The 115,343-nt window shown below is 64.1% G+C and carries 93 protein-coding genes and 2 tRNA genes (1 of these 95 running past the window's edge); 50 read left to right on the forward strand and 45 right to left on the reverse strand.

The features are described from left to right. The first annotated feature begins 549 nt into the window (after positions 1–549). From KF708_13865 to KF708_13890, 6 genes are all read left to right on the forward strand, one after another. Positions 550–4,830, forward strand: a complete 4,281-nt coding sequence (locus tag KF708_13865) for a tetratricopeptide repeat protein (GenBank protein ID MBX3413773.1) — start codon at positions 550–552, stop codon at positions 4,828–4,830. Between the two features lie 199 nt (positions 4,831–5,029). Then, a complete protein-coding gene (locus tag KF708_13870) occupies positions 5,030–5,296 on the forward strand; it encodes a hypothetical protein (GenBank protein ID MBX3413774.1) in 267 nt (88 codons plus the stop codon). A gap of 112 nt (positions 5,297–5,408) precedes the next feature. Beyond that, entirely contained in the window at positions 5,409–5,774 is a 366-nt protein-coding gene (locus tag KF708_13875; protein MBX3413775.1) for a DUF3467 domain-containing protein, read from the forward strand. A 182-nt stretch (positions 5,775–5,956) separates the two neighbouring features. Then, positions 5,957–7,093: a cysteine desulfurase gene (locus KF708_13880; protein ID MBX3413776.1), complete on the forward strand. Its 1,137-nt coding sequence runs from the start codon at positions 5,957–5,959 to the stop codon at positions 7,091–7,093. Between the two features lie 57 nt (positions 7,094–7,150). Continuing rightward, positions 7,151–8,263, forward strand: coding sequence for a D-TA family PLP-dependent enzyme (locus KF708_13885; GenBank protein ID MBX3413777.1), 1,113 nt, complete (start codon positions 7,151–7,153; stop codon positions 8,261–8,263). 49 nt (positions 8,264–8,312) lie between these two features. Continuing rightward, complete coding sequence (locus KF708_13890) at positions 8,313–9,182, forward strand: recombinase RecA (GenBank protein ID MBX3413778.1); 870 nt, start codon at positions 8,313–8,315, stop codon at positions 9,180–9,182. A 229-nt stretch (positions 9,183–9,411) separates the two neighbouring features. Here the strand turns inward: KF708_13890 and KF708_13895 are convergent, their stop codons facing one another. Further along, the gene (locus tag KF708_13895) at positions 9,412–11,832 is read right to left on the reverse strand and encodes a hypothetical protein (GenBank protein MBX3413779.1); all 2,421 of its coding nucleotides are present in this window, start codon (positions 11,830–11,832) and stop codon (positions 9,412–9,414) included. Between the two features lie 324 nt (positions 11,833–12,156). Here KF708_13895 and ppdK point away from each other — a divergent pair, with 324 nt between their 5' ends. Further along, the gene (gene ppdK, locus KF708_13900; GenBank protein MBX3413780.1) at positions 12,157–14,895 is read left to right on the forward strand and encodes a pyruvate, phosphate dikinase; all 2,739 of its coding nucleotides are present in this window, start codon (positions 12,157–12,159) and stop codon (positions 14,893–14,895) included. Positions 14,896–15,077: 182 nt separating this feature from the next. Here ppdK and lpxA (KF708_13905) read toward each other — a convergent pair whose 3' ends face one another. After that, the gene (lpxA, locus tag KF708_13905; protein MBX3413781.1) at positions 15,078–15,929 is read right to left on the reverse strand and encodes an acyl-ACP--UDP-N-acetylglucosamine O-acyltransferase; all 852 of its coding nucleotides are present in this window, start codon (positions 15,927–15,929) and stop codon (positions 15,078–15,080) included. Between the two features lie 397 nt (positions 15,930–16,326). On the opposite strand from lpxA (KF708_13905), the gene KF708_13910 reads away from it, so the two are divergent. From KF708_13910 to KF708_13920, 3 genes are all read left to right on the forward strand, one after another. Then, entirely contained in the window at positions 16,327–16,644 is a 318-nt protein-coding gene (locus tag KF708_13910; GenBank protein MBX3413782.1) for a tetratricopeptide repeat protein, read from the forward strand. A 253-nt stretch (positions 16,645–16,897) separates the two neighbouring features. Beyond that, positions 16,898–17,500 carry a CPBP family intramembrane metalloprotease gene (locus KF708_13915; protein MBX3413783.1) on the forward strand — a complete coding sequence of 201 codons (603 nt, stop codon included), beginning with the start codon at positions 16,898–16,900 and terminating at the stop codon, positions 17,498–17,500. A gap of 503 nt (positions 17,501–18,003) precedes the next feature. Continuing rightward, on the forward strand, positions 18,004–18,744 hold the full coding sequence (locus KF708_13920; GenBank protein ID MBX3413784.1) for a PEP-CTERM sorting domain-containing protein: 741 nt from the start codon (positions 18,004–18,006) through the stop codon (positions 18,742–18,744). A gap of 136 nt (positions 18,745–18,880) precedes the next feature. Here KF708_13920 and KF708_13925 read toward each other — a convergent pair whose 3' ends face one another. Further along, positions 18,881–21,691, reverse strand: coding sequence for a hypothetical protein (locus tag KF708_13925; GenBank protein MBX3413785.1), 2,811 nt, complete (start codon positions 21,689–21,691; stop codon positions 18,881–18,883). Between the two features lie 570 nt (positions 21,692–22,261). Here KF708_13925 and KF708_13930 point away from each other — a divergent pair. From KF708_13930 to KF708_13950, 5 genes are all read left to right on the forward strand, one after another. Next, the gene (locus KF708_13930) at positions 22,262–22,714 is read left to right on the forward strand and encodes a prepilin-type N-terminal cleavage/methylation domain-containing protein (protein ID MBX3413786.1); all 453 of its coding nucleotides are present in this window, start codon (positions 22,262–22,264) and stop codon (positions 22,712–22,714) included. A gap of 239 nt (positions 22,715–22,953) precedes the next feature. After that, positions 22,954–23,625: a redox-sensing transcriptional repressor Rex gene (locus KF708_13935; protein MBX3413787.1), complete on the forward strand. Its 672-nt coding sequence runs from the start codon at positions 22,954–22,956 to the stop codon at positions 23,623–23,625. A gap of 51 nt (positions 23,626–23,676) precedes the next feature. Beyond that, positions 23,677–23,747, forward strand: a tRNA-Gln gene (locus KF708_13940). Positions 23,748–23,835: 88 nt separating this feature from the next. Beyond that, positions 23,836–24,768, forward strand: a complete 933-nt coding sequence (locus KF708_13945; protein MBX3413788.1) for a phosphotransferase family protein — start codon at positions 23,836–23,838, stop codon at positions 24,766–24,768. A 79-nt stretch (positions 24,769–24,847) separates the two neighbouring features. Then, on the forward strand, positions 24,848–25,858 hold the full coding sequence (locus KF708_13950) for a hypothetical protein (GenBank protein ID MBX3413789.1): 1,011 nt from the start codon (positions 24,848–24,850) through the stop codon (positions 25,856–25,858). Here the strand turns inward: KF708_13950 and KF708_13955 are convergent. The 3 genes from KF708_13955 to KF708_13965 all read right to left on the reverse strand — a co-directional run bounded on the left by KF708_13955 (position 25,842) and on the right by KF708_13965 (position 31,222). Then, complete coding sequence (locus KF708_13955; GenBank protein ID MBX3413790.1) at positions 25,842–27,638, reverse strand: adenylate/guanylate cyclase domain-containing protein; 1,797 nt, start codon at positions 27,636–27,638, stop codon at positions 25,842–25,844. The two genes, KF708_13950 and KF708_13955, sit on opposite strands and share 17 nt — an antisense overlap. Positions 27,639–27,641: 3 nt before the next feature. Then, a complete protein-coding gene (locus KF708_13960) occupies positions 27,642–29,942 on the reverse strand; it encodes a protein kinase (protein MBX3413791.1) in 2,301 nt (766 codons plus the stop codon). Between the two features lie 167 nt (positions 29,943–30,109). Beyond that, positions 30,110–31,222 (reverse strand): saccharopine dehydrogenase NADP-binding domain-containing protein, encoded by a 1,113-nt coding sequence (locus tag KF708_13965; GenBank protein MBX3413792.1) that lies wholly within the window; start codon positions 31,220–31,222, stop codon positions 30,110–30,112. A 91-nt stretch (positions 31,223–31,313) separates the two neighbouring features. Here KF708_13965 and kdsB point away from each other — a divergent pair, with 91 nt between their 5' ends. The 3 genes from kdsB to KF708_13980 all read left to right on the forward strand — a co-directional run bounded on the left by kdsB (position 31,314) and on the right by KF708_13980 (position 34,509). Further along, positions 31,314–32,096, forward strand: coding sequence for a 3-deoxy-manno-octulosonate cytidylyltransferase (gene kdsB / locus KF708_13970; protein ID MBX3413793.1), 783 nt, complete (start codon positions 31,314–31,316; stop codon positions 32,094–32,096). A gap of 291 nt (positions 32,097–32,387) precedes the next feature. Beyond that, positions 32,388–34,025 carry a CTP synthase gene (locus tag KF708_13975; protein ID MBX3413794.1) on the forward strand — a complete coding sequence of 546 codons (1,638 nt, stop codon included), beginning with the start codon at positions 32,388–32,390 and terminating at the stop codon, positions 34,023–34,025. Positions 34,026–34,062: 37 nt separating this feature from the next. Then, positions 34,063–34,509: a DUF1844 domain-containing protein gene (locus KF708_13980; protein MBX3413795.1), complete on the forward strand. Its 447-nt coding sequence runs from the start codon at positions 34,063–34,065 to the stop codon at positions 34,507–34,509. Between the two features lie 462 nt (positions 34,510–34,971). On the opposite strand, the gene KF708_13985 is transcribed toward KF708_13980, so the two are convergent. Continuing rightward, complete coding sequence (locus KF708_13985; protein ID MBX3413796.1) at positions 34,972–35,457, reverse strand: division/cell wall cluster transcriptional repressor MraZ; 486 nt, start codon at positions 35,455–35,457, stop codon at positions 34,972–34,974. Positions 35,458–36,120: 663 nt separating this feature from the next. Here KF708_13985 and KF708_13990 point away from each other — a divergent pair. After that, positions 36,121–37,401, forward strand: coding sequence for a beta-ketoacyl-[acyl-carrier-protein] synthase family protein (locus KF708_13990; protein ID MBX3413797.1), 1,281 nt, complete (start codon positions 36,121–36,123; stop codon positions 37,399–37,401). Between the two features lies 1 nt (position 37,402). Here the strand turns inward: KF708_13990 and KF708_13995 are convergent, their stop codons facing one another. Both KF708_13995 and KF708_14000 read right to left on the reverse strand, forming a co-directional pair. Next, positions 37,403–38,740: an excinuclease ABC subunit UvrC gene (locus KF708_13995; GenBank protein ID MBX3413798.1), complete on the reverse strand. Its 1,338-nt coding sequence runs from the start codon at positions 38,738–38,740 to the stop codon at positions 37,403–37,405. A 436-nt stretch (positions 38,741–39,176) separates the two neighbouring features. Further along, a complete protein-coding gene (locus KF708_14000) occupies positions 39,177–40,997 on the reverse strand; it encodes a phospho-sugar mutase (protein ID MBX3413799.1) in 1,821 nt (606 codons plus the stop codon). A gap of 473 nt (positions 40,998–41,470) precedes the next feature. Between KF708_14000 and glmM the strand changes: the two genes are divergently transcribed. The 3 genes from glmM to KF708_14015 all read left to right on the forward strand — a co-directional run bounded on the left by glmM (position 41,471) and on the right by KF708_14015 (position 45,565). After that, positions 41,471–42,811 carry a phosphoglucosamine mutase gene (gene glmM / locus KF708_14005; protein ID MBX3413800.1) on the forward strand — a complete coding sequence of 447 codons (1,341 nt, stop codon included), beginning with the start codon at positions 41,471–41,473 and terminating at the stop codon, positions 42,809–42,811. A 285-nt stretch (positions 42,812–43,096) separates the two neighbouring features. Then, positions 43,097–44,113 carry a fatty acid desaturase gene (locus KF708_14010; GenBank protein ID MBX3413801.1) on the forward strand — a complete coding sequence of 339 codons (1,017 nt, stop codon included), beginning with the start codon at positions 43,097–43,099 and terminating at the stop codon, positions 44,111–44,113. Positions 44,114–44,296: 183 nt separating this feature from the next. Further along, positions 44,297–45,565 (forward strand): beta-ketoacyl-[acyl-carrier-protein] synthase family protein, encoded by a 1,269-nt coding sequence (locus tag KF708_14015; GenBank protein ID MBX3413802.1) that lies wholly within the window; start codon positions 44,297–44,299, stop codon positions 45,563–45,565. 78 nt (positions 45,566–45,643) lie between these two features. On the opposite strand, the gene KF708_14020 is transcribed toward KF708_14015, so the two are convergent. Beyond that, the gene (locus tag KF708_14020; protein MBX3413803.1) at positions 45,644–46,234 is read right to left on the reverse strand and encodes a GDSL family lipase; all 591 of its coding nucleotides are present in this window, start codon (positions 46,232–46,234) and stop codon (positions 45,644–45,646) included. Between the two features lie 389 nt (positions 46,235–46,623). On the opposite strand from KF708_14020, the gene KF708_14025 reads away from it, so the two are divergent. Beyond that, entirely contained in the window at positions 46,624–47,832 is a 1,209-nt protein-coding gene (locus tag KF708_14025; GenBank protein ID MBX3413804.1) for an ATP-dependent 6-phosphofructokinase, read from the forward strand. 260 nt (positions 47,833–48,092) lie between these two features. Here the strand turns inward: KF708_14025 and KF708_14030 are convergent, their stop codons facing one another. From KF708_14030 to KF708_14100, 15 genes are all read right to left on the reverse strand, one after another. Then, on the reverse strand, positions 48,093–49,049 hold the full coding sequence (locus KF708_14030) for an ornithine cyclodeaminase family protein (protein MBX3413805.1): 957 nt from the start codon (positions 49,047–49,049) through the stop codon (positions 48,093–48,095). A gap of 57 nt (positions 49,050–49,106) precedes the next feature. Continuing rightward, complete coding sequence (gene xylB / locus KF708_14035) at positions 49,107–50,639, reverse strand: xylulokinase (GenBank protein MBX3413806.1); 1,533 nt, start codon at positions 50,637–50,639, stop codon at positions 49,107–49,109. Positions 50,640–50,784: 145 nt separating this feature from the next. Beyond that, positions 50,785–51,441 (reverse strand): hypothetical protein, encoded by a 657-nt coding sequence (locus KF708_14040; protein ID MBX3413807.1) that lies wholly within the window; start codon positions 51,439–51,441, stop codon positions 50,785–50,787. Positions 51,442–51,583: 142 nt separating this feature from the next. After that, positions 51,584–52,390 carry a dihydropteroate synthase gene (folP, locus tag KF708_14045; GenBank protein ID MBX3413808.1) on the reverse strand — a complete coding sequence of 269 codons (807 nt, stop codon included), beginning with the start codon at positions 52,388–52,390 and terminating at the stop codon, positions 51,584–51,586. 130 nt (positions 52,391–52,520) lie between these two features. After that, positions 52,521–53,099 carry a hypothetical protein gene (locus KF708_14050; GenBank protein MBX3413809.1) on the reverse strand — a complete coding sequence of 193 codons (579 nt, stop codon included), beginning with the start codon at positions 53,097–53,099 and terminating at the stop codon, positions 52,521–52,523. 30 nt (positions 53,100–53,129) lie between these two features. Further along, positions 53,130–54,341, reverse strand: a complete 1,212-nt coding sequence (gene bamD, locus KF708_14055) for an outer membrane protein assembly factor BamD (protein MBX3413810.1) — start codon at positions 54,339–54,341, stop codon at positions 53,130–53,132. Positions 54,342–54,385: 44 nt separating this feature from the next. Further along, the gene (gene recO / locus KF708_14060; protein MBX3413811.1) at positions 54,386–55,141 is read right to left on the reverse strand and encodes a DNA repair protein RecO; all 756 of its coding nucleotides are present in this window, start codon (positions 55,139–55,141) and stop codon (positions 54,386–54,388) included. Positions 55,142–55,290: 149 nt separating this feature from the next. Further along, a complete protein-coding gene (locus KF708_14065; GenBank protein MBX3413812.1) occupies positions 55,291–56,589 on the reverse strand; it encodes an HlyC/CorC family transporter in 1,299 nt (432 codons plus the stop codon). Next, entirely contained in the window at positions 56,586–57,242 is a 657-nt protein-coding gene (ybeY, locus tag KF708_14070) for an rRNA maturation RNase YbeY (GenBank protein ID MBX3413813.1), read from the reverse strand. Before ybeY ends, KF708_14065 begins: the two co-directional genes overlap by 4 nt. Further along, complete coding sequence (locus tag KF708_14075; protein MBX3413814.1) at positions 57,242–58,930, reverse strand: HDIG domain-containing protein; 1,689 nt, start codon at positions 58,928–58,930, stop codon at positions 57,242–57,244. The genes ybeY and KF708_14075 overlap by 1 nt, the downstream gene beginning before the upstream one ends. A gap of 19 nt (positions 58,931–58,949) precedes the next feature. Continuing rightward, positions 58,950–59,858: a PhoH family protein gene (locus KF708_14080; GenBank protein MBX3413815.1), complete on the reverse strand. Its 909-nt coding sequence runs from the start codon at positions 59,856–59,858 to the stop codon at positions 58,950–58,952. 307 nt (positions 59,859–60,165) lie between these two features. After that, on the reverse strand, positions 60,166–61,029 hold the full coding sequence (locus KF708_14085) for a phosphatidate cytidylyltransferase (protein MBX3413816.1): 864 nt from the start codon (positions 61,027–61,029) through the stop codon (positions 60,166–60,168). Between the two features lie 28 nt (positions 61,030–61,057). Then, positions 61,058–61,732: a di-trans,poly-cis-decaprenylcistransferase gene (gene uppS, locus KF708_14090; protein ID MBX3413817.1), complete on the reverse strand. Its 675-nt coding sequence runs from the start codon at positions 61,730–61,732 to the stop codon at positions 61,058–61,060. Between the two features lie 124 nt (positions 61,733–61,856). Continuing rightward, positions 61,857–63,143 carry an adenylosuccinate synthase gene (locus KF708_14095; GenBank protein ID MBX3413818.1) on the reverse strand — a complete coding sequence of 429 codons (1,287 nt, stop codon included), beginning with the start codon at positions 63,141–63,143 and terminating at the stop codon, positions 61,857–61,859. Between the two features lie 289 nt (positions 63,144–63,432). Next, positions 63,433–65,571 (reverse strand): APC family permease, encoded by a 2,139-nt coding sequence (locus tag KF708_14100; protein MBX3413819.1) that lies wholly within the window; start codon positions 65,569–65,571, stop codon positions 63,433–63,435. Positions 65,572–65,853: 282 nt separating this feature from the next. Here KF708_14100 and KF708_14105 point away from each other — a divergent pair, with 282 nt between their 5' ends. The 3 genes from KF708_14105 to KF708_14115 all read left to right on the forward strand — a co-directional run bounded on the left by KF708_14105 (position 65,854) and on the right by KF708_14115 (position 69,280). Then, positions 65,854–66,321, forward strand: coding sequence for an FKBP-type peptidyl-prolyl cis-trans isomerase (locus KF708_14105; GenBank protein MBX3413820.1), 468 nt, complete (start codon positions 65,854–65,856; stop codon positions 66,319–66,321). 106 nt (positions 66,322–66,427) lie between these two features. Further along, the gene (locus tag KF708_14110; GenBank protein ID MBX3413821.1) at positions 66,428–68,098 is read left to right on the forward strand and encodes a sodium/solute symporter; all 1,671 of its coding nucleotides are present in this window, start codon (positions 66,428–66,430) and stop codon (positions 68,096–68,098) included. Between the two features lie 162 nt (positions 68,099–68,260). After that, positions 68,261–69,280 (forward strand): exo-alpha-sialidase, encoded by a 1,020-nt coding sequence (locus KF708_14115; protein ID MBX3413822.1) that lies wholly within the window; start codon positions 68,261–68,263, stop codon positions 69,278–69,280. 13 nt (positions 69,281–69,293) lie between these two features. Here KF708_14115 and KF708_14120 read toward each other — a convergent pair whose 3' ends face one another. From KF708_14120 to KF708_14135, 4 genes are all read right to left on the reverse strand, one after another. Then, the gene (locus tag KF708_14120; GenBank protein MBX3413823.1) at positions 69,294–70,463 is read right to left on the reverse strand and encodes a M48 family metallopeptidase; all 1,170 of its coding nucleotides are present in this window, start codon (positions 70,461–70,463) and stop codon (positions 69,294–69,296) included. Continuing rightward, positions 70,460–71,122 carry a class I SAM-dependent methyltransferase gene (locus tag KF708_14125; protein ID MBX3413824.1) on the reverse strand — a complete coding sequence of 221 codons (663 nt, stop codon included), beginning with the start codon at positions 71,120–71,122 and terminating at the stop codon, positions 70,460–70,462. The genes KF708_14120 and KF708_14125 overlap by 4 nt, the downstream gene beginning before the upstream one ends. 13 nt (positions 71,123–71,135) lie before the next feature. After that, complete coding sequence (locus KF708_14130) at positions 71,136–72,416, reverse strand: hypothetical protein (protein MBX3413825.1); 1,281 nt, start codon at positions 72,414–72,416, stop codon at positions 71,136–71,138. A gap of 129 nt (positions 72,417–72,545) precedes the next feature. Continuing rightward, entirely contained in the window at positions 72,546–73,724 is a 1,179-nt protein-coding gene (locus KF708_14135) for a hypothetical protein (protein MBX3413826.1), read from the reverse strand. Between the two features lie 170 nt (positions 73,725–73,894). Between KF708_14135 and KF708_14140 the strand changes: the two genes are divergently transcribed. The 4 genes from KF708_14140 (at position 73,895) to KF708_14155 (ending at position 77,673) form a co-directional block, all read left to right on the forward strand. Then, the gene (locus KF708_14140) at positions 73,895–74,203 is read left to right on the forward strand and encodes a hypothetical protein (protein MBX3413827.1); all 309 of its coding nucleotides are present in this window, start codon (positions 73,895–73,897) and stop codon (positions 74,201–74,203) included. Positions 74,204–74,319: 116 nt separating this feature from the next. After that, the gene (locus KF708_14145; protein ID MBX3413828.1) at positions 74,320–74,604 is read left to right on the forward strand and encodes an acylphosphatase; all 285 of its coding nucleotides are present in this window, start codon (positions 74,320–74,322) and stop codon (positions 74,602–74,604) included. Between the two features lie 25 nt (positions 74,605–74,629). Beyond that, positions 74,630–75,571 carry an ABC transporter permease subunit gene (locus KF708_14150; GenBank protein MBX3413829.1) on the forward strand — a complete coding sequence of 314 codons (942 nt, stop codon included), beginning with the start codon at positions 74,630–74,632 and terminating at the stop codon, positions 75,569–75,571. Between the two features lie 158 nt (positions 75,572–75,729). Next, positions 75,730–77,673: an ABC transporter ATP-binding protein gene (locus KF708_14155; protein MBX3413830.1), complete on the forward strand. Its 1,944-nt coding sequence runs from the start codon at positions 75,730–75,732 to the stop codon at positions 77,671–77,673. A gap of 113 nt (positions 77,674–77,786) precedes the next feature. Here KF708_14155 and KF708_14160 read toward each other — a convergent pair whose 3' ends face one another. The 5 genes from KF708_14160 to KF708_14180 form a co-directional block, all read right to left on the reverse strand. After that, the gene (locus KF708_14160) at positions 77,787–78,896 is read right to left on the reverse strand and encodes a Gfo/Idh/MocA family oxidoreductase (protein ID MBX3413831.1); all 1,110 of its coding nucleotides are present in this window, start codon (positions 78,894–78,896) and stop codon (positions 77,787–77,789) included. Continuing rightward, positions 78,893–79,699 (reverse strand): acyl-ACP--UDP-N-acetylglucosamine O-acyltransferase, encoded by an 807-nt coding sequence (gene lpxA, locus KF708_14165; protein MBX3413832.1) that lies wholly within the window; start codon positions 79,697–79,699, stop codon positions 78,893–78,895. Before lpxA (KF708_14165) ends, KF708_14160 begins: the two co-directional genes overlap by 4 nt. A 179-nt stretch (positions 79,700–79,878) precedes the next feature. Then, the gene (gene lpxC / locus KF708_14170) at positions 79,879–80,754 is read right to left on the reverse strand and encodes a UDP-3-O-[3-hydroxymyristoyl] N-acetylglucosamine deacetylase (GenBank protein MBX3413833.1); all 876 of its coding nucleotides are present in this window, start codon (positions 80,752–80,754) and stop codon (positions 79,879–79,881) included. 142 nt (positions 80,755–80,896) lie between these two features. Next, positions 80,897–81,547, reverse strand: coding sequence for an OmpH family outer membrane protein (locus KF708_14175; protein ID MBX3413834.1), 651 nt, complete (start codon positions 81,545–81,547; stop codon positions 80,897–80,899). Between the two features lie 240 nt (positions 81,548–81,787). Continuing rightward, positions 81,788–82,231, reverse strand: coding sequence for a PilZ domain-containing protein (locus tag KF708_14180; GenBank protein MBX3413835.1), 444 nt, complete (start codon positions 82,229–82,231; stop codon positions 81,788–81,790). Between the two features lie 717 nt (positions 82,232–82,948). Between KF708_14180 and ilvB the strand changes: the two genes are divergently transcribed. The 5 genes from ilvB to KF708_14205 all read left to right on the forward strand — a co-directional run bounded on the left by ilvB (position 82,949) and on the right by KF708_14205 (position 85,876). Beyond that, on the forward strand, positions 82,949–84,679 hold the full coding sequence (gene ilvB / locus KF708_14185) for a biosynthetic-type acetolactate synthase large subunit (protein MBX3413836.1): 1,731 nt from the start codon (positions 82,949–82,951) through the stop codon (positions 84,677–84,679). 135 nt (positions 84,680–84,814) lie between these two features. Beyond that, positions 84,815–84,888: transfer RNA gene (locus KF708_14190), tRNA-Pro, on the forward strand. A 179-nt stretch (positions 84,889–85,067) separates the two neighbouring features. Continuing rightward, positions 85,068–85,259, forward strand: coding sequence for a hypothetical protein (locus KF708_14195; GenBank protein ID MBX3413837.1), 192 nt, complete (start codon positions 85,068–85,070; stop codon positions 85,257–85,259). Continuing rightward, entirely contained in the window at positions 85,222–85,518 is a 297-nt protein-coding gene (locus KF708_14200; GenBank protein ID MBX3413838.1) for a toxin-antitoxin system HicB family antitoxin, read from the forward strand. Before KF708_14195 ends, KF708_14200 begins: the two co-directional genes overlap by 38 nt. Next, positions 85,484–85,876: an SET domain-containing protein gene (locus tag KF708_14205; protein ID MBX3413839.1), complete on the forward strand. Its 393-nt coding sequence runs from the start codon at positions 85,484–85,486 to the stop codon at positions 85,874–85,876. The genes KF708_14200 and KF708_14205 overlap by 35 nt, the downstream gene beginning before the upstream one ends. Before the next feature lie 100 nt (positions 85,877–85,976). Here the strand turns inward: KF708_14205 and KF708_14210 are convergent, their stop codons facing one another. The 5 genes from KF708_14210 to KF708_14230 all read right to left on the reverse strand — a co-directional run bounded on the left by KF708_14210 (position 85,977) and on the right by KF708_14230 (position 92,046). After that, a complete protein-coding gene (locus tag KF708_14210) occupies positions 85,977–86,996 on the reverse strand; it encodes a ParB/RepB/Spo0J family partition protein (GenBank protein MBX3413840.1) in 1,020 nt (339 codons plus the stop codon). Continuing rightward, on the reverse strand, positions 86,956–87,705 hold the full coding sequence (locus tag KF708_14215) for a ParA family protein (GenBank protein ID MBX3413841.1): 750 nt from the start codon (positions 87,703–87,705) through the stop codon (positions 86,956–86,958). Before KF708_14215 ends, KF708_14210 begins: the two co-directional genes overlap by 41 nt. A 551-nt stretch (positions 87,706–88,256) precedes the next feature. Next, on the reverse strand, positions 88,257–89,564 hold the full coding sequence (locus KF708_14220) for a DUF1015 domain-containing protein (GenBank protein ID MBX3413842.1): 1,308 nt from the start codon (positions 89,562–89,564) through the stop codon (positions 88,257–88,259). A 272-nt stretch (positions 89,565–89,836) separates the two neighbouring features. Then, a complete protein-coding gene (gene ahcY, locus KF708_14225) occupies positions 89,837–91,150 on the reverse strand; it encodes an adenosylhomocysteinase (protein MBX3413843.1) in 1,314 nt (437 codons plus the stop codon). Positions 91,151–91,371: 221 nt separating this feature from the next. Further along, positions 91,372–92,046, reverse strand: a complete 675-nt coding sequence (locus tag KF708_14230; protein MBX3413844.1) for a phosphoribosylanthranilate isomerase — start codon at positions 92,044–92,046, stop codon at positions 91,372–91,374. Between the two features lie 277 nt (positions 92,047–92,323). On the opposite strand from KF708_14230, the gene KF708_14235 reads away from it, so the two are divergent. The 4 genes from KF708_14235 (at position 92,324) to KF708_14250 (ending at position 97,958) form a co-directional block, all read left to right on the forward strand. Next, entirely contained in the window at positions 92,324–93,997 is a 1,674-nt protein-coding gene (locus KF708_14235; protein MBX3413845.1) for a hypothetical protein, read from the forward strand. A 330-nt stretch (positions 93,998–94,327) separates the two neighbouring features. After that, positions 94,328–95,863: an AAA family ATPase gene (locus KF708_14240; protein MBX3413846.1), complete on the forward strand. Its 1,536-nt coding sequence runs from the start codon at positions 94,328–94,330 to the stop codon at positions 95,861–95,863. Between the two features lie 40 nt (positions 95,864–95,903). Continuing rightward, positions 95,904–96,845: a CpsD/CapB family tyrosine-protein kinase gene (locus tag KF708_14245; GenBank protein ID MBX3413847.1), complete on the forward strand. Its 942-nt coding sequence runs from the start codon at positions 95,904–95,906 to the stop codon at positions 96,843–96,845. A gap of 159 nt (positions 96,846–97,004) precedes the next feature. Continuing rightward, the gene (locus tag KF708_14250) at positions 97,005–97,958 is read left to right on the forward strand and encodes an SDR family oxidoreductase (GenBank protein ID MBX3413848.1); all 954 of its coding nucleotides are present in this window, start codon (positions 97,005–97,007) and stop codon (positions 97,956–97,958) included. 76 nt (positions 97,959–98,034) lie between these two features. Here KF708_14250 and KF708_14255 read toward each other — a convergent pair whose 3' ends face one another. Genes KF708_14255 through KF708_14265 form a run of 3 tightly spaced genes read right to left on the reverse strand, consistent with a single transcriptional unit; the run spans position 98,035 to position 100,782 of the window. After that, positions 98,035–98,550 carry an adenine phosphoribosyltransferase gene (locus KF708_14255; protein MBX3413849.1) on the reverse strand — a complete coding sequence of 172 codons (516 nt, stop codon included), beginning with the start codon at positions 98,548–98,550 and terminating at the stop codon, positions 98,035–98,037. Positions 98,551–98,602: 52 nt separating this feature from the next. Beyond that, the gene (locus tag KF708_14260; protein ID MBX3413850.1) at positions 98,603–99,508 is read right to left on the reverse strand and encodes a carbon-nitrogen hydrolase family protein; all 906 of its coding nucleotides are present in this window, start codon (positions 99,506–99,508) and stop codon (positions 98,603–98,605) included. Beyond that, the gene (locus tag KF708_14265) at positions 99,505–100,782 is read right to left on the reverse strand and encodes a PmoA family protein (protein ID MBX3413851.1); all 1,278 of its coding nucleotides are present in this window, start codon (positions 100,780–100,782) and stop codon (positions 99,505–99,507) included. Before KF708_14265 ends, KF708_14260 begins: the two co-directional genes overlap by 4 nt. Before the next feature lie 409 nt (positions 100,783–101,191). Between KF708_14265 and KF708_14270 the strand changes: the two genes are divergently transcribed. The 4 genes from KF708_14270 (at position 101,192) to KF708_14285 (ending at position 105,287) form a co-directional block, all read left to right on the forward strand. Beyond that, a complete protein-coding gene (locus tag KF708_14270) occupies positions 101,192–101,809 on the forward strand; it encodes a (2Fe-2S)-binding protein (GenBank protein MBX3413852.1) in 618 nt (205 codons plus the stop codon). Then, on the forward strand, positions 101,802–104,006 hold the full coding sequence (locus tag KF708_14275) for a xanthine dehydrogenase family protein molybdopterin-binding subunit (GenBank protein MBX3413853.1): 2,205 nt from the start codon (positions 101,802–101,804) through the stop codon (positions 104,004–104,006). Before KF708_14270 ends, KF708_14275 begins: the two co-directional genes overlap by 8 nt. Then, positions 104,006–104,995 carry an FAD binding domain-containing protein gene (locus KF708_14280; protein ID MBX3413854.1) on the forward strand — a complete coding sequence of 330 codons (990 nt, stop codon included), beginning with the start codon at positions 104,006–104,008 and terminating at the stop codon, positions 104,993–104,995. Before KF708_14275 ends, KF708_14280 begins: the two co-directional genes overlap by 1 nt. 73 nt (positions 104,996–105,068) lie before the next feature. After that, complete coding sequence (locus KF708_14285) at positions 105,069–105,287, forward strand: hypothetical protein (protein MBX3413855.1); 219 nt, start codon at positions 105,069–105,071, stop codon at positions 105,285–105,287. 91 nt (positions 105,288–105,378) lie between these two features. Here the strand turns inward: KF708_14285 and KF708_14290 are convergent, their stop codons facing one another. Both KF708_14290 and KF708_14295 read right to left on the reverse strand, forming a co-directional pair. Next, positions 105,379–106,317, reverse strand: coding sequence for an RNA polymerase sigma factor RpoD/SigA (locus KF708_14290; GenBank protein ID MBX3413856.1), 939 nt, complete (start codon positions 106,315–106,317; stop codon positions 105,379–105,381). Between the two features lie 223 nt (positions 106,318–106,540). Further along, positions 106,541–108,349, reverse strand: a complete 1,809-nt coding sequence (locus tag KF708_14295) for a 30S ribosomal protein S1 (protein MBX3413857.1) — start codon at positions 108,347–108,349, stop codon at positions 106,541–106,543. 451 nt (positions 108,350–108,800) lie between these two features. On the opposite strand from KF708_14295, the gene glmS reads away from it, so the two are divergent. Next, on the forward strand, positions 108,801–110,675 hold the full coding sequence (gene glmS / locus KF708_14300; GenBank protein ID MBX3413858.1) for a glutamine--fructose-6-phosphate transaminase (isomerizing): 1,875 nt from the start codon (positions 108,801–108,803) through the stop codon (positions 110,673–110,675). Positions 110,676–110,708: 33 nt separating this feature from the next. Here the strand turns inward: glmS and KF708_14305 are convergent, their stop codons facing one another. Then, on the reverse strand, positions 110,709–111,365 hold the full coding sequence (locus KF708_14305) for a DUF4339 domain-containing protein (protein ID MBX3413859.1): 657 nt from the start codon (positions 111,363–111,365) through the stop codon (positions 110,709–110,711). Between the two features lie 301 nt (positions 111,366–111,666). On the opposite strand from KF708_14305, the gene KF708_14310 reads away from it, so the two are divergent. From KF708_14310 to KF708_14335, 6 genes are all read left to right on the forward strand, one after another. Continuing rightward, positions 111,667–112,353, forward strand: coding sequence for a DUF1326 domain-containing protein (locus KF708_14310; protein MBX3413860.1), 687 nt, complete (start codon positions 111,667–111,669; stop codon positions 112,351–112,353). Between the two features lie 427 nt (positions 112,354–112,780). Continuing rightward, on the forward strand, positions 112,781–113,458 hold the full coding sequence (locus KF708_14315) for a hypothetical protein (protein ID MBX3413861.1): 678 nt from the start codon (positions 112,781–112,783) through the stop codon (positions 113,456–113,458). A gap of 119 nt (positions 113,459–113,577) precedes the next feature. Next, positions 113,578–114,108, forward strand: coding sequence for a hypothetical protein (locus KF708_14320; protein ID MBX3413862.1), 531 nt, complete (start codon positions 113,578–113,580; stop codon positions 114,106–114,108). Between the two features lie 201 nt (positions 114,109–114,309). Next, a complete protein-coding gene (locus KF708_14325; GenBank protein ID MBX3413863.1) occupies positions 114,310–114,891 on the forward strand; it encodes a hypothetical protein in 582 nt (193 codons plus the stop codon). A gap of 211 nt (positions 114,892–115,102) precedes the next feature. Continuing rightward, on the forward strand, positions 115,103–115,282 hold the full coding sequence (locus tag KF708_14330) for a hypothetical protein (protein ID MBX3413864.1): 180 nt from the start codon (positions 115,103–115,105) through the stop codon (positions 115,280–115,282). A 53-nt stretch (positions 115,283–115,335) separates the two neighbouring features. Further along, on the forward strand, positions 115,336–115,343 hold the 5' end (the start) of the coding sequence (locus KF708_14335) for a hypothetical protein (protein MBX3413865.1). It continues 1,282 nt past the right edge of the window; 8 of the gene's 1,290 nt are visible here — the first part of the coding sequence; its start codon is at positions 115,336–115,338; its stop codon lies beyond the right edge, outside the window.

A 115,343-nucleotide genomic window follows, 5' to 3' on the forward strand; every position in this document is an offset into this window, starting at 1 on the left:
TCTTCAGGTTTCTATTGGGGGCGAGGGAGAGATTTCTGCCTTGGGACCGGTACGAATGACCCTTCGCCAAGTGTTTTGCGTAGGAGGGCGAAGACGTCGCGCGCGGGACGTTTTCCGCACCATCGATTCTTAACGTAACCCCCGTAGAATCCGAAAATTCCGTCGATCTCGTTGACAGCGCGGACACCCCAGATAGGATGAACTTCAGCCCTTCATGTGCCGCGTTTCACCGCGCGGTCACCGCCATCGTGGAAGTTTCCCCACGAGTTGCATTCGGACCGTCACGTACTACTTCGAGGCACCCCCCACGCACTGAGAACATTTGCTCGTTGTGACGCCGCCTGGTGCGATAGGTTGTGTGTCCAAATCTCCGCCAGCCAAGCCGGCATACTTCGACGGAGCGCCGCTCGACGTGAAGTGCGCGTCTTGCGCGAGCCAATGTTTCGTGGGTTGTTCCACACGGCATGACGACGGTCGCCCAGAGGCCACCAAACGCCACGTGGCCCGCATCGAAATTCAATTGCGAGTACAAGGACAGGACAGCGTTAAATGAGACGGCTGAACGTAAAGCTCCTCGTGGCTCTGGTGGTCACTTCGTTCGCGGCCCTGGTGGGCATTTACCTGCTGCACAATTACCAGGTGTCGCGCAACGCCGAAGTCTTCAAACAGGTTGCCGTAGAGCAGCGCGACAAGGGGAACCTGGAAGAGGCCGTCAAGAATTACAATCGTTACCTGCGTTACCGCAATGACGATGTCGACGCGAACTGCGACTTCGCGATGCTCTTTGCCGACATGATCGAGCAGCAGGCAGGTCGGGCGAACGCCGAGCAGGCCCGCCGCGTGCCCTACGTGCTGGAACAGGCGCTGCGCACGGCGCCGGACCGCGACGATATTCGCCGCCGACTGGCGCGCTTCAATCTCGAAGGTGGGCGCACGCGTGACGCACTCGAGCATTTCAATCTGTTGCTGAAAAAGCACCCCAACGATGCCGAGTTGAAAATGCTCGTCGGCATGTGCCACGAGCAGGACAAGAACTACGACAAGGCACGGGAAATGTACGAGGCGGCCAAGGCGGACGCCCCGAACAACGTCCAGATCTACGCCCTGCTGGCCAGCCTGATGTCGGGAGCGTTCGAAGATCCGCAGACGGGCGACCAGTACATGGACGAGGTGGTCGAGAAGAACCCCGACAACCACCTGGCCTACTTGATGCGCTACAACTATCGGGTGCAAAACCTGTTTGGTGATCGCATCGATGCAAAGACCGATCTGCAAAAAGCACTCGATCTGGCGCCCAACGAAGCGGACGTGATCGTCAAGATGGCCGAGCTGCTCATTCACGATCGAGAATTCGACTCCGCGCGCGAGCATCTCAATCGCGGCATCGAACTGCACCCGAAAAACGAATCGATGTATATCACGCTCGCTCGGCTCGAGCTCGAGCTGGCCCGCGTCGAAGAAAAGGATCGCGGCGAGGATGCGCAGGAGGCGTTGCTGCAGGGGCTCAAGAAGATGCCCGAGAGCATCACCCTGCTCAGCCAGATGTGCGAGTTGCAGATTCGCCGCAGCCAATTCGACAAGGCCAACGACACGATCGCGCGGCTCGTCCAGCTCGACATGTCACAAGAGCAGGTCGACTTTCTCAAGTCACGCGTGCTGATCGGCGAGAAGAAATGGGCCGATGCCGGTCGCTTGCTGCACAGCCTGCGCCAGCGCAGCTCGCGGGACAAGGTCGTGTTGTTCCAGATCGACGCCCTGCTGGCCGATTGCTACGGCAACCTCGGCCAATCGGACCTGGCGATCGTGGCCATGCGCCGCGCGCTCGAGAACAACCCTTACGCCAAAGAGGTGCGTCTGCGCCTGGTACACGAGCTGCAAAGACTCGGCAAGCTTGAAGAGGCGAACGCCGAACTGCAGAAGATCTCGGCCGCCGGCACGACGGCCGACTATGAATCGGTGCGCATCAAGATTGCCGAGCAACTGCAAGTGCCCGTCGACCAGCGCAAGTGGGAGGAAGTCGACGAACTGATGGCACGCCTCACCGAGCAATCGAGCGGTGGCGCGGAGTTGGCGCTCTTCAAAGTTCGCTTGCTCGTCTACAAGGGCAAGACCGAAGAAGCCTTGGAACTGGCCATTGCCGAACGCGAGAAGTTTCCGCAATCGATCGGGCTGTGGATCGCGGTCGCGGATATTCAGGGTTTGACGGACAACGCGGCGGCGATCGCCACGTTGAAGGAAGCGGCCGATCGATTCCACACGCCGCTGCTGGTACAGCTTGCCATGGTCAGCAAGGTGCTGCGGCTGCCGCGCGAAGAAGCCTTGGCCGAATTGCAGACGATCAACCAGACCGTCGACTCTTACAAGACGGACGAGCAGCGGCAACTGGCGCAATCGCTCGGCGAAGCGTTCTACCTGCTGAAAGAGTCGGAGGCTGCCAAAGAGGTGCTGAATCGGGTGGCTGGTCGCCTGCCCAGCGACCCCCTGCTCCGCCTCATGATGTTCAACCTGGCACGCGACTCGCGCGACGAGCAGGGCATGACCGATGCGCTGGCCGGCGTCGAGGCCGTGGTGGGCAAGGATCACAACTACTGGCAGTATTGCGCCGCGGCCCGCCTGGCGACCCTATACATGATGCAGAAGGCCACCGACAAGGACCTGACCGAAGCTCGCCGGCTGGTCGACAAGGTTGTTGAAAGTCGCCCGAACTGGACGGCCATCATCCGGCTGTCGGCCGAAGTCGACGATCTCTCGGGACGTTCGAACGACGCCATCACTAAGTACCAGGAAGCGCTCCGCCTGGGCGAAACCAGCATCGGCATGGTGCGCCGACTGGTCGAGCTGTTGTACAAGACCGGACGATACAACGAGGCAAATCAAGCGCTTGCCAAGTTGCCCACCGAGATTCAATTCACCGATGATTTTGGCAAGCTGCAGACCGAATTGCAGATGAAGCTGGGACTGGCCGACGATGCCGCCAAACGCGCGGAAGCCGTCGTGGACGAAGACTCGACCGAGTTTGGCGATCACCTCTGGCAGGGGCAGTTGTTCGCCCGGGCCGGTCGTCGCGACGATGCCGAGGCCGCCTACCGCCGTGCCGTCAAGCATGGTCCGCAAGAGCCACTCTGCTGGATTGCCCTGGTGACGCAGCTCGTGCAGAACGGCAAGCGCGACGAAGCGCAGGCCACGCTGACCGAGGTGGAAGCGTCCGTGCCGGCGGACAAACTGGCCGCCACGATGGGGCAATGCAACGAAGTGCTGGGCAACGTGGAGCAGGCTGGCCAGCATTACGCCACCGCCGTCGAAACGCACGGCGACGATACCGCGGTGCTCCGCAGCGCGATCGAGTTCCACGTGCGGGCTCAGCAGATGGACAAGGCGCAGCAGTTGCTCGAGAAGCTGGTCGCACTGGCGCCGCAGAAAAAAGAAGCGGCCGACCTCGATCGCGTTCGCTGGGGGCGGCGTACGCTGGCCGCGTTGATTGCGACCAGCAATAGCTACGCAGACCTGCGACGCGCCCTGCAGATTCTGGATGGCAATGCCGACGCCAATCGCAATCTGCCGCAGGAAGACGTCATGATCAAGGCGAATCTGCTCGCCGCGCGAGACGATCTGCGCTCGCGCCGCGAGGGGATTCAGTTGCTCGAAGCGGTGCTCGATAAGGAGCCCACGCGCAACGACGTGCGACTGCAATTGGCGCAACTCCACGAGCGCGACAACAACTGGTTGCTGTGTCGCGATCACATGCTGCGTTTGTTGGGGGGTGATAAGCCGTCGCCGATTTACGTGCCGATCTTTGCCAACATGCTCCTGCGTCAGAACCAGATCGACGACGCCGCGCGGATGCTGGAAAAGCTGGAGCAAATCGACCCGAATGCACCGATCACGCTTGCCGTCAAGGCGCTGCTCTATGCCCGTCGCGGTTACTTCGACGAGGCGATTGGCTTCACACGTGAGCTCGTCGTCCGGCCGCTGGCCCCCTCGCAGGCCAAGCAGCTCTACGATGCCGCCCAGCAGTTCGAACGCCTGTCAAACGCCATCGACAATCCGGAAGGCAAGGCCGCCTTCATCAACGCCGCCGAAGAGATGTACGAAGAATACGTCCGCGAGCGCCCCGAGGACATCTTCCTCATGGCGGCCTTCCAAGGCAAATACCGTGGCATCGAGCCGGGTCTGAAGATCTGCGAAGAGAACTTCCATGCGCAGAATTCGCCGAACATCGCCGCCATGGCAATGGGCATTCTGCGCGAACATCGTAGCAAGGCGAATCAGGATCAGATTGCCCGCGTCGAGAAGCTGCTCGTCGAGGCCGCCAAGCAACATCCCGAAGCGGTCGGCCTCGGCCGAGAGCTCGCCGAGTTGCGCGAGCTGCAAGGCAATTATGTCGAGGCCACCCGGCTCTATCAGCAGATTCTCGACAATCCGCAGGCGCCGGCCATCCAGAAAGCGGCGGCAGCCAACAACCTGTCGTATCTCCTGGCGCTCCACAAGAACGACGGGAACGCGGCCTTGCCGCTGGCCGAGCAGGCCATCGCCTACTTTGGTCCCACGGCCGAATTGCTCGACACGCGTGGCGTGGCCCATCTGGCTCGCAAAGATTACGAGCTGGCCATCCGCGATCTCAGCGAGGCCGTGGAAGATCGGCCCAACGGTTTGAAGTACTTCCACCTGGCCTGGGCCCATCATCTGGCGGGGGACGACGTCGCCGCCAAGAAAGCGCTCGATCAAGGGGACGCCAGCGGGCTGAAGGACGAGGAGGTCTCGGCGCTCGAACGCGATCGCCTCACGAAGCTCCGCCATGATGTGAAAGTGCAACAGCAAGCGGCGCGGTAAAACACGCTGCCGGCGATACAAACCGATTGCCTGGCAAAACGGTTCTGAGCCTCGAACGCGTCAGATTCGTCAAGCTCCACGTCGACTTCGCAAAAATGCCGCCGCCTGGCGGCATTTTTTCTTGTTGCCCGCCGGTTCCCTTTCAAGATGGATCTCACGGAACTCAATCGCGGGTCCTGCACATCTACGAGGCAACGATATGACTTTCCTCTCTCGCCGGGCCGCCGGTCGCCGACAGCGTCGCGGCGTGCTGACGTTCGAGTGGATCCTGCTGATCTCGGTCGTGGTGATCGGCGTCATCGGTGGCTTGAGCGCCGTGCGCGACGCGCTGCTCGGCGAGCTCAAAGACCTTTCCGAAGCCATCGCCGCGCTGAATGTTACGAACACCGCCTGTCTCGACAATCCGCAGCCCATCGTCTGCGATCCGGCCAATCCCGATCCGAACTGTAGCGGCGCCGGCACGTAAAACTGGGTAGCGGCGCAAATCCGCCCCGGGACTGGCATCGGCCGCAGACCATTTCTATAACGAAGGTTCCTACCGAACCGCACAAACCGGGCCTATTTCTTAACCAGGAGAATTGCACGTGGCTAAAGAAGAATCCGCCGAAATCAAGGCACCCGCTCCGGCTGCTCCCGCCGCCGAATCTCCCCAGCAGCGCCAGCAGGTCAAGCTCGACGATTCGCATGCCATCGCCTGCTATGCCAACTTCTGCCGCGTCACCGGCACGCCGGAAGAGCTGATTATCGACTTCGGTCTCAACCCGCAGCCCTTTGGCGTGCCGACCGAGCCGGTGGTCGTCTCGCAGCGCATCATCACGAACTTCTTCACCGCCAAACGTATGCTGCACGCCTTGCAGCTTACGCTGCAACGCCACGAGGCTGCCTTCGGCGTGCTCGAGACCGACGTCCAAAAGCGCGTCGTCCCCGGCATGCGCAACGCCTAGCCAGACGTTCGAGCCTTCGACCCATGCTGGCTCCCCCTTGTCGAGCCATGCTAAAATGACGACGCGTGGCATGCACTGCTGCTCGGTGGTGCATGCCACGCGAGTTTTTCCCTCCGGCCAGCCGGATCTCTCAGGCGGTGTCCCTTCGAACACCTCCCGCCGCCAGGAGCGTGCGCGTCGCCATGCGACACATCTATTTCGATTACAACGCCACGACTCCCATCGCCCCGGCCGTCCAAGAGGCGATGCTCCCCTTTCTCGCCGAGCATTTTGGCAACCCCTCCAGCTCGCACGCGCTCGGCGCGGCCAGCCACGAGGCCGTCGAGGATGCCCGCACGCGCCTCGCCGAATTGCTCGACGCCGACTCGGACGAGATCGTGTTTACCTCGGGGGGCACCGAGAGCAACAACCTCGCCCTCAAAGGCGTGTTCTTCAAGCGGACCCCCGCCCCGTCGGGTCACCTGGTCATCTCGGCCCTCGAGCACCCGGCGATCGTCGAGCCGGCCCGTTTTCTCGAACGCCTGGGCTGCGATGTCTCGGTCGTCGGCACGAACTCGCAAGGACTTGTCAATCCGAGTGCCATCGAACGTGCCCTGCGCAGCGATACGGCCCTGGTCAGCGTGATGCTCGCCAACAACGAAGTGGGCACGGTGCAGCCGCTGCGCGAGATCGTCGACGTGTGCCATCGCCGAGGCGTCCTCGTCCACACCGACGCCGCCCAGGCCCTGGGCAAGATTCCCGTTCACGTTTCCGAGCTGGGAGTCGATCTGCTCAGCGTGGCGGGGCATAAGCTCTACGCGCCCAAGGGGGTCGGCGCGCTCTACGTGCGGCGCGGCACGCAGCTCGATTCGCTGCTGCACGGCGCCGGCCACGAATGCGGCCTGCGCGCCGGCACGGAGAACGTTCCCTACATCGTCGGGTTGGGGCGGGTGGCAGCACTCGTGGCGCGTCATCTCGAATCGGCCCAGGAGCGGATGGAACTGCTCCGCGAGCGCCTCGAGCAAAAGCTGCGCGATGGCGTCGGAGCGCCGCTGACCATCAATGGCTTCGACGCGCCACGATTGCCGAATACCGTCAGCGTCAATTTCCCTGGTGTCACGGGGGGAGAGCTGCTGCGACGCTGTCCAGAACTTTGTGCCTCGACCGGAGCGGCCTGTCATTCCGGTTCGACGCGGCTTTCCGGTACGCTCGCGGCCATGGGCTTGCCCCTCGAAGTGGCGCGCGGCACGGTGCGGCTCAGTCTCGGCTGGTACACGACCGAAGAAGAAGTCGATCGTGCGGCCGACTTGCTCGTCGCGGCCTGGGAAGATTTGCAGTAAGCTAGCGGCAGCAAACCTGAACCCCGCCGCATCCCTCTGCCCAGCTTGCTCCCAGTCATGGCCGACGCCCCCTGGTACGAGATCTCGAACGTCGACGAGATCGCCTCTCCCACGCTGCTCGTGTACCTCGATCGTGTGCGACAGAACGTCGCCCGCATGATCGAGATGGCGGGGGGCACCAGGCGTCTGCGGCCCCACGTCAAAACGCACAAGATGGCCGAAGTCGTCTCGCTGCAGCTCGACGCCGGCATCGACAAGTTCAAATGCGCCACGATCGCCGAGGCCGAAATGCTGGCCGACTGCGGCGCGCGAGACGTGCTGTTGGGTTATCCCATCGTGGGGCCGAACATCGCGCGCGTCGCACGGCTGGCGGCCAAATATCCCTCCGTACGCTTTACCGTCGTTGCCGATGACGCGGACGCGGTACAGGCCTTGTCGGCAGCGGTCGCCGCCACGGGACGCGAGCTCGACGTCCTGGTCGATATCGACAACGGCATGCACCGCAGCGGGATCGCGCCCGACGAACGCGCCGATGCCCTCTATCGCGCGATCCATGCGGCGCCAGGTCTGACGGTGGGGGGGCTGCACGTCTATGACGGCCACCTGCGCGATCACGATCCCGCGGCGCGCACCGCGGCCGTCGATGCCGCGTTTGTGCCGGTGCAGGCGATGATCGATCGCCTCGAGCGCGCCGGCCTGCGGGTGCCGCGCGTCGTCGCGGGCGGTTCGCCGACGTTTCCCATGCATGCCCGCTATCCCGAGCGCGAGGTCAGTCCCGGCACGTGCGTCTTCTGGGATGCCAGCTATCAGACGAAGTTTCCCGACCTGGGCTTTATCCACGCGGCCCTCGTCTTGACGCGCGTCATCAGCCGCCCGGCCTCGAACATTGTGTGCCTTGATCTGGGCTTCAAGGCGGTGTCGCCCGACAATCCCGACCCGCGCGCCGAGTTGATCGGCCTGTCGGACGCCAAGATGACCGTGCATAGCGAGGAGCATCTCGCGGTGCGCACGACCCTGGGGGCGAACCTCAAGGTGGGCACGCCGGTCTATGCCATTCCCTACCACATCTGTCCTACGTGCGCGCTCCATCGCGAGGCGATCGTCGTCGAGCAGGGCATCGCCCGTGATCGCTGGCCCATCGCCGCGCGAGACCGCATGTTGACGATCTAACCCACCAGCGGCCGTGAACTCTTCCAAACTCTCGCCAGATAGGTCGCGCCTGGCGACCGGTATTCCTGGACTCGATCAAAAGCTGGGTGGGGGGCTGTTGCCCGGCACGCTCGCGGTGGTGGTCGGAGCCACCGGCATCGGCAAGACCCAACTCGGCGTGCAGTTCAACGCCGCCGGCGGTTCGCAAGAGGGCCATCGCGGGATCTTCTTCGACCTCAGCTACCGCGGCGACGCGCAGAGCCATGCCGACTATGCCGCCCGCATGTTCGACTGGCGGATCAGCAAGCAAGATCCCGCCCTCCATCCGCGGTTCGAGAACTACTTCGCCGCCGATCGACCGCAGCCAGACTATTTGCGCTTGTTCGATTTCGCGGGGCGCCGAGCGACGGTCCGCGCGGCCGACTTCGACGCCTATCGCGACTGGCACGCCGAGATCGTCTCGCGGCTCAACGTGGCGATCGATTTCTTCTACGGCAACTTCGTGCGCGGCACGCGGCGCTGCGTGATCGACGGTGTCGATCCCTCCGACAAGCAGGCCGATTCCTTCCAGTTCGAACTGTTCGACTACGTCTACCACCAGATCCTGCGCAAAGAACACGATTGGGTCGCACGCGATCTCTTCCGGCAAGAGTTTCGCCAGCACGCCGCCGAAGTTGCGGCACACGGTTACGATCATGCCCGCGTCGGCTGCCTCATGCTCTACACGTCGCACGAGTCGATGCTCGAGCAGCTCATCGATCGGCCCCTCGACGATCGCGATTGGCTCGCCGCGGCGAATACCGTGATCTACATGGGCAAGATTCGCGAAGGCAACCGGCTGTCGCGCGGCCTCTACATCGCCAAACACCGCGGCAGCCCATGCTCGGACGAGATCATTCCCTACGAGATCGACGACGCCGGCCTGCGCGTGGTCTCGTAGAACTTCCGTGACGTGGGCAACACCAGTAAACACACCGCGGACGGGGTAGCACCGATCATCTTGCGGAAAAAGCCCACCCTTGGAAGCAAACTCGAGTCGCAAGATGGTCGGTGTCGCGCAGGCGACCAGAGGATCCGTGGAAGCGCCCCCATCCCATCACTCCGATTCATCCCGTTCCGCAGGCCGCTCCGGAAAAACGTGCTACCCGATCCATGCGCCACTTCAAAACTCACGCTACGGGGTGGGATGGTTTTGCCTTCCAACGCCGCCGCACGTTCCAAACCATCAGGCCAAGCCAGGCCGCCGAGGCAAGCAGCGTGAGCACGGCGCCTTGCTTGATCGCAGCGGGGCGATATTCAAGCCGGAAATGATGCTTGCCGGCCGCCAGTGGAATCGCGCGGAAGGCCCAGTCCGCGGGCATCAGTTCATAGTGTTGCTGCACGCTTCCCTCGAGTGGCGTAACCTGCCAATCGCTGTCGTATGCATCGGTGATGAGCAGAATCGCCGCTGATGCGAGCTCGGCTTCCACGGTCAGATGATCGGTCGACGAATCGAGTACTCTAATCCTGCCTGGTACCGGTGAGTTCCCTTCCGCCGCAGGGCGTGGCTCGGGCTCGCGCTCGAGAATCACGGTCTGCTCCGGCGAGAAATCGGCCTGCGACATGGCGCGAAACACGTCGTCGCGCGTGGCCGCCACCTGGTAATCTCCCACAAGTAGCAGTCGGGGCAGGGGATTTGGCAGCGGAATCGACTGCAGAGTTGCCCCCTGCTTGCTTTCGACGATCGCCAACAAAAATCGCCCTCGCGCCAGACGATAGAGCGAGGGGATCCGCGACTTCGGATGCCAGCGCAGATACTGCGATGTTTCTTCCAACGGCGTGTGCGCAGCATAGGTAAAAATTTCGGCATAACGGCGCGTGACGCCCGGGTCGTAGCCCAGCACATCGTAGGCCCCGATCGTCATCGCCTCGTTCGGGTTTTGCTGGTCGATAATGCGGAAATCGCCCGGCTGCGAGGCCAGAAACTTTCGCAAGTTCTCCGAGGTGACCGAAGAGGCGGGAAACGACGTGCTCAGCGGCCAGGCGAAGACCAGCACCTCGACCACGGCCAACGCCGCCAATACCGCCGCCGTGCGAGGTTCCCAGGCGCAGCCGAGAAGGAACAGCGCCACGATGATGCACATCGTGCCGGCACGTTGCAGACTTGCACCCGCGACGACTCCGGTGTGACGGATGAAGTCGGGCTTGTCGTAGTCCTCGGGCGTCACGTGGTACAGCTCGCGCCATTGCTTCGCCTGGTCGCGCAGCGAGAGGAGCGATTCGGCCCACCAGCCGTCGCTACCCCTCTCGGCCGACGCCGCGACGGCGCCCCCGGCGATCCAGCACGCCACCGCCAATGCGAAAATGGCGCCCGCGAAATAAGGCGTCGCGCGCGGTTGGCGGAGCAGCGTATCGAGCCCCGTCGCCGCGAGCGCCACCGCAAAGAGCACGGCCGGGAAGAGAAACTTCGCATTGCCACGAAAACTGTTGAAGCCGGGAGCGTAATCGTACAACACGCGAAACAGCGGTGTGTGGCCTCCCAGCGCGAGCAGCAGCATCAGGGGGACAAGGGCCGCCAGCACGAAGCGCCCCGACTGCCGAGTGCCGAAGCAAACGCCGTACACGGCCAACAGCAGACCGGTCACGCCGAAGAAGCCGGTCATCTCCCAGAGCATGCCCCGTCCCCAGTACGAGGCCAGTTCCATTTCTCCGAAGAAGCCCGGCGCGATGAACGTGACGAAGTTTTCCCAGGACAGGGAGTAGTGGATGGCGAACTCATACGGCACGCCCCCCGAGCGGACGCTTTGATCGGCGCTGGCCAGCCCAGGCACCAATTGCACGGCGGCCAACGCGGCGCCCCCGAAGTACATGCCCAGGTATCCGGCCAGCGATGTCAGTCGCCGTTCGGCGGTGACGAGCGAGAGCACGAAGTACAACCCCGCCGCGATGGCGGTGTAGTAGACGTACTGCGGATGTCCGGCCAGGATCTGCATCGCCACCGCGACGGAGCCCAGCAACCCACCCCGCAGCGCAGCGTCGCCGAGTAAGTCATCGATGGCGCGCAGAATCAACGGAGCCCAGACCATCGTGCAGAGGTTCGAGAGGTTGCCGGCATAAACCGGCGCAAAATAGGGCCCGCAGAAAATGAGCAATCCGCCCCCCATCAGGCAGGCCAGCGGGTGCAGCTTCCGACCGAAGAGCCAATAGAAGGTGAAGCATCCGATCAGGAACGCATGCAGCGCGATCGACCAGTTGATCGCCAGCGCGGTCGGCAGCACGAGGAAAAGCCAATTCGGCGGATAAAACAGCGCCGATTGAAAATTCGCCGCGTAGGGCGTGCCCGAGAAAACGTGCGGATTCCAGAGCGCCAGGTTTCCGCTCGCCAATTCACCAAAGCCGAACGTGCGCACGTGATAAAACTGCGTGCGAATGTCGGAGCACCATTCGGCCGAAGGCATCCGCGAGGCCGTCCACAGCACGTGCCCGAACATCAGCACCGTCAGCAGCGCGTAGAGTGCCGCGGCAATGCCCATCCAGCGCGACGGGCTCCAGGCAGGCAATAAGGTCGGCTCGGCGGTGGCTGGTTGCGCGGGCAGAGTCACGGGGTGCATGGTCCTTGGCAAGTGAGAGGAAGTGGACGCCCATCGTAACAAAGACCAATTCGATCACCTGCGCCCGTCCGCCCAGATAGTCGATCTGGTCGACGCAACAAAGCCCCGAAGGGGCGTACGGCCGCTTCACGGGGTTCCCTTGGCTTGCTAGAATCCGGGCTTTGCTTGCCGCTGCATTCAGCCCGCGCACGTGATTCGTACCTCACGAAAAGTCTTGGTACGCCGAAGTTTATAGCCTGGCCGCCCGTGAGCGCCGCGACCCTGTTGGTCGCCTCAGGAGCCCCGCGGTCCCGCTTGGAAAACACTTAGAAGGACGCCTCTTTCATGGCTGACTCGGAGAAGTACGTCTATTCCTTTGGTCCCAACGGCACGGATGGCGATGCCTCGATGCGTGAGCTGCTCGGCGGCAAGGGGGCGAACCTGGCCGAGATGACGAAGATCGGCCTGCCCGTCCCCGCCGGCTTCACGATCGCCACCACCGTCTGCACCTACTTCTACGCCAACGACCGCAAATATCCGCCGTCCCTCAAGGCGCAGGTCGACGAGGCGATGCGCAAGATCGAGAAGGAGATGGGGGCCGAACTCGGCTCCTCGAAGAACCCGCTGCTCGTCTCCTGCCGCTCGGGCGCCCGCGATTCGATGCCCGGCATGATGGACACTGTGCTCAACATCGGTCTCAACGATCAGACCGTGAAGGTCCTGGCCGATCAGTCGCAGAACGAACGCTTCGCCTGGGACAGCTACCGCCGCTTCGTGCAGATGTACGGCGACGTCGTGTTGGATCTCAAGCCGAAGGACAAGACCGATATCGATCCCTTCGAGCACCTGTTGCACGAGAAGAAAAAGAAGGTCGGCGTGAAGCTCGACAACGAGCTCTCCCCCACGCATCTGAAGGAACTCGTCGCCGAGTTCAAGAAGGCGATCAAGGAAGCCACCGGCAAGGAATTCCCCACCGACGCCATGGAGCAGGTCTGGGGAGCGGTCGGCGCCGTGTTCGGTAGCTGGATGAACGACCGCGCCGTCGTCTATCGCCGCACCTACGGCATTCCGCACGAGTGGGGCACCGCCACCAACGTGCAAGCGATGGTCTTCGGCAATCTGGGCGACGACTGCGCCACCGGCGTGGCCATGACCCGCGACGTGGCCATCGGCGAGCCCGGCCTCAACGGCGACTACTTGATCAATGCCCAGGGCGAAGACGTCGTGGCGGGCATTCGCACGCCGCTCCGCATCGAGGAGACCCTCGAAAAGGACATGCCCAAGTCGTACGCCGAGCTGGTCGAGATCGGCAAGAAGCTCGAGAAGCACTATCGCGACGTGCAGGACATCGAGTTCACCATGCAGCGCGGCAAGGTGTGGATGCTGCAAACCCGCAACGCCAAGCGAACCGGCTTCGCCGCCGTCCGGATCGCCGTCGACATGGTGAACGAGGGGCTCATCACCAAAGAAACCGCGCTCAGCGCCAAGCGCATCCCGGCCGACGACTTGAACCAGCTCTTGCAGCCGATCTTCGATCCCGCCGCCAAGAAGGCCGCCGATGCCGCCGGCAAGCGTCTGGCCAAGGGGGTGAACGCGGGCCCCGGTGCCGCGACCGGCAAGATCTGCTTCCACGCCTCGGACGCCGAGGCGCAGTGGCTCAAGAACAACAACGTCGAGTTGATCCTGGTGCGTCGCGAAACCAGCCCCGAGGATCTCCGCGGCATGAAGATCGCCAAGGGCATCCTTACCGCCTTCGGTGGCGCCAGCTCACACGCCGCGCTCGTCAGCCGCCAGATGGGCAAGGCCTGCGTCGTCGGCTGCTCGGATCTCGACATCGACTACAAGGCAGGCACCGTCAAGGTGGCTGGCCGCACCTTGAAGGAGGGCGATTGGATCTCGATGGACGGTTTCACGGGCGAGGTCTTCGAAGGCGCCGTCGAAACGCGCCAGAGCGAAGTCCTCGAGGCCCTCTTCGGCGATAAGGACAAGGTCGCCGCCAGCAGCTCGAAGACCTATCACTGCTACGAGCAGCTCATGACCTGGGTGGACGAGCATCGCAAGCTCCGCGTCCGCACGAACGCCGACGAGCCGAAGCAGGCTCTCGAGGCGATCGCCTTTGGCGCCGAAGGGATCGGTCTCTGCCGCACGGAGCACATGTTCTTCAACCACATCGACGAGTTCCGCGAGATGATTCTCGCCACCACGCTCGAAGGCCGCGAAAAGGCCCTCGCCAAGCTGCTCCCCTTCCAGCGTGAAGACTTCGAAGGCATCTTCCAGGCCATGCATGGCAAGCCGGTGACGATCCGCCTCTTGGATCCGCCGTTGCACGAGTTCCTGCCCCACGAATCCGCCGAGCAGGAAAAGCTGGCCAAGAAGATCGGCACCACCGGCGACGCCATCGCCCGCCGCGTCTCGGAGCTGCACGAGTTCAACCCCATGCTCGGCCACCGCGGTTGCCGCTTGGGCATCGTCTATCCCGAGATCACGCGCATGCAGGCCCGTGCCATCATCGAGGCGGCCTGCAACGTCAAGCAGGCGGGCATCGACGTGCTGCCCGAGATCATGGTGCCGCTGGCGGGCTTCGCCGCCGAGTTCCGCGATCAGGAGAAGATCGTCCGCGAGACCGCCGAGAAGGTCTTTGCCGAGAAGGGCGTCACGGTGAAGTATCTCGTCGGCACGATGATCGAGATTCCGCGTGCCGCGGTCTGCTCCGAGCAAATCGGCACGTACGCCGAGTTCTTCAGCTTCGGCACGAACGACCTGACGCAGACCACGCTCGGCATGAGCCGCGACGATTACGCCGCCTTCATCAACTACTACCGTGAGCACGACATCGTGCCGAACGATCCCTTCCAGACGATCGATCAGGACGGCGTCGGTAGCTTGATGAGGCAGGGCGTGGCCGGCGGCCGCCAGGCGCGGCCCGACCTCAAGCTCGGTATCTGCGGCGAGCACGGCGGCGACCCGGCCAGCGTGATCTTCTGCCACGAGATCGGGCTCGACTACGTCAGTTGCTCACCCTTCCGCGTGCCGATCGCCCGCCTGGCAGCCGCCCAGGCAGCCGTCGCGGCGAAGAAGAAATAGCACGCTCGCGTGCCGCGTGACACGGCTGGCTCCTCCAGCAATGTGAGCCGATAAAAAAAACAGGAGACGGGAGTCAACTCCCGTCTCCTGTTTTATTGTCGAACTGCGTACGTCGTGTCGTAGTGCCGTCGGGGTTGAATTGAAAGCAACCACGACGTCACAACGAAGAGCGTCGCTTGCGATCACCCTGCCTTGCGCCGAAGTTCCGTTTCGCTCTCTTCTTCCGCCGCCCGCAGGCGCAGGGTTGGTGTCGGCGGCATGCGGCGTTCGGGCGTGAAGCCGCGCTTGCCGCCGCTGAAGAACTCGTGGAACTCCGCGGCGGGACCCGTGGCGTATTCGTCGCGGAGGCGAGCGACGATTTCGGCCCACGGCATGCCGCTACGGTAGATCACACGGTACGCGGCCTTCAATTGAGCCACGTCTTCGGGTTTGAATCCCGCCCGGCGCAAACCGACCAGGTTCAAACCCACGATCAAGGTCGTGGCCCCGTCCACCGTGACGAAAGGTGGAATGTCGCGTGTTACGTGCGCCTGACCGCCGACCATCGCCAGCCGCCCCACGCGGCAGAACTGGTGAATGCCGACGGCGCCCGAGATATACGCCTTGTCGGCGACCACGATATGACCGGCGAGCATCGCATTGTTCGCCATGATCGTGTTGTTGCCGATGACGCAGTCGTGAGCGATATGGACGTTGACCATCACCAGGTTGTTGTCGCCGAGCGTCGTCGACTGATCGCCGTGCAGCGCGCGGTGGATGGTGACGTTTTCGCGAATCGTATTGCCCGAGCCGATGACGACGGCCCCCAACTGATCGGGCACGCGCACGTGCTGCGGCACCCCGCCGACGATCGCGCCTTCGCAGACGTGATTCTTGGAACCCATGCGTGTGCCGGTCTTGACCGTGACACGCGACTCGAGCACGCAGTCGTCCCCGATTTCAACGCCGGCTTCCACCACGGAAAAAGGCCCGATCTCGACGTTCGAACCCAACTTGGCAGTGGGATGGACGACGGCCAGAGAATGGACTTTCACGAGCGTGCGACCTCCGCGAAGGGGCTCTGGAAGGGAACGTGAACCGGCCGGCAGCCGAGCGATCCAGGGGGGACGCAAACCTTTCGCCCCACTCGCCTTCGAGTGCTGGCAAAAAGAGTCCTGCCTGCCGCTTCTGAGTATCGGAAAAGCCGATCCTGCCGGTTTAACCTGTCGTGCCGAATTTACGGCCCCCCCGGGCAACCCCGGCTCTGCCACCGTCGCCACGCCGCGGTTGTAACCTTCCTCGGGCATGCCACTTAATTCACCCGTTCAGCTACCCCACGCCAGCCCGGGGCGAAACTGCTAGACTGCCTGACAGCGGACGATTGCTAGCGGCGAATGTCGTGGCGCATCGGCCGAACTGGTAGTTTCGAACCTGGCAGGCACACCACTCATCATGCCCACGAACGAAGAACTCTATGACGCGGCCGACCGGCTCAAGGACGAAGGCAAGCTCGAAGAAGCAGCCGCCAAATTGCACGAACTGTTGACCCAAGATGCCAAGTACCCCCTCGCGCACTCGGCCCTCGCCGTCGTCTATACCCGACTCGGCAAGCACGACGAGGCCATTCGCCACGGCCTCGAAGTCGTCAAGCTCGAGCCGAACGATCCGTTCAGCTATACGGCGCTCAGCGTGACCTTCCAGCGCGCGGGCAAGATTCCCGAGGCAGAAGACGCGCTGGCCCGAGCTCGGATGCTGCAGCAGGGAATGTAAGCCCACGTGCGAAGGGTGGCAGACGAATTTGCGGAGTGGACTCCAAGTGTTCCTCTGACCGAGATTCGCAAGTTCGTCGGTGTTGCACAGCAACAAGAGGTTCGTGGCGATTGCCGCGTGGCACTGGCTTGTCCGGTAGCGTGACGTCCCGGGTAGCAATTACCGACTCACGGGAGCGTAAGTCACGACCCGTGCGTGCCCCTTGATTGACCTTCGTCCCTCGACGTGCTGTCGCGATCCATCGCCTCACGAAATGAATCCCGACAGCATCGAACCCCTCCCCGAGCGCGAACTTTCCCCCTGGGTCATGATTGCGCTCGAGGGGGCCCTGCTTCCAATGGCGCTCCTGGCGGGCTGGCTCTTCGAGATCGATCCATGCGCGGACATTGTCTGGTCGGCCGATTCGCTGGCGTTGGGGGTGGTGACGGCATTGCTCCCTTTGGCCGTGGTGCTGGCACTCGACTATTTCCGGCCGGCCCTCTGGCAGGGGATGACGCACACCATCGACGAGTTGCTCATCCCCCTGCTCCGTCACTGGAGCTGGGGCCAACTGCTGCTCGTTTCGCTCTTGGCCGGCTTGGGCGAGGAACTGCTCTTTCGCGGCGTGATGATCCCGGCGCTCGTGCCCTGGATCGGATTAGGCGCGGCGGTCGCGCTGTCCAGCATCCTCTTTGGCGCGGTACACGCCATCACGCGGTTGTATATTGTTTACGCGACACTGATGGGGCTGTATCTCGCCTTCGTTTGGCTGGCGAGCGAGAACCTGGCGGTGCCGATCGTGGCCCACGCGGCCTACGACTTTGTCGCCCTGGCCTGGTTCTTGCGCTGGCGTGGCGATCATGCCTCCAGTGCCTAGCTTGACGAGTGTCTCGCCTCGACGTCGAGTGTTCCGTGGTTCGCGCGGATTTTCGGCCGTCGGAACGCCATCGCCCGGTCGCGGCCCCCTCGCCAGCACCGTGAGTGCCACGCAGATCTTTTCTGGTTTACCCCTGTTGACACGTCGGCAGGGGTAACTAATATAGGGGCACAACTGAGATCGAATATCAACTCCCCCACCCCTCGGCTCCGGCCGCGCTTGCTAGTGAACTGAACCTGGTTCAAGTCATACCCACCCAGGCCCCATCCGCCTGACGGGTTCACTGGCTACGTGTAGGGAAGTCTTAGAGCTTTAGCCCGCCCCTCGGCTCTTTCGGCCGACATCTGCTCGCCACGCTCTGGCAGTCGCTACGCCCATGCTTGGGTCGCAGCTCCCCGTTCGTTGCCCTTCGACGAGGGTCTCCTTGCGCCGTGTTGTTGCGCGGACCCTCGGAGATCGAGTTCATTTGTCGCGTCCATCCATTGATTTGAGGGAGATTCTCCATGCGTCTGGTTCATCGCACCTTGTTCTTTGCGTCCTTGTTGCTGTGCGTCGCCTGCTCGTCCGCCCATGCCGAATTGATCGGCAACCCGCTGCTCGAAGAGTTCGATAGTTCCGCCCAGAACTGGAAGAACTACATGGGCAACCTGTCGCAAGACGCCACCTGGATCAGCGGCGGTGGTCCCGATGGCGCCGGCGATGCCTATATCCAATCGACTTTCACCACACCCGTGACCGGCAGCGCCTCGACCTCACAGGTCGTGTTCCGTGCCCGCGATACTGTTAATTCGAGCGACAACATCTTCTTTGGCGATTGGACGGGGGGCCAGAAGGTGATCACTTTCTCCGTGCGCCACAATGCCGATTCGCCCCTTTCTTTTGGGATGCGATTGCCCACTACGATGGGCTTTCCGGCCATGATCGGGCTGTTCGCTGAGCCGGTGAACCCGAACGAATGGACCCAACTCACTATGCTGGTGAACAACACGAATCCGCTGCTTACCGACGAGACCGGACCCACCCACAACAACTTCACAGCGGTCTTCAGTGCGGTGAATTCGATTCAAATTTTTGCCAACTTGTCGGCCCAGCCCAACTCGACGGCCATCAGTTTCGACCTGGACAACTTCCAGGTCGTGCCCGAGCCCAGCACGATCGCCATCGCCGGCATGGGGCTCCCCGCCCTGGCCCTGGCAGGCGCGCGCTATCGCCGTCGCAAGAACGCCGGGAAGTCGGCTGCCTAGTCGGGCATTCGCAGCACCTACGAAGCACAAACTGCTGCACAAAAAAAGCGGCGGTCCGATCATACGAATCGGACCGCCGCTCAGCTTTTGACCAGGCCCTGCCCGAGTTCACCTCGGAGCAGGGGTTGCGTTCACGCTAGCCTGCGCACGGGGCCTCGGCACACGAAGGCTCCGCACACGACGGTTCGCAGCAAGGGACCGGGCAGCAGACCGTGACCGGAACTTGCTTGCAGACCACCTTCGGCACGCAGCGAGTCACGGTGTAAGCGACCTGCTTCGGCACACAACGCTTGACCTGAATGGTCTTCGTGTAGTGGACCGGCTTGCAGACCGTGTAGCACACGTTCTTCACGCACTTCTCGGCCACCATGTGGCAGACCTTGTACGTGCAGGTCTTCACACGCTGCTCCGGAACCATGTGGCAGACCTTGTACGTGCAGGTCTTCACACGCTGCTCCGGAACCATCCGGCAGACCTGGTACGTGCAGGTCTTGGTGCGAGTCTCGGGCACCATGTGGCAGACCTGATACGTGCAAGTCTTCACACGCTGCTCGGGAACCATCCGGCACACCTGGTACGTGCAGGTCTTCACGCGCTGCTCGGGCACCATCCGGCACACCTTGTAGGTGCAGACCTTGGTCCGAGTCTCGGGCACCATGTGGCAGACCGTGTAGGTGCAGGTCTTCACGCGCTGCTCGGGAACCATGTGGCAGACCTTATACGTGCAGGTCTTCGTGCGGGTCTCGGGCACCATGTGGCAGACCTGGTAGGTGCAGGTCTTCACGCGCTGCTCGGGAACCATGTGGCAGACCTTGTAGGTGCAGGTCTTCACACGCTGCTCGGGAACCATGTGGCAGACCTTGTACGTGCAGGTCTTCGTACGCTGCTCCGGCACCATGTGGCACACGGTGTACGTGCAGGTCTTCACGCGCTTCTCGGGCACCATGTGGCAGACCTTATACGTGCAGGTCTTCACACGCTGCTCGGGGACCATGTGGCAGACCTTGTACGTGCAGGTCTTCACGCGCTGCTCCGGCACCATGTGGCACACGGTGTACGTGCAGGTCTTCACGCGCTGTTCCGGCACCATCCGGCAGACCGTGTAGGTGCAGGTCTTCACGCGCTTCTCGGGCACCATGTGGCAGACCTTGTACGTGCAGGTCTTCACACGCTGCTCGGGAACCATCCGGCACACGGTGTACGTGCAGGTCTTCGTGCAGGTCTCGCGAACGTACTTGCAGCAGTTGATCGTACGCTCTTCGACACGCGGGCACCAAACCTTCTTGCACACCTTGACCGGCGGGCACTGAACCTGGACCTTCTTGCAGCAGCCAGGCTTGTACACGCAGCGGCAGCAGCAAGGATCCCACACCCAGCAGCCAGGCTCCTGGACGCACTTCGTCACGACCGGGCCGGGGCAGCAGGTGACCTCGGTCTTCCACTCACCGCAGCAGACCTTGATCGTCTTCGTGTAATGCACCGGCTTGCAGACCGTGTAGCAGATATCCTTGGTCTTCGTCTCGTAGACCGGCTTGCAGACCGTGTAGCAGATATCCTTGGTCTTCGTCTCGTAGACCGGCTTGCAGACCGTGTAGCAGATATCCTTGGTCTTCGTCTCGTAGACCGGTTTGCAGACCGTGTAGCAGATGTTCTTGGTCTTCGTTTCGTAGACCGGTTTGCACACGGTGTAGCAGATGTTCTTGGTCTTCGTTTCGTAGACCGGTTTGCACACGGTGTAGCAAATGTTCTTGGTCTTGGTTTCCCAGACCGGCTTGCACACCGTGTAGCAGATGTCCTTGGTCTTCGTTTCGTAGACCGGCTTGCAGACCGTGTAGCAAATGTCCTTGGTCTTCGTCTCGTAGACCGGCTTGCAGACCGTGTAACAGATGTTCTTGGTCTTGGTTTCCCAGACGGGCTTGCAGACCGTGTAGCAAATGTTCTTCGTCTTCGTCTCCCACACCGGCTTGCAGACCGTGTAGCAGATGTCCTTGGTCTTCGTCTCGTAGACCGGCTTGCAGACCGTGTAGCAAATCGTCTTGGACTTGGTTTCCCAGACCGGCTTGCAGACCGTGTAGCAAATGTTTCTCGTCTTCGTCTCCCACACCGGCTTGCAGACCGTGTAGCAGATATCCTTGGTCTTCGTTTCGTAGACCGGCTTGCAGACGGTGTAGCAAATCGTCTTGGACTTGGTTTCCCAGACCGGCTTGCAGACCGTGTAGCAGATGTTCTTGGTCTTCGTTTCGTAGACCGGCTTGCAGACCGTGTAGCAGATGTCGCGGGTCTTGGTCTCCCAGACCGGCTTGCAGACCGTGTAGCAGATGTTCTTCGTCTTCGTCTCGTAGACCGGCTTGCAGACCGTGTAGCAGACGTTCTTGGTCTTGGTTTCCCAGACCGGCTTGCACACGGTGTAGCAGATGTCGCGGGTCTTCGTTTCGTAGACCGGCTTGCAGACCGTGTAGCAAATGTTCTTGGTCTTGGTTTCCCAAACCGGCTTGCACACGGTGTAGCAAATGGTGCGGGTCTTTGTTTCGTAGACCGGCTTGCAGACCGTATAGCAGATGTCCTTGGTCTTGGTTTCCCAGACCGGCTTGCAGACCGTGTAGCAAATGTTCTTGGTCTTGGTTTCCCAGACCGGTTTGCACACGGTGTACTCGCACTGCTTGGTGCGCACTTCCGGCACGTACTTCACGCAATTGATGACTTTGTCTTCGCAGACCGTCTCGTACACGGTCTTGTAGCAGGTGTAGGCCTGCTTCTCGTAGACGACCTCTTTACAGGTCTTCATGACGGTATGGCACTGCTGTTTGCAGCAGGCGTAGCTCCCGGCGTCGCAGCTTTTCGCGCAACACCGGTATCGACTGGCGCCGCAATATCCGGCGTCCGCCGAGCTCGCCGAAAGCGCTGCCAGCAGGACAGCGATGATCGGCACTCCCAACAGATTCTTCATGTCTTGCCTCCTCCAAGGACATTACGCGTAGCAGGGGCCTGGTCTGGTGGTCGTGGTCCACCAAAGGCTTATTCGGAATGCAAAGTCAGCCCGCGTTAACCTGTTTACCCAAATTACAATCTGGGCGCATCTATTCAGGACAACGCAAAATCCTCAGTCATGCCAAAACAAGTCCTCACATCGCGGAATATCGGGTGGCCTGGGAGATTTGCTTGAACAAGAAGGAATGAAAGGCACACACAGAAAAAGCTTTCTGCGTCGAGTGCAAAGAATATTGCGCCTTTGTGCAAGAAATGCCTCGCAACGCACGCGCCGATCGCATCGGTCGCAGCGGCGCTGGCCCCGCGGTCAGGCTAGGAGAAGACCCCAGGGCCCGGGGCGGTACGAGACCTTTTCTCGGGGGCTGCCTGGTTCGTTTGACCGCGCTTCGTTCACGAACTAGGTATTCATGGTAAGTCGCATGGTCAGGGCAACTCGCGACCCCAACTCGATCACCGTTCCGCGAACCATCGCGGAACGCGCCGCCAACGTATCGGGTCCAACGCAAATCAGCGAAAGGAACGTGTCATCATGCGTGCTCGTCGTCGCACTGGCTTTACGCTGGTCGAAGTGCTCCTCGTCGTCGTGATCCTCGCCATTCTGGCTGCCACCGTGATTCCGCAATTCACCGAGTCGGGCGAGAACGCCAAGGAAAGCGCGACGATGCAGAATCTCCGCACCCTCCGCTCGCAGATCGAAATGTACAAGCTGCAGCACAATGGTGCGGTGCCGAGCAATGCGAATCTTTCGCAGCTCACCGGCAAGACCAATGCCGATGGCACGGCAAATGCCTCGGGCGCCTTCGGGCCCTACCTGATCGGCGGCGTCCCCTTCAATCCGTACAACAACTCGAACACCGTCACCACCACGACGAACAATCCTCCCTCGGCGGCGGTCGAGGGTGGAGCCGGCTGGCTCTACAACACCACGACGGGTGGCATTTGGGCCAACACCGACGAAGCCCTGACCCCCGTGGCCAAATAGTCGCGGCGAGCCCAGCTCGACTAGACAGCCCCTAGCAGTCTGATGACACAGAAGAGCCCCTGCGGCCACCGTGCCGTGGGGGCTCTTGTTTTTTGGGCTGGGGGGGCAGCGAGCAATGAGGCTGTAAGGGCCAGGCTCCACCCCACCTTGCCCAGGGGATCCCCTTCTCTTAGAGTGGAAGCCCGCCGTCGCGGCAGCCTGTCGCGATTCTATTGCCGCAGCCTCCGGACCTGCACGTCATGAGTGACTCCAAAAGTCGACGCGTCGGCTCTGCGTCTGACGGTGCGGTCCCCAAGGCGGTCGTAAGTCGTTTGAGCCTTTACCTTCGCGAGCTCCAGCACCTGGTTCGCGACGGCCACGAGACCACCAGTTCGAACCGTTTGGGGCGGGTACTGGGGTTTACCGATGCCCAGGTCCGCAAGGACCTCGCCTATTTCGGCCATTTTGGCTATCCCGGCATCGGCTATCGCTGCGAGGAGCTGATCCGGGCCATCCGCGGTATCCTGGGTACGAACCAACAATGGTCCGTGGCCCTCATAGGAGCTGGTAACCTCGGCCGCGCCCTCTTGGGATACAAGGGATTCCATCAGCAAGGCTTTTGCTTCGTGGCGGCCTTCGATGTCGATACCTCCAAGGTGGGCGGATCGATCGAAGGGGTCGAAGTCTTCCACCTCGATCGCTTGCCCGAAATGGTTCAAAAAAATAAGATCAGGCTCGCGCTGCTGGCCGTGCCTGCCCCTGCTGCTCAAGGGGTGGCCGATCGGCTCGTCGAGGCCGGCATCGAAGGGGTGCTCAATTTCGCACCTGTAACGATTTCGCTGCCGGGACACGTGCGGCAGGTCGGAGTCGACCTGGCAATCGAGCTCGAACAACTCGCTTTCGGCGTGATGAAGCGCACCGCGGATGACTGACGACGGTCGCGTCTTCCACGGAATTCGCAGCGGTGAGCTCGCGGCGATCACTACCCGGTAGTGTAACGGTAACACTAGGGATTTTGGCTCCCTCATTCTAGGTTCGAATCCTAGCCGGGTAGCTCTTCTTTCTGGAGAGCTATGATGGATTGTCGCCCAACCCGGGCGATGATCCCCTTTGGCCCCCCGCTCCAACCTGCGAGGCGACGCGTGGATGTCACGGTCCTCGGAGCGCGCCTGCGCGAACTGCTGCCCGAGTGGCGCCACGCCGATCTTGCGATCGCGCCTCTGGACGGCGGCATCACGAACGCGAACTTTCGCGTCGACGTTGCCGGCGAATCTTACGTGGTGCGCGTCGAGGCCCCCTCGTCCGCCGGCCTGGCGATCGATCGCGAACAGGAATGGCACAACACGGCGCAGGCGGCCTCGCGGGGGCTCGCGCCTCGTCCGCTCCAGCGCTTCGACCAGGATCAGCTCAGCGTGCGCGAGTTCCTCGCCGGGCGCTCCCTCTCGGCGGCCGAATTGCGCACGCCCGGTAATCCGACCCGTATCGCCACCTTGTTGCGCCGCTTGCACGGGGGACCCGCCTTTCGGGGCGAATTCGATCTCGCTCAAGCAGCCGGCCGTTGGGTCGCCACCGTGCAACGAGCCGGCTGGCCGACACCTCCCGACTACTCCGCCCGGCGCGAAGGGCTTGCCCGATTGCAAGCGGCCCTCGGACCACGCCCCGTCGCGCTGGCCCCCTGTCACAACGATCTCTTGGCCGAGAATTTCCTCGAGGTCGGCCAGGACTGGCGATTGATCGACTTCGAGTATAGCGGCAACAATGACCCCACGTTCGAGTTGGGAAACCTTTGCCGCGAACTCGACTTCAACAACGCCGCCATCGACGAGCTGTGCCAGGCTTATTTCGACGCCCCTACGGAACGCGAGGCCGCCCGGGTACGGCTGAACATGCTCCTCTCCGATGTCGGCTGGTCGCTCTGGGCCGTCGTGCAAGAACATGCCTCGGCCGTCGAGTTCAACTATGCCGAATATGGCCTGCGTCGCTGGCAACGCGCGGCTGAAGTGCTCGATTCCACGGCCTTTTCCTCGCTCGAACGAGCGGCGCGATCGCTAGCACGCGCGAAACCGCCCTTCTGACCGTGGGCTTCATCTGCTCCAATGCCAGGCACGGGACACGGTGCCCCGATAGCGATCTCGCGCGAGTAAGGATGCACGCGTGGAAGACAACCATCTCGATCGCCTGCTTGCCGGGATCAGCGCCTATCAAGATATCGTGCTCGCCGGCCAGGTAGTGCGCCGAGGCGAGCGCGACCCAGCCCATCGCTGGGCGCTCATCGAACCTCACCTTCCGACGCGAGGCATCGTGCTCGATGTCGGCTCGAACTTCGGTTGGTTCGGCTGGCGCGCCGCGTCAACGCATCCCGGCCTGCTCGTCGTCAGTGCCGAGTCGGACGAGCGTTCTGCCCGCGTGCAGCGGCTGATGCTCGAAGCGAACGACGCGCATCGCGTGCTGCTCGTCACGCGCCGTGCGGACGCGGGGCTGGTCGCGCGCTGCACGGCGAACGAGTCCCCTTTCGCGGCGGTCTTCTGCCTGAGCGTCCTGCACTGGATGCCCGACCACCGCCCCTTTCTCGAATCGCTGGCGACCCGGGCCAAGCGCATCTTTCTCGAATATCCCGACCCGCGCGAGCAACAGGTGGGTTCGCAGCGCATCCGCGACGAGATCGGCGACTTCGAGTCGTATCTGCAAGCCATCTTTCCGCAACACCAACGCCGCTGCCTGGGCTCCGCGCCAGGCCTCGCGTCGAGCGACCACCCGCGATCGATCTGGCTGGTCGAAGCGGAATGCTCGCCGCGCGAGGCCGACTCCCCGGCGCGGCTCGACGCCGAGGCGGTCTTGAGATCGGGCCTGGCCTGGCCGAATCGCCAGTGGTGGCAAGCGAATGTTCTGCGGTGCCAGGAACTGTCGCGATCCCAGGCCGCCAGGCACGACGCCACGAAGGGCGAAAACGCCGGCGCCGTATGGATCACTCCCGAGGGGCTCGCTCTCGAGACGGGGCATGCATCGCGCGCCGCCCTGGCGCGCGTGGCCCGGTACGTCACGCGTCTGCCCGAATCGGAACTCTTCACCAGAGGCGAGCGCTGGCGGCGGCAGTCGCGTCGCGTGGGCCGCGCGATGCTCGGCCCCTTGCGAACGATGGGACGCCGGCTCAGCTTTTCGAGGTGAGTCGAATCACGCCGTCCCAGTTTCGCGGCGGCGTGCGATCGTGCTGCGCGATGTAGACCGTCAAAAAGTCCTTGGGGCGGTCGCTCGCCGGCAGGCGATGCAGCAGTTCGTACGCCTCGCCCCAGCGTCCAGCCAGGAAGGCCTCGAGCGCCGCTTCATAAGTCCGCAAGTGTTCGTCGGTCAGCAGCGGATAGTCCTTTTCCGGCGGCAGCAACTCGCTCACTTCGACGGCCGTATCCATGCCGTACGGCTGCAGCACGGCCAACCGCCGTATGCGCGCGATCTCGGCGGGCACGCTCGCGCGAATCTGTTCGGCCGTCGTCTCGTCAATCAGAATCGGAGCGCGTAGGATCTTCGTCATGCCTTCGAGACGCGAGGCCAGATTCACCACCGGGCCGAAGACGGTCACCTTCACCTGATCGACCGTGCCGATCTTGCCCGCCACCGCCCGGCCGCAGGCAATGCCGATCCCCATGCGGAAATCGGCCAGCGCATCGCCGCTCCGCGTGGCCGCTTCCTCGAAGGCGGTGCGAATCGCCGTCGCCGCCCGGCACACGCGGTGGATACGGTCGTGCTGCGGCAGGGGCCAGCCCCAAAAACCCATGGCCGCGTCCCCCTGGAAATCTCCCACCACGCCCCCCGACTCGAGGATGTGATGCGTCATGACCCCGAGCGCGACGCTGACACGATTCAACAGCCCGAGCAGGTCGTCGGCGCTCCGTTCGGCCTCGAGCGAAAAACCTCGCAAGTCGCAGAACAGCACCGAGACCTGCGTCTCGCGCGGCTTGAGCACCTCCTCGGGATCGGCGGTCCCCATCGCCTCCATCACCGCGGGAGCAAAGAATTGCCCCAGGCTGGCCTGCTTGCGCTGCAGCGTGTGAAGCTGCCGCAGCGAGCTGAGGATCGACGCGACTAACTCGGTGAACTTCAGGTCGTCGCGCATGTCGGTGGGGCTGGACGAACTCGAGGGTCCTCCGCGCCGATGCGCCAGCCGCCCCGCCACATACACCGCCCAGCCACCTTTGCTGGTATCCCCCACCGGCGTGCAGAAGGCCCAGTCGTATCCTTCGGCCAGCGTGGCGCCGGGAATTTCGTTCTCGGCGCCCGCCTCCCAACGATGCAACACGCTCTGCTCGCGCTTGACGGCATCGAGGATCAACCGCGCGCTGGGCTGAAAATCGAGCCCGGCCGACTCGGTCGTCAGCCGGCGATCCCAGTGCAACACCTGCACCTTGGCCTCCTCCGGCGAGACCGAGTTGACCGACACCACCGCCACCGCATCGGCGCGGCGAATCCCGGCCATCAGCATGTTCACCAGCCGCACGCAAAGTTCCATGTCGGTCGAGGCGCCGACGATCACCTCGGGCAAGCGGCTCAAAACCTCGATCCGCTGGTCCGCATTGCGAAACGGCAACTGCTGCAGGTACTGCGCCGTAAACGACTGCTCTTCGCGCGGCAATGGCATGTCGAGCGACATGCTCACCTGGTCGACCGACAGCGTGAACGTAGTCGTGCCGATGACGAAGTTGTCTCCCGGCTTGAGCGCGACTTCCGACACCTCGTTTCCCCGCACGAAGACGGGATTCATCGCCGTCGGGATCTTGCGCACTTCGAGACGGCCTTCGTGCCAACGCAGCTCGGCATGGCGGCGCGAGATGCGATCGTCCCACGGCACGGCCCAGGTACCAGGATTGCGACCGATGACGATCGTTTGATCGATGGGCAACACCCGGCGCCAGCGCTGCTGGGGCAACATTCCTTCCGCAATCAGATCGGCCACGCCTTACGACTCCGTCGCATCGGGTGAAGTGGACTGCAAGCTCGAGGCCATCGACGCCGAACTGCCCGCGCTCTCTTGCGACGACAATCCCACGCGCCGCTTGAAGCGCGCCAGCCAGCGCGAGCGGGGCGATTCGTTCATCACGATAATCACCGCGCCCCACAAGGCGGTGACCACTCCCAACACGACCGCCAGCCCCGTCAAACCGCTCCGGGCCAGCCCCTGCCCCAGCTCGCGCACCGGCTCGAGTGCCGTATTGCGGCGTTGCTGGATGATCACGGCCCAGGCCGTATCGGCGATCTTGTCGGGGCGACCTTCAACGACCACCGGTTCGATCGCGGCCAGCCAATCGTCGTTCGACTGCGACTGCACGGGATCAGTGTATTCGTCGATCTTCGTCAAGCGGTGGACACTGGCCGACAAGGTTGCCAGTTGCTCGCCCAGATCGGCCGGCGACGGAGTCTCGCGACGCAATTCGCGTATCTGCTGCTGGAGCTTGCGGATCTCGGCCAGTCGATCGAGGTGCTGCGGTTCGAGATAGTAACCCTGCGCGGCGGCCTCGTTCCAGAAGGCTCCGGTAGCCTGTCTCTGATCGATGGCGGCCGGTTCGGGGGTGACATCGGACGACAGGGCCGCCCCCAGCCCTGGATGTTCCAGAATCGGTCCACGCAGATGATCGGAGTCCTCGTTCGCGTCGACCAATACGGCAAGCTGGTCTTTGCTCGTCCCGTGTTCTGGACGTAATTCGGCAAAATGACCCAACTCGACGGTCATCGCCAGCACGCCGATCACGTGCCGATCTCCCTCGTCGGGCGAACCGCTCCAGATCGGCGCCGAAAACGCCACCATGCGGTTGTTCGTCGCGCGGCTGCGGAACACGATCGACCGGTGAACGTCCCGAATCGGTGCAATGTCCGTCGTGCCGGGCTTCATCTCATATCCGCGACCGTGGAAGTAGTCGCGGAACGAATAGTCCCCGTCGATCGTTTCGGTCGAGAAGGGATAACGCGCAAGCTGTTTGCCCGTAGCGTCCTGCACGAAGTAGCTGGTCGCTTTGATCGCGGGAAAGCGCTCGGGCAACTTCGACAACTCGGATTGCAGGATTTCGCGCTCCGGGGTGCCCTGCTCCTTGTCCCGTGCGTCGATCAGCGCGTCACGAAAGCGCTCCGTGCTGGCGAACTGCTCCATCGCCTTCCAGCGTTCGTCGATCTGCGCCGCGACCCCCTTGGCCACGAACTGCGCCAGGAAGGCCTCGCTCTCGAGCGCCAACCGCGTAATCTCACGCTCCGAACGGCCAATCGCGCGGCGATGCGTATCCCACGCCAGCACGCTCAGCAGCACGAGCAGCACGGCCGGACCCAACGCGCCCAGGATCAACAGCGGACGTCGGGCACGCTTGATCGAGCGCACGTGCAGCGCGTCGACCACCGCTTGCACGTTCGGGTAGCGGCGCGCCGGGTTGATCGACAGGCAACGGTCGATGATATCGGCCAGGGCGCGATCGACCCCCGGCGCCTTGCGATGCCGGGCCGGTCGCGGCGAGGTGCGCAACAGCTCGCGGTAAGCGATGAGGCGCTGTTCGAGGCCCGGCACCTGCTCGATGCGCTCGGCCCCCGGGGCATCGCGAAAGGGGGGTGCGCCGACGAGCATCGTGTAAAGCAGCGCCCCCAGCGCGTAGACGTCCCAACGCGCGTCGGGCGCCGCTTCGAGATCGGCCTGCTCGGGCGCCATGAAGAACAAGGTGCCCAGCGCCGGCGACTGCTCGTGCGACATCCGCGATTGGCCGAAGTCGGCCAGGCGCGGCTTGCCGTCGTCGTCGAGCAGGATGTTCGCCGGCTTGAGATCGCAGTGCAGCACCCCCTTGCCGTGCGCGTGGACAAGTCCCGTCGCCACGTCGCGGAACAAGGCCACGGCCTCCGTCGCCGGCAGCGTCCCCTCGCGCAGACGCTCCTCGAGCGAGCCCCGCTCGAGATACTCCATGACGTAGTAGGGAGGTTCGGCCGACCAGCCAACCTCGAGCAACTGCACGACGTGACGATCGCCGAACAAGAACGACAGCTTCTCGACCTCGCGCGCCAGCAGCGACCAGTCGAGTCCGCCGCGGTGCGAGTAGAACTTGATCGCCACGCGCCGCCCCGTGTTCTTGTCGGCGGCTACCCAGACCTCGCCGAACGCACCGGAGCCGAGAAAGCGGATCGGCTCGAAGCCGGGCACCTTCGTCGGAGGATGGACGGGCTGCAGACTGCGCCGCCGGGCGCGATCTTGCTCGTCTCCCCCTTGTTGAAGCGTCCGCGTGCCGTCCATCGATGCGAATCCCTGAATTTCTTGAGCGCTCGTCCCAAGTTTACTACGGATGCCAGCGCGTCGCGAAGCGTAAAGCCCCTTGCTCGTGGAGTGGAACAGCATTGCCGGCAGATGAGGGCGCGGCGGCCGAGCTTGCCCTGACAAAAGGCAAATTGATTCGCCCGCGATCAGATCGGCTGCGACATCGCCAAATCGTGGTAGGCGGCGATCCCTAACGTCCGCAGGCGTTCGATGAATCGGCCGGCATCGAGGCATCCTTCCGGCGCGAAAACGCCCCGCTGGGCGATGACTTCGCCCCGACCGAGCATCAGCGCCCCCACCGCCAGCGAAAGACCCGTCGCCTCGCGCATCGTGCCCGTGCCGCAGAGCGTGCGATGGACTTCGACGTTGTCTTGCAGCCCCCACACGTCGATCCGCAGCGCGCCCGGGTCGGGCGCTTTGCCGGCGAAGAGTCGCTCGACGAAGGTGGCCAGCTTGACCGTCCCCTCGACGACCCCCGGTCGCGCGAACCATCCCCGTCGCGCCGGCCACACAAACAGCATCGCCGCGCGGCCATACCCCATGAAGAAGTTCACCTCTTCGATGCCGGGAAAGTACCGCGGCACGGTCGCCGGCTCGCTGTGCCCCATGTTCCACACCTTGATCCGCCCGAACTTCGGAAACTCGACCAGGTGTTCTTCGGAGCAGGCCCGAATCGTCTGCCAGCGAGACTCGCGCCAGACCCGCGTCTCCCCCGTCATGATGAACAACATGTGCCGCAAGACCGCCTCGCCGCCGCCGGCCGTCAGGGGCTGATAGCAGTAGACGTCCGCTCGGCGCACACGCTCCATGCCCGCCGATAGATACCGAATCGCCACGTTCGACATGCCCGGGCTGGTACCCAGCCCCGTCAGCACGATCCGCCCCATATCTCGGGCGGGTCCGTCGTAGCGGGTAAAGATCTCCTCGGCCGCCTGCCATTCGTCGCAGATGCTGCAGTAATTCACGCCGGCGTCCAGGGCGGCGGCCACCAGCCGGGCCTCGAACAGGTAAAAGGGCCCCAGGGCCGACGCCGCCACGTCGTAACCATGCATCGCCCCCACGAGATCGTCGTGCGAGCGGGCATCCACGGCCCGGACGTCTACCTTGGCCCGCCTGCCGGCCAGTCGGGCCGCTAGCATTTCGGCCACGGGCACGTTGCGATCGGCGATCGTCACGCGCGTAACGCCTTCGGCGGTGGAGAGTTCCTCCACGGCCCGGCTCCCCATGTCCCCCGCGCCCCCTAGCACGATGATCTGCATCGTAGCTCCTGTCTCCGGTCCGGACTTCGCGCCGTCGGTCCGTTTCGCTATCAATGGCGCCCAGATTCCTGGATCAAGGAGGATCCGTACCATGTCGCAGGCGGCGTTTCAACCGCGCATCCACTCGCGCAGCTATATCGTGATTCCGGCCCGGCTCGCCTCGACGCGATTGCCCCGGAAGCTGTTGCTCCGCGAGACCGGCAAAACCTTGATCCACCACACCTACGAGGCCGCCCGCCGCGCCCGCCGCCCCCTGGGCATCTGCATCGCCACCGACCACGAAGAGATCCTCGACGAGGTCCGCAGCTTTGGCGGCGACGCCCAAATGACCAGCGAATCGTGCGCCAGCGGCTCCGATCGTGTGGCCGAAGTCGCCCGCCGCCTGACCGACGCCGATATCATCGTCAACGTGCAGGGAGACGAACCCGACCTATCGGGCGACGCGATCGACCTGGTCGTGCAACTGCTCGAAGAGAATCCGGGCGTCCCCATGTCGACGCTCGCCACGCCAATCCGGCGCCGCGAGCAGTTCGAAGACCCGGCCTGCGTCAAGGTGGTGTTCGACACCCAAGGCCGGGCGATGTACTTCAGCCGGCACGCCATTCCACGCCCCCACCAGTGGGACGATTCGCTCCTGGCGGTCGATCCCCCCCTCTTCCACCAGCATGTGGGCATGTACGCCTATCGCCGAGATTTCTTGCTGCGGATCGCCGAGATGCCCCGTTCGCCGCTGGAAAAACTGGAAAACCTGGAACAGCTTCGCGTGCTCGACGCGGGCTATCCCATCCTCGTCGGCGTCGTCGATGAGCCGACCTTCGGCATCGATACTCCGGCCGATTACCGGGCGTTTGTCGAACGGACCCTCGGCCGCTAAGATGGCCGTGTGGGTCCACACGGCACAAACGCAGGTGACGGCGAGCGTGCTTTACTTCGTTGCGTGCAGCCCATGAACCCAGGGCGCCCAACGAAAGCCCGGAATGCGTAGATGCACTGCTGTTCCAAGTGGCTCATCGGCCGCGCGGACAGCAAAACCCGCTTTGGGCGGCGTTTTCACCTCTACGTACGCGTCTCGGCATGCGCGCGTGTGGCCCTGCTCTCCTCCCCCCAGCGCACGCTCCGTCACGATGGCGCGGCACGCGCACTCGCCTCCAGGATGGTTAACTGCATGACCAAGCACATCTTCGTCACGGGGGGGGTCGTCAGCTCCCTCGGCAAGGGACTCACCAGCGCCTCGATCGGCATGCTGCTCGAGGAACGCGGACTCTCCGTGCGGATGCAAAAGCTCGATCCGTACATCAACGTCGACCCCGGCACGATGAGCCCCTACCAGCATGGCGAAGTCTACGTGCTCGACGACGGCAGCGAGACCGATCTCGACCTGGGGCACTACGAACGCTTCACCCACGGGCCCCTCACCCGCGATTCGAACTACACGACCGGCCAGATCTACCAGTCGGTGATCGACAAGGAACGCCGGGGCGAGTTTCTCGGCAAGACCGTCCAGGTCATCCCGCACATCACCAATGAGATCAAGAGCGTCATCAAGAAGCTGGCCACCAGCGACGTCGACGTTGTCATCACCGAGATCGGCGGCACGGTCGGCGACATCGAAAGCCAGCCCTTCCTCGAGGCGATTCGCCAGTTTTCGCTCGACGCCGGCAAGGAAAACTGCCTCTATATCCACCTTACGCTCGTCCCCTATCTCAAGGCCGCCGACGAGCTGAAGACGAAGCCCACGCAGCACTCCGTCGGCCAGTTGCGCGAGATCGGTATCCAGCCCGATATTCTCATCTGCCGTACGGAACGGGGCATGTCGCGCGACGACCGCGAAAAGATCGCCCTCTTCTGCAACGTGCCGATCGAGGCCGTGATCGAGGAACGAGACAAGGATTTCTCGATCTACGAAGTGCCGATGAGCCTGGTCGAAAACCGGCTCGACAGCCTCATCGTGCGCAAGCTGGGCCTCCAATGCCACGAGGCCGATCTCGACGACTGGCGCAATCTGCTCCACCGCCTGCGCAATCCCGAGCACGAAATCAGCATCGCCGTCGTCGGCAAGTACGCCGAGCACAAGGACGCCTACAAGTCGATCTACGAGGCCCTCGACCATGCCGGCATCGCCAATCTGGCCCAGATCCGCATCCAACGGATCCAAAGCGAGCACATCGAGCACGAAAGCCCACAACGCCTGCTGGCGGGCATCGACGGCATTCTCGTGCCGGGGGGCTTCGGCGAGCGCGGCATCGAGGGCAAGGTGCAGGCCATCCGCTTCGCGCGCGAACGGGGCATTCCCTTCCTGGGCATTTGTCTCGGGATGCAGTGCGCCGTGATCGAGTTTGCCCGCGATGTGGTCGGTCTGACGGATGCCCATTCGACCGAGTTCAACAAAGACACGCCCCACCCGGTGATCTGCCTCTTGGACGAGCAGAAATCGATCACGTACAAGGGGGGCACGATGCGGCTCGGTTCACATCCCGCCAAGCTCGATCCAACCAGCCGCGCCGCCGCCTGCTATGGCCGCGAGCTGGTGCAAGAGCGGCATCGTCACCGCTACGAGTTCAACAACGTCTACCGGCAGCAATTCCAGGCGCACGGCATGAACGCCGCCGGCACGAGCCCCGACGGCTCGCTGGTCGAGGTGGTCGAGATTCCCAGCCATCCCTGGTTCGTGGCCGTACAGTATCATCCCGAGTTCAAGTCGAAGCCGACGGCGCCGCAGCCGCTGTTCAACGGCTTCGTCGCCGCCGCCGTCGAGCGGCACTCGTTGCGTGGCGAACGTGCCAAGGAACTCGAAGCGTCCTAGTCCCCCCATTCCCCGTGCGCTGAACCCCCAGATTGCCATGACCGACGAACCGCAAGATCCTCAGCCCAAGATCATCGTCGACGAAGACTGGAAGTCGCAGGTCGAGGCGGAGAAGGCGAAGCTCTCTCAGGAGAAATCTGCCCCCGCCGAGTCTCCGCGTCCGACCGAGGCCGCGTCTGCCGCCTCGCCGGAGACCCCCGTCCAGTTTCCCGAGGCCTCCCTCACCGGGCTCATCAGCATGCTGGCGACCCAGGTCATGATCGCCTTGGGCTACGTGCCGCATCCAGCCACAGGAAAGCCCGAACGCAGCCTGCCCGAGGCCAAGTACATGATCGATCTGATCACGATGCTCGAGGAGAAGACGCAGGGCAATCGCACGCCGCAGGAGATCTCGGTCCTCAGCAGCGTGCTGCACGAATTGCGCATGGCCTACGTCGAGGCTCAGTCGAAGCCAAACGACGCTCCGTCGGGCGAAGCGAAGTAATCACCACAACCCGAAGCGTCAGCGAGGCGAGCAAGAGATTCAGCGCAAAGCGATGGTGATTTACCAGTGGGCCACGGGTAGCAGCGATCATCTTGCGGAGCGAGTTCTCTTCTCGCCACGAGGCGCATGTCGCAAGATGGTCGGTGTTGCGTGGCAACTAGCGGATGAAAAACGGCGTGGTTGATTGCTCGCTGGAAAATACGCGAGCAATCCTCTTTCAGCCTTCTTCCTTCTTCGGCTCAACTTTTCTCTCGACGAGAACCAGGTCGCCGAAAGGGCCACGCCCGGCCGGAGGACGTTTGGTGGCGTCCGTGCCTCAGCTTACCGTTCCCTGGTGTTGGCTTCCCGGCCGGGTGACACGGACAGGGAATACGCGGGGACTGGCCTCCAGGCCGGGCGTGGCTAGCTCGAAGATGTCTTACGTTGTTCGGCGAATGGTGAACTCCTAACGCGCGCGGCGGTCTAACCGGAGAGGCGATCGAACAACCGCCGGAACTTGGGCATGCGGCCCGCCGTGTAGTCGAACCAGGCTTTGGGATGCCACAGATCGAGGGCGATCGCCGCGCCGACGATCACCACTTCCCCCCCCGCCTCGACGCGGAGAAAATCGCGAAAACCCTCGGGGATCAACAGGCGTCCCCGACCGGTCATCTCTACCTCGGCGTGCCGGGTTGATAGCAAGCGGCCAAGCATTTGCACCTGTCCCAGGCGCCCCGCCAATTTGCCGGCCGCAATCTTCCGCCGCACGAGGTCCATCCCCTCGTCGAGCGCGGCTTTGCACGCTCGGGCATTCCACAGGCTCAAGCATCCGGGGCGTTCCTTGGCCAGGATGAAGGGAACGTCGCTCGCTCCCATCGCTTCGATCATTTCGGCGGGAATCGAAAGGCGAAAACGCTCGTCGAGCGAGCGCCGGTATTCGCCCAGGATCAACTCAGGGGTGTCGGACATCGAGGGACGGTCGCGTGGCACGGGTTAGGGGGCGTCCGTGTGCCTGACCTTGCTCGAATAGGTGTGATCTTCCTTGATGGGCCTGTTTCCCACAATCACCAGATTGAAATCGAGTGCTTTGGGCTCAAAACCCATAGGTGCGGATATTAGCGATTTCGTGAGCCTTTGCAACCACCCGCCTCAAAAAAATCGCCCGCCGACCATCGCCAGGACCTCGCGTACCGTGCGCCACTCAAGGGACTAATTTGTCTACTTGATCGGTAGATAATTCGCGCCTCTTCCGGCAAAACCCGGTCTTCGAGCCCACGAACTCGGACGCCTGGCCCACGTCCCGCCCGGTCGCGAGCAGGCGCGGGACCGCGGCCAAACTTTTTTGCCGCGGCGAATGCCCCCCTTCTCTCGGCCCGCCCCCCGCGCCTCCCCCAGGCGGGGGCGTCTTTGGCGGTGGACTGACCTTGCTGCGATCCGCCGAGGCTCCCTATAATTCCGGGCGAAATGAGTCGACGGCACGCGTCGCGGGACGCGTTTTGGTGAAGTCACCTATCCGCACAACCGATCTTTTCAGCAGATTCCTCGTTCGACCGCTTCCCGGAATGTTTTCTGGCCGGGATTCAGGAATCTCCCAATTCCCAACAACCCCCAGTTTGCCGTAGCAGGCGATCTATGATCCGTTCGCGCGCCATGCAGAACGCCCCTGCCGACCCCGTGGTGATTACCGGGATCGGCATGATTACCTCGGTCGGAGGAGATCGAGAGAGCGTCTGGCGGGCCGTACGGCGCGGCAAAAGCGGCATCCGCTCGCTGACGGGCATTCCCTACATCCCCGACGGCCTGCTCATCGGCGCCCCCGTCGACCTCGCGCCCGATCGTCCCCGGCGGATGAAGGTCATCGCCCTCAGCCGCATCTCGGCGGCCGAGGCCTTGCACGATTCAGGGCTCGACCTGTCGGCCATCGATCGCAGCCGTGTCGGCTGTGCCATCAGCGGCCACATGGGCGATACCGGCGAGATCGAATCGAGGTTCGATGCCGCGCACGACCAGCACCACCTTCCCCGCGCCATTCCCTGGTGGGAGCAGTTCTTCCCCTGCACGGCGTGCGACGTGGTGGCCAATGAACATGGTCTCTTGGGCCCGCGCATCTGCCACTCCACGGCCTGTGCCAGCGGATTGATCGATATCCTTTCCGCCGTGCGCTCGATCGAAGATGGGCAATGCGACGTGGCCCTCGCCGGCAGTGCCGAGGCGATCCACCCCCTCTTTGCGGCGGGCTTTCTGCGAATGAACGTGCTCGCCCACCACGACGATCCCGCACAGGCCTGCCGCCCCTTCGATCGCGAGCGACGCGGCTTCGTGATGGGGGAAGGGGCCGCAATGTTCGTCTTGGAACGCCTGAGCCACGCCGTGGCGCGGCGGACCCGCATCTACGCCACCTTTGCCGCCGGCACGATGGCCGGCGAGGCCCATCACGTCACGGGCCTCGACGAGGAATCGCACGTCCTGGCGCACGCCATTCAAACCACCTTGCGCAAGGCGCAGCTCGACGGACACGACATCGGCTATATCAACGTGCATGGCACGGGCACGCTGCAGAACGACGTCGCCGAGACGCGAGGCATCCGCCGTGCCCTGGGACGCGCCGCCGATCAGACCTGCGTCAGCGCGACCAAATCGATGCTGGGGCACCTGGTCAACGCCGCCGGCAGCGTCGAATTGGCCATCACCACCCTGGCTCTCCGCGATGGATTCGCCCCTCCCACGATGAACCTGATCAATCAGGATCCGGAGTGCGATCTCGACTGCATTCCTCTCGTCGGACGGCGTGGGCAGTATCAGCACGCCCTGAAACTCTCGGTGGCCTTCGGCGGACATATCGTCGCCGTGGCCCTCAATCGCTGGAACGCGGCCGACTCGGCCGCCAAGTTCCGTCCGGCCGCGGCTGCCTAGCCTATTCGCCGAGCGTCTTCTTTCGCCGTAGGATGTGGTGGTAATGCTGCGCGAAACGATGCGCCTCATCGCGCACGTACTGCAACAGCCGTAGCGCGTACGAGTGCCGCGACAGCTTGAGAGGCTCCGACTCGCCCAGGCGATAAATTTCCTCCTCGCGCTTGGCCAGCGAGATCACCGTCGGCGGCCGGATGCCCAGCGACTCGAAGGCCGCCAGCCCAGCCGCCAGTTGCCCCTTGCCCCCGTCGATCAGCAGGATGTCGGGGAAGACCTCCTGGTTCTCGTCGAGCCGCTGGAACCGTCGAGCGACCACCTCGTGTATGCTGGCGAAGTCGTCGATGCCGGCTACCCCCTGGATGCGATACCGCTTATAGCCCGGCTTGAAGGGGAGGCCGTCGATGAATTGCACCAGGCTGGCCACGGTGTCCTGCCCACCGAGATGGGCGATGTCCACCCCTTCGATCGTGCGCGGTGTCTCGTCGAGCCCCAGCACCTTCTTCAAGCCCGCCAATCCCTTCTTGGGGTCGATATAAAACACCTCGGGCTGCTCGTGCGTGTCGAGCTCGCCGCGCTCGTCGAGCGTCTCGAGCATGCGGATTTCGTCGCGCAGTCGGGCCGCCTTCTCGAACAGCCGCTTCGACGCTGCCTCGGTCATCTCGTCCCGCAGTTCCGAAAGCAACTTGCTCTTGTGCCCTTCGAGAAACATCCGCAAGCGGCGAATATCGCGGCGATATTCCTCTTTCGAGATCCGCAGATTGCAGGGAGCCGTACACTGCTGGATGCTCGCCAGCAGGCAGGGACGAAACCAGCGCCACTTTTCGTCCCCGTCCTCAATGTCCAGGCTGCACGTGCGGAACTTGAAGATCTTCTGCAGCACCTGGATGGCCCCGCGCAGGCTGCCCGCGCTGGCGAAGGGGCCGTACAACTTAGTCCCCCGTTCGCTCGGCTCGCGGGTAAACTCGACGCGGGGAAAGTCCTCGCGGGTGTAGATCTCGAGGTAGGGAAAGCTCTTGTCGTCCTTGAAGTCGGTGTTGTATTTCGGGCGGACATCCTTGATGAGCCGCGCCTCGATCAACAGGGCGTCCACTTCGCTATCGGCCTCAAGAAAGTCGATATCGGCGATCTCGCGTACCAACTCGGCCGTGCGACGTTCCTCGGCCGCCGCTTTGAGGAAGTAGCTCCCCGCGCGCGAACGCAGGTTCTTGGCCTTGCCGACATAGATCACGCGTCCCGCGGCGTCCTTCATCAGATAGACGCCCGGCGTGTGGGGGAACTCGCGCACCTTGGCCGCGGCCGCCCGGAACCCCAACGGCGCATCCTCGGCCAAGGCCTCGACCATCTCCTCGGCCGGCGGTAGAGGCTCGCGGGCTCCCTCGTTCGGCTCAGGCTGTTCGGCCGGGTCACTCACGCGCGCACATCCCTCGCTCGAAAACGCCCCTGGAAACAGCCCCGCTACATTGTAGGTCAGGTACCCCGTACCTGACACTTGATCGATTCGCCACGTCGAGCTTTGTCAAGTAGGGAGTCATGGGGTAGCACCGATCATTTTGCGGAGCCGGCTATCCACTCACTCGACGCACGTCGCAAAATAGTCGGTGTTGCGCCGCAACCAGAGGCATTGTGGCGATTCGCTCGCAATCGTGGCTTGGCCGCGCACCACACCTCTGGTCGCTGCGCGACACGGACGACATTCCGACTCGGAGTTCGACAGCTTGGAACGTCGCTCCGGAATATCGTCCGTGCTATCCATTCGATACGTTGCGCGTCCCGGGTAATCAGATCTTCTCCGCATACGCGGCGAGATCCTTTTCCAGGGCCTGGAATCGCGCGTCAAGTTCCTCGCGCGTGTCGTCGAGGTTCGCCAGCATCTCGGCCGGCTCGTAGGCGAACATGTAGAACTTCACCTTCGGCTCCGTGCCCGAGGGACGCACGGCGATCGAGTTACCCGCCGCGGCCAGGTCGAGCATGACCATATCGGTGCGCGGTGCGTCGAGCGGTTGGCGCTCGCCCGACGGCAGAAGGACGACGCCGTGTTGGAAGTCGCGGACCTGTGCGACTTGGATCCCGCCCAGGCTCTGCGGCGGATTCGAACGGAAAGCCTGCATCAGGGCCGTCATCCGCGCCATCCCCTCCGAACCGGGCATCGTCTGCGAAACGGTTCGCTCGGCGTGATAGCCATATTGCCAGTAGAGCGCCTCGAGCTTTTCCCACAGCGTTTTGCGTTCGGCCTTGAGTTGCGCGGCCAACTCGGCCAGCAACAGGGCGGCCACGCCCGCGTCCTTATCGCGCGAGTATGTGCCCGCCAGAAAGCCGTGCGATTCTTCCGCCCCGAACAGGAAACGATCGGGGCCCTTTTCGTCCATCAGGCCGGCGATCCATTTGAAACCGACGGGCAAATCGCCATAGGTACGCACGCCATAGCTTTCGCCGATGCGGCGAATGATGTCGCTCGTGACGAGCGTCTTCACCAGGTAATGCTCGGGCGAAGTCGCGCCCGCCTTGCGCCGCGCTTCGCAGAGGAACTCGGCCAACAGCGCCGCGATCTGATTGCCCGTGAACGTGGCCCATTCGCCCCCCGCCTTGCGCGGCGCGGCGCAGCCCAATCGATCGGCGTCGGGATCGGTCGAGAGCACCAGGTCAGCTCCGATCTCTTTCGCCCGGACGATCATGGCGTCGAACGTGGCGGGATTCTCTGGGTTCGACACGTGACCAGGCACATTCGGGAAATCGCCGTCCGGCTGCGCGTGCGGCTCGAAAAGTTCCACGTCCTCGAAGCCGTCGGCCGCCAGCACGGGCAGCACTGCCGACGCCCCCACGCCGTGCATGGGGGAATAAACCACCTTCAATTGGCGCGGGCCGGCCACGCGTTGCGTGAGCATCCCTTCGAGATAGACGCGGTCGACCTCTTCCTGGCAGTAGACGATGCGCCCTTCAGCTCGGGCCTTATCGAACGGAATCCGCTCGATCGTCTGGACCGCCATGACGCGCTCGATCACCCCTTTGTCGTGCGGCGGCAGGAGCTGTCCGCCGGTCGACCAGTAGGCCTTGATCGCGTTGTCCGAGGGGGGGTTGTGGCTGGCCGTAATCATGATGCCGCACGAGCAACGCTTGTGGCGCACGGCCACCGAGAGTTCCGGCGTGCTGCGGTAGCCATCGAGGAAGTACACCTTGAAGCCGGCGGCCACTAGGATCTCGGCACACAATTCGGCGAAGTGCCGCGACTTGTGCCGCGTGTCGTAGGCGATCGCGCACGAGAGCTCGCTGGCGGCGTTGTTCTCGCGAACATAGTCGGCCAGCCCCTGCGCGCTTTCGCCCATCGTGCGATCGTTGATGGCATTCGTGCCGACCGGGTACATCTTGCCGCGGCGGCCTCCGGTGCCGAAGGGGATCACGGTCCAGAAGGCGTCGTCGAGGTGGCGCCAATGGGCCGCGCCGATGTCGGCCGCCACGCGCGGGGCGTACTCGGCGAACCGTGGCTCGTTGAGCCACTCGCGGATGTTGGCCGCCGCCGCGTGCGTCACCTGGCCGGCCTGCTCCGCTTGTTCGAGTTGGGTCAAAGCGGTCTGCCGATCGGCACTCGAGAGTTGCTCAGCCATCGTCGGGAAAACACTCGCTAGCGGCCACGAAACAGGGGAATCCAGGCAATTATTCTCCTGGATTTGGCACTCGCCACAAGGGGCGGCCAGCCTAAGAGAAGTGGCACCGCTCGGCCGGCCTGTGCTGTTCGATTTTGAGTACCCAGCAGTATGTGCTAGGGTCGCGAACTCGCCGTGTCGTGTCTGCTCGAAGGATTTGCTGGTTACGAGCACATCACAACCCGAAGCGTCAGCGAGGGGATTCCTGGAAAGAACGTCGACCGAGGCGCTCCCTCGCTCACGCTTCGGGTTAAGATTCGTCGATAGCACGACTTCAAAAAACTTTTGCGAGGACTCCGGCTCAAACAGCAGGGACCTGCGGCCTGTGCCACTTTCTTATCGCCAGGGTTCCTAGCGAAGAAAATCGCGAATGGCGTATACTTCGACGGCCAAACCTTCACCTTCCGCGGTACCGAGTGTAAGGACGAACTCCCTTGAGCGAGCCGATCATTAGTGTCTCGGGGCTGCGCGGCATCGTGGGAGACAGTCTCACCCCCGAGGTCGCTCTACGCTACGCCTGTGCCTTCGCCTCGACGCTCGAAGAGGGGCCGCTCGTCATCACGCGCGACGGCCGGGCGACGGGAGCCATGCTGGCCGAGGCGATTCACTCCGGCTTGATGGCGATCGGACGCGATACGATCGACGCCGACGTCTGCGCCACGCCCACCGCGGGCGTGCTCGTGCGGCGCTACCATGCCGCCGGCGGCATCCAAATCTCGGCCAGCCACAACCCGCCCGAATACAACGGCATGAAGCTGTTCGGCTCGCACGGATACGTCATCTCGGCCGCGGAAGGCCAGGCGGTGATCAACGCCTATCGCTCGCGCTCGCCGGCCTGGGTCGGGCATGCGCACGTCGGCAGCACCGACGTCTGCGGCGATCCGTTCGATCGGCATCTCGAGCTGGTGCTCGCCACGGTCGATGTCGACCGCATTCGCGACCGCCAGTTTCGCGTCCTGCTCGACTCGAATCACGGCGCCGGCAGCGAACTGGGCTTCAATCTGCTCGAGGTCCTAGGCTGCGAGGTCGAAGTGCTGGGCGATGTCGCCGACGGACTCTTCGCTCATACGCCCGAGCCGACCGCCGAAAATCTGCGCGAGGTCTTGCCACAGGTGGTGCGCATGGGGGCCGACGTCGGCTTTTGCCAGGATCCCGATGCCGATCGCCTAGCGGTCATCGATGCCGCGGGGAATTACCTCGGCGAGGAATACACGCTGGCGATGTGCGTCGATCACGTGCTGCGCCGCAATCCCGGTCCCGTGGTCACGAACTGCTCGACCAGCCGCATGAGCGAAGACCTGGCCGCCAGGTACGACGTGCCTTTCTTCCGTTCGGCGGTGGGCGAGGCCAACGTGGTTGGGCTCATGCGGCAGGAGAGCGCCGCGATCGGGGGCGAGGGAAATGGCGGCGTGATCGACCCGCGCGTGGGCTTCGTGCGCGACAGCTTCGTCGGCATGGCGCTGTTACTCGACGCGATGGCCGCACGCGAGCTCCCCGTCGCCGTATTGGCCGCGGAGCTGCCCCGCTACGAGATGGCCAAGACCAAGATCACGCTCCCCCCGGAACGCGTCGCCGCGGGGCTCGAACGACTGGCCGCGCACTTCCCCGACGCGAAGTCCGATCGTCTCGACGGCCTGCGGCTCGATTGGCCGGGCAAGTGGCTCCTGGTCCGGGCCAGCAATACCGAGCCGATCGTCCGCGCCATGTCCGAGGCCCCCACCCGCGCCGAGGCCGACCGGCTCTGTGCCGAGGCCGAGGCCCTGTTAACTCGTTAAGTCGCGAGTAACATCGGCACGCCCTTCGCGCGTAGAATGACAGTCCGCTGCTCCCCTTGCTGCCGGTGGTTCTTGGTGCGGACCCAATGGCACCCTCGGCCAAGGCGGCCTGAAAAGCCGCTAGACTGGGGAGATTTTCCCATTCCCGCTGACTTCGCCTGACGGAAAAGCCGATAACTCGCCCCACACGGCTCATTGACACGTAAATGCCGTTTGGGAAGATGGGTTTTCCAGCGAAATGGCGCAGTCCAGCCCCACGCGCTAGCGCTACGGAGTCATACCAAAATGTCGCGCACGACCGTCACGGAACCGAAGCGGCCGACATCTAGCGCCACCAGCGCCAACCAAGGCACTGCCGAACCGCAGGCCGAGCTGGGCTATGTGCCCGATCCCTCGCGGCTGCCCCCGCCCGAAGGCGTCGCCGGTCTCAAGATTCTGTGGCCCTATGTGATCGGGATCGGCGGCATGCACTTGCTGCTGCCGCTGGCCTTCTTCCCCTACTTCTTCAGTTGGACGGGGGTCGTGCTGGCCCTGCTGGGGCTCTATGTCTTTGGCACGCTCGGCATCAACCTCTGCTACCACCGACTGCTCACACACCGCAGCTTCGAATGCCCGCGCTGGCTCGAGCGCACCTTCGCCATCCTGGGCGTCTGCTGTCTGCAGGATGCTCCGGGCCGCTGGGTGGTCGTTCACCGCTTGCACCACCAGCATTCCGATGAACGCCCCGATCCGCACAGCCCCCTGGTGAACTTTCTCTGGGGCCACGTCGGCTGGCTGCTGGTGGCCAATCGCGACGTCAACAACATGAACACCTACGAAAAATACGGCCGCGACATCTTTCGCGATCCGTTCTACATGGGCATCGAACGCAATCTGAACTGGTTGTGGATCTACGTCGCCCACGTGGGCGTCTTCTATCTCGGTGGCTTTTTCGCGGGCTGGGCCATGACGGGCGATTGGCTGGCTGGCGTCCAGTTCGGATTGAGCCTGGTGGTCTGGGGCGTCATCGTGCGCACGGTGGCCGTGTGGCACATCACCTGGAGCGTCAACTCGGTGACCCATCTGTGGGGCTACCGCAATTACGAGACGGACGAAAACAGCAAGAACAACTGGTTCGTGGGCCTGGTGAGCAACGGCGAGGGGTGGCACAACAACCATCACGCCGAGCAGCGCGCCGCGGCGCACGGACATCGCTGGTGGGAGTTCGACGTCACCTACCTCACGATCTGGCTCCTCGAGCGAGTCGGGCTTGCCCAGGAAGTGGTCCTGCCGCGATCCTGGTCGGCCGGGAAGAAGTCTTGACTAGTGGGTAGTGACTATTGGGCAGCGGCACAGGCCGCCGGCCTGTGCGTAGGTCAGGTACGCCGTACCTGACAATGTTTGGCGCGGCCAACTCGATCGATTGTCAGGTACGGAGTACCTGACCTACAAGAATCTGACGCTTCGCATTTCGATAACCGGTTTTCGCAACGCTTCAAATCTCCTATGCGCGAACGCCCTTCGGTCGTCATCACCGGCGTCGGCATAGTGAGTCCGCTCGGCATCGGCCGCGAGCGTTTCTGGCAATCGATCGTCTCGGGCCGCAGCGGCGTGGCCCTGGTCAAGGCGTTCGACTCGATCCATCTGCCCGCGCGCATCGCGGCCGAAGTGCGTGACTTCGAGCCCAAGGAATTCGTTCGCCCACGCAAATCGCTTAAGGTGATGGCCCGCGACTCGCAGTTTGCCGTGGCGTGTTCGGACCTGGCCCTGGCCGATGCCGGCATCGCGGCCGGGCAACTCGACCCCGATCGCTTCGGGGTCGTGCTGGGCGCGGACCGCCTGCGCAACGAGCTGACCGAGTCGGCCCCCACCTACCATGCCTGTGCCCCCGAGGGCACGTTCGAATACGAGCGCTGGGCCACCGACGGATTCTCGGCGATGTATCCGCTGGGATTCCTCAAAGTGCTGCCCAACATGCCGGCCTGTCATATCTCGATCCTGCACGATGCCCGCGGCGCCAACAACACGTTGCACCAGGGAGAACTCTCCACGTTTCTGGCCGTGGCCGAGGCGCAGCGACTCATCGAACGTGGCGGCGCCGACGTCGTCATCACGGGGGGCGTGAGCTCGCGCATGCACCCCATCGATTATGTGCGCCGCTGCCTCACGCTCGAGATGTCGCACCGCAACGATCGACCGGAACTGGCCTCCCGCCCCTTCGACCGCGAGCGCGATGGTCAGGTGTTCGGCGAAGGGGGGGCCGTCTTCGTGCTCGAAAGCGAGGACCACGCCGAGGCCCGACGCGCGAAGATCCTGGGCCGAGTGCTTGGCTACGGCGGCGCCTGCGAACCCCTGCCCCCCGCCGGCCCAATCACCGGCGTCGCGATTGCCCAGGCGATCCGCGCGACCCTGGCCGACGCAAGGATCAGCCCTGCCGAGTTGGGACACGTCAGCGCGCACGGCCTTAGCACGCGGCACGACGATCGTGTCGAAGCGGTGGCGATTCACGAAACGCTGGGGGACGTGCCCGTCTTGGCGCCGAAGAGCTACTTCGGCAACCTCGGCGCGGCGGCCGGGGCCGTCGAATTGGCCGTGAACCTGTTGGCGCTCGAGGCCGGGGTCGTGCCCCCCACGTTGAACGTCGAGTGCGTCGCTCCCGAGTGCCCGATCGACGTCGTGCGACACCGCTCCCTCGCGGGACGACCGGCCACCGCACTGCTCCTCAGTCACACGGCCGAAGGTCAATCGGCCGGCCTGCTCCTCGCCGGCGCGTAGGCCAGGTACTCCGTACCTGACAACATTTGACGTGGCCAACTCGAACAAGTGTCAGGTACGCGCGTACCTGACCTGCTTCTACTTCATCAGCTCGGCGACCTTGGCGTCGATCGCTTCGGCCCAGATCTCGTAACCTTGCGGGCTGAGATGCAGATAGTCGGGCATGATCTCCTTGGTGAGCGTCCCATCCTCGGTGAGAAACTTCGGACCGATGTCGAGATAGAAGACCATCTTGTCGTCAGCCACCTCCGAGGCGAGCTGGCTGGCCTGTGCATTCTTCTCGCGCTGCGGATTCGGCTTCTCGCCGCGCGGGAAAATGGCCAATAGCAGCACCTTGGTCTCGGGCAGCTTCTCGCGCAGCTTGGCGACAATCGCCTTGATGCCGTCGGCGATTTCCTCGGCCGTGTTGTCCGTGCGGTTCGAGTTGTTCGTACCGATCATGACCACCGCCAGCTTGGGTTGGATGCCGTCGATGTTGCCGTGATCCAACCGCCACAGCACGTGCTGCGTGCGGTCGCCGCCGATCCCCATGTTCGCCGCGTTGCGCGGGGCGAAATATTTCTGCCACACCGCGTTGTTGTTCCAGCCCTGGGTGATCGAGTCTCCCAGAAAGACCAGGTCGATATTCCCCTCTTGCGTGCGTTTGTTAATCGCCTCGTGACGCACCATCCAATTGCCGTCGCGGGGCTCGGGCGAGACGGCCGAATGCTCGGCCGCCTGGACGATCGGACCGAGGGTCAACAGGGTGAACAGGCAAAAGGTCAGGCTGGAGCGCGGCACGGTGGGGACTCCCGGTTGGTGGTGAGGTTTCTGGGGGCTGGGCCGGCAAAGGGGACGCCGTGTCGTGCCCAGCGGGGGGATTATGAGCTTAATAGCTGGCACGTGGCCGTGGAAGCTTGGGCGTGCTAGAATCGTGGCACCAACCCTGCCACACGCTTGCTTTGCACTTTTTCGTGGGGCTTGCCCCCTTACTGGCAACCTAGACTTGAGAGCGGCGCGCACCCTCGTGGGAACGCACCGTTCGGCTGCGCACCGGGAGGTCTTATTCCAGCACTGCCATGAGCCAGTCCAAAAAGCGTGTCGGCATCCTCACCAGCGGCGGCGATTGCCCCGGTTTGAATGCCGTCATTCGCGGCGTGGTGAAAGCGGCGGATCAACTCGGCTACGAGTGTGTCGGCTTTCTCAAGGGTTACGAGGGGCTCGTCGACCCCGTCTGTTACATCCCCCTGACGCCCAAGAATACCTCGGGCATTCTCACGCAGGGGGGCACGATTCTCGGCTCGACCAATCAGGGTCGCTTCGCCGCCAAAGTGGGCGCCGACGATAAGCTCGAGATCGAACACGAGCTGCTCGAAAAGGTGAAGACCACCGTCGATCAGTTATCCCTCTCCGGATTGATCTGCGTCGGTGGCGATGGCTCGCTCACGATCGCCGACCAGTTCCACAACTTCGGCATCCCCGTCGTCGGCGTGCCGAAGACGATCGACAACGATCTCTCCTCCACGGCGTACACGTTCGGCTTCGATAGCGCCGTGGCGTGCGCGACCGACGCCCTCGACCGGCTCCACACGACCGCCGCGGCCCACGAACGCATCATGGTGCTCGAGGTCATGGGACGCCACGCCGGGTGGATCGCCCTGCACGCAGGGATCGCCGGCGGCGGCGACGTGATCCTCCTGCCCGAGATCCCCTGGACCTTCGAACACGTCTGCCACAAGATTCTCGACCGCGAGACGAAGGGCCGGCGCTTCACGCTCCTCGTCGTGGCCGAAGGCGCCGAGCTACCCGACGGCAACCTGGTGACGGTGGGCCCGGCCGGAGAACGCCGCCAGGCGCGCTTGGGGGGCATCGGTCACGTCGTAGCGGGCGAGATCCAGGCCCGATTGCATCGCGATGTGCGCTGCGTCGTGCTCGGCCACTTGCAGCGAGGCGGGAATCCCACCACTTTCGACCGCGTGCTGGCGACACAATTCGGCGCGCATGCCGTCCGGCTCGTCCATCACAAACGCTACGGCGAGATGGTCTGTTTCCGACCGCCCCATATTGAAAGCGTGCCCATCGCCGAAGCGGCGGGCAAGCTGTCGATGGTCGATCCCAACGGCTCGTGCGTGCAGGCAGCCCGGGCGCTGGGCATCAGCTTCGGCGATCGCTCGGCCACGGAAAGCCCCTTCCACATGTGCCAGGCCGACCCCGTCTCCGCTGTGTCGAACGGCGAACTGAACGGCGAAGCCAGCGCCGACTTCGTGGCGGCGCATGGAACATTTTGACCGGGGCGGTGTTCCCGATCAAAAAAGCCCTCGCTCGCGCCTCTCGATGTTGCGCTGAACAACACCGGGAAATACACTGCGGCGGGGTAGCACCGATCATCTTGCGGAAAAAACTCTCCTTTTGAAAGAAGCAGAAGTCGCAAGATGGTCGGTGTCGCGCAGCGACCCGAGGAACGAGCAACCGCTCAACCAAGAATCTTCGACAGAAGGGCCGTCTATCAATCCTCTTGTCGCTGCGCGACACGGACGATTTTCCGAACCTACAGGGGGAGCGGCGTGCCGAGGTGTTCGGCGCGGGCTTGTTCTAGCAGCCAGACCCCCAGGGCGACGTCCTCGATCGCCATGCCGACCGATTTGAAGAGGGTCACGCTGTCCGCCTTGCGGCGGCCGACGGCGCGGCCGACGACCACTTCGGCGAGATCGACGGCCCGCGCCCAGTCGAAGATGCCCTTCTCGAGCGCATCGCGGAAATCGCCTGCCTCGCGGCGGCAGGCCTCGACGCTGTCGCAGACGACCGTATCGGCGCGGCGCACGGTATCGGCGTCGATCTCGGCGCGGTTCCACCAGTTCGACCCGACCGCGGCCACGTGTGTCCCTTCGGCCAGGCAATGGCCGTCGAAGACCGGCTCGCGGGCCGTCGTGGCGGTGACTACGATAGGCAGATCCTCGGCGGCGTCCTGGGGGCGATCGACCGGCGTGACGTCGATTTCCAGCCGATTCGACATGCGGTCGGCAAACGAGGCGCGGTTTTCTGGCTTGCGGCTGTAGACGAAGGCCTGCTTGATGGGGCGCGTGACGCACAGGGCGGCCAGTTGCGTCTCGGCCTGAAAGCCGGTGCCGAAGAGTCCCATCTCGGCGGCATCGAGGGGGGCCATGGCCGCTGCCGCCACGCCGGTAGTGGCGCCGGTGCGCAATTGGCCGAGCCGGTTGGCCTCGATCAGGGCGGCCAACTCGCCGCTAGCCTGCGAGTAGAGCGCGAGATGAAAACGCGCTCCGCCACGGACCGTGGCGTAGAGCTTGGCCCCGGAGTAGCCCAGGTAGTCGGCCGAGGCGCTCATCGCGTGCAACACGCTCGTCTGCCCGACGGCGCGGACGCGCGGCACGTTCGTGGCTTCGCCCGCGGCGAGTCGGCGGAAGGCCGCCTCGACCAGGTCCATCGCACGGCGGATGTCGAGCAGCCGACTGACTTCGGCCTCGGTGAGAAACAGCGCAGCCATGCTCGCTCCTTCCGATTCGCCTGCGGTTTACACGAACGGCAGCAGTCGATTCTAACGTTACTTCTCCAGCTCAGCGATGCGTTTGAAGTCGTCTTTCAGCGAGCGGTAGAGTTGCTGGTAGAGTGGGAAGCCACGGTCGTAGTATTTCGCGGCCGGCTTTTGAACCGGTGTCTCCTTGACGACGCGAATGGTCGCCGAACAGGCCTCTTCGACGTTTTTGAAGGCGCCAGCCCCGACCGCGGCCAACAGGGCCACGCCGTACGCCGGCCCCTCCTCAGCGTTGATCGTGACCACCTTCTGGCCGAAGACGTCGGCCTGGATCTGACGCCAGAGGGGACTCTTCGAGCCTCCCCCCGAGGCGCGAATCTGACGCACGGGCACGTCCAACTCGCGGATGATCGCGAGGCTGTCGCGCATGGCGTAGGCCACCCCTTCCATGATGGCACGCACCATGTGGCCCCGCGTGTGGGCCAAGGTCAGGCCGACGAAGCACGCGCGGGCGTCGGGATCGGCGTGAGGCGTCCGCTCGCCCGCCAGATAAGGCAGGAAGATCAGTCCCTGGCTGCCGGGAGGCAGTTCGCGGGCTTCATCGTTCAGCGTGTCGTAGGGATCGCGTTTGGTTTTCTTCGCCGCCGCGATCTCGGCCTGGCAGAGCTTGTTACGGAACCACTGCATGCAGCCACCGCCAGAAAGACTCACCCCCATCATGTGCCACTTGCCGCGAACGGCATGGCAGAACGTGTGCAGCCGGCCGAGGGGATCGATCTTCACGTCGTCGCTGTGGACGAACATGATCCCCGACGTGCCGATCGACGTGGACAGCGTGCCCCGGCTGACGATGCCATTGCCGACGGCGCCCGCGGCGCAATCGCCGGCGCCGCCGACGACGAGACAATCAGCCGTCAGGCCGAGGGTCTTGGCGGCCTCCTTCGTGAGTTTTCCGGTAACCTCTTCCGACTCGTAGCAGGTGGGCAACAAGTCGAGATCGAGTTCGAGCGCGGAGAGCAGAGGCTGCGACCACTGGCGTTTCGCGACGTCGAGCAGCAGCATGCCGCTGGCATCGCTGACATCGGTGGCGTACTCGCCCGTCAGTCGCCGGCGGACGTCATCCTTGGGCAATAGCACCTTGCGCGTCTTATCGAACTGCTTCGGTTCGTTGTTGCGCAGCCAGAGGATCTTCGGCGCGGTGAAGCCGGTCAGCGCCGGATTGGCCACGAGCTTGATCAGCTCGGCACGTCCCCCGACGCGGCGTTCCATCTCGTCGCATTCGGCGGCGGTGCGTTGATCGTTCCACAACAGCGCGCGGCGAATGACGCGGTCGTTCTTGTCGAGAAAGACCGAGCCGTGCATTTGTCCCGAGAGACCGATCGCGCGGACATCGGCCGGCTTGAGCTTGGCCTTGCGCACCACGGCGCGGATCGTCTTGACGGTGGCATCCCACCAGTCTTGCGGCTCCTGCTCGCTCCAAAGGGGCTTGGGGTGGTACGACGGGTAGAGCGACGTGGCCTCGGCCAGGATCTTGCCCGTGGGCGTAATGGCCAGGGTCTTCGTGCCGGAGGTGCCGATATCGATGCCGAGAAAGACGCTCATGGATGCTTGTTCCCCTGCGGATTCCCTGCCACGTACCCGAGCGGCACGCGTGGCGGGATTGTACTCTCCGCAGGGAGACAATTGAACCGTGGCGAAGGGGCGCGGAACGCGTCCTGCCTTTTGATGGACGCGTCGACCCGTGAACTTACAGGCCGGTGTTCGACCAATCGAACGGGACGCCCATGGCATCGCGGAGCGCCGCCGCTTGCTGATCGCTCAGCACCAGGTCAGCCGTCTGCGATTCCAGCATCCGCAGAAACTCGTACCGCGCCACGGCGGGAGCGACACCGGGCGGAACCGTCTGCGCGTAATGGCCCCAGGCCGCGTCCGACCGCGAGGCCAACTGCGTCACGTAGACCATCTGCTCGGGACGCAGGTGAATCTTCGACGCCAGGCTCGGGTTGAGCAAATACTGCGGACCGCTCGGATACTGGTAGCCGATCTGCTCGATGCGCTGTAGTTGAGTAGGCGAAAGGATCGTGCGGAGCTTCGTGTCGACGTCGGCCAACGTCTTCGAGGTCGATTTCGCCGTGGCGGCGCGCTGGCGGGCGTTCTGACCCTTGAGCGGCTTGGTGACGGCCTGGACCTCGCCAGCCAATTGCTTCACGGCCTGACGCTGGCGGGCCGTGAGGCGAAGATCGGCCTGACCCGCGGGCGATTGCAGCAGACGCACGACCGCGGCGGGATCGGCCAAGGGGGGGCCATTCAAAGGAGCGCGGTCCCGATCCTGAGCGACGGCGCCTCGCCCCAAGAGCAAAGATAGAACCACCGCGCCCAGCAGTGCCGTCCAAATGCGTCGCATCGTCCGCGTCTCCATTTCCGAAGTTACGCCCATCGAATGGCGCAACCTATTGCTATTCTTACGTCATCGGTCAAGAAATCGTCCGAAGAATAGCCCGGTTGGGCAGAAATGGCGGGGGCCTAACCAATTACTGTGTAAATGGTTATGACTCGATCCTTGTGGCCTGTCCGTCGAAGCCCCCCGTGGCCTCGAAGAGGAGCAGGGCCTGCCGCACGGCCGCCGCGTCATGCACCCGCACTATCTGCACGCCCGACAGGGCCAGGGAAAGGGCGACGCCGATGGTGCCGGGGGTGCGATCGGCCTCTTTATCGCCGATCAGCTTGGCGATGAATCCCTTGCGCGAATGCCCGACCAAGAGGGGACACCCGAGCTCGTGAAAGTGGCCGCAGGCTGCCAAGAGGTCGAGATTGTGCTGGTGCGATTTGCCGAAGCCGATGCCCGGGTCGAGGGCGATCCTCTCGCGCTCGATGCCGGCCTCGAACAGGGCCTCGCGCCGCTGCCGCAGGTAGCTTCCGACTTCGCGCACGACGTCGTCGTAACGCGGATCGTCCTGCATCGTCTGGGGCGTGCCGAGCATGTGCATGGCACAGACGCCGGCGCCGGAATCGCGGGCCACGCGGAGCATGTCGGCGTCTCCCGCAAGCCCCGTGACGTCGTTGATGATCTCGGCGCCGGCACTGAGGGCCGCTTGGGCCACGCTGGCTTTTGACGTATCGATCGACAGCGGTACCGAGACGCGCTGCGCAAGCGCGGCGACCACCGGCAACACGCGGCGCAATTCTTCGTCGGCCGCGACGGGATCGCTGTAGGGGCGGGTGCTCTCGCCGCCGATGTCGATCAGGTCGGCCCCATCGCGCGCGAGCTGCAGGCCGCGTTCGATGGCAGCCTCGGTGGCAAACGATCGCCCACCATCCGAAAAGCTGTCGGGCGTGACGTTGAGAATGCCCATCACCAGCGGCCGACGTGGCAGGGTCAGCGTGCGCCGCGAGGTACGCCACAACGTGGCGCGCGTGTCAGGCCAGGGAAACCGGGAGGGAAACGAGTCGGCAGGCTCGGCGGCGGCGCTCATGCCGTCGAGTTTACCAGGGGGCTTCCATTAGCCCAACGATCTGCTCGGCCAGGCGGTGCATGCTATCCAGTTCAGCGGTGATGATCGACGAGCCCACTTCCGGCACGATATTGGCCGTTTGCGAGACCTGCGTGAACGAGTTGGGTACCGGAATGGGACTTCCCTGACGGAGCAGCTCACCGCGGCGGTCGACCCAGCTCACCAGGGCCACCATCTGCCACTCGATGTCGCGGCCTTCGTCCGTGGGGCTCTCGATGATGATGCGCTTGGTATCGCTGACGATCTCGACCGAGAGGATGCTATCGGCGACGTCGCTATCGACCACTTTGTAGGGGGTCTTCAGTTCGATCTCTTTGACGACGGCCTCGGTGAGCATCTCGCCCAGGTTGTACCGGAAGCTCGTCGAACGAATCACCGGGACATAGACCGTGGTGATGTCGGACGGATAGAGCGTGCTCGTGCCGACCTGGTACGCCGCGCAGCCGGTGACCGACGCGAAGCAGGCCAAGGCCAGGGGCGGGCCCAGCAACGCGGCGAACTGGCGGCGCGTGAGGAGGCGATTCTCGTGCTGGTGGGCAACGCGTCGCATCGAGGCGGCCTTTCGGCTGAGGAGTTCGCGCTAGCGTTGGAAGTTCGTGGCGTCGAAGGCCTTCGTCAGCCACTTGAAGTAGTTCTTCGGCTTGTCGGGCAGTCCTTCGATCTCGTTGAGCGACGTCTTGGCCAGCTCGGCGAAGCGGGTATCGGCGTAGTCATCGACGACGCGGTTGTAGTAGAAACGCGCCGCGCGGTGTTCCTTCTTGCGGCGATAGAACTCGCCCATTTCCCACACACGCTGGGCTTCTTGCGCCTTGACGGCCTGCCGCGCGAGCAGCAAGCGCTCGCGCTCTTCCTTCGATTGCTCGGGAAATTGCACGAGCGTCTGATCGATCAGATCGCCCGCTTCCTTCAGCGGCGTGTGATCGTAGACCGGTCCCTGATACGACTGGATCTTGCTGCGCAATCCCAGCACGTGTGCCTTGGCCTGATGCTCGCTCTTGGGATAGTCGCGGCGCAGCAGGTCGTAGTAGTAGTCGGCGTCTTCGTAGCGATCGGCCAGGAAGTGCGCGTTGGCCGTGGCCATGATAGCGTCGTCGGCCAGCGGACCAGTCGGATCGTTGAGGTGGACGCTCTCGAACGCCGCGACCGCGTTGCCGTTGTCGTCGAACCAGGGGCGCGTCTTGTCGGTAAAGTTGGGCGTGATCGGCCAGTGCGGCTCGGCCAGGTGCCATTCGTGCCAATACTGCGCGATGGAGAAATGCCGCTGCGAGATCGTGTCGAGGTGACGCGAGTTTTCGAACTTCTTGGTCACGCGGGCGTACGTGTCGCTCGCCGCCCCATAGCGATCGGCGAAGAAGTACGACTCGGCCTGCATGAAGAGGGCGTCTTCCTCGAGCGCCGAGTCGGGCCAGCGACCGGCGGACGTTTTGAACTTCTTGGCGGCCTGGTTGTACTTGGCCTGGCGGAAGAGATCCTCCCCTTCCTTATAGGCCTTCTCGGCGATCGCGCGGTCGGGACCCAGACCGACCAGCGATTTCATGTTGTTGCCGATGCGTTTCGGGTTGATGTGGTCATACCACTCGAGCTCTTCCCCGGGGAGGGGATCGCCTTGCTCGGGAATGGGCGCGCCCGGCAAGTTGCCCGTCGCGGCGGTCGCCGAGGCGTCGGGGGATCGATTCCACATCCGCGACCAGAACGAGCCGTCGGACGCGCCCTTGTTCGACGTGGCGCTGCAGCCGACCATCGGGACGACGGCGGCGAGCAGAAGCAGTCTGACAGTGCGACAAACGCGCATCAACGACGTCCTTGTCGAGTTGATCGGTCGAGGTGTAGCGGCGACTAGCTGGACAGGAATCCGAGATAAGCGTGCATGCGCGGGCGTCGCCCGATGACATGACTCAAGTAATGGTTGACGAGAGCGCGGAGCTCGCCACTTCCGCGCGGGGGTAGTTCGAGTTGTTGCCAGTCTTCGCCCTCAGGATCGGCAAAAGCGGCCAACACCTTGATGGTAGCCGCACTCACCGAAACGACATTCTTGCGGCCGGCACGGCAAGCAGGGCACAACACGCCGCCAGCGACATGCCCGAAATAAACCCGACCGACGGGCTCCACCTCGACTCCGCAGCCGACACAGGTCGACAGCGAAGGCGCGTGCCCCACCAGATGGAGTGCGAGGAGCTCGAATCGCAGCACGATCGGTGCGATCGGTCCCGTACCGCCCAAGGCCGCCAAGGTGCGCACCGCGGCGTCGTACAGTTCGGGATGAGGATCGGAATCGTGCGTGAGCTCGCTCAGCAGTTCGGCGACGTAGTAACCGGCATAGAGACTCGTTAAATCTCTACGTCGTCCTCTAAATCGCTTCTCCAGCTTGGCTTCGGTCAGGAGATCGAGTGCCTCCGACGACTTGCGCAGGAACACTACTCGACATTCGGAGAGAAGGTCAAGGGCAGACTCGAACGGCCCCTTCGGCCGGCGCCCTCCCTTGGCCAAAGCATGTATCTTGCCGAATTCGCGCGTCAGCAAAGTCACGATGTTGCTCGTCTCGCTGAAATCGATCACGCGAAGAACGAGGGCATCGGCTTTTTCCGTAGACATGGCAAGCGCGGCGGGCGGAGGAGGAAGGAGTCATCCACTCACAGATTACCGAGATTACACAGATTGGATGCCGGACATTTGCCCCATCGAATCAGTCATCTGTGAAAGCTGCGTAATCTGCGGATGAATCGGAATGGCTGGCAGGCGTGCTACTGGACGCCCTGCGGATGGGCCTCGTCGAGCACCTCGATCAGCAAGCGTTGAATGCGGCGCCGCGAGACTTCGATCACCGTGATCCGCACGTTGTTCCAGACGATCGATTCCCCCCCGCGAGGCATGTGTCCCAGGCGGCTGAAGACGAAGCCGCCAATGGTATCGAAGTCGCTCTGGTCGTCGATCTTCAGCCCAAGCCGTTCGTTGATCTCGTCGATGTGGACGCGTGCCAGCACCTCGGCGGTGCGGTCGTCGAGCTGCTTGATCCCCTCGGCCTCGACCTCGTCGTACTCGTCGATGATCTCGCCGACGATCTCCTCGAGCACGTCTTCGATCGTCACGAGCCCACAGACCCCGCCGAACTCGTCGAGCACGATGGCGATGTGATTCCGCGTGTGCTGGAACTCCTGCAGCAGGCGATCGATCGGCTTGGTCTCGGGCACGAAGTGGGGCCGGCGCAATAACGGCTCGACCTGCTCCTGGTCGAGGTCCGCGCCACGGGCCACGCATTGCAGCACGTCTTTCGCGTACAAAATGCCCACGATGTCGTCGCGGTTCTTGCCATACACGGGAATGCGCGAGTGGGCCGCGTGGCTGACGAACTCGAGCGCCTCGCGAACGCTGAGCCCCGCGCGCATGCAATCCATGTCGGTCCGGGGCGTCATCACCTGCGAGACCGCGACGTCGCTCAGCTCAATCACGCTCTCGATCATTTCGCGGGCGTCTTCTTCGAGGAGCCCTTCGCGATGACCTTCGCTGACCAGGGTGCGGATCTCTTCCTCGAACGTCTCTTCGCTCGTCCGCTGCGGCGGGCGGCGGGCAAGCCGGTGGAGCACGGTGTCGACCATGCTGGCAAAGAAGACGAGGGGCCAGGCGATCGTGCTGACGGCTTTCCAGAAGCGCCAGGTGTAGTAGACGAACGGTTCGGCCCAGAGACGCGCGACGGCCCAGGGGACCCAGATCTCGCCGGCCAGCAGGATCAGCCCCGCCGAGATGCCCCCCACGAGCAGCGTGTTCCAACCCAGGGTGTTGGCGCGAAAAGGCTCGAACCAGAGCCAATAGGTTGTGCTGCTGACGAGCAGGGCCGTGGCCAGCACCTGGAGCGTTTCGACGCCCACGGCGACGCGTTCGTGGTGGCGCACGATATCGCCCAGGCGATTCTGGTCGTTGTTGCGCATGCAGATCTCGGCCAGGTCGTGGCGCGAGAAGTCGCGCAGCGCGCGATGGCCGATCGCCGTGATAGCGGTGACGGCAAAGCTAACGATGGTCAGCCAGAGGGCAGGGTCTTCGATCACGTTGCCGACGCTCCGTGCGTCCCGTTCGTGCTTCGCCTGCGTTTCGTGCCGCCGCGCCCACCGCGCGACGGCTGCTTGACTTGCCGGGAAACGCTCTTGGCAGGGCGAATCTTGGCGCGAGGCGGTTCCGCGTCGACCGGAACGAGCTCGAGCCCCAATGCGGCGAGGTAATGTTGCTCGCGCGCTCGCATGCGGGCACGCGGCGCGGACGAGAGGTCGTCGTACCCCGTCAGGTGCAGGGCGCCATGGATCAAATAGAGCACCAGTTCATCGGCCGGCTCGACGCCGTGCCGCCCGGCGACCGTGCGGGCCGTCTCGGCACTGACGACGATCTCGCCTTCGAGCAAGCCCCCTTCGTCGCCCAGCGCAAAGGTGATGACATCGGTGGCGAAGTCGTGCTGGAGAAAATCGCGATTGATCGCGTGGATCGTTGGATCGTCGACCACGGCGATGCTGATCTCGGCGGCGGCGACTCCTTCACCAGCCAGTACGACGCGCACCGCCTCGACGAGCCGCGCCGCTTTGACCTTGAGGATCGATTGCTCGTTCGCCACGACAATGCGTAGCGCCGCGGCCGCGGGACGCGGCTTGACAGGGCGGTTGGTTGCCGCCGACTTCGCCCGGCGGGCGCGTCCTTTCGTCGGGGCATGCATCAGGCCGTCCTCTGATCGGGATATTTAACCCGGCCATGATACACGGCGGTGAGCGACTTGACTAAGCTCTCCTCGATGGCGCTCAACTCGAGCAGGTTCAGGCCGCACTCGTCGAACTGGCCGTCGAGCAGACGCTTCATCGCCAGGTCGTGGACGAGATTCTCGATGCGCGCGGGAGTCGGCTCGACGAGCACGCGGCAGGCCCCTTCGACCGCGTCCGAAAGCATCAGCACCGCGGCTTCCTTCGTCTGCGGCTTGGGGCCCGGGTAGCGGAAGCTGTTTTCCTCGACTTCGCTCGCGTCGGGATTCGAATCGCGAATCTGGCTCGCGCGGCGATAGAAGTATTCGACGAGTGTGGTGCCGTGGTGCTGCTCGATGAAATCGATGATCGGCTGCGGCAGGTGATGCTGGCGGGCCAGGTCGGCGCCGTCTTTCACATGCGCGATGATGATCAGCGTGCTCATGGCCGGGACGAGCGATTCGTGCCGGTTGACGTCTTGCCCGACGTTCTCGATGAAATAGCCCGGCTTGAACATCTTGCCGATGTCGTGGAAGTAGGCGCCGACGCGGACGAGCAGGCCGTTCGCGCCGATGGCCTCGGCGGCGGCCTCGGCCAGCGAGGCGACGTTGATCGAGTGGTTGTAGGTGCCCGGCGCGCGCCGCACGAGCTCTTGCAACAGCGGATGGGCCACGTCCCCCAGCTCGAGCAAGCTGATTTCGGTCAGCACGCCGAAGAGTCGTTCGATCGTGGGGAGCAGGCCGGTCATCAGGAACCCGGCGGCCACCGACCACATGACGTTGCGGCCGGCGGCGGTCAGCAGGGGCATGCCCAACGGTTGGTGCTCGAGAATGCCGACGCCCAGCGTGGCGATGCCCGACACGACCCCGGTGATGAGCCCCACCTTGATGAGCTTGCTGCGGCTACGCACGTGGCCGCACATGAGCGACGCCGTGACGACCGAGCTCATCTGAATCAGGAAGTCGCCCAGCGTGCCGCCGGTGACCACGGTGATGACGAGCGTCAGGGCCGTGGTCAGCACCAGGGCCGTCTCGAGGCTGAAGGCAATGGCCACCGTCATGCCGAACAAGAGGGGGGGCACGACATCGGCCCGCCACGGATCGGGCGTGATCCACATGGCCAGCGTGATCGCCAGCACGGCCAGAAAGAGGACCGTGCCGAGCCGCATCGGCGTGGTCAGGATCTGGCGGTCGCGGGCCGTGAGATAAAAGCCGCACATCGCGAACAGCGCCGCGAGGAAGATGAAAAACGCGGCCGAGCGATGCAGGCGATCCGAAAGGCGTTGATTCGACGCGCGTCCGGAACGCTGTGCCTCGTGCTCCTGCTTCAGCAGGCGGACGTCCTCGACGGTCAGGGGGCGACCGGCCGGGGCCAGCACCTCTCCCGCTTCACGGACGGCGCCCCGCTGCCCGCCGCCGGGAGACGATTCTTCGAACGTGACGCGGGAGCGCACGTCGTGTCGCGGCACGTAGCCCACGCGGTAGCTGAAGGGGATGGCCCAGGCGGCCGTGACGGCCCAGATGATAAGGGCGGCCAGGCAACAGGCGGCCAGCTTGAGCAGGACGTCGCGCGTGCGCAGCGTGGCCAGCACGCGCTCGAACCGCCCGGGAGGGAGTTCGAGCGAGGCAACCCGTTGCGACCGCGTTCGACGACGACCACCAGTGGCCATGATTACTCGCTCGAGCAGCCTAGCGATGCTGCTTGGGGGCACGATCCTCGTACGCTTCCACGATCGCCTGCACGAGCGGATGGCGCACGATATCGGAATTGTTCAGCCGCACGACGCCGAAACCCTTGATCCCTTCAAGGCGTTTCAGGCCGTCGATCAAACCGCTACGCGTATGGTGGGGCAAGTCGACCTGCGTCGTGTCGCCCGAGACGACGATCTTCGAGCCGTGCCCCATCCGCGTAAGAAACATCTTCATCTGCGGCACAGTCGTATTCTGCGCCTCATCGAGAATGATGAAGGCCTCGTTCAACGTCCGGCCGCGCATATAGGCCAGCGGAATCACCTCGATCAGGTCGTCGTCCATGTAACGCTTGACCTGATCGTAATCCATCATCTCGCGCAGGGCATCGAGCAGCGGGCGGAGATAAGGATTGATCTTGGCCTGCAGATCCCCCGGCAGGAAGCCCAGGCTTTCTCCGGCCTCGACCGCGGGACGGACCAACACGATCTTCTTGATTTGTTCGCGCTTGAGCGCCGCCACCGCCATGGCCACGGCCAGATAAGTCTTGCCCGTGCCGGCTGGCCCCACGCAAAAGATCAGGTCGTGGTCCTGGATGGCGCGGACGTACCGGGCCTGGCCCGCCGTGCGAGGACGAATCTTACGGCCCGTGCTCAAGACGTCGATCGGCGCGGTCTCGGCCATCCGTTCGCCGTTGCGAACGGTCGCCAGCAAGGTATTCACTTCCTCGGGCGAGACGGAACCGTGCCGTGTGGCCAGAGACTTGAGCTGTTCGAGCACTTCAGTGGCGAGGGCGACCGACTTGTCGTCCCCTTCAATGTGGACTTGGTTATCGCGCGCGGTGATGCTGACCTGCAAAGCCTCGCGAATCGCACGCAAGTGCTGATCGCAAGTCCCGAACAGGGACATCAATACCTTGGAATCGACAACCGTAATGGTTTGTTCGACCGTCAAGACGTGTGCTGCTCCGCGTACGGCGCGATGTGAGGCCCGAAAGGGCAAAATCCATTCTAGTGCAGTTGGTGTCGAAGCGCGCGGCACGGCTGCCAATCCCTCTGGCGTGACACTGCCTGCTACTTCGAGAGTTTACAATCTAAAGGCGAACTCGTCAGCTATTTCGCCCCCGAGGGTTGTGGGGTCGATGGCCTGTATGTCTTTTTGTTGCAATGGTTTAGTGGTTGTTTTGGGCGTTTCTGGCAGGGCCGATGTGAGAGCCTCAAACGGCAAACACCCAACAAGCGTAGGCGACGGGCGCCGACAAGAGCAGGCTATCGAGCAGATCGAGGACACCTCCGAAGCCTGGCATCCAGGTGCTCGAGTCCTTGCGTCCGGCGTCGCGTTTGAGGAGCGATTCGGCCAGATCGCCGATCACGCCGGCCACGGTAATGAGCACCGCGTAGGTGAGCCACCAGATCGCGCTGGGCGCCGGACGATCGCCGCAAAGCTGCGTCCACATCCAGGTAAAGGAGAACCAGGCCCCCAGGATGGCGAAGGCGAGCCCTCCCAGTCCTCCCTCGATCGTCTTGCCGGGGCTGAGCGTGGGGGCCAGCTTATGGCGACCGACGAGACGGCCCACCGTATAAGCACCAGTGTCGCTCATCTTGACGATGATCACCAGCGACAAGAGGGCCGCCATGCCGACGTCCTTGCCCAACAACCGCAGCTCGACGAGAAAGCTGAGCAGCACGCCGACATAGCACAGGGCAAACACCGCCAGGGCCAGGTTTACCGTCACGTTGCCCGGCCCCTCGTAGCGGCGCATCTCGCCGGCAAAGGCCAGCAAGATCGCCATCCCCAGCGCGCACGCCACCGGCGCCAAGGTCGGGAATCGCTCGGGCTGCCAGACGGTCAGCCAGTTGCTCGCCACGATTGCCAGATTGCCGAGATAGACGACCCAAGCCAGGGGCCGGGCTCCCTTGGCCGACGTCAGGTTCAACACCTCCTGGCTAGCCAGCAGGGACAACAGCACGACGAGGGGAAACAGCCAGACGCCGGGCTGGCTCGCATGAAAGTCGGCCCAACAGAGACCGACGAGCGCCCCGATCAGCAGTACACCCAGCAGTAGACGCCACCTCAGCATGGCGGCCCCCTTCGCGCGGCGTGGCGTGTCATTCGTTCAATCCGCCAAAACGACGATCGCGCGACGCATAGTCGCAAATCGCGCGGTGCAGCTCCGCCTCGCGAAAGTCGGGCCAGCAGAGCGGGGTGACCCAGATCTCGGCGTAGCTGATTTGCCACAGCAGGTAATTGCTGATCCGCATCTCGCCGGCGGTGCGGATCACCAGGTCGGGGTCGGGCATGCCCGCCGTGTAGAGATGGGCCGCGACGGTCGATTCGTCGATCGTCGCGGGATCGAGTTGGCCGTCACGCACCTTTTGGGCAATCGCCCGCACAGCGTCGGCGATCTCGCCCCGCGAACCGTAGTTGATCGCCAGGCACAAGAGCAGGCCCGTGTTGCCCGCGGTCATGGCGATGGTCTTGTCCATCTCGCGCGCGACCGAGTCGGGAATCCCCTCGCGCCGGCCGATGACGGTGAGGCGCACGTTTTCTTTCATCAACGTGGCACGCTCTTCGATCATGTACTGTTCGAGCAGGTGCATGAGGAAATCGAGTTCCTCGCGCGGCCGCTTCCAGTTTTCGCTCGATAGGCAGTACAGCGTCAGTTGCGCGAGGTGCAGCCGCGCGCACTCTTCGACGCACGCGCGGACGCTGGCAACGCCGCGGCGGTGCCCTTCGATGCGCGGGCGCCCCTGACGTTTTGCCCAGCGGCCATTGCCATCCATGATGATGGCCACGTGGCGCGGTCGCTGCTCGGCAGGCACGTCGAGCTGCGGGTGCGGCTCGGCCGCAGGCAACGGCGCGGTCGCTTCGGCAGCGTCGGACTTGGCCGCCAGCTTGCTCACGGCGTCACCCCAGAATGGTCTGCTGCCGATCGGGACCGACCGAGACGATCTCGACCGGCCGGCCGATGATCTCGCCGATTTTCTGCAGATACTTGCGGGCCTCGACCGGCAGATCGGCCATGCGGCGCACGCCCGTGATGTCCTGCTTCCAGCCGGGAGACGATTCGTAGATCGGCACGACGCGGCGCAGGTCGTCGACCTGGCTGGGAAAGTTCGTCACACGGCGACCCTCGATCTCATAAGCCGTGCAGATCTTGATCTCTTCGAGCTCGCTGAGGACGTCGAGCAACATGACCGAGAGGACATCGACGCCGCTCAGCCGGGCCGTGTAACGCACCGCCACGGCATCGAACCAACCGCAGCGGCGCGGCCGCCGCGTCACGGTGCCGTATTCGTTGCCGCGATCGCGAATGTGCTGGCCGATCTCGTTGTCCTGCTCGGTGGGAAAGGGCCCCCCCCCGACGCGCGTCGAGTAGGCCTTGATCACGCCGATGATCTTCTGCATATAACGGCCCGGTATGCCCGAGCCGCTGGCGATGCCGACGCCCGAGCTGTTGCTGCTCGTGACGTAGGGGAACGTGCCGTGATCGACGTCGAGCAGGGCGCCTTGGGCGCCTTCGAAGAGGACACGCTTGCCCGACTCGACCGCGTCGAGCAGGTAAGCCGTGGTGTCGGCGACGAAGGGTTTTAATTGTTCGGCGAAGTTTGAATACTCCTTGTACACGCGGGCGGCGTCGAAGCGTTCGTAGTCGCGCCCCGCGGCCAGCGTATCGAGCGCGGCGGTCTTTTCCCTGGCGATGCGCTCGACCTGTTCCTTGAAATTCGCGCGATAGAGATCGCCGATGCGGATGGCGTGCGAACGGCCAACCTTGTCGCGATAGCAAGGGCCGATGCCGCGCAAGGTGGTGCCGATCGCCTCGCCGTCCGACGTGCCCTTGTCGACGAGCCGGTCCTCTTCGACGTGCCAGGGGAAGATCACGTGCGCGCGGTCGCTGAGCATGAGGTTCTGCCCCACCTCGACGTCGCGGCCGCGGAGCGTGTCGATCTCGCCCAGGAAGCTGGGGGGATTGATCACCGCGCCACCGGTGACGACGCACTGCACGCCCGGCCGAAGGATGCCGCTGGGGATCAGCGAGAGCTTGTAGGTCTGACCGTCGGTGACGACGGTGTGTCCGGCGTTCGCCCCCCCCTGGTAGCGAACGACGATCTCATGGTGCTCGGTCAGCAGGTCGACGATCTTGCCCTTGGCCTCGTCACCCCATTGCAGACCGATAACGCACGTCCCAGGCACGGCGGGACCTTTCGACGAAAGGAGTAAAGCGAGCAGACACAGCGGCGCCTGCGGTGCAACCGGCCAGCGTCTTGCGATGCCAACACGACCGCGGAATACCGGCCCGGGCCCACGCCCGAAACCCACCCAGCAGGCAGGTTGGCCAGCGACCAAACGTCTCAATCTAAGACACCCGCGGAACGCGGGTCAAGGGGCAGGTTGGTGAATGTGTCCCGATCAACGACATGCATGTCGGTTAGCACACGACAATCAGTGTGCTTGTCGCGATGTCGAATCGACGAGCCGGACGCTACCCCACCTTGATCGGCAGCACGACCACCGGCAGGCCGGCATATTGCAAGCGCCGTTCGATGGCCATGGGCAGTTGGTTGTGCAGGATGCGATTCAGCCAGGTGTCGCGGCCGAAGATGAGGTGCCCGGCAAAGAATGTGCTATGGGGATACTGCTTCGCCGTTTCGACGCACAGCTCTTCGAGGCAGCGCACCGGATCGGTGCCGATCGTCATGTACGACGTGGCGGGCAGCCCCGCGCGGCGCGCGTACGCGACATACTTCGACAAGGATGCCGCCGTATGGGCACGCAGTCCTTCGAACGACTCCTCGCCTTTGAACACGCCACTATCGACGACTCCCACCGAGAGAAAGACGACGTTGTCGAAGTAACCCGGCAGGAACCGCAAGGCCTTGCGCAAGATCTGCACGCCGAGTCCACCGTACGAGCTGACGGCGATCACGGCGGTACGCTTGCTGGGATCGATCGGCGCGAGCGTGCCACCGCTGGGCGTTTCGAGGTCCTGCGCCTGTTGGTCGAGCTTTGCCAGCTCCGCTTGCACGGCGACATAGTGACGCCGAATAAAGAAACAGACGACGATGCACAAGGCCGTCACGGCCAGCGTGTGCCAGCCGCCGGCAGTGAATTTCGACACGATCGTGACGGCGAGCACGGAGACGCACAGCGCGGCGCCCAAGCCGAACAGCGCGAGCCTTTTCCGCCACAGCGGGTTCCCCTTGCGGCGCTCGCCGTTCCACAGGCGGCACATCGAGATCATCGACAGCGAGAAGGTGATGAACACGTTGATCGAGTACATCACGACGAGCAGGGCGACCGAACCTTCGCTGAAGAGCAGCAGCCCCAGGGCCGCGAAGCCCATCAGCAGGATACCGTAGTGTGCGGTCAACCGCTCGGAGAGGCTCGCAAAGCGGTTGGGAACCCAATAGTCCTGTGCCATGTAGGCGAGCACGCGCGGACCGTCGACGAACCCCGCCTGGGCCGCCACGATCAGCAACGCCCCCTCGGCCAGCAGCGTCAGCCCGATAAACGCCGAGCCGATCCAACTGCCCCCCAGGCCCACCTCGCCGACTAGCGCCCGGGCCAGGGCGTGGTTGAACGTTTCGTGCCCCACCGGTTTCACCGCGAGCAGCATGTAGCCGAGCAGCAACCCACCCGCGACGATCGATAGCGAGAGGGCCATGTAGAGCAGGGTGCGCTGCGCGGTTTTGACGCGCGGCTCGCGCAGCACGGGCATGGTGTTCGAGACGGCCTCGATGCCCGTGTAGGTGCCGGCGCCCAACGAATAGGCGTGCAGCAAGAGCAAGCAGACGCCCAACAGTCCGAGCTGCGGATCGCGCACGCTGTTGGTCAGGCCCGTCGAGACCTCGTGGGCGACGGCGCCGATCTCGGGCAGGCCGATCGTCAACGTGCCACCGACCAAAAGCGCGTGCGTGACGAGAAACAGCAGAAAGATCGGCAGGACGGCTATCACCGACTCTTTCAGCCCGCGCAGATTGAGCACGATCAGCAGCACGACGGCCGCCAACTCGGCGGGCAATTTCCAGTGCAGGACTTCGGCACCGAACATGCCGCCGATGGCGTCGCCGGCCGCGGCGACCGAAACGGTGATCGTCAGCACGTAGTCGACCAGCAGTGCCGAGCCCGAGACGACCCCCCAGCGCGGACCGAGCAGCTTCGACGCGACGATGTACCCACCGCCGCCATGCGGAAAGTGCTCGACCAGGCGCGCGTAGCAGAGCGAGATCAGGCCCACGGTGCCGATCGTCATCAGCGCGAGAAAGGGGGCCAGCTCGTGATGTCCGGCCAGGGTTTCGAATGCGGCGGGCGGACCATAGCACGACGAGGAGAGCAGGTCGGAGCCGACGGCGACCCAGGCAAAGAAGGCGATCAACGACAACCGCTTGAAGATGGTGCGATCGTTCAGGTCGACCGGTTTGCCGACGAGCAACTCTTTCACGCGATCGGCGTAGTCGGGCGCCGCGACCTCACAGCCGAGGTTTCGCGACTCCGCGCCCGCTGCCGAACTCTCTTGCGCGGCGTTCGCGGCGGCTGCTTGCTGCTCGTGGAATTCTTCCCGCGGATTCAACAGGGCGTTCCCTATTTGAATTTCGTTCCCGTCGTGCCAGTCGAACCGCATGAATGTACCCCCGGCCGAGTCCGCGCCCAGCGTAGGCCCCGACGAGGGGGAAACGCCCGGCAAATGTAGCACGCCCCCTGGTGTCATCGACCGGGTCAGAATTACGGTCTCGTAGCGGCGTAACTGGCCGGTAGAAGGCAAGTTGGGAAATGGCCATTCCGGCATGCCGGTCATCTGAACTAGCCAACCCGGCAGGTCGCCCCGTATGCTTAGCTACTTCCGGTTGGGCCAGAGTGGCCACGGCCGGGGCCTTCAAGATTCGAACCAGACCAGGAAATCGCCATGAACGTTGATTCGCACCGCACGATGCTACGCACCGTTACGCTCTCGCTGGCCGCGTTTTTCGTCGTCGCCATGACGGCGGTGGCCGTGGCAGAAGTAAAGCCGGGCCCCGTCGACAAGGATGCCCCCAAGGAATTTTCCGAGACGAAGAGTGGCTTGAAGTACCGCGTATTGCGCAAGTCGGAGGGAGCCAAGCCCAAGGCGACCGATTCAGTGACGGTGCATTACAAGGGCTGGCTCGACAATGGCAAGGAGTTCGACAGCTCGTACGCGCGCGGCGAAGAGATCTCGTTTCCGTTGAACATGGTCATTCCTGGCTGGACCGAAGGGCTGCAACTCGTCGGCGAAGGGGGCATGATCGAATTGGAAATCCCCTCCGAGCTGGGTTATGGTAGGCGGGGCGCCGGCAACGCGATTCCACCCAACGCCACGCTCCACTTCCTCGTCGAGCTGAAAAAGATCGACTGATGAGAGTAGTGGTCAGGGGACAGTGGTCGGCAAAGGGTGATTGACGGTGTTGCCATGAATCACGCTGGCCCCTGATCACTGACCCCTGACCCCTAGCAACTCACTAATGCTGCTTGCTGTCGAAAATCACCTGGGCACGTTCGACTATGTGGTCGTCGTGTTCTACTTCCTGGCAATGCTCGGCATCGGGCTGTACTTTTCCGGCGAGCAGAACTCGCAGGAAGAGTATTTCGTCGGCAGCCGCAGCCTGCCGGCGTTTGCCATCGGGTTGTCGATCGTCTCGACGTTGCTGTCGACGATCACTTACCTTGCCGCCCCGGGGGACATGATCCAGCACGGGCTGGCCTTTGCCACGCAGTTTCTCGCACTGCCTTTCTGGCTGGCCATCGTGCTCGGAATCTGGATCCCCTTTTTCATGCGCTATCAGTTGACCAGCGTCTACCAGTACCTGGAGTTGCGATTCAGCTACTCATTGCGTGTGCTGGGGGCGGGGCTCTTCCTGCTGATGCGCTTCGGCTGGGTGGGGATGATCGTCTACACCGCCTCGCGCGCCGTGGCACGCATGACGAGCGATGTGCCCGAGCGCGTGCAGTACCTGACCGGCTGGGAGATGAGCGAGCACGGGTGGCTGATCTGCCTCATGCTGTCGATGGGTATCGTCACGACGGCGTATACCTTTCTCGGCGGGATTCGCGCCGTGGTCTGGACCGACGTGACGCAGTTTCTCGTCATGTTCGGCGGAGCCTTGGCGGCGATCGGCTACGTCTGGTTGACGACGGGCAGCGGCCCCGGCGCCTGGTGGCAACAGGCACAGCAAATGAACCGGGCGGCGCCGGTCTGGTTCAGCACCGACTGGACCCTCGACCGCACCGTGTTTCTCGTCTGCTTGAACACGTTCTTCTGGCGCATCTGCACCCACTGCGGCGACCAGGTGGCGACACAACGCTACTTTGCCACCAGCGGCGTGCGCGACGCCCTGCGCAGCAACGTCATCGGCGCCGTGGGCGATTTTTTCATGATGCTCGTGCTGGGCATGGTCGGCCTGGCGCTGTTGGGCTTCTTCTCGCCCGAGATCAATCCCGAGATCGCCCGCGGCGAAGGCCCTTTCGGCGGGCAGTTCGATCCGAACAATCCCGACGACGCGACGCAGGCCTTTCCGGCGTTCATCGTGTCGTACCTGCCCAGCGGGATCGGCGGGCTCATCATGGCGGCCCTCTTCGCCGCGGCCATGTCGAGCATCTCGTCCGGACTGAATTCGATTTCGGCCGTGGTGACGGTCGACTTCTATCGTCCCTGGAAGGCGGGCCCGCCGAATCAAACCGTCGAGCTCCTGGTGGGGCGTTTGACGACGATCGGCGCCGGCTTGTTCATGACGGTGGTGGCGTTTCTCGTGGCCACGGTGATCGCGGCCGATCCGCAAAATCAGAACATCATCGATCTCTCGGTGAAGGTCTTCAATTTGTTCCTCGGGCCGATGGCGTCGCTCTTCATCGTGGGCATCTTCGTCCCCCGGGCCAGTGGCACCGCGGCGGCGCTGGCGACGCTCCTGGGAATCGTCGTGGCCCTGGCGATCTGCTTCTGGAACGACCTGGCGCGCGCCTGGCCCGACGTCTTGAGCATTGGCGGCCCCAGCATGCTGCTCGTCGTGCCGATCACGACGACGGCGACCGTGCTCGTGGCCTGCCTGCTTTCCTGGGTGATGCCCGTCAAGGACCCACGACGAATTCAAGGGCATACGTGGTGGACGAGGAATGAACTCGAGCCATGGAGCGACTGACCGCGGGTGGCACCGATCATTTTGCGGAGCAAACAGACCACGATATTCGACACCAAGTCGCAAAAATGCTCGGTGTCGCGCAGCGATCCGAGGACCGCGACCGACTGCGAGACAACGAACTGGCGAACTTCTCGCTCCATCTCATCACATGGAGAGACAACCATGAATCGATGCCCCTGCAACCGATACTCACCTGTCTTCATGGGCGGCCTGTTCCTCATGGCCTTGATGCCATCCCTGGGCCTTGCCGATCGTCCGTCCGAGGCGGTTTCCGTCGACGTGAAGAAGATCTGGGACCAGGGGGCGCACAACGCCTTCACCGATCTCGTGCGGCACCAGGATCGTTGGTATTGCGTCTTTCGCGAGGGACAAGCTCACGTCTCCCCCGACGGCGCGGTCCGCGTGCTCGTGTCGAGCGACGGCGCGGACTGGGAAAGTGCGGCCCTGTTGGGCTCGCCCCGCGGCGACGTCCGCGATCCGAAGATTGTCGTCACGCCCAAGGGTCAATTAATGGTGGTGGCCGCCATCGCCATTCCTGACGGCGACCAGAAGATCCATCAATCGGTGGTGGCCTTCTCCGACGATGGCCGGACGTGGAGCGACTGGCACGACGTCGGCGATGAAAATTTCTGGCTGTGGCGCGTCATCTGGCATGGCGACACGGCGTATGGAATCGGCTACCAGACACGCCCCGAGAAATCGACGCGCCTCTATCGCAGTGCCGACGGCAAGCAGTTCGACACCTTGGTCGAGACCCTCTTCGGCGAAGGCTACCCGAACGAGACGGGCATCGTCGTCGGGCCCGACGAAACGATGCACTGCCTGATGCGCCGCGACGGCGAGAAGTCGAGCGGCCAGCTCGGCACGTCGAAGCCCCCCTATACCGAATGGACCTGGCGCGACACCGGCACGCGCATCGGTGGACCGCAGTTGCTGCGCCTGCCCGACGGTCGACTGGTCGCGGCGGTACGGCTCTACGACGGTGGCGCGCGGACTTCGCTCTGCTGGGTCGATCCAGCAAACGCCAAAATCACCGAGTTCCAGGTGCTCCCCTCGGGCGGCGACACAAGCTACCCGGGCCTCGTCTTCCACGACGGCAAGCTGTGGGTCAGCTACTACGCCTCGCACGAGGGAAAGACGAACATCTACCTGGCCAAGGTCGTGCTGCCTGCGGCGAAGTAGATCGTCGCGCATCTCATGGATCCTCGGCCATGGCCAGCCGCTCCGCGATCGGCGGATGGCTATGAAACAAAAACACCTCGATCGGGTCGGGGCAGGGGTCTGATTTGTTCATCCGCGCCAGCCGCCGGAAAGCCGACGTGTACGCCGCGCGGTTGCCGGTGCGCGTCAGGGCGTAGCGATCGCACTGCCGCTCGAAGCGCCGGCTGACGATGTTGTGCAGCGGGCCGACCACCAGGCTGAACACGCCCAGCGAGAGCATCAACAAAGGCAACGTGTAGACCGGCAGCGTGGCGTAGTCGATGGCGTGCCCTTCGACGCGCTCGACCCAGGCGCGCAGGGCGAAATCGCACAGCCAGAAGCCGGCCACGCTAGAGAGCGCGCCGCTCACGATCAGCTTGCGAATGTGCGCGAAGACGTGGTGACCGATCTCGTGGGCAAAGATCACCTCGATCTCATCGGGCGTGAAGCCTTCGAGGAGCGTGTCCCCCATGATGACCCGGCGCGTGCGTCCCAGGCCCGCAAGCATCGCATTGGCTCCGCTCGTCTCGCTGCTCATGTCGAAGCGATAGACCCCTTCGATCGACAGGCCGGTCCCCTCGGCCAGCCGGTCCATGCGCGAGGTGAGCTCCGGATGGTCGATCCGCTCGATCTTGTAGAACAGCGGCATGATCAGCACCGGAGCAAGCTGCCCCACGACGACGCTGACCAGGAAGAACGCGCCGGTCGCCACGAGCCACCACCAGGCGCCGGTGAGCCAGATCACCCAGAACAAACCGGTAAACAGCACCCCGCCGAAGACCATGGCCAGCACGAAGCTCTTCGCATGCTTCCACCACCACGCGCGCAACGTCTGGTTGCTCTGACCGAAACGGTGCTCGACGACATAGCCCGAGTAGTACGACAACGGCAGCGAGAGACACTCGTGCAGCAGAATGACGATGACGTAAAGCATGCCCAGCCGCACGGTGGCCGAGGAGATGCTTTCGGCCAGCCAGCGATCCACCGGCACGGCGAGCAGAAACGTCGCCACACTGAGATAGGCCAGATCGAGTGCCTTGTCCAGCAGCGATAAGTTGCGGTGGATGCGGCCGTAGCGTTTGGCCTCGGCCAGTTCCGCGGGGGTCATCTCATCGGCCGAGACGCGCGTCTCGCCCGGTTCGGAATCTGCGGAAGTCGCATTCATATTTTATGGGCCGAGAGGGTCCAGTGGCGATCGCTCGTCGCGGCGACCGTACGGGGATCGATGCCGACGGCGGCGGCCATCCCTCTCGCTTCATCGAGCGAAAGGGCCGCCGCCAGCGAATCGGCGAACAATTGACGTTGATGTTCGTTGGCCTCGCCGGCGTAGACCTCGACCAGGTGTTCGAGCGTGTCGCGATCGGGCGGTCGCAACAGGTCGCGCACGAAGATCAAGCCGCCAGGCCGCACCACGCGGACCATCTCGGCCAACACGCCCCGCGGCTCGGGAATGTGATGCACGATGCTGTTCGAGATCACGGCCGAAAACTCCGCGTCCGCGAACGGGAGCCCCTTGGCGTCGACGAGTTGCAGGCGAATGCGTTCGGCTAGACCCTCGATCGCGATGTTCGCCTGCCCCAGGTCGAGCATGCTGGGCGCGAGATCGATCGCCACGATGCGCGCCACCGGATCGCGATGGCAGATCTCGATCGGAATCCGCGCCGTGCCAGTGCCAACATCGAGCACATAGCTCGTGTCGGGATGGGCCGAAAGAAAATCATCGGCGAACACGTGGTTCACCGTGGCGTGGTCCATCGAGTCATAGTCGAGCGCGTCTTGCGCGGAATCCATGACTTCGGGTTCGAGGACTCGCTCTAGCATCATCGAGGGTTGGTGCTCACGGCTGCGCGAAGGCGGCCCGGACGTCCGAAAGCTTCACCCCCAACGTCGCCTCGGCGAGCGCGGCCAGGGTCTCGGCGTCGGCCCGCACGTGGTACGTCTCGTGGACGTGTCGCAGCGACTCGCCGGTGGCCAGCGGCCGCGTGGGACTGAGGGTTTCGAGCTCGTAGAACCCGCCGAGCCCCTTCGCGCCGGGCTCGGCCGGACCGTCATTGTAGCTGTTGACGGCGTCTCCCCGGAAAGGCTCTTTTTGCGGCAACTCCCATAGGTTGTTCACGTACATGGCGCCGGCGGCGTTGTCGGGCAGCGTGTAATGCACCAGCGTCAACACCCCCGAGGCAAAATCGATCGAGCCCAGCACGGGCTTGGCACGTGATGGCGAGACGCCCAGCTTGCCCCGCTCCTGGCCGTCGCCGTGGAAGAGGATGGCGGTCTCGATCACCTGGAGCCGCTCGGGCGGAATCTGACCGAAGTAGTCGGCCGTGACGATCGGGCCCAACTCTGTCTCGTCGCCGGCCACGTAGGGCACGATGATATAGGTCTGCTCCCCCGGCTGGAACATGCCCAACGACCAGATCGAGACGAGACCCTTCTCGCGGGTCATGTTCTCGCCCCGATTGGTAACGGTATTATCGCTGGCGAAGCCGACCGACTTCACGCCGTCGCGGCGCAAGATCGAGGCCGCTTCTTCCCCGAACGACTTGGCAAAGGCTTGCGACGACAAGAGCCGCACGTCGCGCGTCACGTCGACAGTAAGCTTGTTGTTCGAGGCGTTCAGCAGTTCCATGCGCCGCGTCAGACGATAGTAGGGCGTCTGCGCGTCGGAGGCGACCTTGAACGCCCCCTCGTGCATTTGCGGGTTCGTGCGCCAGTTGGCGAACTCTTGTTTCACGCCTGGCGCAAACCAGAGGGCGAACTGCCCCCCTTCGGGTCCGAGCCAGAAGCGATCTTCGCCGCCGTAGTTGTTGAAGACGACGCTGGGTTTCCCCTCGGCGATGAACGCGCGGTTGATCCAGCCGAAGCTCGCTCCCGCCATGCCCTCGCAGGTCGAGGTCATGATGCGTCCCTGATATTCGGGACACACGGCGATCCGCGCTCCGTGGTCATCGGTGAGCTCGAGCACCTGGGTGTGTGCCGCCAGAAAGCGCAGATCCTCTTCGTAGGTCGGTCCCACCATTGGTTCCTCGCCCAGGATGCTCGACGGCGCGACGAGCAGAAGGATCGCCAGCAATGTCCAGCCGCGGAACTTGCCCACGTTGCACGAACCGACCCTTCTCATGCTGCTCACCTCGCGCGTGCGTTCGAGAGAAAGGACCTCCGCGGCGCAGCGCTCGAGGCCCAGAACGCCCGCATCGTAGCGGCGCGGGGAGGGGTTCTCAAGTCTCACCCGATGAGTGGCGAGCGCCCCCTATTCGACCGCTTCGAGCGACTCGTCCGACGCCTCTTCGGCCGGTTCGTCTTCTTCGAGACCGTCGAAGAATTTGACGTCGAAACGCTCGGGGAAAAAGCGGCGGTTGAAATCATCGGGGTCGAGCGGATCGAACGATCCGTCGGGCCGAATGAGACCGCCACGTTGATTCGTGCTGAAGGTGAGCCCGGTCGTCGCGGGAACCTCGTGCCTGGCCGGCGCCTTGTTCCGCGCGGCGGTTGGCTTCGACGAATTGCCCGACTTCCCCTGCGAGGCGTCTCCCGCGGACGGGGCGAATTGCAGCAACGCGGAATTAGCGTTTGGTCGCGGCGCCCTGGCCGTCTGCGGCTCGTTGCCGGCCACCAGACGCACCCAAGCGACCAGGTCCTTGTACCCGGCACTGCTCGGGTCCCCCAGGATGATCGCATGCGCGGAATCGCCCAATCCGGTCGGCTGCGTCAGCAGCGGGCTGGCTTCGGGGTGCTGGCGATCGACCTGGGCCAGCGCGTGCCCCAGGTTCCGTAGCGTCAGACGCCGGCTGGGTGCGTTCGACACACTCGAACGGTGCAGGGCAAAATCGTTCGTACGCTGCGCTCCGTGGCAGGCCGCCGTCGCACATTGATTCAACAGCAGCGGTTGAATCGTGTTCGTAAACATCGACGCGGCACGGGGCGGAAGCTTGCGCACCATCTGGTCGAGCTCCTCGAACGACGGCTCCGACGAGGCCGCGGGCGCCGCCGCGGACGACCTGGCCGTTTGATCGCGCAACAGCATGCGCCGTTCGAGCGCCGCGAGGCGCGGGTCGGCCGGCCACTGCCCCTTGGCTTCGGCGATCTCGCGCGCGGCAGGGGCGTAGAGCTCGTACTTCAGACACCATTCGATGAACTTGATGCGCTCGTCGACGAGTGACCATTGGATCGACTCGCGACGGCGCCGATAGGCTTCTCCCAGATCCTGACAGCGGAAGGCCACGTCGGCCGCCCGGATGCTGATCTCGCCGGTGGGCAACGTGAGGTAGTAATTGTCGCCCGCCTGGGTGATCTCTCCTTCGAGCACCTGGCCACCGCGCAAGACGAGCACGCCGCTTTGCGGACGCGCCAGCTCGGCCAGGTCGTCGGCTTCGGCAGTCAGCGTCGACGACAAGGCCAGCAACAAGATGGAAAGATAGGCTCGCAACATGGCGGCGGGAGGGTAGGAAAAGCGGTCGCGGCGGTCAAGGTCGGCCGAAGCTGCGCGGGGCTCGCTCGTTCACATGCCAACTCTCCGTTTTGCCCCCCTTGGCAGGTCCGGCTATCTTGAATCGAACCGGGCAGCGGCCCGGGAGTGAACCAGCGGAAAAGGAGCCGCGTATGAGCAACACCATGACTCGTGCCGAAGCGGTATCCACCGAGAGCCCCTGGGCCACCTTGCTGGGTCAGATGATCGTGCTCGACCTGCACAGCCCCTACGTCTACCTAGGACGGCTCGAAGAGGTCGTGCCGGGCTTTCTGGTACTGGCCGAGGCCGACGCGCACGACCTGCGCGACACGGCCACCACGCGCGACCGGTACATCCGCGAACGGTGCGAGCTGGGGGTGAACGCCAACCGTCGCCGGGTCTGGGTGCGATTGGACGAAGTCGTGGGAATATCACGGCTCGACGACGTCGTGACCGACTAGACACAAGGCGCTCGCCTGGCGCGATTGGCCGGCTCGGCCGGTGGTCAACCCAGCCATCCCGCGCTTATACTGGAAACCACGCCGCGGGTCGTCCGTACAGAGAAGGAAGCGTGCTTGTGTCATCGGCCGAATCCGAACGCCGCGAGGTGTTCTACAGCGGTCGCGTGCAAGGGGTTGGCTTTCGCTACACGACGCGCCGCATCGCCGCCGATTATGCCGTGACCGGCCACGTGCGCAACCTGCCCGACGGGCGCGTTGAGCTCGTGGTCGAAGGGGCATCGGGAGAACTCGATCGTTTTCTGGCGGCGCTGGCCGCGGAGATGTCGGCGTATATCTCGGGCGCCGAATCGCGCACGAGTGCGCCCCGCGGAACGTACGACGGCTTCGATATTCGCTTGTGAACCGATAACAGAGGACAGACAGCCCGTGCTCGCCCCACCGGTCTTGATTGGCGTTTCGTCGGTTTGGTTGACTCCGATCTGGCTGGTCGGCGTGGGCGCCGCGATTTGCGGCGCCGCGCTCTTCGCGTTCTACATGCTGCTCAAGCTGACCGCGCCGCGCCTGGCGGCCATTGCGCTCACCACCTCGAAAGAGGCCATCGCGCAGCCGCTGTTCTGGGTGCTGATCTTCGTGGGCATCGCGGCGCTGCTGGCCTTTCCCTTCGTGCCCTACAACACCTTTGGCGAAGACGTCAAAGTGGTGAAAGACTCGGGTCTGACGTTGATCATGGTCCTGGCGATCGTCTTGGCGCTCTGGACCGCCAGCATCTCGATCGCCGACGAAATCGAAGGCCGCACCGCGCTGACGCTGTTGTCGAAGCCGGTGAGACGTTGGCAGTTCATCGTGGGCAAGTTCCTGGGCATTCTGGGCCCGGTGGCCATCATGTTCATCGTGCTGGGGACGTTGTTCCTGACGTCGGTCTCGTACAAGGTGGTCTACGACGCCCGCGAGGGAGCGCTCCCCGAGCCCACGACCTGGCAGTGCCGGGCCGAAATGTTGCAAATTGTGCCGGGATTGGTGCTCGGCTTCCTCGAGGTGGTCGTGCTGACCTCGATCAGCGTGGCCATTTCGACCCGCCTGCCGATGCTGGCCAATCTGTTGATCTGCTCGTCGATTTACGTGCTGGGGCACCTGGTCCCCATGCTCGTGAACTCGTCCGTGGGGCAGTTTCCCCTGGTGCAGTTCATGGGCTACTTCATCGCCACGATTCTGCCCGTCCTCGATCACTTCAATGTCCAGGCGGCAGTGGCTACCGGTGCGCAGGTTCCCTGGAGCTACCTGGCGTGGACACTGCTTTACACCGTGCTCTACAGCACGGTGGCCCTGTTCGTCGCCCTGATCATGTTCGACGATCGCGATCTGGCCTGATCGACTGGCGTTCTGCCACGCGGCAAAGAATACTGGAGTCAGCGCCCGTGCCGGTGGGCATCCCCCCTGCGGCCGCCCCCGTCGAATCCGGGACCTGTTGCTCTCGAATGCCATTCCGTGACCCAAGGGCGCAGTGATCGCGCCGCAAGAGGGGCCCGATGTCGTTGGCCGCGTTTCATCGAGCGAGACGATCCTCGCCTGCCGTGCGCGGCCCCTCGCTCTTGACCGGGGCGCTCAGCATCGCTTCGTCGCTCTTCCTGGTGGCCCTGTTGCTGGTCATGGGGCTGGCCGCCGAGTTGCTCGTGACGCGCGGCGATCTCGTCGTCGCGGAGAGCGATCGCGCTTCGGTCGAGGAACTGGCGGGCCCCCCGACCGCGCAGTTCGATGGGGAACTGCGTTACGAGAACCGGGGCCTGTTGCCCGTCGTGTGGCGACTGCATGGCACGCCGCGCGGCGCCGTCGTGCGTTCGGCGTACGCCAGCCTGCCGGCACTGCAAGCAAACCATTCGGCGTTGTTCGCCCTGGCCTTGATGGGCCTGGCGATCGCGGCCATCCGGAGCCTGACGCAGTATCTGCGCGAATTGGCCGTCGAGCATGCCGCGCAGAGCGTCGTTACCGAGCTGCGCCGCGCCATTTATCGGCAAGCCCTGCAGCTCGAGTCGATTGCCACGCCGCGCAGCCGTGTGTCCGACGCCGTGGAACTGTTCGGACCGGTGGCCGAAACCGTCCGCCGCGGATTGGTCGCATGGTGGCGCGCCTTGCCGGGGGCCGTCGTGTCGATCGTGTTGCTCTTGGCGCTGGCCCTCTACATGGAACCGTGGGCGACGTTGGCCGCGCTCCTCGTCGGCGGATTGTGGTGGCTCGCCTTTCGCGGAATGAGGCAGCGCATGCGCCATCGCGAGCGGCTCATGGTAGACCGCGCGGAGCAGAACATGGCCGTGCTGGCCGATAATCTCCGGCAGGTGCGCATGGCGCGCGGACTGATGCTCGACGCCCTACCCGGCGAAACCTTCGACAAACTATTGGACCGGTATCGAGCTGCCGCCACGGACCGCGATAACACGACGGCGGGCATCGAACCACTGGGACAACTCGTGATGGCAGCCATCGCCGCGCTGATGCTGTTCCTCAGCGGTATCAATCTGCTGCGCGAACCGCCCCGCGTCTCGGTCGCCGAGTTGACCATCTTGTTTACTGCCATCCTGGCCCTCTATCCTCGGGCGCGGCAGTTGATCGATTTGCGCCGCCAGCTCGAACCGGTCGACGAGGCCGCTCGCGAGATCCTGGCCTATCTCGACCGAGAACCGGGACTGGGGCAAGTCGTCGGCGCGAAGCAAGTCGCGCGTTGGAAAGATTCTATCGCCCTCGAACGAGTTTGCTTCTGCGCTCCAGACGGAGTAAAGATCCTCGACGACGTCACGCTAAAGATCCCTGCGGGCGGACGCGTGGCCATCGTTTCGTCCGACCGCCGCGTGCCCCTGGCGATTGCGGGCCTGCTGGCGCGGCTCGACGAGCCCACGTCGGGCCGAGTCCTCTTCGATGGGCAGGATATTCGCGCAGGCACGCTCGAATCCGTGCGGGGGCAAGTGGCCCATGTCCTGCAACAGCGACTCCTCTTCAACGCCAGTGTGGCCGAGAACGTCTGCTGCGAGACGAACGGACGCGTCGATACCGCGCGCGTGAATCAGGCAGCCAAGCTGGCCCGGGCGTACGACTTCGTGCAACGGTTGCCGCACGGTTTCGACACCGTCGTCGGCGAGCACGGCACCCGGCTCGAAGCCAGCGAGGTGCTGCGGATCGGCCTGGCCCGGGCCTTGCTGCGCAACCCGAGTCTGCTCGTGCTCGAGGAGCCCGAGGGGGCGATCGATGAACAAGGGGGCGCCGAGTTCGATGCGGCGCTCGAACGCATCGCCCGGCAGACGACGCTGGTGCTACTGCCAACGCGACTCTCGACGCTCCGTTCGGTCGACTGCGTCTACTTGTTGCACGCAGGCAAGCTCAAAGCTCAAGGAAAGCACGCCGAGCTCTTACAGAGCTCCGAGCTTTACCGGCACCTGCAATACCTGCGATTCAACGAGTTCCGCGGGCAGGTCGGAAGCTGACTTTATTCTACCGGTTACGCCAGATGGCGGCTGGGTGGCACTCTACGCCGTTAACCCTTGGTGTTGTGGTCAAGAGGTGGTGCTGCCCGCTGAGTAAACCAGCGACGGGTGCCTTAGCCCGCTTTGCGTTCCACCGGCGCGTGTTGCGGCGAGAGGTGCCAGTGGGGACCGCGCATCGTGTTCGGCAGGGCGAATTTGCCGACGCGACCAGACGACGTGCCGTCCCAGGTGTGCGCGTCGATCGAGGCGAGAATCTGATCCGCCACCGAGAGGGCCTCGCGTGCCTGGCGACCATCGACGCGCGGCGCGCGGCCGGCGCGGATCGAGGACACGAAATCGACCTGCTCGGCCGTAATCTGATCGCAGGCCTCGACCGTGGGATGCTCGACGGCGAGCCACTCTTCGAACAGGTGTTCTTTCAGGTGCGCGATCTGCTCCGGCGTGAGCTCCTCGACGCGCACCTCGCGGCGCATGAGGGCGTCGCTCGGACGCACGACCGTGGTCTGGCGAGCGCCAAAATCAAGCGAGGTAAAGCCGCCGGTCGACCAGACATGCATCGTGCGAACGGCCGAATAACTGGCCCGCGAGGCGCCCAGCGTGGCGACGCAGCCGTTTTCGAACTCGAGCCTGGCATGGGCCACGTCTTCGTGCGTGCCGAAGACCGAGATGCCCAACGCATCGACACGCCGTACCGGCGAGCGCACCAACGACAGCACGAGATCGAGATCGTGAATCATCAGGTCGTGGACGACGCCGATATCGGTCGAGCGGAACGAGAAGACCCCCGCGCGGCAGCATTCGATGTATTTCGGATCGCGGACGTGGGGCAGGGCCGCGGTCAGCGCCGGGTTGAAGCGTTCGACGTGACCTACTTGCAGCACGCGTCCGCAGCGCTCGGCCAGGGCCACCATCTCGTCGGCTTCGACGAGGCTCGATGCCAGGGGTTTCTCGACCAGCAGGTGGATGCCCGCCGCGAGCAGATCGCAAGCCACGGCGTGGTGAAAACGCGTGGGGGCCGCCACCACGGCCGCATCGACGCGGCCGAGCAGTTCGCGATGATGCGCGAACGAGGCCACGCCATGCTCGGCGGCCAGGGCCTCGCGGGCCGGTTGCACCGGATCGGCAATGCCCACCAATTCCACGCCGTCCAGCCCTTTGGCAATCCGGGCGTGGACGCGTCCGAGATGCCCCGCTCCGACGACTGCCAGGCGAAGTGGTGTCACGCGGCCCTCCGGCGTTCGCGGGCGCGCCCGTGCTTGCCTTCCTGCTGGTGTTGAATAAACGCCAGCAGTTGGTTCACGTGTTGCCCGAGCTGTTCGTTGGTGCGCAAAATTTCGCGGGCATGATCGAGGCCGACCTTGGCGCGATAAATCAAGCGATGCGACTCGGCGATGCACTCGATTTCATGGGCCGAGAAGTTGTTCCGTTTGAGCGCCACCACGTTGATGCAGCGCGGCCGGGCAGGATGGCCTTCGACGAGCATGAACGGCGGCACGTCGTGCAGCACGCGGGCCAGACCGCTCACGAAGGCGTAGCTGCCGATCGTGGCGAAGTGGTGGACGCCGACGCCCCCCGAGAGGGACGCGTGGTCGTGTACGTGAACGTGCCCCCCCAGCAGCGTGCCATTGGCGATCACGATGTGATTGCCCAAGCGGCAGTCGTGCGCCACGTGGGAGCAGGCCATCAGGTAATTGTGATCGCCGATCGTCGTGACACCGTCTTCCTTCTCGGTGGCGCGATTGATCGTCACCCCCTCGCGGATCACATTATGATCGCCGATGACGACGCGCGTGTCGGACCCGCCATAGCTGAGGTCCTGCGGTTCGCCCCCGATGACGACACCGGGATAGAGATGGTTGTGCGCGCCGATCGAGACGTGCCCCATCACGGTCACGTTGTTCTCGAGACGGGTCCCGCGGCCAATGCGGGCGTACGGGCTGATCACGCAGAAGGGGCCGATCTCGACATCGTCGTCGATTTCGGCACGTCGGTCGACCGACGCGGTGTCCGCGACGTAGGTGGCCATGCGAAGGCACTCCACGGCAGCGGCGGCACGCGACCCGAGATTCCATTCTCGAGGCGTCCTCGCCGTAGGTCACTTTGTTTTGAGACGTGTGTGTGGCACTGCCGGCTTGTCTGGCAGTATCGGCTTGGGCGAGCGCCCGGGGCGTTGTTTTCCTACCACCAGGCGCGCGCTGGACAGCGTTACGCCGAACGGCGTCGCTCTCCGTAGATTTCACCTTCTTTGAGCAGGACGCGCACGAGCTCGGCATTCAGCCGGTGCCCGCTACGATGTGCGACGAAGTGGCCGACCAGATCGCAACCGGCGAGCGAGAGATCGCCCACCAGGTCGAGCGCCTTGTGTCGCACGCATTCATCGCGATAGCGCAACGTGTTGTCGATGGGCCCGTCCTCGTCGAAGACGAGCAGATCGCGCGTCGTCGCCCGTTGCCCCAGCCCCTGCGATTGCAGCCACTCGGCCTCTTCCTTGAGCATGAACGTGCGGCTCGGAGCCAGCTCGCGGCGGAAGCAATCGGGCGTGATGTGCAGATTGATCGTCTGACGGCCGATGGCGTTGTCGCGGCCGTAGTCGAGGCGGAACTTGACGGAGAAGCCGCCGTGCGACGCCGGTTGAGCCTCGACCCAACTGTTCTCGTCCCCCAGTCGCGTGACTTCGCGGACGACGAGTCGTGTTCGTCGGTGGTCTTGCTCGACAATGCCTGCGGCATCGATGGCCTCGACAAACGCCAGGCTCGAGCCATCGCAGCCCGGCATTTCCGCAGCGGTGACGCCGATCTCGCAGTTGTCGACTTGCAGTCCCGCCAGGGCGGCGAGCACGTGCTCGACCATGTCGACGCCGGCGCCGGCCGCGCGCAAGGACGTGCGACGCGGCACTTCGACACGTTGGTGTACGTGGGCGGCGATCCGCGGCCTGGCCGGCAGATCGTCGCGCACGAAGACCACGCCCGTGTCGGGCGGGGCCGGGCGGAATTCCACGCGGACATCCGCCCCGGTCCAATAGCCAAATCCTTCGACCACCGCCGGCCGAGCCAACGTCGTTTGTCTGCGAAGCAAGTGCATCAAGTGCTGCCGAACTCGAGGAACACGGAAGAGACCGCAATGCCGCCTTGCGCGCCACCCCGATTGGTCGGCGCTCCGCGGAATCGCCCATCAACACCTGGCCAACCGAACGGTCTCGGCCGACCCGACCGGTTCGCGACGACTAACGTCGTGGCGGAACGCCCGGAGCACCCGGAACCTGCTGCACCGGTCGAGCGCCCGTCGTCGCGGCCGGCTGTCCCTGGCGACGCTTGATCTGGTCGAGCACGATCGGCGTGATGTCGATCGAAGGATTGCTGTAGACGATCGCCTTGTTCAGCTCTTTCAGCACTTCCTGCGGATTGTTCGTGTCGATCTGGTCGCCGTTGAAACGCAAGACGAGTTGGATCCCGGCACGCTCGGCATACATGCGCGTCTCGTCGGCGATCTCTTGATAGACCGTGTAGTACATCTTCGCCTCGTGCAGCAGGAAGTCCTTCTTGCTGAGCTGCACCTTCACCTTCAGATCGGCGTCCTGCTTGGTGATGGCCTCTTCGAGTTGCTTGTACTCGGGCGTGCCCGGGTTGTAGTCGTTCAATCGGTCGACGAGCTTCTTGAGCTCTTCCTGGCGGGCCTTCACGTCGTGCTCGGCCTGTTCGACCTGACCGCGCAACTGCTCGCGACGGGCCTGGAAACCCGGGTGATTCTCGAAGATGTAGGTCATGTCGATGATGGCCACCGACGGGGGCGCGGGCGCCTGGGCCGCGGCCGAACTGGCAAAACAGGTGACGATGCCGGTTGCGAGTGCAACCTGGAAGAAAAGACGATGGTTCACGAAAGCACTCCTTGCTGTGAGGGCCAAGGCCTGGCGACGGGCCATACGCTGTGCGGAAGCGTAACGCTATGCCCCTCAATGCATCCATACAGTGGGGGGGAAGTGGTCCAACGCGAGGGCGGCATTGTGCCGAGAAGCGCGAACTGAGTAAAGGTCAGAAAACAGGCGCTTCGGGAACCTCGGCAAGTGTTGTTAATAACGCGAGTTACGCCCCCTTGATGGCACCTGGCGCCAGCAACGCTAAAAACGCGAAATGGCACGCTCCATCGTGTCGGGATCGAGCGATTCGCGGAACGCGCAACCCAGGATCAGCGCGCCACTGGTATCGACTTTCGCATGGCGAACCTCGACCAGCAGCCGGGCACGACGCAACACGTCCCCCGAACTCGGAACGACCAGGTCGACTGCCAAATGATCGTGCCGCGAGAATTCCCCCTCCACGCGCAGCGAGATCCCCCACAACGAGATATCGCGGGCCTGGGCCGCCAGGAGCTCGCCAGACAGCACGCCGTCGGGCGTCGCACGCTGGACCGAAATCGCGCGATCGAATGCATACCGCTCGCGCAGGCGACGTTCGAAGTCCTCATCGATGTTGCGGCGGCAAAACTCCTCGGCCAGCGCGAGCAGGCGATCGAGCTCCCGATCGCTGATTTCCAGAGGCATGAGTTCGAGTTGGTCCGACACGATCGACTCCTTGCGGCTCGCCTGGACAGAATGGTTTTTCGCGGTGCGGGGCTGAGGAAAACATACCTTGCGCGGGCGGCCCAACCCAATCTCCGAACCTGCCTCGAAGGGGCGGAATCGACGATGTCGCACCGGCCCCGCTGCCGGTCGCAACGGTTAAGCCGGTGGCGTTGCCGAGGCGCCGGCCCCACCTCTATCAGGCTGCTGAAAAAGTCAGCAGCCTGATAGGATCGCCTGGATGCGAGGCTGAAAAAGGCCACGACGGACCTTTTTCAGCCTGCTGGGGCTCGGTATCGCGGGAACGAATGCCGCGGCGCCGTGGCAAACCGCCAAAGACCGCGGGGAAATCGCGAGAACCTTTGCCCCGGCTCGATTGTCGTCAGGGTCTCGGCTGGAGTGTCTGATTCGCCGGAGAGACGGCGACAGAGGGGGAGCTTCGGACTTTGCCGGCGCGTCGAGTTGGAGGGGGCTCGGGGGGTGGTTCAGCCGGCTACGAGGCCCAAACGGCGCCGGCCAGTTCGCGGTACAGTTGAATAGATGCTCGCAGGAGCCTACTCTGAAAGGTCACTTATCGGGGGGATAGGGCCGCACTCGGAGCGTCGGTTGGGGCCGATGCCATGAGCGCCCGGCGAATCCCCCCTCACGATTTAGTCACAGCAAGAGCGGAGCGAAGTCACGGTGTCTCAAGCGACGAAGACTGCCAAGCCAACGGATTTGATGAGCGGCGCCGATATCCTCGTACAGTCGTTGGTCAATCACGGCGTCGAGGTCATCTTCGCCTATCCCGGCGGAGCGAGCATGCCGCTGCATCAGGCGCTGACTCGCTTTTCGGACCGCTTGCGCACCATCCTGCCCCGACACGAGCAAGGGGGCACCTTTGCCGCGCAGGGCTATGCCCGCAGCACGGGCAAAGTGGGCGTCTGCATGGCCACCAGTGGTCCCGGCGCGACGAATCTCGTCACGGGTCTCGCCGATGCGAAGATGGACAGCATTCCTATCATCGCCATCACCGGGCAAGTGGGCACGAACGTTATCGGCACGGACGCCTTCCAGGAAACGCCGATCGTCGAGGTCTGTCGCGGCATCACGAAGCACCACTATCTGGTCACCGACGTGAACGACCTGGCCCGCGTCATGCGCGAGGCGTTCCACGTCGCGACGACCGGCCGCCCGGGCCCGGTGCTCGTCGATATTCCGAAGAACATCCAGCAGGGCTACGCGGTGCCCGATTTCGACGCGCCGATGAACTTGCCCGGCTATCACATCGAGCGCCGCCTGGCCCGGCCGGAACAGATCGCACAAGTGGCCGCCGCGATCAAGCTGGCCAAGCGGCCGGTGATTTATGCCGGTGGCGGCGTCATCGCGGGAGAAGCGAGCGAGGAACTGACCAGGCTCGCCCGCAAGACGGGTATTCCGGTGGCGATGACGCTGATGGGGCTCGGCGGTTTCCCCGGCGAGGATCCCCTTTCGCTCCACATGCTCGGCATGCACGGCAGCGTCTATGCCAACTACGCGGTCGAAGCCGCCGACTTGCTGCTCGCCTTTGGCGTGCGCTTCGACGATCGCGTGACGGGCAAGCTGGCCGAGTTCGCCAAGCGCGCCAAGATCGTCCACATCGACATCGACCCTTCGGAGATCAACAAGAACAAGGCGGCCCATATTCCCATCGTGGGCGATGTGAAGCACGCCCTGACCGAACTGAACAAGATCGTCGAGGCGCCCGAGGATCTTTCGGCCTGGCACGAGCAAGTCGCCGAGTGGAAACAGTCCGATCCGCTCACCTGGGACCAGAACTTCAACGGGATTCTGCCGCAACACGCCATCCACGAACTGTGGAAATTGACCAAGGATCTCGATCCCATCGTGGCCGTGGGGGTGGGGCAGCATCAGATGTGGGCCGCGCAGCACTTCAAGTTCGAGAAGCCGCGCCGCTGGCTTTCGAGTTCCGGCCTGGGCACGATGGGCTTCGGTCTGCCGGCGGCGATGGGCGTGCAGGCGGCGCATCCCGATCGGCTGGTGATCGACATCGACGGCGACGGCAGCATCCTGATCAACATTCAGGAACTGGCGGCCTGCTATTGCGAGAAACTGCCCGTCAAGGTGCTGCTGCTCAACAACCAGCACCTAGGCATGGTGGTGCAGTGGGAAGATCGCTTCTTCACCGGCAACCGCGCCCATACGTATCTGGGCCCGATCGACAATCCCGAGTGGCGGGGCCAGGGAAATGGCATGGGCCCCCCGACGCGCTACCCCGACTTCGTCACCATGGCCAAGGGCTTCGGCTGGGGGGCCCGCTACATCAAGGAAAAGGCCGATCTCGTCGATGGCCTGACCGAGATGGTCAAGTCCCCCGGCCCGTTCATCCTCGACGTGCAGATCCCTTACCAGGAGCACGTGCTGCCGATGATCCCCTCGGGCATGACGGTGCGCGACCTCATCAAGCAGTAAGCGCGCGGAAGCCAGCCGACTGCCGTCGCTAACATGACAACGACCAAACCTGCAGAACTTCGACCGTCGATCGGTTGTCTCCCCTGCAAGGCAGACATATCCGCGCAGACCACGAGACGCTAGAATGCTCGGGTTCGGGGCGTAGCTCAGCCTGGCAGAGCGCCTGCTTTGGGAGCAGGAGGCCGGAGGTTCGAATCCTCTCGCCCCGACTTTTTGCCGCCGATGGCGGCAAAAAGTCGAGCAGGAGAGCATTTGAACAGGGGAGCAGTGGAGGAGATTGGAGCGTGACTGCGCCACGAAGCGATCTGCTCTCCTGCGGTCTCCTGATCACCTGTTCTCCTGCTCAATTTCTGGACCCAACCGCGCGAGGGCAGTCGCGATGGTATTCATGTTCGAGAAGCTCGATGTCTATCAGAAGGCGGTAACCTTCGCCGACGAGATCGCGGCTCTCACGCAAGGCTATCCACGCGGTTATGGTTTCCTAAGGGAATGGGTGCTTTACAAAGCCAGATCGGAAGAACTTCTTCTCAGGCACCTTCCTCGTGCGAGCCACGCCCGAGCTGCACCGCAACTTGAGTAATTTGGCCGAGGCCAAACGCAAGAGCCTCAATTCGCTGGTCGTAGAATGCCTGGAGTTGGCCGCTCAGAAAAGTCCGCGACCTCGATCCGCGAAGCGCAAGAACGTAGTACCTGACACGGCTCGACGCCAGCACAACAATGCGGTGAAATCTTTGATTACGACACTGCAAGAGCGTGCTGAAATCGATGGTACTCGAATTTTGTCTCAGCTTGTAGGAATGCTCGATGCTGCTCATCGAAACGGAACTCCGCCCGAGTAGCATTCATGGCATCGGATTGTTCGCGATTGCTCCGGTGGCTGTCGGGCAAGTTGTGTGGCGATTTACCGAGGGGTTTGATTTGGACCTCGATCCCCGCGCGCTCGACCGACTGGGGCCGCGCGAGCGCGCGCGGTTGCTGCACTACGGCTACATCGACCACGTGCTCAATCGATATATCTTGTGTTGCGATGATGCGCGATTCATCAATCACAGCCCATCCCCCAACATTGCCTCGGATCGATCTGGAGATCCGCGCGGCGTCGACGTCGCCGTCCGTGAGATTCTTCCAAGCGACGAGATCACCATTGACTATGAGTCATTGGAGACCTTCGAGCCGGATCGTGTCCCCCTGGCTTGAAATACAAGGATTGTGCGCCACCTCACGTAGATGGGAATGCAACGGAGCTACATCTCCATCAACAATAAACTCCGCGCCGCCGCGCGAGCCTCTGCCCGTCTCACCCAGCCCGGCTATGAGCCTCGGGTTCCTGCCCGACCAGATAGTCTCTCAGCCGTTCGAACTCGTCGTGGTTCTTGAAGTGGATCACGATCTTCCCCCGGCCGGCGCTCGTCTGTCGCACGTCGACCTTGCTCCCTAGCGCCGCGCGGAATTCCTGCTCGAGCGCCGCGATCTGGCCGCTCTTTGTCCGCTTGGGCGACTTTCCACGTGGCGGGGTGCCTTCGGCGCCGATCACGCCGACAAACTGCGGTCGGTCGTCGTAATGGATCGTCTCCTGCACCAGGTTCTCGGTCGCCCGCACGCTCAGCCCCTCCTCGCGGATCCGCTGCATGAACTCGATCTGCGTCCGCTCGTCTCCCAACGGCAGCAGCGCCCGCGCGTGCCCCTGGGTGATCTGCCCCGAGCGTAACGCCCCCTGCACGTCGCGCGGCAGCTCGAGCAGGCGGATCAGGTTGGCGATCGTCGAGCGGTCGATCTTCAGCCGGCCCGCCAGTTCCTCCTGCGTCACGCCATACTGCTCGAGATACTGCTGGAACGAGGCCGCCTTTTCCAGCGGGTTGAGATCCTTCCGTTGCAAGTTCTCGACGATGGCCAACTCGGCCATCTCCCGATCGTCCGCCTCGCGCACCCGGGCAGGCACCTCGGTCCAGCCGGCGCGAATGGCCGCCTTCAAACGGCGCTCTCCCGCGATGAGCTGGTAGCGCCCTCCCACCTGGCGGACCAGGATCGGCTGGAGCATGCCGTGCTCGCGGATGCTGTCGGCCAGCGCGGACAACTCCCCTTCGTCGAACTCGGCCCGCGGCTGGTACGGGTTGCTGTCGACCTCGTAGACCGACAGCTCGACGAGCTGCTCGCCCGTCGGTTGTTCGACCTCGGCGATGCGGGGCACGTGCATGTGGGGGCCCCCCGAGTGGCCGGGGGCGGGTCCGTCGGCAGAGACGCTAAGTAGCGATTCCAACCCACGTCCTAGTCGTTTTTCACGAGTCACGATCGAGCACCTCCATGCAAAGTTCGACATACGCCCGGGCACCCCGGGCACGTGGGGCATAATCCAGCACCGAGCGTCCGTGGCTGGGAGCTTCGCTCACCGCCACGTCGCGCGGGATGACGGTCTGAAAAACAATCTCGCCGAAGAAGTCACGCACCTCGGCGTCGACTTCGGCGGTCAGCTCGAGCGTGGGGTCATGCATGGTGAGCACGATACCGCCAAACCGCAGACGATTCGGATGCTGCTGCATCACCGTGCGGATCACCTCGATCATCTGCGTCAGCCCTTCCATCGCGTAGTACTCGCACTGGATGGGCATCAACACTTCGGTCGAGGCGGCAAGCGCGGTTTGAGTCAGATCCCCCAAAGACGGGGGGCAGTCGATCAGGACGAAGTCGTACGCCGACATGCCGCTGTCGAGATGCTGGCGCAAGGTGACAGCATGCGGGGCGCCGTCGGCGGCCAGGGCTTCCACGTCGCGAAATGTCCGGCAGCCGGGCAACAGCTCGAGCCCCGGCGTCCCCGTCTCGACGAGGGCCTCGCGCAGCGGAGCGCGGCTTACCAGCGGATGACTGTCCGCCGGCCGGGCGCCCAGGCCGCTCGTGGCATTGCACTGCGGGTCGAGATCGATGAGCAGCGTGCGCGCGCCAGACTTGGCCAGGCCGACGGCCAGGTTCAGGGCAGTCGTCGTTTTACCGACGCCTCCCTTCTGATTGGCAACGCACAGAATGCGACTCAACGCGATGGCTCCTAAGGAGAGTGGTCAGGGGGCAGTGGCTAGTGGTCAGTTTGAAGTAACGCCCCCTGACCCCTGACCCCTGACCACTGACCACTGACCACTGACCACTGACCACTGACCACTGACCACTCCAACGCGGCGAGGATTGTAACCGGGCGCGTTTCGTGCCGTGAATGCCAATCAGTAGGCCATTTCACGTGCAACGGGCCGGGCAGCACCGATTCGCTAGAGTGCGAGATCGCCAAGGTCGCACGATTGAGAATGTTTCACGTGAAACGCGAAGACTGGGCAAACAGGAGAATTCACTTAAGCCCGTTTCACGTGAAACTCATCCGCGATACGGAATGACACCGTACGCTGCTCACGACCTCTTGTCGCTGCGCGACACTGACGAATTTCCGACTCCAGGTTGGCGAAGTCGTTGGCCAACTCCGGAAAATCGTCAGTGCCACCCGGCCGAGAAGCAACGGCACAGGCCGGCGGCCTGTGTCACTTTTCATCCGCTCTTTGCGTCTCTGCGACTTTGCGTTGAACTCTTCTTTCGCGAGGCTTCAATCCAACGGGTTGAAGACCAGCCCGCTGAGGAGCTTCGGATAGAAGTAGGTGCTTTTGGCCGGCATGCGTTCCTGGTGTTCGCTCACGGCGCGGATGTGCTCGAGCGTGGCGGGCATAATCAGGGCCGCCAGCGGGAACTCGTCGGAATCGAGCCCCTCGACCACCTCTTCCACAAGATGGACGTAGCGCGGCTTCGGCAGCTCTTTTGCGTCGAGCAGGTTCTCGATCACCAGCCGGTGGAGCAGCGCCACGCCCAGATCGCACCACTCGGGGCTGTGTTCCTGGGCCAGGTCCGCCATGCGACGCTGCCCCTCGTCGGTGACGCGGGCAATCGTCCAGCGTTCGTCCTGCCGCGTAAAGAAGCCGATCGTCCCCTGGGCGCCTTCGTTCTCGATCTCGTTCCAGACCGTGTCGGCCAGATCGGCCCCTTCGCCCACGAGGCGGGTTGTGAAACAGTCCCCCAACGTCTTCACCAACGCGGCCGAGTCCAGCTCGGGAAGGCCGCGGAACAGCCGGTGCGTCGGCAACACGAGCATGCCGGGATCGCTCATGCCGATGCAGGTCATCAGCACGAAGTTGGCCGCATGGTCCGAGGGGAGCGAGCCGCCAGCCTCTGCGGCGCGCTCGTCGCGGTAGTTGCAGGCGGTCTCGTAGCGGTGGTGACCATCGGCGATGAAGGTGGGCTTGGGCCCCAGCACCTTGTTGACCGCCGTGATGACCGCGGGATCGGTGACCGGCCACAGGCGGTGGATCACACCCAGGTGATCGGTCGCCACGAGCGGAGTCTTGCCCGCTGTCGCCCGCTCGAGAAGCTCCTGCGCCTCGTTCTCGGGATCGGGGAACAGGCCGAAGACCGGGCTCAGGTTCGCGCGGCAGGCACGCGTGAGCAGTAGCCGATCTTGCTTTGGGCCCGACATCGTCTCTTCGTGCGGGAAGATCTTCCCCTCGCCAAAGCGCTCGAGCCGCACGCGGGCGATGAAGCCGCGGCGGTTGTGCGTCTCCCCCTTGTAGGTGAACTCCTGATGGTAGACGTAGATGGCCGGATCGGGTTCGGTGAAGAGCACCCCTTCGGACTGCCAGTTCTTGAAGAAGCGGCCGGCACGCGTGTAGCGGTTCGACTTCTCGTCGTCGCCAGGCTCCTCGCGATTCAACTCGAGGCGAATCACGTTCGCCGGGTGTTTGTCGTAGAGCTGGTCCTGGAACTCCGCGTCGATGACGTCGTAGGGGGGCGCCACCACGTCTGCCAGAGAACCGACGTGACCCAGGTCGTAGCGAATGCCGCGGAAGGCTTGAATATCAGGCATGAATGCTCGCGTGCGAGAGAGTGAACGCACGATCAGTGCGCGACTGGAATTGGCGGATCGGAGACCCGCCGGAATCAGAAGGACCGCCCGCTCCTGGCGGCTGGCCACCCTACCAACGAAACAGGGCTCCGGGTTTTATCCCGGAGCCCTGTTGGTTTGTCAAACCCCCGCCTTTGTAGGTCAGGTACGCCGTACCTGACAGCGTTCGATGTCGCCACTCGATCGATGGTCAGGTACGGCGTACCTGACCTACAAGAGTAGGAGGACCACACTTAGTAGCGATAATACTCGGGCTTGTAGGGGCCTTCGACCGGTACGCCGAGGTAGTCGGCCTGCTCCTTCGAGAGCTTGGACAGCTTCACGCCCAGCTTGTCGAGGTGGAGCCGCGCGACCTCTTCGTCGAGCTTCTTGGGCAACACGTGGACGCCCAGCGGGTACTTTTCATTTTCGCCCCACAGCGCCAACTGGGCCAGTACCTGGTTGGTGAACGAGGTCGACATGACGAACGAGGGGTGCCCCGTGGCACAGCCGAGATTCACCAGGCGGCCTTCGGCCAGGATCAGGATCGAGCGCCCGTCGGCGAACGTGTAGCGGTCGACCTGCGGCTTGATCTCCACCTTCTTCACGTTCTTCTGCGAGTTGAGCCAGGCCATGTCGATCTCGATATCGAAGTGGCCGATGTTGCAGACGATCGCGTCATTGGGCATCACCTGCATGTGCTTGCCGGTGATGATGTCGCGATTGCCCGTGGTCGTGACGAAGATATTGCCACGCGGGGCGGCGTCTTCCATCGTCGTGACCTCGAAGCCTTCCATGGCCGCCTGCAGGGCGTTGATCGGGTCGATCTCGGTGACGATCACCCGGGCGCCGAGCGAACGCATCGAGTGGGCACAGCCCTTGCCGACGTCGCCGTAGCCGGCGATGACGACCACCTTGCCGGCGACCATCACATCGGTGGCCCGCTTGATGCCGTCGGCCAGCGACTCGCGGCAGCCGTAGAGATTGTCGAACTTGCTCTTCGTGACCGAATCGTTGACGTTGATACAAGGAACGCGGAGCTCGCCCGCGGCATGCATCTGGTAAAGGCGATGGACCCCGGTGGTGGTCTCTTCCGAAATGCCACGGATGCCGGTCAACAGCTCGGGATACTTGTTGTGGACCATGGCGGTCAGGTCGCCGCCGTCGTCGAGGATCATGTTCAGCGGCTGGCCATCGGGGAAGAACAGCGTCTGCTCGATGCACCAATCGAACTCTTCGTTCGTCATTCCCTTCCAGGCATAGACCGGCACGCCCGCCTGGGCGATGGCGGCGGCGGCGTGGTCCTGCGTCGAGAAGATGTTGCAACTGCTCCAGGTGACCTGGGCGCCGAGCTCGACGAGGGTCTCGATCAACACGGCGGTCTGGATCGTCATGTGGAGGCAGCCGGCGATGCGGGCCCCCTTGAGCGGCTTCTGCTGGCCGTACTTCTGGCGGAGGGCCATCAGGCCGGGCATCTCGTTCTCGGCCAGCAGGATCTCCTTGCGACCCCATTCGGCCAACGACAGATCAGCAACCTTGTACGGCAGCCGTGTTTCAACCTGAGCCACGCGCAAACTCCTTCGCAGAAGACCGTTGAACACCCCTATCCAGAGGGGTTAGCCACACGTCGGCCTGGTGAAAGACAAGCCGACCCGAAATTTTTTTCCCATCGTTTCACGCCGGGTCATGATAGGCGAGAGCCCGCGCCAGAGGCAAGCCGGTTGAAGCAGTGGTCAGTGGTCAGGGGTCAGAGAGGGGGGATTCGCGATTTGCTTGGAAACTCGACTTGCTAGACCAGGTCGTCGTCGAGTCGCCGATAGGCTCCCTTCGCCCGCTCGACGAAGGCGCGGACGCGGAGGGGATCCTTGTGTCCCGGCTCGCGCTCGACGCCGCTGGCCGTGTCGACGGCGGCGGGATGCACGGTGTCGATCGCCTCGGCGACGTTGTCAGGCGTAAGGCCGCCGGCCAGTACGATCGCACGCTCGGCGAGCATCGCCCCCAGATCGGCCACGGCGTTCCAATCGGCCGTCGCGCCCGTGCCGCCAAATTGCCCCACCTGGTGCGAGTCGATCAGCACCAGCCGGGGCGAACAGTCGAGCTCCTGGCACTCGGCCAGGTAGGTGTGGATGTGATCGGGGCCTTCTTCCCCCAGCCGGAAGGCACGCACGACGGGCAATCGCGTGAGGGCAGCCAGAAACTCGGGGGGCTCGTCGCCATGCAACTGGATGGCATCGAGCGTCACGCGGTCGCAGATCGACTCGATCTCGTCCAGCGTCGCGTTGACGAAGACCCCCACACGCAACACCCCGTCGGGCATCGAGTCGGCGATCTCGGCGGCCCGCTCGGGGGTAACCGATCGTGGACTGGGGGAGTAGAAGTTCAGCCCAATGGCGTCTGCTCCCGCCTCCGCGGCGAGACGTCCATCGTCCGTGTTGGTCACGCCACAGATCTTGATGCGAAACACGCGCGAGCTCCCGCGGAAGGTCGAGGTCGAACAGGGCGAATCGAGGCCGAGTGATTATAGGCGCGACGCGCGCGGGGGGTGACTGGTCCGCGCCAAGTTGGCACAAGTTTTCTCTTGGCAATGCCGATGAGGACGTTGCGGCATCCCGCGCCCGGGACGGTACTGCGCGCCTGTGCGCGCTTGCTGTTCCATCATCCTCCACCTGGCCTTGCGCTGACTTATGGCGGTCCCGAACTCCCCAGCCCCGGCCGCGCATGCGTCGATCACACGACGCCGCGTGCGAAATACGGTGCGGCTGTTCGTGGTCGTGGCCCTGGCTGTCTTTCTGATAACCGCCGCGTTGCTTTCGCGCAGCACGGTGCGTTACACGGCCAACGTGCCGGTCGATCTGGGTCCGGTGCTGCGTGCGGCCGCGGGCGAAGCCCCCAGTAATCGCCAGGCCGCGAGCTGGACTTCGCTCGGCAAATTGGTGGCCCCCGGCGGCATGCTGGCCGACGCCATCAGCCAGAGCGGGTTCGATGCCGAACTGCAGCTCGACGAGAGTTCGAGCTGGATCGCCGCACGCGACTCGCAGGGACGCGCGATCGAATCGCGCGGCCACTTGAAGATTGTCGCCGTGCGTTCGGCGGCCGATCGGTTGACGATCTCCTGCACGAACGAATCGCGCGACGACGCCGCGGCGCAGGCGCGACTTGCCGCCGAGTTGATCGCCGATCGATTCGTGCAGCTCGAGTCACAGTCGGTGGCCAAGGTCTACGAGAACACGCGACACCAGGCGGCCGCGGCACGCGAGAAGTTCGAGGCGGCCGACGCGAAGCTCGATGAATTGCTCGCGAATCATTTCCAGAAGATGCAGGTTGAACTGAAGAAGTCGCCGGCACAGGTGTCCCCCGAGAACTCGGCCGACGCGTTGACGCAGGACGAAGAACTCGTGGGGGATCCCACCGTGGGGGCGGCCGGCGTTCCGGCCGGCATGTCCGTAGCGCAGCTCGAAAAGCGACTGGCCCAGCTCGAAACACAGCGCGCGGCATTGTTGGAAAAACTGACGCCGTTGCACCCGATCGTCCGCGCCGCCGACGATGAGATCTCGACCGTCAAAGAGCAACTTGCCCGGCTGCGCGGTGGCGCGTCGAGCGAGCCGCAAGTAGCGAAGGATGCGGAGAAACCGGCGGAGCCCACGGCCGAGAATCCCGAGGTACCGAGCCCCGGCAGCGTCGCCGATTTCGGCGGCAAGCTTTTGCCCCCCTGGATGCAGGTCGGGCCGGGAACGCCGCAAGAATCGGTGCCACCTCCCGCGGCTCCCCCTTCGACCGTCGAGGCCCCCATCGTGGCGCCGGAAGAGCAGCCGCAGGTGACATTCGATCGCTCGACGGCCGAGGAACTGGAGACCGCCGTGCAGGTGGATACCGGCGCCCTCGACAAGGCGCGGGCCTACCTGGCCGAGACCGACCACGAGTATCAACAGACGAAAGAAGCGCGGAGCGCTGCCCAAGATGAGCTTGCCCGCCAGTCGAATCTCGAACGAAAGGACTGGCTGCGTCTGGAACGATTGGAAGAAGCACGCCCCATGTTGGGCGCCGTGACGATCGAGACGGCGGCCCCTCCCCAGATGCGCCGCTCGATCCTCGTGGCGGCGACGCTGGGCGCGTTGGTGTTGGGCATCGTAGCCGCCTGGGGGGGCGCGGTCGCCTCGGCCAGCTTCGGTTCGATTGCTGAAGTCGAAGACCTGCTCGGCGTGCCGGTGGTGGGGGTCATCGAAACGCTCAATCCCACGGGCAGCCACCAGCGCACGAAGCGGATTCGTACCTGGACCGGGCGATTGGGCATCGCCTGCGAAATGCTGCTCGTGGCGGCCATCGTCTGGCTGGCCTATCACCTGGCGAGCGAGCCCGGTTTTCTGGAACGCTTGCTCCACGACCCCTTCGAAACCCTGATCGATACGATCTGGTAAGCGAAGCTCGCCCGGCTGCTAGCGATCTGTCAAAGCCTAATGTTCGGGTTCCCAAGTTCCACGCGCTCGCGATGCGAGGGCCAATTTGGCCAGGACAACCCGAACTTTTGGCTCTGACAAGGCACTAGAGGGGACTAGCCTGTCGCAATTCCAGGTTGGAGCCGGCGCGGTGGCTGTGCCGAAGTCTAGAGATAGGCTCGCGCTGCGCCCGGAAGGCGTCTGCCGAGCCGCCGCGCTACGGCTGCCCAAGGTGACGGGACCGCTGCCGGTCCGGTTACCTGCTTCCGTTTACTACCCTCCGCCATGATGGCGCGAATCGGGATAGGTCTGATGTTCGAGAAGTTCTTTCAACTGACGCGACGACCGTTTGCGGCAGCGCCCGAGCCGGAGTTCTATTTTCCCGCGGCGGCGATCGAGGAAGCGCGGCATACGCTTGCCCGCTCGATCGAACGGGCGGAAGGAACGGGGCTGCTGATCGGTTCGACGGGGACCGGCAAGTCGCTTCTTTGCCGGTCGCTTGCCGAGCAATTTCGCGGGCAGCTTGAAGTAGCGCTGCTCGCCGGGGCACAACTGGCCACCCGGCGCGCGTTGTTGCAGGCGGTGCTTTTCGAGTTGAGCCTGCCCTACCGCGGCATGGACGAAGGAGAATTGCGTCTGCAGTTGATCGACCATCTGACGCGCCGCAACGAGAGCACGCCGGGTCTGCTGCTGATCGTCGACGAGGCGCAAACCCTGCCGCAGCGGCTGCTCGAGGAATTGCGGCTGATTACCAACATCGTGCGTCAGGGGGAATTGCGCGTACGGTTGGTGGTGGCTGGCGGCCCGGCCTTGGAAGAGCGCTTCGCGACGCCGCAGCTCGAGAGCTTCAGTCAGCGCATCGCGGCCCGCTGCTACTTGCGCCCCTTCGTGCATGCCGAGACGCTGGGTTACGTCGCGCACCAGATCGAACGGAGCGGCGGAGATAGTGCCCGCATCTTCGAACCGGACGCCTTGGACGCGATCCATCGGGCCACCGATGGCATTCCGCGGCTGGTAAATCAGCTTTGCGATCACGCGCTCGTGCTGGCGTACACGGCCGGGGTGAAGAAACTCGACGCGAAGGGGATCGAAGAGGCCTGGGCCGACTTGCAGCAGTTGCCCTTGCCGTGGCGCGAAATGGCCGCCGCCTCGCAGGAGAGCGCCACGCGCGAGGCAGCCGACGTGATCGAGTTCGGCGGTCTCGAAGACGACTTCGAGTTCGAGCCGGCCCATGCGGACGGGGCCACGATTCACGCGCCGACGGGCGATTACGCGGAAACGGTCGCCCATCTCGAGCAGCTCGAGACCCACGTCGACGCGATGGCCGACGAGTTCCGTCCGGTGGGATCGATTCGTCCGGAGGTCGAATTCGTGCTGCCCGAGTTGATCCGCTCGCAGGACCAGGCGTTCGACGAAGAGGAAGTGATCCTCGACCGCTACGCCGAGTTGGACGCCACCAGTTGGGCCGGGCTGCCACAGGTCTCGAGCCGCGAAGGGCGCGAGTTGAGCCGCCTGCTCGAACGTTATGCACGCAGGACGGAGATGCCTCTGCGACAGGAACCTCGACGAGCGAAAAAAACGGCCTCGCGACCGCCGGCGGACGCGGTCGAACCGCCGGCCCGTCATCTGGGGAGCGTCGCCGAGGCCCCGCTTGCCGAGCCGGCAAAGGCGCGGGTCATCGCGTTGCCCCCCCAGGAGCCCGCCGTGCATGCCACGCCGGCCGAGGAGGCCGACCTGATCGTCGTCGAGGAGGACGCCGCGGCGGAAGAGGTGGCGATCTCGCGTCCCATCGCGCCCGTCCGGCGCCAGGAGTTCCGCCAGTTGTTTGCTCGACTGCGACGCGGCTAGTCCGCGCGCACAGGCCCGATCCCCAGCAGAGATCTCGCTGATGAGCCGGATTCTCGATGCGTTGAAGCAGGTCGAAGCCAAGGGGGGCGATACGCCCACGGATGCCGCACGCCCCGTGCCCAGTGCGCCGACTGCTCAGCCGCCCGACGCGACCGCGGCCCGCCTCGAAGCGACGGCCGACCAGATCGCCTCGGCCCTGGCCGCCGCGCACGCCGGCGAAGGACTACCGACAGGTGGCGCCGCACACCCCACTGCAACGCCTTCCACGCCGAACACTCCGATGGCGCCGACACCGACGCCCGTGTTCTCTGGGCGGCGATATTCCGACCGCATGGCCGGCGGAGACTGGCTGGCCGACATCGCCGGGAGCGACTTGCGCCCCGGCAGCCGCCTGGGGAGCCAATATCGGCGGCTGCGCGACCGCATCCTTTCGCAATTGCCTCGCGGCGGCGCCGCGGCGCTGCTGTTTGCCTCGGCCGATCGGCAGTCGGGCACCACGACCACGGCCATCCACCTGGCGGCCGTGCTGGCGGAAGTGACGGCGGGCGATGTGCTGGTTGTCGACGCGGATGGTCGCGATGGCGATCTCGCGCAGCGCCTCAACATCGATGCGGCGCATGGCCTGGCCGATGTGTTGGCCGGTCGCGTGGGCTGGCAAGAGGCGGTGGTGCGAATTCCGCCGGGCTGTGTGCAGGTGCTGGCGTCGTGTGCGAAACGCGTGCCCGCCGCGGCGGAGTTGCCCTCGCGATTGAGTGCCTTCCTGGGCGAAGTGAAACGCCGCTACCGCGCGGTGATCGTCGACGGGGGCATGGCGTCGTCGGCCGAGGCCACCCACTGGCCGGGCGTGTGCGACGGGGTCTACCTCTGCGTCGAGTTCGAAGAAACCAGCACCAAATCGGCGGCCGAGGCGGTCAGCCTGCTGCGCCGCGCGGGGGGGCGAGTCCTGGGCTGTGTGGCCACCCGGGCCACGCCGACGCACTAAACTCGGTGGCCAAAGGCCCTTCCGAACATCGCCGGGCCGACCGCCGGCACCCCAGGAAATCCGCGTGTTCGATTCTGGAATCGGACCCTATACTTCATCGAGCGGCCCGCTGAGACCGCTTTTTTCCGTAGGGTGCGAACTCGAGAGGCGATCATCGCAATGCGTACAGTACTGGTCACCGGCGGCGCTGGGTTTATCGGTTCGCACCTGGCCGAGGCGCTCGTCGAGCGTGGCGACGAGGTCCGCATTCTCGACGATTTCAGCACCGGCAAGCTCGAGCATCTCGACGCCATCAAGGAGGACGTCGAGCTGATCGAGGGGAGCATCACCGATGCGTCGGTCGTGGCCCAGGCGGTTTGCGGCGTGGATTGCGTCTTCCACCAGGCGGCACTCGCCTCGGTGCCGCTGAGCGTCGAGCGGCCGCTGGATACGCACGCGGCCTGTGCCACTGGCACGCTGAACGTGCTGCATGCCGCCCAACGAGCGGGGGTGCGTCGCGTAGTGTATGCCGCCTCGAGCAGTGCCTACGGCGACATCGATACCGGCCGGCCCGACAAGAACGAGCAAGACCAGGTTTCTCCCTGTTCGCCCTATGGCGCGGCGAAGCTGGCGGGAGAGGCCTACTGCCTGGCGTTTGCGGCCTCGTACCAGATCGAGACGGTCGCCCTGCGTTACTTCAATGTCTTCGGACCGCGCCAGGGGGCCGACAGCCCCTATTCGGCCGTGATCCCGCTCTTCAGCACAGCGCTGCTCCAGGGACGCCGGCCCACGATTCACGGCGATGGCACGCAATCGCGCGACTTCACCTACGTGAAGAACGTCGTGCAGGGAAACTTGCTCGCGGCCGACGCCCCCGGTGTTTCGGGACGCGTGATCAATGTGGCGATGGGATCCAGCACGAACCTGCTCGATCTGCTCGCGCAATTGCAAGAACTGCTCGGCACGCAGATCGAACCGAACTTCGCGCCGCGCCGCGCGGGAGACGTGCAAGAAAGCCGCGCCGACATTACGCTCGCACGGAAGCTGCTCAAGTACGAACCGCAGGTCTCGTTCGCCGAGGGACTGAAGCGCTCGATCGAGTTCTATCGCAGCGAAGCGGTCGGGGCCGTGTAGGCCGGATACTCGGCAACGGACCGTGCTTCGACGCGGCGAATCGATCGATCGTCAGGTATGTGGTATCGGACCTGCTTCAGTCGTATTTCAACAGGCTGAAGACATCGTATTTGGCGATGCGTTGGCGGCCTGCGAGGCCATCGAGCTCGATCACGAAGGCGCAGCCGGCGACGTTCGCGCCTGCCTTCTCGACGAGTCGGCAGCAGGCGTCGATCGTGCCCCCCGTGGCAAGCAGATCGTCGACGAGCAACACGTTCTGGCCGGACGTGACACCATCTTGGTGAATCTCGAGCGTGTCGGTGCCGTACTCGAGCTCGTAGTGGAAGGCATGAGTCTGGAAGGGGAGCTTGCCGGGCTTGCGCACGGGGACGAAGCCGACGCCCAGCTCGAGTGCCAGCGGCGCGGCGAAGATGAAGCCGCGGGCCTCGGCGGCCGAGACGGCGTCGATCTTGCGATCGGCGTAATGTTCGGCCAGTCGCGCGATCGTCTCGCGAAAGGCGCTGGGCGAGGCGAGCAGCGGGGTGATGTCGCGAAAGAGAATGCCCGGCTTGGGGAAGTCGGGAATGCTGCGAACGAACCGCTTGAGATCGATGGCCGTGCTCGGCATGCAAGAACCCTCCGTGCGTCCTTGAAGTGGTGGTGCGTCAGTAACAGGTGTGGTCGGTGCTGCGGGGATCATCGATCGTGGCGCCGCTGTGCAGGCAGCCTGCGATGGCGCGGTCGCGCCAGGGGCGCGCGGCATCCCAGATCTCGGGGGAGGGAGCAACGTCGCTCACCAGCACCGCGGGTTCGTGCGGGACGAGACGCCCCGTGACGAGCCCATCGGGGCGGACGAAGAAGCTGGGCCAGAGCGAGTACCGCGTCGAGCTGTTCGAGGCGCTCATCCACATGTAGTTGGTCGCCGCATGGCACATCATGGTGGCGGGCACCACGTCGCGCCACAGGTTGCGTCGCTCGAAGGTCTCGCGATCGCGCCGCGCGTTGTGAAACGACTGAAACAAGACTTCCACGCCCTGGCGTTTCAGATCGCGATACAACTCGGGAAAGCGGTAATCGTAGCAAATCAACGTCGAACAGAGGAACCCGTCCACCTCGAACACGACGGCGCGGTCGCCGGGCGTGTAGTGTGCCAGATCGCGCGAGTAGGGCTCCTGCTCCGGTTCTCCCTGCTGCGGAGCGGTGCCGGTGCAAAAACGTTTGTCGTAGCGATCGACGATGCGTCCCTCGTCCGAGATGACATAGACCGAGTTGTGGGGCCGGTTCCCCGCGCTCAGGCGATGGGTCGAGCCGAGCAGCACCCAGATGCGATGCCGACCGGCGGCCTCGCAGATGGCGTGGGTAGCGTCGTGCAAGGCCTGCCAGTCGAGCTGCGCGAGGTCGTCGAACTCGGAGCTGACGTAGCCGGAAAGGGCCGTCTCGCAGAAGTGGACGACGCGCGCGCCGCGCGCCGCCGCCTCGGCGATTTGCGCCAGAATGAACCGCCGGTTGTGCTCGATCTCCGCCTCGACCGAGAACTGGCAGGTGGCCACACGGAGACGCGGCTGTTTCATAGCACCTTCACGGTCGGCGGTTCGACAAAATCAGCAGACAGGGCGGCCACCTGCTCGGGCGTCATTTCGCCACGCTGCAGCCAGACGCGATAGCGCACCACGAGCGGATGTTCTTCCGTGACGTCGTATTCGAAGTAAGAGCCGAAACGGCCGTAGTCGCGCTCGCTGAAGCGGGCCTCTTTCGGATTCGTCGGCTGGTCGAGGATGCAGGCCGTGTAGCGCTCGTCTCCCAGCACGAACGACAGGGCATTCCAGGGCAGATTCACGTGGTCGCGCTGGTCGGGCCAGTTGCGCGTCTCGCCCGGCTTTCCCTGGCCATCGGGACGGACGTAGTAGGTCTGGCTCTTGGTCGTCTCGGCCACCTCGTTGTCGGCGCGAAAGTGAAAGCCGGCGTGCTGCGGATCGCCATCGAGCTTGACGGGCCCGAGCACCGGTGCGAGGCGCGACGTGAAATCGATCAACGTGCCACCGGGGACGGCATAGGCGGTCAGCTCGCGCTGCTCGCGGGCGAAGACCTCCCCCCGCTCACCGTGCCAGTCGATCTTCAGATCGTGGCGGCCGAGCACGGGGCCCGTGGCCGCTTGTTCGACGCCCTCGTGCGATTGATGGGCGTCTCCCTTGGCGTGCCACACGTCGGCGTGCTTGCCATCGCCGTAGGTGACCTTGTTGAAACCGTAGAACAGTCCGCGATGGTGCGTGTACAGCCCGCCCGGTCCCTTGGTGACAATGCGCGATCCGTCGGCCGGATCGAACACGTGGTGAAAGATCTTGTAGGTCTGCTCACGCGTTTGGGGGGACGAATTGTCGAGCGGCCGATACATGTAGCGCAGGACGGGGCGAGTTCCGAGTTGTAGCTCATTCGATTCGCTCGGCCGGTCGTGCCAGGCGAACTGCGCGGCCTGCTTCGTTGCCGCGTCGTTCTCAGGGGAGATCGTGGCGCTAAAGGTTGCCGTCTTGCCCTGGGCCAACTCGGGCAGCACGAACCACAGCTCGCGCAGCACTTGGCCCTCCTGGACCTCGGGCCCGCTGTCGGCGCGGATCGGGCTCGGCTCGACTAACTGTCCCGGTAGCGTCTTGCCGTCCGGACCGGTGACCGTGACCGACAGCTTGTTCACGTCGGCCAGGTCGAGCGGGAGGACCACCGGCACGCGAATCGGCACGTGGTGGCGAGCGTGCGAACCGGCCTCGACCGTGAAGGAGATTTTCGTATCGGCGGCGCTCGCACAAGGGAAGGTGAGCAACACGCAGGCAGTGAACAGAATCGCTCGACTCATGGAATAACGGGCTCCGCACGGAACGTGACATCATCATGGCGCTGCGACACGATCATATCGCATCGCATGCCATCGTCAGCATAACTGCTCGCGCGCACGCTCTCAACGCAGGAGGTGATTCTAAAGCGCCGTCGGTTGAATTGAGGGGGGAGCGCGCTCGCGACGCGCGACCTTCACGTTGTTCGAAAGTCGCTGTGTGGCTGAACTTCGTTGAAACGCGCGGGGCACCCGCTACAATCGCCAGCGTTTAAGTCAGGCCTGCGCAGCCGCTGAATCCAGAAGTGTACCCGCGGGGTACCCACATTACTGCCGAGCAAATTCTGCTCGGCGCATCGCGAGGGGTTCGCTGGCCGCGCGAGAATCGACAGGCACCCAATGTACCAGGCACCTCTGGGAGGGTCGTATTCGTATGACGGATCAACATAAACACCAGCGACCGCCGTCGGGCTTTAATCGGCGCGCGTTCTTGAAAGGCTCGGGGGCGGCGGCCACGGCGTTGGCCGGCGGGACCGGTCTCGTGCAAGCCGAAGAGGCCACGACGAAGATCGTCGGCCCGGACCTCAAGCCGATCACGCTCAACGTGAATGGCAAGGATCACAAGGTCCAGGCCGAGCCGCGGACGACCCTGCTCGAGGTCTTGCGCCTGCAATTGGATCTGACCGGCGCGAAACCGGTCTGCACGCACGGCTCCTCCGGCGCGAGCACGGTGTGGGTCGAAGGCAAACCGGTCGAGGCCGCCACGACGCTGGCGCTCGACTGCGTGGGCAAGAAGATCCGCACCGTCGAAAGTCTCGGCGGCGACAAGATCGATCCGGTGCCGACCGCTTTCGTCCACCACGATGCCATGCAGTGCGGCTTCTGCACGCCGGGCTTCGTCGTCGCGGTGCGAGCCTTCCTCGACAAGAACCCCCAGGCGAGCGAAGCGGAGATTCGCGCGGGGCTCAACGGCAATCTCTGCCGCTGCGGCACCTATGCCAACGTGATCCAAGCCGCGCTCGAAGTGGTGCAAGGAGGAAAGAATGGCTAAAGAATATAACTGGCCGAAGTTTGGCACGGCCGCACTCCTCGGCACCGATCAGGACCGCATCGACGGCATCCCCAAGGCCACGGGCACGGCCAAGTATTCGTACGACATCAACTACCCGAACATGCTCATCGCCCGCGTGCTCGGTTCTCCGCACGCGCACTGCAAGCTCACCGCGATCGACCTGAGCGCGGCGAAGCAGGTGCCGGGGGTGGTGAGCGTCGTGGCGATGAAAGAGCCGGGCAACGAGATCCGCTGGCAGGGGGATTTGATCGCCTGCGTCGCCGCGGAATCCGAAGGCGCCTGTGCCGAAGGGCTGGCCGCGATTCAAGCGCAGTACGAGATGCTGGACGTCTTCGTGATGGACGATCAGCTCGAGGCCGCCGAGGCCGCTAAACGAACGAGCAAAGGGGGAGACAATACTCAGCTCGAAAACGAAGCGGGCGAGGACGAGGACGAAGACGAATTCGCCGAGAAGGAGCTGCAGCGCCTCTTCGACGAATCGGCCGCGGTGGTCGAGGGCTACTACGGCATCGACGCCATTACGCACATGTGCCTCGAACCGCACGGCTCGACCTGCAAGTGGGACGACAAGAAGCTCACGGCGAACCTGTCGACGCAGAACGTCTCGGGCACGGCCGGTCAGTTCGCCAGCCCGCTCGGCATTACGGCCGGCGACGTGACGGTTCACTGCGACTTCATCGGCGGTGGTTTCGGCAGCAAGTTCGCCGCCGATCCCTGGGGCGTGCTGTGCGCACAACTCGCGAAGGACACCGGACGTCCGGTCCGGTTGATGCTCGATCGCGATATCGAGTTGAAGACCGCCGGTGCTCGCCCCTCGGCCTTCATGAAGGTGAGAGCGGGGGCGGACAAGAATGGCGTGGTCAAGGTGTGGGACTCGCACCACTGGGGCACCGGCGGCCCCGCCGGCGGCGCGGTCAGCCAAGGGGTGATTCCCTACGTCTTCGATCCGCCGAATCGTCGCCGCAAGGCGACCAACATCAGCACGAACACCGGCCCGAGCCGCGCCTGGCGTGCGCCGAATCACCCGCAGGCCTGCGCCATTTCGCAGACGGTCTACGATGATATCGCGGCCAAGCTGGGGCTCGACAGCTACGACGTGTTCCTGGCGAATCTGCCCAGCGTCTCGAACGGCAAGGCCGAGGTCTACGCCGATCAGATGAAGGTGGCCGCCAAGTTGATGGACTGGAAGGCCAAGTGGCATCCCCACGGCAAGGGCCAGGCCGACGGCGACGTCGTGACCGGCCTGGGGATGGGCATTCACACCTGGGGTGGAGGTGGCCATCCGTCGAACTGCCTCATCAAAATCCACCCCGACGGCGGCGTCGAAACCTCGCTCGGCAGCCAGGACCTGGGGACCGGTACCCGCACCGCGATCGGCATGGTCGTGGCCGAAACGTTCGGCCTGCCCCTCTCGGCGGTGAAGGTGAACATCGGCAGCTCGGCCTATCCGGCCAGTGGTCCCTCGGGGGGGAGCACCACGATCGGCGGCGTCTCGGAGTCGAATCGCCGCGGCGCACAGGACGCTCTCCGCACGCTGAACGAGTTGGTAGGCAAGAAGCTGGGCGTCGAGCCGAATACGCTCATTGCCAGCGGTGGTCGCATCTTCGTCGAAGGGAACCCCGACAAGGGGCTCTCTTGGAAAGAGGCGTGCAGCCTGCTCGGCATGCAGCCGCTCGAGCAGAAGGGAAGCTTCGTGCCGGGGGGCGCGTCCCCCCTGTCGAGCAGCGGCGTGGCCGGCGTGCAGATGGCCGAAGTGGCCGTCGATCGCGCCACGGGCGTCGTGCGGATGAAAAAATTCGTCGCCGTGCAGGACATGGGTCTGATCGTCAATCGCCAGACGGCCGCCAGTCAGATTTACGGCGCGGCCATCATGGGTATCGCGTTCGCCCTTTACGAGCAACGCATCATGGATCCGCAGTCGGGATCGTTCCTGAACGCCGAGCTGACGGATTACAAGCTGCCGCGGCTGGGCGACATCGGCGAGATCGTCGTCGAGATGTACGAGCCCGAGAGCGAGTACAACCGCGGCGTGATCGGGCTGGGTGAACCGCCGGTCATCGCGCCGGGGGCCGCGATTTCGAACGCGGTGGCCAATGCCCTGGGGATCCGCGTGCCGGTGCTCCCCCTGACGCCCGAGCGAGTCTTGAACGCGATCGAGAAAGGAAGGAACGCCTGATGAAAGCCTTCGAATATGCGGCGCCGCGCGAAGAACACGAGGTGGTGGGCCTTCTCTCGGCCGAGTGGGGGCACACCGAGATTCTCGCCGGCGGAACGGACCTGGTCGGACTGATGCAAAAGATGATCGTCACGCCCGAGCGCGTGGTGAACATCAAGGAAGTGGCGTCGATGCGGGGCTTGGAGGCCGATTCGCTCGGCGTGACGATCGGGGCGCTTGCGAACCTCGACGACCTGCTGGCCAGCCCCGAGCTCGACGACTACATGGCCGTCAAACAGGCCATTTCCGGCATGAACAGCATGCAGCTTCAGGCGCAGGCCACGCTGGGTGGAGAACTGTGTACGCGACCGCGCTGCTGGTATTTCCGCAACGGGCATGGCCTGCTGGCCGAGCGTGGCCGCTTGATCGAGCAGGGGGACCATCGGCACCACGCCATCTTCGGCAATGCCGGTCCGGCCAAGTTCGTCTCGGCGTCGCGGATCGCGCCGGCGCTCATCGCGCTCGATGCTCGTCTGCGGATTATCGGCCCGGGACACGAGGACGAAACGCTGCTGCCGCTCGAGTTCTTCTACCGCACGCCGCGCGGCGAGCACGAGCGCGAGCACACGCTGGCCCCCAACCAGTTGATTACCCACATTCTGCTCCCCCCGGCCGATGGCGTGTCGAGCGCCACGTACGAGGTGCGTCAGAGCGTGGGCCCCGAGACGCCTTATGCCTCGGCGGCGGCTGCCTTGTGGATCGAAGGGGGAGTGGTGCGCGACGCACGCCTCGTGCTGGGCCAGGTTGCTCCCACACCGTGGGTGGCGACCGAAGCCGCACGCTCGCTCGTGGGGCAGATCGTGGGACGGGAAACGGCTCGCTGGGCCGCCGACGTGGCCGTCCAAGCGGCGACGCCCCTGCCGGGCAATCGCCACAAGGTTCAGATGGCGCGTGCCTCGGTCGAACGAGCGATTCTGCTTGCCGCCGGGCTCCCCATCGGGGGTTTCTAATGGAAGTGAATTCACTCCCATCGGCGTGCCAGAATCAAATGATGTCAAGCTGCCTTCGAGCGGAGGTTTTTTAATGTCAGACAACCCGTTAGAGATCGTGGGGCAGGGAGCTTGCGCGAACCTGCTCTCGAAGGGCATGTACGTGTCCGGCATGATCGACCCGAGCGAGGTCGACAAGAGCGACGGCTACTGCTGGTGCAACCAGACACAAAACATGTACGGTCCCGACGATCAGTACGTCGACCGCACGGCATGCACGGCCGGACGACAGTGTTACGTGGCAAGGGTCTGAGTGCGCTGTAGGTCAGATACGCCGTACCTGACAGCGTTCGATGTCGCCACTCGATCGATTGTCAGGTACGGCATACCTGACTTACGCGCGCTCAGTCGAGATTTACCGACTCGAGCACGTCCTCGCGCTGGGCCAGCAACTGCGAGGCATCGAAGCCGCGCGGCGCGGGAATGCCCTTGTGCGGGATCATCGGCAGCGTTCCTTCGAGCGTCTGCGAGAGCTTGCTGAGGGCTTCGGTCTCGATCTGCCGCACGCGTTCGCGGGTCAGGCCGAGCGTCTCGCCGATCTCCTTGAGCGTGTGGGGCTCGAAGTCTTCCAGGCCGAAACGCATCCGCAGGACGGTCGCCTCGCGGGGGTCCATCGTCTCGAGCAGACGCTGGACCTGCGCCATCGAGTCGTTATCGACCAACTCGTCCTCGGGATTCTTGAGGTGCTCGTCCATGACCATCTCGCCCAGCGACCAGCCCGCTTCCGACTGATCGGTCTGCGGGGTCGAGTTGTAGATGCGGATGGCCTTCTTAATGATGGGGAGCTTCTTGCGCGGCAGCCCCAGCACGCGGGCCACCTCCTCGGGCGTGGGGCTGCGGCCCAGCTCCTCGGTCAACCGCGCGCTCGCGCGACGCCACTTCGACAGCAGCTCGACCATGTAGGCCGGAATGCGGATCGTCTTGGCCGTGTTGATCAACGCACGCTTGATCGACTGCTTGATCCAGTAGCTGGCATAGGTGCTGAAGCGCGTGCCCATCGCCGGGTCAAAGCCTTCGACCGCTCGGAGCAGGCCCAGGTTGCCCTCTTCGATCAGGTCTTGCAGGCTGAGACCCTTGCCCGTGTAGCCGCGAGCAATGTTCACGACGAGCCGCAGGTTCGCCCGGACCATGCGATCGCGCGCCTGCGTGTCTCCCTGGCCGATGGCGATCGCCAGTTCTTGCTCATCGGCGGCAGTCAGCAGGGCGGTCTCGTTGATCTCGCGCAGGTACGTCTCGAGCGGAGACTGTACGGCGGCGGTAGCAGTACGGCGGGGCTTTTTCATCGGGCTCGTCGGGGGCACAACAGGTGGGCGTGATGGACACACCCAACATCGTCGGCGGCGACGAGTTTTCTGCACAGTTCCGGCGAGTTGACACCGTGGGGCGAATCTACGCGAGGTACGGGCGATGCCGAAAAAAACGGCCCCGCCGGTCGCAACCGGCGGGGCCGTGAATAATCGTTCGAATCGCGCCCGCGGGCGCGGTCCTACCAATCGTACCAGCGCCCTACTGACCCGCTTCCGGCTCGGTATTGCGCGGCTTGATGAGCGGGCCCGTACTGTCGCCGATGCCGCCCTTGAGCTCGATGGCCGGACCGGACGAGGACGAGCCGCTCGAGGAGGCAGGCGCCTCGGATTGCGATTGCGCCTCGGCCTCTTCGGCCCATTCGACGCGTTTGCGCGAGAGGCCGATCTTCCGCTCGTCGGAATCGACGCGCAGGATCTTCACCTCGATCTCCTCGCCCACCTTGACCACCTCCTCGGGGCTCTCGACCTTGTGGTCGGCCAGCTCCGAAATGTGGAGCAGACCTTCCAGGCCGTTCTCGAGTCCCACGAAGACGCCGAAGTTCGTCAGCTTGGTGACCGTGCCCTTGACGATCTGACCCGGCTGATACTTCGAAGGGATGTCGGTCGCCCAGGGATCCTCGTGCAGTTGCTTGAGGCCCAGCGCGATGCGGCGCCGTCCCTGATCGACCGAGAGCACCTTGCACTCGATCTCCATCCCCTTCTCGACCAGTTCGCTGGGATGGCTGATCTTGCGGGTCCACGACATGTCGCTCACGTGCAACAGGCCGTCGATCCCCTCTTCGATCTCGATGAAGGCGCCGTAGTTCGTCAGGTTGCGCACCACGCCCTTGACCATCGTGCCGGGGGGGTAGCGGTCGGCCACCTTGTCCCAGGGATTCTCCTGGGTCTGCTTCATACCCAGCGAGATCTCCTGCTTTTCCTTGTTGATGCCGAGCACGACGACGTCGATCGCATCGTCGATCTGCACCAGCTCGCTCGGGTGATTGATACGCTTGGTCCACGACATCTCGCTGATGTGGACCAGGCCCTCGATCCCCTCTTCGAGCTTGACGAAGGCGCCGTAGCTCATCACGTTCACGACCGTGCCGTGGACGATGCTGCCGACGGGGTACTTCGCCTCGATGTTCTCCCACGGGCTCGGCGTGCGCTGCTTGAGACCCAGGGCGATCTTTTCTTTCTCGCGGTCGATGTGCAGAATCTGCACCTCGATCTCCTGATCGATCGACACCATTTCCGACGGGTGGCCGATGCGGCCCCAGCTCATGTCGGTGATGTGCAGCAGACCGTCGATGCCCCCCAGGTCGACGAACGCACCGAACTCGGCGATGTTCTTCACCGTGCCCTTGCGCAACTGGCCGATCTCGAGATTCGACAGCAGGGCCGACTTCTTCTCGGCACGTTCGGTCTCGATCAGCGAACGGCGGCTCACCACGATGTTGCGGCGCGACTCGTCGATCTTCAGCACCAGGCACTGGATCGTGCGGCCGATGTAATCGCCAATATCGTGCGGACGGCGGATATCGACCTGACTCGCCGGCAGGAAGACGTTCACGCCAATGTCGACCAGCAAACCACCCTTGATCTTGCGCGTGACGTTGCCGGTGACCACGTCTCCCTCGTGTACCGACTCCATCACCTTCAGCCAGGCGTCGTGCTTCTCGGCCTTGCGCTTCGACAGCGCGATCATGCCGCCGTCGCCGGGCATGCCGCCGTGCGGATCTTCGACATCCTCGACCAGCACGCGGAACTGCTGGCCGACGACGGGGGGCTCGTCTTCCTCGCCCCACTCGCTGAGCGGAATGGTACCCTCGCTCTTGTAACCCACGTCGACGAGGACGTTGTCTCCTTCGATGCGAATGACGCGCGCCTCGACGATCTGATTCAGGGAAACGTCACCACCCCCCCAATCGATCGAATCGGGATCGGTGCCGGCCAACGCCACTGACAATTCCGATTCCCACTCGTCCTCGCTGATATCCAAACCGCGAATAAGATTTCGATTTACCATGTGTCCGACGAACGATGACCGCAGGAGGCCGTTCCGGGGGGAGCGGCGGGATGGGCCGGGCTCGTGCCGCGACCACGCTACAGACACCGCCAGTTAAGAAGTTCCCGTCGCCCGATCCGGCCTCTCATCGAGAGACTCCTCAGAACAGCGATGAACCCTGGAATATAGCAACCTGCTGCGCCGTCTACAATTGCAGCGGGTTTGGCGAATTTCGCGGTTCGCCTGCCCCCTAACCACTGACCCCTGACCCCGCTTGAACGGCGTAAGCTACTCTAGGCTAGGGAGATTCCACGGCGTTTGCTACTATCCGCACCCCGTTTGGCGGGCGGGCTGTGCGGCCCACGCCGAGATTGGGCTTCGCGTCGCCGGGCAAGGCGTGGAATCCTATCGGAGCGCGGCGGCCGAATTCTCCGGATCCATCCACGAGCGGCCCTGCGGGAGATACACGCCCATGTGCGGAATCGTTGGCTATATCGGACCTCGTGAGGCGGCGGAGTTTCTCGTCGCAGGGCTGCGCCGCCTCGAATATCGCGGCTACGACAGCGCCGGCATCGCCACCATGACTGCCGACGGGGCGCTCCACGTCGTGAAGCAAGCCGGACGCATCGAGGGGCTCGCCTCCCTCGTCGCCGAAGAGACCACGCCCGGTCAGATCGGCATCGGTCATACGCGCTGGGCCACGCACGGCCCCGCAAACGACGTCAACGCCCACCCGCACCTGGGGGGCGCGGCGGGGGTCGTCGCCATCTGCCACAACGGCGTCATCGAGAACTACGCCGCCATCAAGCAACGTCTCGAACGGGCCGGCTGCGTCTTCCAGTCGGCCACCGACAGCGAAGTCATCGCCCACCTGATCGCTCAAGCGCTCGAGCAGACGCAGGCCGAAACCGACTCCCAGTCGCGCGATCCCCACGCGCCGCTGGTCGCGGCCGTCGAGGCGGCCCTCGCGCAACTGCACGGCACCTACGGACTGGCGATTCTTTTCCGTGACCATCCCGACGTGATCATCGCGGCCCGGCTGGGCAGCCCCCTCGTCGTCGGCGTCGGCCCCGGCGCCCACATGATCGCCAGCGATGCCTCGCCGCTGGTCGGCTTTGCCGACAAGATCGTCTACCTGGCCGATCATCAACTGGCGGTGATTACCGCGAGCTCCCTTACCGTCTCGCATCGCGATCACGGCCAGGTCGAGCCGCGGCTGCACGTATTGGATCTCGACCCGACCGACGTCGAGCTCGGCGCCTTCCCGCACTACATGCTCAAGGAGATCTTCGAGCAGCCCGAGACCGTGCGTAACACGATGCGGGGCCGTCTTTCGTCCGATCAGGCGACGGCGGTCTTCGGCGGGTTGAATCTCACGCCGGCGCAGTTGCGCAACGTGGACCGCATCGTGCTCACCGGTTGCGGCACGAGCTGGCATGCCGGCCTGGTGGGCGAGTACCTGATCGAAGAGTTCGCCCGCATTCCGGTCGAGGTCGAATACGGCAGCGAGCTGCGCTACCGCAACCCTCCGCTGGACAAGAACACGCTCCTCTTCGCCATCACGCAAAGTGGCGAAACGGCCGATACGCTGGCCGCGCTGCGCGAGGTGAAGCGCAAAGGCCACCCGACGCTGGCCATCTGCAACGTCGTGGGCAGCACGATTGCCCAAGAGGCCGACGGCGGCGTCTACTTGCACGCCGGCCCGGAGATTGGCGTCGCCTCGACCAAGGCCTTCACGTCGCAGTGTGTCGCCCTGGCGATGCTGGCCCTCTACTTCGGCCGCCTGCGTCACCTGAGCTATGGCGCGGGACGCAAGATCATCGACCGTCTCGAGGAACTGCCCGACCGCATCCAGCAGGCGCTCGAGACGAACGACGCGGTGCGCGACATCGCCGCCAAGTACCACCACGCGTCGAACTTCTTGTACCTGGGCCGGCAGTACAACTTCCCGGCGGCGCTCGAGGGAGCGCTCAAGCTGAAGGAAATCAGCTACATCCACGCCGAGGGTTATCCCGCCGCCGAGATGAAGCACGGCCCCATCGCGCTGGTCGACGAAAACACCCCCAGCGTGTTCCTCATTCCGCACGGGCTGGTCTACGACAAGGTGATGTCGAACCTGGAAGAGATCAAAGCCCGTGGCGGCCCGATCATCGCCATCGTCAGCGAAGGGGACCGCCGCGTCGCGCAACTGGCGGACGAGGTGATTCATGTCCCCCCGGTCGAAGATTTCCTGCAGCCGATCATTACCTCGATCCCGCTGCAGTTGCTCGCCTATCACATTGCGGTACTGCGCGGCTGCGACGTCGACAAGCCACGCAATCTGGCCAAGAGCGTGACGGTCGAGTAGACAGGTACACCGTACCTGACAGCGTTCGCCGCCTCAGCGCGTCACGATCAGGATCAGCACGGGCACGATCACCAGCAACGCCACGAGCATGGCGAGGATGAACAAGCGATTCTGCTTGCTGGCGACAGAGCTCTTGCCCAGGGCGGCCCGGGTCGCGGGAGTGACCGTCAACTCGCGTTCGTGAAACGACTCGGGAAAGACGGCCGCGGGAGCTTCCGCCCGCGCGGCGGTGCGGCCGTCGAACACCGTTTCGGCCCGCTGCCACTCGCTCCACCCTTCGCGCCAGACGTATGCCTCGGCAGGCACGCGTTCTTCGACCAACCATTGGCGCATCAAGGGTCCATCGGCCGGGCCGAACTGCTCACCGGTCGGAAGCTTCATGTGCCACTCGGCCCCTGGCGCCTCGGCGATGGCGGCGGGCAGATCCAGCGAAACGCCGAGCAGTTGTTCGACATCCAGGGCGGCCAGCGCCGCCGACGAGCCGTGCTTCGCCGGAGGGCGATGTCGCGTTCCTCTCGAAGGACGCGGCGTGCTAGTGGCCACCGTGCGTGCTTCCGGCGGCAGCTCGGGCAGACGTTCGCCAGGAATATCGAAACGCGCCCCGCAATGCGGACAAATGCCGCGTCGCCCCGCCAGGAACGATTTCAAATGGAGCTTGTGACCATTCGGGCAGTTGAGGCGAATGCCCATGCGTCTTCCCTGCCGGTTCGGGCACGGCAAGCAGTGGCGGAAGTGTCTGAGGGGGAGTCGTTCCGGAAAACTCCACCAAGTCGAACCGCACGAACGCGGTCGATTATACGAAGTCGTGCCGGTCGCAAAAGCTTTTCTGCCGCAGCGCGCGGTGGACGCGGCGGTTTCCTACTGGGAGCATCGCCTGGGCTTCGAGCGCGCTGGACCCTCTTTCGCGGCCCCGGTAGAATGAGCCGTACGTCAAACTCCGGTCCATGCTGGACCGTTCCGCCAATAATTGTTCGAGAGAGGGAGAAGCACGATGGTCCGCGTTGCCGCCCTGTGTCTCTGCGTGCTCGCCATGTTTGCCGTCCTCGTATCGCCGGCGCCGGCCGTCGAATTGTCGGGCCTGTCGGGCGACTACCTGGAAACCCGCACCTGCGACATCTACACGGGCCCCTGCTTTGCCAATGCCCAGGTCGGTCTGACCGGTGAAGACGCGATCATGGCCTGGAGCGTCGACCGCGGCGAAATCGCCGGCATCGATCTGGCCGGTCTCAAGGTGGTCGCCGTGGTTCATGCGGCCGATACGCTGGGCTTCGGCGGCGGACTCGAGATTCGCCCCGACCCGATTCGCTCGGTGATTCTCGTCGATAGCCAGGCCTCGTCCGAGCAGCGCGAAGCACTGGTCGACTTTGTAAAGACCCAGGCCGGCCGCGTGCTGGGCGAGGTGGTTCGCATCGAGTCGGTCGACATCGCCATGACCGCCGATCACAACGAGATGGTGGGTACCTTGCAGGCGGGCAAGCTCGCCGAGCTGACCACGCGCAAGATGGGACAGGGAGACTGCGTCTGCACGAACGAGACGGTCTTCTACCCGCCCCTCGCCGACGTGCAGAACTTCGAGCCCGCCTACACCGTGAGTGGTGGCTTTGCCGGCCGTGGCCTGGGGACCAAGTGGACCAACCCGCGGACTCGCAGCTCGTTTCTGGCCACGTTCGGCTACTAGCGGAAACGATTGACCCTAAAAACGGGCTTCCCTTGCGCTGGGTTTTGCGAGCCGCCCGACAGGGCGATCGACGGCCGGCGCCCTTTTGCCACCCGCCGCGCCTGGGGCGTATACTGGCATGGGACTTTGGCGGTCCGCCCCCGTGGAACGGCCGCGTCGACTGGGCCGAAATCGCCCGGCGCAAGCGACGTTCGCACTTCGTGGCTCGCCGCCGGCTGCCGCGCTGAGCCCGCCGATTCCCACCCGATTTCGCAACCCTGACCACGACGGGTCGGGTAGTCCCTGCCAGCGACGGCGTACGATCGCCGACGCGCGGTACGACGCCGCCGACCCCCGAACCCGAACATCCCGCGCGCTCGCCCCGTGCCTGACGAGCGCCGCAACTTTCGCGTCGTGCGACGCCCAGCGAACCGAGAGGACTCACCCGATGCCAGCGCTCTGCCGACTTTGTCTCTTGCCCCTCTTGTTGCTTGCGATGGCGGATGCCGCCCGCGCCGTCGACTACAAAGTGGCGTCGCTCGACGAACCGGCTCCGGAGGAATTCAGCGCCGCGATTCGCGACGGGCTGAACCCGGCCGGGCTGCGTGTCTCGCGCGGTTCGAACAAGTTCTGCGATATCTGGCTCGCCAAGGAGTGGAACGCCAAGGCCGACTTCACGCCCAGCCTGTCGATGCTCTATCCCTTTAGCGTGGGCGAGTTCATCGGCGTGATTCGCTATCACAAGAAGGGGGGCGACTTCCGCGATCAGGAAGTTCCGGCCGGCCTCTATACATTGCGTTTCGCGCTGCAGCCCGAGGATGGCAATCACGTGGGGACGTCCGAAACGCGCGATTTCATGCTGCTGTTGCCCGTGGCCGATGACACCGACCCCGCCACGATGGCCGAGGACGTGCTGTGGACCACCAGCGCCGCGTCGGTAGGCACGTCGCACCCGGCCATGCTGAGCCTGATCAATGCCGGCAATGTCGAAGGAGAATTGCCCGGCCTGCATCATAATGAAGAGGCCGATCGCTGGAGCCTGCGCTTTGCCGGGCAGGCGAAGCGGGGAGACGCGGTCGAACCGCTCGTCGTCCAAATGATCGTCGTCGGTCACGCAAGCGAATGAACAGGGCACAAGGCGCTGGATAGGTCAGGTACGGCGTACCTGACAAGGATCGCCGTGCCGACTCGGCCCATGAAAAGCGGCGCAGGGGGTCTGCCTGTGCCGGGGTTAATCATCGACTCATGAAGCGCGTGGTCGTGCTAGCAACGCTCTGTTTAGGCCTCGTGGCGGCCCCGTGGGCTACCGCGAGCCTGCTGGCGGACGATGCGCCTTCTGCTTCCGACACCGAGCCGAGCGCGAAGTTCAAGACCGTCACGCTCCGCGGCCAGATCGTGTGGCTGGCCGAGGCGCTCGAGCGTCGCTTCGGCATCGCCACCGATGAAGACGCCGCGCATGCGGCCGTCGCGCTCGAGACGACCGACGGCGAGCTAGTGCCTTTGGCCAAGGATGTGCGTGGCCGGGGCTTTCATCTCGATCCGCGCCTGCGCGGTCTCGACCTGGAACTGCTCGTGCGCCGCTACGACGGTTCGCCCGTCGTGCAGGTGATTCGCGTCTACACGCGGAGGCCCGACGGGCGATACGAACTCGATTACTGGTGCGACATCTGCTCGATCCCCATGTACGAGCTCAAGCCGTGCGAATGCTGTCAGGGGGAATCACGACTGCGCGAGCGCAAGGTCGATGCCGCCGGCAACGTGTTGGATGGCGAATAAGCGCTCCATACGGCGCGGGTCGTGCGGTCCGTGGCGGTTGTGCGGAGATTCTCGCTGCAATTGCTTGTCCGGCCGGCTGGATCAAGCTATATCTGCCTGTAGTCTCGTCGGCGACAAGGCTCGGAAGTCTTGTCGCGCCGTTCTGTCGCAGTCGCTCGTCGACGTCTCGCGCTGCTTCGCCTCGCACAGGAAAACGTTGGTATGCGCCACGATGATCGTGAAGGTCCCATCGAGATTGCGCTCGTCGGCGACCTGACCGACAACGAAGGGGATCTCACCGACAAGTTGCTCGACGTGCCGCTGGGGGGCGAATGCACGCTCTACTTCGACTCGCCCGGTGGCAGCCCTTACTGCGCCATCTCGCTGATGTCGCTGATTCGGCTGCGCGGCCTGCGCGCGACGGGCATCGTCACGGGCGAATGCTCGTCGGCCGCCCTGTGGCCCTTTGCCGCCTGCGTGCGACGCGTCGTCACCCCCTATAGCGTGCTGCTCTTCCACCCCATGAAGTGGCAGAGCGAAGAGCACGTGGGGCTGGCCGAGGCCGCCGAATGGGCACGCCACTTCGGCAATCTCGAAACCGACATGGACCGCCTGCTGGCCGTGTTGTTCGGCATCTCGTACGACGAAGTGAGTCGCTGGATCAGTCCGGGCCGCTACGTCAGCGGTCGCGAGCTGGCCGAGGCCGGCCTGGCCGAAATGATCGAGCTCGAGAACCTGGCTTCCTTCGGCCAGAACGGGCTCTACGGCCGCAAGCGAGAAAAAGCCAAGCCGCGCTCGGTCTAGTGCTCCTTGTCAAAGCCAGAAGTTCGGGAACCTACAACCTAACCCGAAGCGTGAGCGAGGGAACTCCTGCAAAGAACGTCGAGCAAAGTGCTTCCTCGCTGACGCTTCGGGTTATGATGCCGCGAAAATCGCAACTTCCAAACGGACGCTTCGCGCTTGTGATATAGGTTGCCGAACTTCTGACTTTGACAAACCTCCAGCCGTTAGGCCGATGAGCAACTCCGGTCGCACGAACGCTCGTCGTCTCGACGTCTTCGGCGATAGCATGCTGGGCAAGCTCCCCGCCTCGAGCCGCAAACGTCGCAAACGGCAGGCGAGCAAACGCCGTCGGGCTCGGCTCCGGAGCGAGGGCCTGCACGAGTCGGAAAGCCCGCCTGCCGCCGCCGATTGATCTTCCCGCCCCCTGCGGTGCTGCGATAGCATCCCCGCATGAAGTCGAGCTGGATGCTTCT

The sequence above is a fragment of the Pirellulales bacterium genome, assembly GCA_019636335.1.
GTDB lineage: Bacteria > Planctomycetota > Planctomycetia > Pirellulales > JAEUIK01 > JAHBXR01.

Bases quoted from the DNA above. Each gene is read 5' to 3' on its own strand.
- KF708_13865 (MBX3413773.1), top strand. From the start codon at position 550: ATGAGACGGCTGAACGTAAAGCTCCTCGTGGCTCTGGTGGTCACTTCG.
- KF708_13870 (MBX3413774.1), top strand. From the start codon at position 5,030: ATGACTTTCCTCTCTCGCCGGGCCGCCGGTCGCCGACAGCGTCGCGGC.
- KF708_13880 (MBX3413776.1), top strand. From the start codon at position 5,957: ATGCGACACATCTATTTCGATTACAACGCCACGACTCCCATCGCCCCG.
- KF708_13885 (MBX3413777.1), top strand. From the start codon at position 7,151: ATGGCCGACGCCCCCTGGTACGAGATCTCGAACGTCGACGAGATCGCC.
- KF708_13895 (MBX3413779.1), bottom strand. From the start codon at position 11,832: ATGCACCCCGTGACTCTGCCCGCGCAACCAGCCACCGCCGAGCCGACC.
- ppdK (MBX3413780.1), top strand. From the start codon at position 12,157: ATGGCTGACTCGGAGAAGTACGTCTATTCCTTTGGTCCCAACGGCACG.
- KF708_13910 (MBX3413782.1), top strand. From the start codon at position 16,327: ATGCCCACGAACGAAGAACTCTATGACGCGGCCGACCGGCTCAAGGAC.
- KF708_13915 (MBX3413783.1), top strand. From the start codon at position 16,898: ATGAATCCCGACAGCATCGAACCCCTCCCCGAGCGCGAACTTTCCCCC.
- KF708_13920 (MBX3413784.1), top strand. From the start codon at position 18,004: ATGCGTCTGGTTCATCGCACCTTGTTCTTTGCGTCCTTGTTGCTGTGC.
- KF708_13925 (MBX3413785.1), bottom strand. From the start codon at position 21,691: ATGAAGAATCTGTTGGGAGTGCCGATCATCGCTGTCCTGCTGGCAGCG.
- KF708_13930 (MBX3413786.1), top strand. From the start codon at position 22,262: ATGCGTGCTCGTCGTCGCACTGGCTTTACGCTGGTCGAAGTGCTCCTC.
- KF708_13935 (MBX3413787.1), top strand. From the start codon at position 22,954: ATGAGTGACTCCAAAAGTCGACGCGTCGGCTCTGCGTCTGACGGTGCG.
- KF708_13960 (MBX3413791.1), bottom strand. From the start codon at position 29,942: ATGGACGGCACGCGGACGCTTCAACAAGGGGGAGACGAGCAAGATCGC.
- KF708_13965 (MBX3413792.1), bottom strand. From the start codon at position 31,222: ATGCAGATCATCGTGCTAGGGGGCGCGGGGGACATGGGGAGCCGGGCC.
- kdsB (MBX3413793.1), top strand. From the start codon at position 31,314: ATGTCGCAGGCGGCGTTTCAACCGCGCATCCACTCGCGCAGCTATATC.
- KF708_13975 (MBX3413794.1), top strand. From the start codon at position 32,388: ATGACCAAGCACATCTTCGTCACGGGGGGGGTCGTCAGCTCCCTCGGC.
- KF708_13980 (MBX3413795.1), top strand. From the start codon at position 34,063: ATGACCGACGAACCGCAAGATCCTCAGCCCAAGATCATCGTCGACGAA.
- KF708_13985 (MBX3413796.1), bottom strand. From the start codon at position 35,457: ATGTCCGACACCCCTGAGTTGATCCTGGGCGAATACCGGCGCTCGCTC.
- KF708_13990 (MBX3413797.1), top strand. From the start codon at position 36,121: ATGATCCGTTCGCGCGCCATGCAGAACGCCCCTGCCGACCCCGTGGTG.
- KF708_13995 (MBX3413798.1), bottom strand. From the start codon at position 38,740: ATGGTCGAGGCCTTGGCCGAGGATGCGCCGTTGGGGTTCCGGGCGGCC.
- KF708_14000 (MBX3413799.1), bottom strand. From the start codon at position 40,997: ATGGCTGAGCAACTCTCGAGTGCCGATCGGCAGACCGCTTTGACCCAA.
- KF708_14010 (MBX3413801.1), top strand. From the start codon at position 43,097: ATGTCGCGCACGACCGTCACGGAACCGAAGCGGCCGACATCTAGCGCC.
- KF708_14015 (MBX3413802.1), top strand. From the start codon at position 44,297: ATGCGCGAACGCCCTTCGGTCGTCATCACCGGCGTCGGCATAGTGAGT.
- KF708_14020 (MBX3413803.1), bottom strand. From the start codon at position 46,234: ATGGTGCGTCACGAGGCGATTAACAAACGCACGCAAGAGGGGAATATC.
- KF708_14025 (MBX3413804.1), top strand. From the start codon at position 46,624: ATGAGCCAGTCCAAAAAGCGTGTCGGCATCCTCACCAGCGGCGGCGAT.
- KF708_14030 (MBX3413805.1), bottom strand. From the start codon at position 49,049: ATGGCTGCGCTGTTTCTCACCGAGGCCGAAGTCAGTCGGCTGCTCGAC.
- xylB (MBX3413806.1), bottom strand. From the start codon at position 50,639: ATGAGCGTCTTTCTCGGCATCGATATCGGCACCTCCGGCACGAAGACC.
- KF708_14040 (MBX3413807.1), bottom strand. From the start codon at position 51,441: ATGCGACGCATTTGGACGGCACTGCTGGGCGCGGTGGTTCTATCTTTG.
- folP (MBX3413808.1), bottom strand. From the start codon at position 52,390: ATGGGCATTCTCAACGTCACGCCCGACAGCTTTTCGGATGGTGGGCGA.
- KF708_14050 (MBX3413809.1), bottom strand. From the start codon at position 53,099: ATGCGACGCGTTGCCCACCAGCACGAGAATCGCCTCCTCACGCGCCGC.
- bamD (MBX3413810.1), bottom strand. From the start codon at position 54,341: ATGCGCGTTTGTCGCACTGTCAGACTGCTTCTGCTCGCCGCCGTCGTC.
- recO (MBX3413811.1), bottom strand. From the start codon at position 55,141: ATGTCTACGGAAAAAGCCGATGCCCTCGTTCTTCGCGTGATCGATTTC.
- ybeY (MBX3413813.1), bottom strand. From the start codon at position 57,242: ATGCATGCCCCGACGAAAGGACGCGCCCGCCGGGCGAAGTCGGCGGCA.
- KF708_14075 (MBX3413814.1), bottom strand. From the start codon at position 58,930: ATGGCCACTGGTGGTCGTCGTCGAACGCGGTCGCAACGGGTTGCCTCG.
- KF708_14080 (MBX3413815.1), bottom strand. From the start codon at position 59,858: ATGTCCCTGTTCGGGACTTGCGATCAGCACTTGCGTGCGATTCGCGAG.
- KF708_14085 (MBX3413816.1), bottom strand. From the start codon at position 61,029: ATGCTGAGGTGGCGTCTACTGCTGGGTGTACTGCTGATCGGGGCGCTC.
- uppS (MBX3413817.1), bottom strand. From the start codon at position 61,732: ATGGATGGCAATGGCCGCTGGGCAAAACGTCAGGGGCGCCCGCGCATC.
- KF708_14100 (MBX3413819.1), bottom strand. From the start codon at position 65,571: ATGCGGTTCGACTGGCACGACGGGAACGAAATTCAAATAGGGAACGCC.
- KF708_14105 (MBX3413820.1), top strand. From the start codon at position 65,854: ATGAACGTTGATTCGCACCGCACGATGCTACGCACCGTTACGCTCTCG.
- KF708_14110 (MBX3413821.1), top strand. From the start codon at position 66,428: ATGCTGCTTGCTGTCGAAAATCACCTGGGCACGTTCGACTATGTGGTC.
- KF708_14115 (MBX3413822.1), top strand. From the start codon at position 68,261: ATGAATCGATGCCCCTGCAACCGATACTCACCTGTCTTCATGGGCGGC.
- KF708_14120 (MBX3413823.1), bottom strand. From the start codon at position 70,463: ATGAATGCGACTTCCGCAGATTCCGAACCGGGCGAGACGCGCGTCTCG.
- KF708_14125 (MBX3413824.1), bottom strand. From the start codon at position 71,122: ATGATGCTAGAGCGAGTCCTCGAACCCGAAGTCATGGATTCCGCGCAA.
- KF708_14130 (MBX3413825.1), bottom strand. From the start codon at position 72,416: ATGAGAAGGGTCGGTTCGTGCAACGTGGGCAAGTTCCGCGGCTGGACA.
- KF708_14135 (MBX3413826.1), bottom strand. From the start codon at position 73,724: ATGTTGCGAGCCTATCTTTCCATCTTGTTGCTGGCCTTGTCGTCGACG.
- KF708_14140 (MBX3413827.1), top strand. From the start codon at position 73,895: ATGAGCAACACCATGACTCGTGCCGAAGCGGTATCCACCGAGAGCCCC.
- KF708_14155 (MBX3413830.1), top strand. From the start codon at position 75,730: ATGTCGTTGGCCGCGTTTCATCGAGCGAGACGATCCTCGCCTGCCGTG.
- lpxA (MBX3413832.1), bottom strand. From the start codon at position 79,699: ATGGCCACCTACGTCGCGGACACCGCGTCGGTCGACCGACGTGCCGAA.
- lpxC (MBX3413833.1), bottom strand. From the start codon at position 80,754: ATGCACTTGCTTCGCAGACAAACGACGTTGGCTCGGCCGGCGGTGGTC.
- ilvB (MBX3413836.1), top strand. From the start codon at position 82,949: ATGAGCGGCGCCGATATCCTCGTACAGTCGTTGGTCAATCACGGCGTC.
- KF708_14195 (MBX3413837.1), top strand. From the start codon at position 85,068: ATGTTCGAGAAGCTCGATGTCTATCAGAAGGCGGTAACCTTCGCCGAC.
- KF708_14205 (MBX3413839.1), top strand. From the start codon at position 85,484: ATGCTGCTCATCGAAACGGAACTCCGCCCGAGTAGCATTCATGGCATC.
- KF708_14210 (MBX3413840.1), bottom strand. From the start codon at position 86,996: ATGTCGAACTTTGCATGGAGGTGCTCGATCGTGACTCGTGAAAAACGA.
- KF708_14220 (MBX3413842.1), bottom strand. From the start codon at position 89,564: ATGCCTGATATTCAAGCCTTCCGCGGCATTCGCTACGACCTGGGTCAC.
- KF708_14240 (MBX3413846.1), top strand. From the start codon at position 94,328: ATGTTCGAGAAGTTCTTTCAACTGACGCGACGACCGTTTGCGGCAGCG.
- KF708_14245 (MBX3413847.1), top strand. From the start codon at position 95,904: ATGAGCCGGATTCTCGATGCGTTGAAGCAGGTCGAAGCCAAGGGGGGC.
- KF708_14250 (MBX3413848.1), top strand. From the start codon at position 97,005: ATGCGTACAGTACTGGTCACCGGCGGCGCTGGGTTTATCGGTTCGCAC.
- KF708_14260 (MBX3413850.1), bottom strand. From the start codon at position 99,508: ATGAAACAGCCGCGTCTCCGTGTGGCCACCTGCCAGTTCTCGGTCGAG.
- KF708_14265 (MBX3413851.1), bottom strand. From the start codon at position 100,782: ATGAGTCGAGCGATTCTGTTCACTGCCTGCGTGTTGCTCACCTTCCCT.
- KF708_14270 (MBX3413852.1), top strand. From the start codon at position 101,192: ATGACGGATCAACATAAACACCAGCGACCGCCGTCGGGCTTTAATCGG.
- KF708_14275 (MBX3413853.1), top strand. From the start codon at position 101,802: ATGGCTAAAGAATATAACTGGCCGAAGTTTGGCACGGCCGCACTCCTC.
- KF708_14280 (MBX3413854.1), top strand. From the start codon at position 104,006: ATGAAAGCCTTCGAATATGCGGCGCCGCGCGAAGAACACGAGGTGGTG.
- KF708_14285 (MBX3413855.1), top strand. From the start codon at position 105,069: ATGTCAGACAACCCGTTAGAGATCGTGGGGCAGGGAGCTTGCGCGAAC.
- KF708_14290 (MBX3413856.1), bottom strand. From the start codon at position 106,317: ATGAAAAAGCCCCGCCGTACTGCTACCGCCGCCGTACAGTCTCCGCTC.
- KF708_14295 (MBX3413857.1), bottom strand. From the start codon at position 108,349: ATGGTAAATCGAAATCTTATTCGCGGTTTGGATATCAGCGAGGACGAG.
- glmS (MBX3413858.1), top strand. From the start codon at position 108,801: ATGTGCGGAATCGTTGGCTATATCGGACCTCGTGAGGCGGCGGAGTTT.
- KF708_14305 (MBX3413859.1), bottom strand. From the start codon at position 111,365: ATGGGCATTCGCCTCAACTGCCCGAATGGTCACAAGCTCCATTTGAAA.
- KF708_14310 (MBX3413860.1), top strand. From the start codon at position 111,667: ATGGTCCGCGTTGCCGCCCTGTGTCTCTGCGTGCTCGCCATGTTTGCC.
- KF708_14315 (MBX3413861.1), top strand. From the start codon at position 112,781: ATGCCAGCGCTCTGCCGACTTTGTCTCTTGCCCCTCTTGTTGCTTGCG.
- KF708_14320 (MBX3413862.1), top strand. From the start codon at position 113,578: ATGAAGCGCGTGGTCGTGCTAGCAACGCTCTGTTTAGGCCTCGTGGCG.
- KF708_14325 (MBX3413863.1), top strand. From the start codon at position 114,310: ATGCGCCACGATGATCGTGAAGGTCCCATCGAGATTGCGCTCGTCGGC.
- KF708_14330 (MBX3413864.1), top strand. From the start codon at position 115,103: ATGAGCAACTCCGGTCGCACGAACGCTCGTCGTCTCGACGTCTTCGGC.